This window comes from Amycolatopsis sp. NPDC028719, from assembly GCF_055565395.1.
Genome location: NZ_JBVHUL010000005.1, coordinates 230,325 through 339,787, shown reverse-complemented (window position 1 = coordinate 339,787; position 109,463 = coordinate 230,325). Strand labels below are relative to the sequence as shown.

Genomic DNA, 109,463 nt, shown 5'->3' with positions numbered 1-109,463 from the left:
CCTGGACGCAGTCCTTCGCGTTGGCGACGGCGGCGTCGAGGGCGACGACGGCCGCGCTCGCCACCGACAACGGGTGCCGCCCGGAAGCCGCGTCCCACGCCAGCGCTTCGGCCGCCTCGGCGCGGCACAGCATTTCGGCGCACAGGTGCTTGATCGCCTGGAACCCGCCGATGGGCTGGCCGAACTGCTCGCGCACCTTGGCGTAGTCGACGGCGATGGCCAGGCAGCGACGCGCGACGCCCGCCGCCTCGGCCGCGGCCAAGGTCGCCGCCGGCGGCCCGACCGGCGGCAGGGTCAGGACCTCGGCCCCGGCGCCGGAGTACCGGACGCGCGCCAGCGGGCGCGAGAAGTCGAACGGCGTCAGCGGCTCCACGGCCAGCCCGGGCGTTCCCGGCGCGAGCAGCACGTGGCCGCCGTCGACCGGCACCAGCAGCCAGGTCTCGGAGTCGACCCCGGGCACCGGCCCGGAGACGCCGTCGACGAGCGGGTCCAGCAGCACCGCGACCGTGGCCTCCCCCTCCGCGACGGCCGCGAGCAGTTCCTTCGCCGAAGGAACCTCCGCGAGCAGCAAGCCCGCCAAAGCGGTGCCGAGCACCGGACCGGGAACGAGTTCTTCGGCCGCCGCGGCCAGCCCGGCGGCCAGGTCGGCGACGCTGCCGTCCGCGCCGCCGGCCGCGGCGGGCAGGGCCACGCCGAACAGGCCCAGGTCGGCGAAGCCCGCGGGAACCCCGGCGTTCCCCGCTGTTTCCGCCGCTCGCACCGCCTCTCGCGGGTGGTGCGCGGCGGACCAGGCGTGGATCGCCTCCGCCAGCGCGATCTGTTCCTCGGTGAGCGCGACCGGCATGGGCCCTCCTCGCGGGTACGGAACACTACTCACGAGTGTAGAACGTGTTACAGTTTTTCGGCCAGCGGGTCGATTGGTGAACGTTCCGCCAGGACAGGTACTCTACGTCGTGAACTGGAACAAGTTCCGAAGGACGGGGGAATGCCGATGCCCGGCAAAGCCAAAGCGCCGGCGAAGGCACGCGGGAACGGCCTGAGCGCCATCGGCGCCGACGAACTCGGCTCGGCCGCCCAGCGCGACCGCCGCCGCCGGATCATCGACGCCACCCTCGCGCTGGCGTCCAAAGGCGGCTACGACGCCGTGCAGATGCGGGCCGTGGCCGAGAAGGCCGACGTCGCGCTCGGCACCCTGTACCGGTACTTCCCGTCCAAGATCCACCTGCTCGTCTCGGGTCTCGCGCGCGAGTTCGAGCGCGCGCAGGAGAAGCTCGAACGCCAGGCGATCCCCGGCGACACGCCGGCCGAGCGGCTGATGTTCGTGCTCGGCCGCAACACCCGCATGATGCAGCGCGACCCGCACCTGACCGAGGCGATGGTCCGCGCGTTCATGTTCGCCGACACCTCCGCCGCCGCCGAGGTCGAGCAGGTCGGGCGGCTGATGGAGAACATGTTCGCCCAGGCGATGGGCATCTCGGAGCCGACCGAGGCCGACCGCGACATCTTCCACGTCGTCGCGGACGTCTGGATGGCGAACCTGGTGGCGTGGGTGACCCGCCGCGCGTCGGCGGCCGACGTCGCCAACCGCCTCGAGCTGTCGGTGCACCTGCTGCTGGACAAGTGATCCCGGCGGCGGCGGTCACCGAGGCGCACAGCCCGCTGCCCCGCGCGCCCGAACCGCTGACCGACGAGCAGGTGCGCGAGCCGTCGCCGCTGCCCGGCTCGACCGGGACGGCATCATCGAAGCGACCGCGGGCCGGACCGCCGAGGAACACCGGCGGGACCTGCTGCGGCTCGGCATCGGGCTCGGGTGGCACCGGAGTCACCGGATCGGTGCCCGAACTCTCCGCCCGGCCGTCCGGGCGGGCCGCCGCCACCGGCGCCCTCCCGGACCTGGGGCCGTGGCCCGTCAGCGGTGCTCGGCGACCACCGCGGCCAGCTCGTCCAGCGCCTTGAGCGTCTCGGCCTCGGGCAGCGTCTCCAGCAGGAACGTGTAGCGCTCGACCCCCGCCTCGCGGAAGCCGTCGATCACCTTGGCCTTCGTGTCGCCGCCGAACACGGCGAACTCCACGTCCGCGCGTCCCTGGTCGGCGAGCCAGCCGCGGACGCGCCTGGCCTCGTCGAAGTGCGTGTGCCCGCGCAGCAGCCAGCCGTCGCCGTAGCGGGCGAGCCGGTTCAGCGCCGCTTCGCTCTCGCCGCCGATGTAGATCGGCGGGTGCGGCTTGCGCACCGGCTTCGGCCAGGCGTAGATCGGGTCGAAGCCGACGTGCCGGCCGTGGAACTCGGCTTCGTCCTTCGTCCAGATCTCCTTGAGCGCGGCCAGTTGCTCGTCGATGAGCGCGCCGCGGGTCTTCGGGTCGGTGCCGTGGTTGCGCATCTCCTCGCGGTTCCAGCCGACCCCGACGCCGAACAGCACGCGCCCGTCGGAGATCAGGTCGAGGGACGCGACCTCCTTGGCCGTGTGGATCAGGTCGCGCTGGATCAACAGCGCGATGCCGGTGCCGAGCAGCAGCTCCGACGTCGCGGTCGCCGCCGCGGTGAGCGCCACGAACGGGTCGAGCGTGCGCTTGTACTTCTCCGGCAGGTCGCCCCCGCCCGGGTACGCGCTTTCCCGGCTGACCGGGATGTGCGAGTGCTCGGCCAGGAACAGCGAGTCGAAGCCGCGCTCTTCCAGCGCCGCGCCCAGCACGTCCGGCCGGATGCCCTCGTCGGTCACGAACGTCGAGATCCCGAATTTCATATCCCACCACTACCACCAGGACGGCGGGGCGTGCATGATGGAGTGATCTCATCATCCGTTGAATAAGGGGGCAGTGATGGACGTACAGGACGTCGACTTCGAGCAGCTCTACCAGGGTGGCACGCCGATGGGCCGGAAGATGCCGTGGGACATCGGGGCGCCCCAGCCCGCCGTCGTCGCCTTGGCCGACGCCGGCGAGTTCACCGGCGAGGTGCTCGACATCGGCTGCGGCCTCGGCGACAACTCGGCGTTCCTCACCTCCCGGGGCCTGCACGTCACCGGGCTGGACGGCGCGCCCTCGGCGATCGAGCAGGCCCGCGCCCGCACGCCCGACGTCACCTTCGCGGTCGCCGACGCGACGAAGCTCGAAGGCTACGAAGGACGCTTCGACACAGTCCTCGACAGCGCGCTCTACCACTGCCTGAGCGAGGACGAGCGGCGCGCGTACCTCGCTGCCCTGACCCGCGCGACGCGCCCGGGCGCGACACTGCACTTGTTCTGCTTCTCCCCCGAGGTGCCGGACGCGTTCCCGGCGCCGTACCTGATCAGCGAGGCGAACCTGCGGGAGACGGTCGGGAAGGACTGGACCATCGAGCGCCTCGAGCCGGCCGTCTACACGACGTCGATGACGGCGGAAGAGCTGCGGCAGAGCGTCCGGGTGGTGCTCGGGGAGGAGCCTGCCGGCCTGACCGGGATGGACACCGACGACGACGGCCATGTCCTCGTCCCGGTCTGGCAGCTGAAGGCGGTCCGTCAATCCAGTTGACCCGTGGACACCCGGCCAAGTACCCGTGCCCCACGTGTCCGAACCGCTCGACGAAGGCTGGCGTCCCGTCGACCTCACGGTCGACAACTTCGAGCCCAGGGGCGCCGACCTTCTGGCGCCGGCGCTAGACGTTGCGCCGGTACTGGCCGCCGACCTCGAAGAACGCCTCCGTGATCTGACCCAGCGAGCAGACCCGCGCGGCATCCATCAGCACCCCGAACAGGTTGCCGCCACGGGTGGCCGCCTCGCGCAGCGCCTTCAGGGCCTGCTGGGCCTCCTCGTGGTGGCGGTGCTGGAAGTCCGCCAGGCGGTCCAGCTGGGACTTCTTCTCGTCCTCCGTCGCGCGGGCCAGCTCGACCTCGACGTCGGATTCGCCCTCACGCGGGTTGCGGAACGTGTTGACGCCGATGATCGGCAGTGAGCCATCGTGCTTCTTGCGCTCGTACAGGATCGACTCGTCCTGGATCTTGCCGCGCTGGTAGCCCGTCTCCATCGCGCCGAGCACGCCGCCGCGCTCGGAGATCCGGTCGAACTCGGCCAGCACGGCCTCCTCGACCAGGTCGGTCAGCTCGTCGATGACGAACGAACCCTGCAGCGGGTTCTCGTTCTTCGACAGGCCCCACTCCTTGTTGATGATCATCTGGATGGCCATCGCGCGGCGCACCGACGACTCCGACGGCGTCGTGATCGCCTCGTCGAACGCGTTGGTGTGCAAGGAGTTCGCGTTGTCGTACAGCGCGCAGAGTGCCTGCAGCGTCGTGCGGATGTCGTTGAAGCTCATCTCCTGCGCGTGCAGCGACCGCCCGGACGTCTGCACGTGGTACTTGAGCTTCTGCGACCGCTCGTTCGCGCCGTAACGCTCGCGCATCGCCACGGCCCAGATCCGCCGCGCGACCCGGCCGAGCACCGAGTACTCCGCGTCCATGCCGTTGGAGAAGAAGAACGACAGGTTCGGCGCGAAGTCGTCGATGTCCATGCCGCGCGCCAGGTACGACTCGACGTAGGTGAAGCCGTTGGACAGCGTGAAGGCCAGCTGCGAGATGGGGTTCGCCCCGGCCTCGGCGATGTGGTAGCCGGAGATGGACACCGAGTAGAAGTTCCGGACGCCGTGCTCGATGAACCATTCCTGGATGTCGGCCATCATCCGGAGGCTGAACTCGGTGGAGAAGATGCAGGTGTTCTGGCCCTGGTCCTCCTTGAGGATGTCGGCCTGCACCGTGCCGCGCACGTTCTTCAACGCCCACTCACGCAGCTCGGCGGCCTCGGCCCCGGACGGCTCACGGCCGTGCTCCGCCTTGAACTCCTCGATCTTCTGGTCGATCGCGGTGTTGAGGAAGAAGGCCAGGATCGTCGGGGCCGGGCCGTTGATCGTCATCGACACCGACGTGTTCGGCGCGGTCAGGTCGAAGCCGTCGTAGAGGACCTTCATGTCCTCGAGCGACGCGATGGACACGCCCGACGTGCCGACCTTGCCGTAGATGTCCGGGCGCGTGTCGGGGTCGTGGCCGTAGAGGGTCACCGAGTCGAACGCCGTCGAGAGCCGCTTGGCCTCGGAGTCGGCCGAGAGCAGCTTGAAGCGGCGGTTGGTGCGGAACGCGTCACCCTCGCCGGCGAACATCCGCGCCGGGTCCTCGCCCTCGCGCTTGAACGGGAAAACACCCGCGGTGTACGGAAAGTAGCCCGGCAGGTTCTCGCGGCGCAGGAACGACAGCAGCTCACCGGACTCTGCGTAGCGCGGCAGGGCGACGCGCGGGATCCGGTTGCCGGACAGCGTGTCGCGCCACAGCTGCGTGCGCAGCTCCTTGTCGCGGATCTTGACGACCAGCTCGTCCTGGCGGTACTCCGCCGACAGCGCCTGGAAGCGCTCTAGGAGCTTTGTCGACTCGCCGTCCACATCGGACTCGGCCACGGCCAGCAGGCCGTCCAGCGCGTCCGTGGAAGCGTCCACCCCGGACAGCTCGGCACGCGCCAGTGCCAGCGCGTCGCGCCTGCGGATCGCGGCGACCTGCTGCGCGGTCTTCGCGTGGTACCCGCGCACGGTCTCGGAGATCTCGGCCAGGTAGCGGGACCGGTTGCCCGGGATGATCGTCGACGCGTCGGTCGACACCTTGCCCTCGACCCGCGGCAGCGTCCCGGCGGACACGCCGAGGCCCCGCTCGGCGAGCAGGCCGCGCAGGTGCTGGTACAGCGCGGTGACGCCGTCGTCGTTGAACTTCGCCGCGCTCGTGCCGTACACCGGCATGTCCTCAGGGCCTTCCGAGAAGGCCTCGCGGTTGCGCACCAGCTGGCGCGCGACGTCCCGGCGGGCGTCCTCGGCGCCGCGGCGCTCGAACTTGTTGATCGCGACGACGTCGGCGAAGTCGAGCATGTCGATCTTCTCCAGCTGCGACGCGGCGCCGAACTCCGGCGTCATCACGTACAGCGACTCGTCCACGAAGTCGACGATCCCGGCGTCGCCCTGGCCGATGCCCGGCGTCTCGACGATCACCAGGTCGTACCCGGCGGCCTTGCACGCCAGGATCGCCTCGCTCAGCCCGGCCGGGATCTCGCCGGACGTCGTGCGCGTCGCGAGCGAGCGGAAGTACACCGGTGAGCCGTCGAGGCAGTTCATCCGGATGCGGTCACCGAGCAGCGCGCCGCCGCCCTTGCGCCGCGACGGGTCGACCGCGAGCACCGCGATCCGCAGCTTGTCTTCCTGGTCGAGACGGAAGCGGCGGATCAGCTCGTCGGTGAGCGACGACTTTCCCGAGCCGCCGGTGCCGGTGATGCCCAGCACCGGCACCTCGCGCTTGCCCGCGGCCTCGGTGATGCCGCTCAGCAGCTCGCCGGGCAGCTGCTCCGCCTGCAGCTGCGTGATAACGCGCGAGAGCGCGGCGACGTCGCCGGAGAGCACCTTGTCCAGCGCCGGCGCCTCGGCCGCGAGGTCGACGTCGCAGGCCTTGATCATCAGGTTGATCATGCCCGGGAGGCCCATCTCGTACCCGTCCTCGGGCGAGAAGATGCGGGCGACGCCGCGCGAGTGCAGCAGCTCGATCTCCTCGCGCACGATCACCCCGCCCCCGCCGCCGAACACCTTGATGTGGCCCGCGCCGCGCTCGCGCAGCAGCTCGACCAGGTAGGAGAAGTACTCGACGTGCCCGCCCTGGTAAGCCGAGATGGCGACACCCTGGACGTCCTCGGCGATGGCCGCGGTGGCGACCTCGTCGACCGACCGGTTGTGGCCGAGGTGCACGACCTCCGCGCCCTGCGACTGCAGGATCCGCCGCATGATGTTGATCGACGCGTCGTGGCCGTCGAAGAGACTCGACGCCGTGACGAACCGGACGGGGTGCGCGGGGCGGTACAGCTCACTGCTCATCCCTCCAAAATACTTTGGCTTCCTACTATTGGAAACCCGAAGACCCGTGACGCGGATCTCAGCGGCACCCCGCGAGAACTTGACATGGTCCAGCTCGGCGCTATGTTTAACAGATCCGTTAATTAACAAGGTGCTGAAATGACGACTGACCAGTTGAGCCGGACGTTCTCGGCGCTCGCCGACCCGACCCGGCGCGCCATCCTCGCCCGGCTGTCGGCCGGCGAAGCGACGGTGAACGAGCTCGCCGAGCCGTTCACGATGAGCCTGCCCGCGGTTTCGCGGCACCTGAAGGTGCTGGAACAGGCCGGGTTGATCACCCGCGGCCGCACGCGTCAGTGGCGGCCCTGCCGGCTGGATGCGAAACCCTTGGAAGACGTCGCCGACTGGGTCGCGACCTACCGCCGGTTCTGGGACGGCGGGTTCGACCGGCTCGAGGACCACCTGAGGAGCTTGACCGGCGATGCCTGACCTGGAGATCACGCGCGTCTTCGACGCCCCGCGCGAGCTCGTGTTCGCCGCCTGGACGCACCCGGACCACCTGGCGAGCTGGTTCGGCCCGCACGGCTTCACCTGCGCCGCCGTCACCCTCGACCCGCGGCCCGGCGGCCGCTGGCGCGCCTGCATCCGCTCCCCCGAAGGCGAGGACCACTGGATGCACGGCGTCTACCGCGAGGTCAGCGCCCCCGAGCGGCTCGTGTTCACCTTCGCCTGGGAGGCCCAGGAGCTGGAGACGCTCGTGACGATCGGCTTCGCCGGCCTCGACGGCAAGACCGAGATGACCTTCCGCCAGACCGGCTTCCCGTCCGCCGCCGAGCGCGACGGCCACCACGAGGGCTGGACCTCCAGCTTCGACGACCTGACCGGCTCCATCCGAGGAAAGGACGACCGATGACCGCCACCCTGCCCGAGATCACCTCACCGGAGGAATGGCAGGCCGCGCGCGACGCGCTGCTGGTCAAGGAGAAGGAGCACATGAAGGCGGCCGACCGCCTCGCCGCCGAGCGCCGCCGGCTGCCGATGGTCCGCTTCGACGCGAAGTACCCCTTCGAGAGCGCGGACGGCCCGGTCAGCCTGCTCGACCTGTTCGAGGACCGCCGTCAGCTGATCGTCTACCACTTCATGCTGCACCCCGGCGACGAGGCGGGCTGCCCCGGCTGCTCCCTGCTCGTCGACAACATGCCGCACCTGGCCCACCTGCACGCCCGCGACGTCACGCTCAAGGTCGTCGCGCCGGCGACCCTGGCGGAGATCGAGCGGTACAAGGCGCGGATGGGCTGGGACGTGCCGTGGGTGTCCGCGCACGGCACCGGGTTCACCGAAGACTGCGGCGTCGGCACGGGGTTCGGCGTGAGCGTGTTCCTGCGCGACGGCGACGACGTCTACCGGACGTACTTCACCTCCGGCCGCGGCGGCGAGATGTTCCTGGCCTCGCACCGCTACCTCGACGTCACGCCGCTGGGGCGCCAGGAGGCGTGGGAAGAGGACAGCCACGGCGACGACGCGCCGGGCTCGTGGTGGCGCCGCCACGACGAATACTGACGGTTCACCGGCGACGTCGAAGGCCCGGCCGGCGATCCCGCGCTTCCCCGCGCGATCGCTCCGGCTCGGCGGGCACGACTCCGGGCGCGGTGAAGCGCGGCTGGTGCCTGGGCGGCACCACCCGCGCCCGGGACGTCAGTGCGCCTCGGCGGCCGAAGCCGCCGAGGGCGGGACGTCAGCGGTTCTTGGCCGCCCGCAGCGCGATCCACTGGCGCATCGCGTACTCGACCAGCGTGATCAGCGTCTGCTTCGTCGACTCGCGGTCCCGGGCGTCGCAGCGGACGATCGGGATGTTCGGGTCGATCGACAGGGCCTCGCGCACGTCGTTGATGTCGTGCTCCAGCACGCCGTCGAACGTGTTGACGCCGACGATGTACGGCAGGCCCCGGTCTTCGAAGAAGTCGATCGGGGCGAACGAGTCGGCCAGCCGGCGGGTGTCCGCCAGCACGACCGCGCCGATCGCGCCGCGGACCAGGTCGTCCCACATGAACCAGAACCGCTGCTGTCCGGGCGTGCCGAACAGGTAGAGGATCAGGTCCGCGTCCAGCGAGACCCGGCCGAAGTCCATCGCCACCGTGGTCGTCGACTTGCCCGGCGTGTGGTCGAGGTTGTCGACCCCGACGCTCGCGTCGGTCATCATCGCCTCGGTGGTGAGAGGCACGATCTCCGACACCGACCCGACGAAGGTCGTCTTCCCCGCACCGAAACCGCCAGCCACCACGATCTTGGCGGATGTCATGGTCGGGGGCGCGGTGTCCCGCGGTGCCTTAAAGCCGACGGAGTCCACTCAAAACCCTTTCCATCAACACCAGATGTGCCTCGGCGCCGTCATTGCCCGTTATCGTCTTGTGCACCGTGACCAGCCCCGCGTCCGCCGCGTCGCTGATCAGCACCCGGGCCACGCCCAAGGGCACCCGCAAGGCCGACACGAGCTCGGCGACCGAACGGGGGGTCCGGCACTCTTCCATGATCGAGACGCACTCGATCAGCTCCGTGGCCACCTCGGGGAAGCCACCCGTGGCAGCGTAGTCCTTCGCGGAGATCAGTGTCTCCAGCTCCAGGGCGTAGTTTGCCCGGGTGCGGCCGCCGGTCAAAGCGTAGGGCCGGACGATCGCCGTCTGCTCCTCGGGCGCGAGCGGCTGTTCGAACACCGCGGGCATGACGAACTCGCCGCTGGGCGGGCCCGGGTCGAACAAACCGCCTGGTCTGGGGCTGTCCCCGTCGGTACTGCCGGGGGGCGAGACTAAAGAGGTCACTCGATCTCCTTGGTCGGCCGACGGCGCGGGCGCCGGCGGTTCCGCGGCCGCGTGCGCACCGGCGGCCGGGGGTGGCGGGGACTCCTTGCTCTTCTTGCGCTTCCGGCGGGCACGGCCGGAATCCAGGGTGAACCCGTTGAGGACGTCGGCGAACGTGCCGTCGTCCTCTCTCCCGGGGGGCCGCTGCCCCTCGGGTGGTTCGCCGCCGAATCCGGACCCCGTGCTCATCGCGCCATCATCCCACCGGTTCGCCGATCAGCGACCCACCCGATCCCTGGAGCTGAGCGCGCAGCTCCGGGGTCAGGATCTGGCCGACCCGGTCGACGAGCATCGTCATCTCGTAGGCGACCTGCCCGATGTCGCAGTTCGGGGCGGCGAGCACGGCCAGGCAGGATCCGTCGCTGATCGACATCAGCACCATGATCCCCAGCTCCATCTCGACGACGGTCTCGTTGACCGCCCCGGCCTCGAAGCACCGCGCGGCGCCCTGGGTGAGGCTGACCAGGCCCGAGGCGACCGCCGCGAGCTGATCGGCCCGGTCGAGCGGCAGCCGGTTCGAAGCGCTCAGCAGCAGCCCGTCCGCCGAGACGACCACGGCGTGGGCCACGCCGGGCACCCGCTCCGCGAAGTCGTTGATCAGCCAGCCGAATTGATTCTGCGACGGCTGTGCGCTACTCGGCGAGGTCATTCACCCTCCAGTGTCTCGTGGTTGGTCTCGGCCCGCGCGGTGCGGTGGCGTCCGCGCTCGATGCCCTGCTGGAAGCTTCGCAGGCGGCCGCGCACGTCGTGTGCGTCCCGTTGTGGTCGGGGGGCCGTGGCCCCGGTGGGCGGTCCGGCGCTGCCCGGGAGCAACTGCTCCCCCCGACGGCGCCGGGGCAATCCTGCCGAAGTGAACGTGGCGGGTGCCGACTGGGACACCGCTTGCACAGCTCGCCAGCCCTCATCGGGACCGAAGTTCCACTCGGCGGTGACTTCTTCCTGCCGCGGGGCCGGAGTTTCCGCCGCGGCGGCACCCCGGCGGGACGGCAGCACGGAGGGCGGCTCGGCGGGACGCCCGGCGCTGCCCGGCTGCGGAAGCGGCCCCTCCGAGAAGGCCGGGGACGGCCGCTCGCCGGGCTGCGCCGGTTCGGACTGCTGCAGCCCGCCGAAGGCCGGCGGCCGGGGCTGCCGGCTCGGCAGCGGACCGGGCTCTGGCCGAGCGGCCGGCTCGCCGGACTCCGGCCGGCGGTCGCCCTGCTGCCCGGGCTGGAGGGCACCTTGCTGCCCGGGCTGCTGGTGGAGCTCCCCCGGCTGAGCCGCGGGAGCCCGATCCGGCTGCGCCGAGCCGTTCGGCTGGAACGACTGCCCAGGCTGCGGGAGCTCCCCCGGCTGAGCCGCGGGAGCCTGATCCGGCTGCGCCGAGCCGTTCGGCTGGAACGACTGCCCGGGCTGCGGGAGCTCCCCCGGCTGAGCCGCGGGAGCCTGATCCGGCCGCCCCGGATCATCCGGCTGGAAGGCGACGGGTTGCTGCGGAGCCGCCGGGCCCGGGCGCTGTGCCGCCGGGGCCTGCCGGCCCGGCTGCGGCAGGCCGTTCGGCGGGACCGCGCCGGGCTGCTGCGCGGGCGCGGCTCCTCGCTGGTCCCGGTGCGGCAGGCCGTTCGGCTGGGGTGCCGGCCGGCGCTGAGTACCCGGCTGGGGCGCCTGCTGCTGAGCAGCCTCCGGCTGGGCCGCGGCCGTGGGCGTTCCCTGCTGCGCGCCCGGCTGGAACGCCGACCCCGGCTGCTGTCCCTCCGGGCGACCGGGTGCCTGCTGGTTCGCCGCTGCCCGGCGGGTCTGCTGGCGGCCGCGGGTCACGCCCTGCTGGAAGCTGGTCAGCCGGCCGCGCACGTCGGCCGGGTCGCGGACGGGCAGATCCGACCGGGCCGGCGCCGGCGCCGCGGGGATCGCCGGGGACGGGGTCGCGCTGCCCGGCATGAGCTGCTCGCCGCGGCGGCGGCGGGGCAGGCCCGCGTCGGTGAACGCCGTCGGTTCCGTCTTCGAGACCGCTTGGACCGTCCGGAAGTTCTCGTCGCTCGCGAAGTCCCAGCTGCGCTTTTCGCCCGCGGCGGCCGGCTTCTCCGGAAGCGCCTCTTCCGCCTCGGCCGGCTTCGCCTCCTCCGCGGCGGCCGCCGGCTTCTCGGCGGGCTTGTCCTCGCGGAACCACGCCGACAGCATCTCGTCGAAGATCGGTGTCGTCTCCGAGCGGTCCGGGGCCGGCGTGGGCGTCGGGGCCGGAGCCGGCGTCGCGGTCGCCTGCTGCCACCAGTCGCTCAACGTGGTTTCGTTGGCGGAGAACAGGTCCTTCCCCGAAGGCAGGTCGCCGGAGCGCGGCGGGTCCGGCAGCGGCAGCACCGCGGGCACCGGCGGCAGCGTCGGACGCGGCGGCGGGGCCGGGTCGTCCTTCGGCAGCGGCGCGAACAGGTCCGTCCCGGAGATCTCCAGGTCCGACGGCGGCCGGACGTCGGCCGGCCGGTGGCCGTTCGTCAGCCCGGCGAGGTCGCTCGCCGACGGCCAGCGCTCCTCCCCCATCGTGGGCTGCTCCGGCACCATCGGGCGCGGCCGGGAGTGGCCGTTGACCTGGCGCCGCGGCAGCTGGTTGCCCGCCGGCGGGCTCGCCTGCGGCTGCCGCGGGGCGCCGATCGGCCCGGTCAGCGGGCCGTCGGTCACCGCCGTCACCAGCTCCGCCGGGACGACGACCGTGGCGCGGACGCCGACGATGTCCTTGCCGCCGTGCAGCGACACCCCGATCCGGTGCCGGCTGGCCAGCCGGCCGACGACGAACAGGCCCATCCGGCGCGAGGTGGCGAGGTCGACCGACCCGGCCTCGGTCAGCCGGGTGTTCGCCTCGGCGACCTCGGCCTCGTTCATGCCGATGCCCTTGTCGAGGATGTCGATGTTGAGCGAGCCGTCCTCGCCCAGCCGCGACGCCACCGTCACGCTCGTCTCCGGCGCGGAGAACGCCGTCGCGTTGTCCAGCAGCTCCGCGACCAGGCGCATGAGGTCGCTCGCGGCGTAGCCGACGATCCGGGCCGGGGGCGGCGGCTGGACCTGGACCCGCTGGTACTGCTCGATTTCCGACACCGCGGCGCGGAGCATGTCGGTGGTGCCGACCGGCTTGCCGGACCGGCGGCCGGGCTCGGCGCCCGAGAGCACCATCAGGTTCTCGTTGTTGCGCCGCATCCGGGTGGCGAGGTGGTCGAGCTGGAACAGCGTGGCCAGCTGGTCGGCGTCCTCTTCGTCCCGCTCCAGCTGCTCGATCAGCTGCAGCTGCCGCTGGACCAGGCTCTGGCTGCGCCGCGACAGGTTGACGAAGACGCTGCCGAAGCCGGTGCGCATCGCGGCCTGCTCGGTCGCCAGCCGCAGCGCCTGGTGGTGCACCTTGTCGAAGGCCCGCGCCACCTCGCCGACCTCGTCCTCGGTCTGCACCGGCACCGGCACGACGGCCGTGCCCTGCACGCGGCCTTCCTGGATGTTGCGGACCGCCTCGGGCAGCGCGGTCTCGGCGACGTCGAGGGCGCTGCGCCGCAACGCTTTCAGCGAACGCAGCAGCTGGCGGGTGATGAGGAAGACGACCGCGACGGCGAGCACCATCGCGGCGAACAGCAGCACCGCGAGCAGGCCGGCCCTGCTGCTGGCGTCGTCGACCAGCTGTTCCGAGGTGGCCGACGCCGACGCGCCGAGCCGGTCGGCGACCTGGCTGATCTGCGTCCGCATCGCCGAGGACGCGGTGTTCCAGTCGGCCGCCGACAGGGCGCGGAAGGCGTCGTCCACCGCGTTGGCCGGCGCGTTCAGCACGGACTCGACCATCCGGGCCCGGCTCTGCGCCTGCCCGCCCTCGGCGATCGCCGCGAAGTCGCGCTGCAGGGTGTCGCCCGCCGCGGAGCGGAAGTCGACGAGCCGGTCGGCCAGCCGCAGCTCGGCGGCGCGCAGCGTGGCCAGTTCGCTCGGCGACAGCACGGAGCGGGCGATGCCGTAGGACACCATCGCCTGGCTGAGCGACACCTGCTCGCCCGCGACGAGCAGCTCGTGCAGCCCGGCGGGTGTGCCGCCGAGGGTGCCGTCGCCGGCGCCCGCGGTGGCCGCGGTGTCGAGGCCGATCAGCGAACCGGTGGTCCCGGAGTAGGCGGTGACGGCCTGGGCCGGGTCGAGCTGGCCGCCGTCGACCTGACGGCGGAGGAAGCCGAGGTTGTTGACCTGCGCGGTGGCCGCGCCGGCGGCCCCGGCCACGCCGGGCTCGACCTCGGACGCACGGGCCTGCGCGGCGGTGAACGGCCCGACCGCGGCGTCGGTGGCCTTGCGGGCCGCGGCCAGCTCCGGCGTGCCGCCGACGGTGCCCTCGGTCAGCATCGCCGCGGTGACCGTGCGCTCCTGCTGCAGCGCGCCGGTGAGCGCGCGGGTCTGGCCGCCGAGCGCGACGAGCCGGTCGAGCCGCTGGTACTCGTCCGAGCGGCCGACCTGGCCGGCGATCGTCGTGATGCCGAGGACCAGCGCGAGCACGATGGGGACGACGGTGACGGCCGAAAGCTTGACCGGCAGGCTCCAGTCGCGCCAGCGCACGAGGGCCCGCCACGCGTCCTTGCCCTTGGACCGCCGGGGTGCTCGGCCGAGCAGCTCCCCCACCGGCACCTGACCTTCTCCTGCAACGGTCACGTGAGTGACTCCCTGTCCGGCGTCATGGATCCGCGTCGGCGGCGCGGCGTCCCGGCTCGCGGCGGGCCGCCGGACGGCCGCGCCGCCCGTGCCCTGCCCCGTCGCCGGTGCCCTCGCTCGTCCCCGGCCGCCCGGCCGGCCGCGCGCCCGTCGCCGGGCAGGCACCATCCCGCGGTCCCGTGCAAGGGACTGTGCACGTGCACGGCGCAACTTGCGTTCTGCACGGTCGTCGAGATCAACTTTATCGGTGCCAATCGATCGCTGCGGTGAGCTGGGCCAAAGAATCGTACCCCCGGCACCCGGCCGGTCAATTCTCTTCCCCACTCGGGCGCTGACCTGCGAAAAGTGCTTTCCGCACCGAGAACCGCCCCCGACATTCGACCTCACTGCCCCCGAAGAGGGAATTCCGGTTACCGGATGAGTCTCACCCAGGCATCCGGACGTCACCCGATTAGCCCATGCGGTCCAGCATAGTACCTCGGACGATCTACACTGAGTACCCCCATCGAGTGGGTCAAGTCTCAAGATGTGCCCGATGTTGTGGCGTTGCGGGCCGGCATGCCCCGACCTGGTGATCCCTCACGAGACTCCCTGGTGATCAGTGGATCTTCGCCACCGCGCCCGCGCATGGCGACAACTCTCCGGCGCCATGACGAGCACTTTCGCTACCCGGCGTGACCAGCTGCGATGGTCCACCGGCGGGATTGCCCCGTTCGCCGCAGCTTCCGCCGGATGCGATAACGACGCGTCACAATTCTTTTCATCATTACGGGTGGCCGGCCGGTGATCTTGGAGCGCAGCATCATTCGATGCTTTCGACAGGAAAACGAATACCACGCCTTCCCGGTGCGCGAGGCCGACCGGCCGCCTGCGATGTCCGCCGGACGGCCTAGTTACGATGTGCGCCTCGCAGTCCGCAAGGGCGGCCCGGCGCCCTGTCCGCAGACGCCCGGAGCCCCGCCGCCACGGAGGCACTCTGCCGGAGGCACCCATGTACGACGTCGCGCGCCCCGCGGCGGGCAACCCCCTCGAAGAGACCGGCCAGATGCCGGCCCTGTTCACCGGGGACCGCCCGTCCGACAGCCAGCACGGCCAGCACGGTCAGCACGGTCAGCACCGCCAGCACCGCCGGCCCGTTCCCCGCTCGGGTCCCGACTACCCCGCGATCCAGGCCAGCCGCGAGTTCGTCTCGCTGCGGCGGCGGTTCCGGGCCTTCGTCTTCCCGATGAGCTTCGCCTTCTTCGCCTGGTACATGACCTACGTGCTGCTGGCCGCCTACGCGCACGACTTCATGAGCACCAAGGTGTTCGGCCAGGTCAACGTCGGCATCCTGCTCGGCATCGGCCAGTTCGCCAGCACCGCGCTGGTCACCTGGCTCTACCTGCGCTACGCGCGCCGCCACGTCGACCCGCGCGTGGCCGAGCTGCGGGCCCGCGCGGGCCTGCCGGAAGGGACCCGCCGATGACCGCGCTCGCCGACGGCGGCACGCCCGCCAGCAACCCGCTGGTCAACACCGTCGTGTTCGCCCTGTTCGTGGCGATCACGCTCTACGTCGTCTACCGGGCCAGCAGCCGGAACTCCTCGACGGCCGACTACTACGCCGCGGGCAGCGCGTTCACCGGCCGCCAGAACGGCATCGCGCTCTCCGGCGACTTCCTGTCGGCGGCGTCGTTCCTCGGCATCGCCGGCGCGATCGCGATCCACGGCTACGACGGCTTCCTCTACTCGATCGGCTTCCTCGTCGCCTGGCTGGTCGACCTGCTGCTGATCGCCGAGCTGCTGCGCAACACCGGCCGCTTCACCATGGGCGACGTCCTGAGCTTCCGGATGAAGCAGCGGCCGGTCCGCGCGGCGGCGGCGACGTCGACGCTGGTGATCTCCTTCTTCTACATGCTGGCGCAGATGGCCGGCGCCGGCGGCCTGGTGGCGCTGCTGCTCAACGTCCACTCCAAGCTCGGCCAGGCGCTGGTGATCGGCGTCGTCGGCCTGGTCATGGTGCTGTACGTGCTGGTCGGCGGGATGAAGGGCACCACGTGGGTGCAGATCATCAAGGCGACCATCCTGCTGCTGTGCGGCGCGCTGCTCACGGTGTTCCTGTTCGGCAAGTTCGGGTTCTCGTTCTCCAACCTGCTTTCTTCGGCGGCGGAGAACAGCCCGCTCGGTGACAAGCTCCTGGAGCCGGGCGGCTCGTACGGCAAGAACAGCACCACCAAGCTCGACTTCGTGTCGCTGGCCCTGGCGCTGGTGCTCGGCGCGGCGGCGCTGCCGCACGTGCTGATGCGGTTCTACACGGTGCCGAACTCCCGGGAAGCCCGCCGCTCGGTGGTGTGGGCGACGGCGTGCATGTTCCTGTTCTACCTGTGCACGCTGGTCATCGGCTTCGGCGCGGCCGCGCTCGTCGGCGCGGACGAGATCAAGGCCGCCCCCGGCGGCGAGAACTCGGCGGCGCCGCTGCTGGCCCTGCACGTCGGCGGGACGCTGCTGCTGGGCATCATCGCCGCGGTGGCGTTCGCGACGATCCTCGCGGTCGTGGCCGGGCTGACCATCACCGCGTCGGCGTCCTTCGCCCACGACGTCTACGCGAACATCTTCAAGCAGGGCAAGGCGGAGCCGGCGGACGAGGTCCGGGTGGCGCGGCTGACCGCGATCGCGGTCGGGGCGCTGGCCATCGTCGGCGGCGTGCTGGCGAACGGGCAGAACATCGCGTTCCTCGTCGCGCTGGCGTTCGCGGTGGCGGCGTCGGCGAACCTGTCGACGCTGCTGTACTCGCTGTTCTGGAAGCGGTTCAACACGACCGGCACGCTGTGGGGCATCTACGGCGGCCTGATCGCCAGCCTGGTGCTGGTGCTCTTCTCGCCGGTCGTCTCGGGCGCCCCGGACGCGATCTTCAAGAGCGTCGACTTCGCCTGGTTCCCGCTGAAGAACCCGGGTCTGGCGTCGATCCCGTTCTCGTTCCTCTGCGGGTTCGTCGGCACCTTCGTCGGCAAGCCGAAGGCCGACCCGGAGAAGCAGGCCGAGATGGAGGTCCGGTCCCTCACCGGGATCGGCAGCTGATCCCCTCGGGCGGCCTGCGTCACGCGCGCAGGCCGGCCAGGATCACGTCCAGCACGCGTTTCCCGTCTTCCGGGCTGCAGTTGCGCACCGCCATGCCGGCGCCGTGACCCAGGCGCAGCACGTCCGCGCCGACGACGTCCCGGCGGATCAGCCCCGCGTCCCGCGCGGTGTCGACGAGGACCCCGGTCGCCGCGCGCAGCCGTTTCTGGCAGTACTGGAAGGTTTCCGAGCCCGAGTCGATCGACTCCTTGAGGATCGTGGCCAGCTTGTGCCGCTCCACGACCCAGGTGACCTGCTCGGTCAGCCACGCCTCGAGCGCCTCCCACGGCGGTAGCTGTTCGTGCAGCACGTACGCGCGGTCGGCGAGCACCTCGATCTCGTCGCGGTAGACCGCTTCGAAGAGCTTCTCGCGAGTCGGGAAGTGCCGGTAGAGCGTGCCCGCTCCGACGCCCGCCTTCTTGGCGACGTCGTCGAGCGGCACGTCGGCGCCGTGCGCGGTGAAGAGCTCGTTCGCCGTCGCGACGATGCGCTCGTAGTTGCGTCGCGCGTCCGCCCGCATCGGACGCGCCGTCTCACCGCCCGGCATCCCGGCCTCCTCGCCCCTTAACCGGAGAGATTCTCCGAATTCTCTTGCGCATCCGGAGACATTCTCCATATTATCGGATCGCACCCAAGCGGAGAACATCTCCGCTTCTTCTCTTACTCCTCGGGGGAGTATCTCTTGTCCCAGCAAACGATCCACCGTGCGGTCGAGCCTGCCCCGGCGCGCCGCAGCGGCCTGATCCTGGCGATCATCCTGACCTGCCAGCTCATGCTCATCCTCGACGCGACCGTGATGAACGTCGCGCTCCCGCGCATCCAGGCCGACCTGGGATTTTCGGCCACCGGCCTGTCCTGGGTGATGACGGCCTACAGCCTGGTCTTCGGCGGGCTGCTGCTGCTCGGCGGCCGCGCCGGCGACCTGTTCGGCCGGCGCCGGATGTTCGTCGCGGGCACCGCCCTGTTCACCCTCGCGTCGCTGGCCGGCGGCCTCGCCGGCTCGGCCACGCTGCTCATCGCCGCCCGTGTCCTGCAGGGGGTCGGCGCCGCCATGGCCGGGCCGAGCACCCTGGCCCTGGTCACGACGACGTTCTCCGAGGCCAAGGCCCGCGTCCGGGCGCTGGCGCTGTTCTCCGCCATGTCCAGCGGCGGGTTCGCGATCGGCCTGATCGTCGGCGGCCTGCTCACCGAGTGGATCTCGTGGCGCGCGGCGCTGTTCATCAACGTCCCGTTCGGCCTGGCGATCGTGCTGCTCGCACCGCGGTTCGTGCCCGAACCCCCGCGCCGGCCCGCGCACCTCGACCTGCCCGGTGCGGTCACCGGCACCCTGGGCGTCGGCTCGCTCGTGTTCGCCTTCACCCACGCGGCGTCCGACGGCTGGGGCAACGCCGTGACGCTCGGCGCGCTCGCCGGCGGCCTGGCGCTGCTGGCCGGGTTCGTCGCGATCGAGGCCCGCACCGCGATGCCGCTGGTCCCGCTCCGGCTGTTCGCCGACCGCAACCGCAGCGCGGCCTACGTCAGCTTCTTCCTCGGCCCGATGGCCATGATGTCGATGTTCTTCTTCCTCACCCAGTTCATGCAGGACATCCGGCACTTCGCCGCGCTGGCCACCGGGTTCGCGTTCCTGCCGATGGCGGTGCTGATCTTCACGATGAGCCGGCTCGTGCCGCGGCTGCTCCCGCGCTACGGCCCGAAGCCGCTGGCGATCACGGGGTCGCTGCTGATGGTCTCCGGCGTCGTCTGGCTCGCCCAGCTCACCACGGAGAGCACGTACTTCCCGGCGCTGTTCGGGCCGCTGCTGCTCATGGGACTCGGCGGCGGGCTCGCGTTCGCGCCGCTCAACGTGATCGTGATGGCGACCGTGCCGAACGAGGACGCGGGCGCCGCGGGCGGCGTGCTGCAGACGATGCAGCAGGTCGGCAGCACGCTGGGGCTCGCCGTGCTGGTCACGGTGTTCGGTGCGGTGACCCGCTCGGCGGGCACGACCGGGGCTCAGCTCACGGTCGACGGCATGACCGCCGCGTTCGCCACCGCCGCCGGGTTCGCGGCGTGCACGTTCCTGGTGGCGCTGACGTTCCGGCGGGTTACAGCTTCTGCCCGGCCTTGACCTTGTGCGTCACGCGGCGCTCGACGAGGAACGAGACGAACGGGACGCAGCCGGCCAGCAGCACGAGCACGGTGCCCTTGATCGACCAGCGGGCCTTGATCGCCAGGTCGATGGTCAGCACCAGGTAGATCATGTAGAGCACGCCGTGGATCGGCGAGTAGACCGCCGACGGGGTGGGGTTGTCGAAGCCGTACCGCAGCACCATCACGAAGCAGAGGCCGAGCAGGCCGACGCCGGTGACGTAGGCGGCGGTGCGGAACCGGACCAGGGGGCCGGTGAGCGGCACCGCCGTCTGGGCGGCACCTTCGGTGCTGGTGGTCATCGGGACGTCCTCACTCTGCGGCCTGCTGGTCGCGGGCGTTCAGCTCGCGCAGGTAACGGTTGTACGCGGCCAGCTCCTCGTCCTCGTCCTGCTCCGCTTTCACGGCGTCGGGACGCGGGCGAGGGGCGGGCACCTCGGGCTGTTCGCGCACGGGCTCTTCGGCTTGGGCTTCGGCTTGGGTTTCGGCCTTGTGCTTCAGCTGGCGGATGCGCCAGAACATGAAGGCCGGGAACAGGCCGAAGAGCGGCCACTGCAGGACGTAGCCGAGGTTCTGGAAGGTGCCGTTCGCCGAGGTGAAGCGGTCCCACTGCCACCAGGCGAGCCCGCAGCAGACGAGCAGGCTCACCACGCAGGTCGCGACGATCGCGATCCGGCGTCCCCAGGGGGAAACCGCCGGCGGAGGGGAAGCTGGCACGGCCTCGACGCTAGCACTGGGCGGCTGAGGGCCGGCGGCCGACTGTGATCCGGGTGGCCCGGCTCTCAGCCCAGGTCGATGGGCTGTCGCGAATGACTCATTCGGGGCTTCGGAGGTCCCGAATGAGTCATTCGCGGCGTCGAGGGTCCGGGTTATCCCCAGCACCGGGCGATTGTGGACAACTCGGCCGGGGTGCGGCGGGATCGGGCTCGTTGTCGGAGGCCGCCGATAGAATGGATCCGGGGTCAGCCCCCTGGGATGGGCGGGGCCGCGGCCGGGCTCGTCAGCCTTGCTTGCGCACCGACTGGGCGCCCTTGGCGTACCCGTCGGCCAAGCCGAACACTTTCTGCGCGTACTCCGTCGAGTTGTTGTACGACAGGATTCCGGCCCACCACCCCGACGGGCCGGCCATGTCCCGCCCGCCCGCGCACAGGTACCGCGCCGCTGCCAGGGCCGCGTCGTCGATCTGCTGCGGGTCGCCGAGGCCGTCGCCGTTGCCGTCCGAGGCCCACTTGCGCCACGTGCTCGGGATGAACTGCATCGGGCCGACCGCCCGGTCGACCCCCGCGTCGCCGTCGTAGCGGCCGCCGTCGGTGTCGCCGATCGCCTGGACGCCCGCGGAGCCGTCGAGCGGGACGCCGATGATCGGCTTGGACGGGCGGCCGTCCGCGCCCAGCACCGCGCCCGCGTACTGGCCGTGGTTGGACTCGATCCGGCCGATGCCGGCGAGCGTCGCCCACGAGATCTTGCACTTCGGCTGGTCCGCGCGCAGCGCCAGCTCGGCGTTGCCGTACGCCTGCAGCGCCCGCGCCGGGACGCCGGTCGCCGCGGCGACCTGGCTCGCCCACTGGGACAGCGTCGCCGGTCCCGTGCTGCGGGCCTGCTGGGGAGAAGTCTGCTGCTCGGCCCCGCCCGCGACGGCACCGCCGGCCGGCACGACCGACCCCGGGCGGACGTCGGCCGCCTTGACCTGCAGGGCGGGGATTTCGGTGGTGAGCGGGCTCGCCTCCGGCGTCGACGCACGGGTGACGAGCCAGATCCCGCCGCCGGCCACGGCCAGCACGGCAAGAACCACGATCAGCCGGGTGAGCACTGCCACGCTCTGGGAACGCGGCGCCGGTGCCGGTACGGCGGGGGCGGCTTCCTCGACGCTCGCGTCGACGGGGTCGTCCTCGTTCTTTCCGGTCCTGGTGCGCACGAAACTCCGGTCCTCCAGCGTGTGTCGACGAACTGTCAACGAGCCCGCGCAGGTTAGCGTTACGCGGGTCGCCGCAGTCGTCTCACCACACCGGTTCACCCGGCCGAGTGGAAACGGTCAGGCGGATTTCTGCTGACGCGCGAGCCGCGCGACGCACCAGGCCGGGGCACTGCCGCGGCGGAGGTGCTGCAGAACGGTCATCGGCCCGAGCCGGCGGCTCAGGTCGGAGGGCGCGAGCCCGGCCGCCCGGTAGTCGAGGGCCCGCTGGTCGAGCGGGCTGAGTCCGGCGTCCCACCACTCCTCGGCCTCGGCGACCCCGCCGACCATCTGCCACCAGCCCGCGGCGGCGGTGAGGAGCTCTTCCGGCACGTCGGGCAGCCGGCTTCGCATCGCGTCGAGGTAGCCGGGGTCGGCCGACTCGACGGGGACGAACCGCTGCTGCCCGGATCGGGCCCGCTGGCCCGGGATGCCCGGAGCCTGGGCAGGCGCGTCGGCCAGCCACGCGGAAGCGATGCGGTCGACCTCCTGCTCTTCGGGGGTCTGCTCGCGCTCCGCGGCCCATTGCCGGATCAGCGCGTCCACTCCGGGATCTCCGGTCATCCCTGCCTCCTTGTAGGTCCCCGACGGACAGGCCCTGACACCTGTCCCACGCGGTGGTGCCGCACGCACCAACCTGCACCTTGCTGAGTGGAAACTGCCTGCGTACCGGGGGTCTCCGGGGGGAGGGCGAACCACCCGATCACGCAATGTGAGCACCGTAGGGCCGGGGTGGTCTCCTTCGCCAGACCCCGGCAGGCACGAATTCGCCGACCTGCGCGTTTTCGGCTGCAATCCACCCGGATGGTCGAGTGTTCGGTCCGAATTCCGAGATTCGTGACACTCAGTGATTTACCGTCCGCTAACACACAGGGTGACGACCGGCGCCGCCCGTTGCGGTGCCGGTCAGAGGGTCCGGGTGGTCAGGAAAAGAGCGACCGGAAGAACGTCACGATCGCTTCGGCGCCGTCCTTGAGCCAGCCGAGGACGCGGTGCACGAAGTCGGCGGACTGGGTGGGCTGGGTGATCAGGAAGAAGAGCACGAGCGCGACCACGCCGACGATGAGAACTTTCTTCATGCCGCTCGACATGCGCTTCCTCCCGGGCTCGCCGTCCCCGTCCTGGGAGTGGCCACGCCAATACTCTAGGGAAGGCGTGCCCCGAAGACACCCCGATCAACCCCCGATCACCCCGACCGATCCCGAGGAGCCGCGATGACCCGGAACGTGCTGGTGGAGCGGGACGCCGAAGTGACGACGGTCACCATCGACCGCCCCTCCGCCCGCAACGCCGTCGACGGGCCGACCGCGGCCGAGCTCGCCGAGGCGTTCCGCGAGTTCGACGCGGACCCGGGCGCCGCCGTCGCGGTCCTCACCGGATCGGGTGGCGCGTTCTGCGCGGGAGCGGACCTGAAGGCGATCGGCACCGACCGGGCGAACCGCACTCACCCGGACGGGGACGGCCCGATGGGCCCGACCCGGCTGCGGCTCGGCAAGCCGGTGATCGCGGCCGTCCACGGCCACGCCGTCGCGGGCGGGCTGGAGCTCGCGCTGTGGTGCGACCTGCGGGTCGCGGACGCCACGGCGGTGTTCGGGGTCTTCTGCCGCCGCTGGGGAGTCCCGCTGATCGACGGCGGCACGGTCCGGCTGCCGCGCCTGATCGGCCAGTCGCGGGCGATGGACCTGATCCTGACCGGACGGCCGGTCGAGGCGCCCGAAGCGCTGGAGATCGGCCTGGCGAACCGCATGGTCCCGGCAGGCGGGGCCGTGGCGGCGGCGCAGGAGCTGGCGCGCCAGATCGCGGCGTTCCCGCAGGCGTGCCTGCGAGGCGACCGGCTCTCGGCCCTCGAGCAGTGGGGCAAATCCGAGGAAGACGCGCTCGCGGCCGAGTTCCGGGCGGCGATGGGCACGGGTGTGCTGGCGGCGGAGGCGGTCGACGGCGCGGCCCGCTTCGCCGGCGGAGAGGGCCGGCACGGCACTTTCACGTGATCAGGCGGGCATCACCCGTGTCCGGAGAGGCATCTCGCGTGATTGCAGGGGCATCACGCGTGATGCCCGTCCAGACACGGGTGATGCCCGCTCAATCACGGTTGATGCCTGCTTGATCACGGGGGATGCCTCGACCGGGTGGATCCCGTGGTGCCGGGGCGATTCCGGTCGGGCGGCCGATAAGGTCGCCCGATGGACGACGATGTTCCGAGAGTCGTGCTGCGGCCCGTGGCCGAAGGCGATCTCGACCTCCTGGAACGGCTGACCAACGATCCCGTCGCTGCCGGGGAGCACCAGTGGTTCGGCTGGCACGATCCCGGCTACCTGCGCCGCCGCTGGCAGGAAACCGGCATGCTCACCGCCGAAACCGGCATGCTCGTGCCGACCCTCGGCGGCCGCGTCCTCGGCCTCGTCTCCTGGCACCGCAGCCGCACCGGGCCGACGTCCTACTGCTGGAACGCGGGCCTCGTCCTGGCGCCGGAAGCGCGTGGTCACGGCTACGGCACCGAAGCCCAGCGCCTGCTCGCCGAGTACCTCTTCGCCCACACCCAGCTCAACCGGGTCGAAGCGACGACCGAGGTCGGCAACCGCGCCGAACAGCGCTCGCTCGAGAAAGCCGGCTTCACGCGCGAAGGAGTCCTTCGCGGCTACGGCTTCCGAGACGGCGAGTGGCGCGACCACGTCGTGTACTCGGTCGTGCGCTCCGACCTGGCGAAGGACTAGGCGATCGCGCCCGCCGAACGCAGGGCTTCGAGATCCGTGACGCCGAGCTCGGCGAGCACGGCCTCGGTGTCGGATCCCTTGGCGCGCGGGGCTTCCGGGGTCTCCGGCGGGGTGCGGTCGAACCTCGGGGCCGGCGCGGGCTGCACCATGCCGCCGATCTCCACGAACGTGCCGCGCGCCGCGTTGTGCGGGTGCGACGCGGCTTCACCGGGCGCGAGCACCGGGGTCAGGCACGCGTCGGTGCCTTCGGCCCGCGCGACGAGGTCGTCGCGGGTGTACTTGCCGATCGCCGCCGCGAGGATCTCGCGAAGGCGAGGCCACTGCGTCTTGTCCACGTGCAGCGGCAGCGAATCCGGGTCCAGCTCGAGGACCTTGACCAGGTCGCCCCAGAACCGCATCTCGATCGCGCCGACGGCGACGTACTTGCCGTCCGCGGTCTCGTAGGTGTCGTAGAACGGAGCGCCGCCGTCGAGCATGTTGTCCCCGCGGCCGCCGCCCCAGAGCCCGGCCGCGGCCATGCCGTGCAGGCTCGTGGTGAGCAGCGCGGCGCCGTCGACCATCGACGCGTCGACGACCTGGCCGCGGCCCGAGGTGTTCCGTTCGTACAGCGCCGCCAGGATGCCCATCGCCAGCAGCAGCCCGCCGCCGCCGAAGTCGCCGACCAGGTTGAGCGGCGGCACCGGCCGCTCCCCCGCGCGCCCGATCGGCTCGAGCGCGCCGGCGATGCCGATGTAGTTGATGTCGTGCCCGGCCGCCGAAGCGAGCGGGCCGTCCTGGCCCCAGCCGGTCATCCGCCCGTAGACCAGCCGCGGGTTGCGTGCGTGCACGACGTCGGGGCCGAGCCCGATCCGTTCGGCGACGCCCGGGCGGAAGCCCTCGATGAGGACGTCGGCGCCGTCGCACAGCTTCAGCACCAGCTCGACGCCTTCGGGCGTCTTCGTGTTGATGCCGACCGACCGGCGGCCGCGGGCGAGCGGATCGGTCTGCAGCCCGATCACGTCCTCCCCCGGGGTCGCGCGGTCGACGCGGACGACGTCGGCGCCGAGGTCGGCGAGGATCATCGTGGCGAAGGGCCCGGGTGCCAGACCCGCGAGCTCCACCACCTTCAGGCCGCCGAGCGGACCTGCCTTCATGTTCGGTCCCTTCAGAGCGAGCGGGAGATGATTTCCTTCATGATCTCGCTGGTGCCGCCGAAGATCCGCGAGATCCGGACGTCGGCCCAGGCACGCGCGATCGGGTATTCGGTCATGTAGCCGTAGCCGCCGAAGAGCTGCACGCAGTCGTCGACCACCTTGTTGACCCGCTCGGTGGTCCACAGCTTGGCCATCGCCGCGCCCTGGACGTCGAGCTCGCCCTTGAGGTGGCGTTCGATGCACTGGTCGAGGAACGCCCGCGCGACGGCGGCCTCGGTCGCGGCCTCGGCGAGCGTGAACTTGGTGTTCTGGAAGGAGAAGATGGGCCGGCCGAACGCCGTGCGCTCCTTCGTGTACTCCAGCGTGAGGTCGACCGCGGCCTCCAGCCCGGCCACCGCGGTGACGGCGATGATCAGCCGTTCCTGCGGCAGCTGCAGCATCAGCTGGATGAAACCCTGGCCCTCGGCGTCGCCGAGCAGGTTGGCGGCGGGCACGCGGACGTCGTCGAAGAACAGCTCGGCGGTGTCCTGGCCCTTGAGGCCGACCTTGTCGAGCACGCGGCCGCGGCGGAAGCCCGGGGTGTCGGTCTCGACCACGATCAGCGAGACGCCCTGCGCGCCCGCGTCCGGGTCGGTTTTGCACGCGACGACCACCAGGCCGGCATGCAAACCGTTGGTGATGAAGGTCTTCGCGCCGTTGATGACGTAGTGGTCGCCGTCGCGCACCGCTCGGGTCTTGATGCCCTGCAGGTCCGAGCCGGTGCCGGGCTCGGTCATCGCGATGGCGCCGACCAGCTCGCCGCTGGCCATCTTCGGCAGCCACTCGCGCTTCTTCTCTTCGGAGGCGTACGCGCTCAGGTAGTGCGCCACGATTCCGTTGTGGACGGTCACGCCCCACGCGCTGTCACCCGAGCGGGCCTGCTCTTCGTAGAGCACGGCCTCGTGGGCGAAGGTGCCGCCGCCCCCGCCGTACTCCTCGGGGATGGACAGGCAGAGGAGGCCGACGTCGCCGGCCTTGGTCCACAGCTCTCGGTCGACCTTCTTCTCCGCCGCCCAGCGTTCCTGGTGCGGCACGGCTTCCTTCTGCAGGAACGACCGCGAGAGCTCGCGGAGGTCGTCGAGCTCGGTCGTGCTCCAGGAGCTCTTCGGGAGTTTCAGCGGCACGGGACCTCCTGCTGGAAAACATGACGATCGGCATGTAAGTTCTCTCCGGAATGTACATCCGTACCGGCCTGTAGGTAAAGCAGGGAGGCCGAAGTGACCGAGGCGGCGCACCGGACCCAGGCGCAGCGGCGCGAACAGACCCGCACGGCGCTGCTCGACGCCACCATCGACTGCCTGGTGGACGTCGGGTACGCGCGCACGTCGGTGCAGGAGATCTGCGCCCGCGCCGGGGTTTCGAAGGGCGCGGTGCAGCACCACTTCACCGCGAAGGCCGAGCTGATGGCGGCCGCCGTCGAGCACCTGACGACGAAGCTGCGCCACCAGCTCGCGGCGTCGCTCGACGAGCTGCCCAGCGGCGGCACGGGCGTCGCCGCGGCGATCGACCTGCTCTGGACGGGCTACTCCGGCACTCTTTCGACCGCCGTCACCGAGCTGTGGGTCGCCGCCCGCACCGACCCCGAGCTGCGCGCGGCCATCCGCCCGGTCGACCGCGCGCTCGGCCGCGCGACGCTCGAGCACGTCACCCAGGTCGCCGGCGACCTGCCGCCCGAACGCGCGGAGATGTTGTTCTGGCTCACCGTGAACCTGACCCGCGGGCTGGCGCTGGACGCCGAGCTCGGCGGCGACCCGCACCGGCGGCGGCAGCTGCTGGAGGAGTGGAAGCGGATCGCGGTGCTGCTCTACCAGGACGCCGCCACTGGGCCAAGCTGACCAGCCGCGTCCGCAAGGGCTGGAATGCCCCTTATCCCCCCGACGGATTCGTGGTCCAATCCCCCCGGAAGAGGGGAGCTCCGATGACCGCCAGCCCGTACCAGAACCCGTACGGCCCTCCCCCGGCACAGCCGCCGCGGCCGCGGGCCGACGTCGCCGCGCGCTTCCGGCTGATCGCCGCGATCGTCGGCGCCGTCGCCGCGATCCTCGTGCTGGCCGGGTCGTTCCTCCCGCAGACGAAGTTCGAGCAGATCGTCGGCGGCAAGGCCGAGAGCAGCCAGACGATCAGCGCGTGGACGCGCTCGTTCGACGTCGAACCCAGCGAGGAGGCCAAGAAGTTCTACGAGAACACCCACGTCGCGCGCTACGGGATCCCGCTGTCGGCCGGCGCGCTGGTGCTGCTGGCCGGGGCCGGTCTGGCGATCGCGGGCGCGCGGCGTTCCGCGGGGACCGGGGTGCGCTCGGCTGCCCGGACGGCCCTGGTGGCCGGCGGCGCGGGCGTGGCCGCCGCGGTGTGGATGCTCGGCATGGACGTCTCCGCGACCTTGAGCTACGAGTCCGAGGACGACTCGCTCACCTCGACCTACTCGACCGGCCTCGGCTTCTGGATCCTGCTGGGCGGGGGCGCGCTGGCCGCGGTGACGCTGGTCCTCGCGGCGCTCGCCGGGCGGCGGGCGCCGGCGACCGGGCCGATGGGATTCCCGGCGGGGTCCTACGGCGGGCCGTACCAGCAGCAGTCGAGGCCGTATCCGGTGCCGCCGCAGCAGTACGGACAGCAGTATCCGGGGGCACCGCAGCATCCCGGGGCACAGCCGTACCCCGGCGGGCCGCCGGGGTACCAAGGCGCGCCGGCGTCCCAGCCGTTCCCCGCGCAGAGCGGACCGGTTTCCCAGCCCTTCCCGGCGCAGAGCGGGCCCCCTTCGCAGCCGTTCCCCGCGCAGTCCGGTGAGGTGCCGCAGCCTTCGCCGGCCGAGCCCGGCGGGCTGTCCCCTCGGCTCGACGACCCCTACGGCGGTGAGACGCAGGCCCAGTCGCACCCCCGATCGGACCAGCCGTCGCCGACCGAGCCGAACTACCAGCTCCCGCCGCTGAACCCACCCAATACGTGAAACTTATTCATGTCAGACTGGACAACTGACGTACCGACGGTATGGTGTACTCGTCGGTAACCCCTGCGCGGCGTCGTGCGGACTCCGGACGCCGCGGAACGGAGACGTCATGACCAGCACGACCCCCGCGAACGCGGTCGAAGACACCCCTTTGCCGCCGACCGTCGGCGGCGTCGCCGGGGCGCCCGGCTCGGCGCGGGCGGCCCAACTCGTCGCCCGCGTGGCCGGCGGCGCGGACTCGGCGCCGATCCGCATGCACGCCCCCTTCACCGGGCAGCCGATCGCGACGCTGCCCCAGGCCACCGACGCCGACGTCCGCGCGGTGTTCGCCGGCGCGCGGACGGCCCAGCGGGCCTGGGCGGAGCGCTCCCCCGCCGAGCGCGCCCGCGTCCTCACCCGGCTGCACGACCTGGTGCTCGCCCGCCAGGACGAGGTCCTCGACCTGGTCCAGGTCGAAGCCGGCAAGGCGCGGCTCGACGCGTTCGACGAGGTCAGCGCGACCGCGCTGGTCGCGGCCTACTACGGCAAGCACGCCGCGAAGATCCTCGCCCCGCGCCGGGTCGCCGGCGTCATCCCCGGCCTAACCCGCGCCGGCGAGATCCGGCACCCGAAGGGCGTCGTCGGGGTCATCTCGCCGTGGAACTACCCCCTCGCCCTCACCGCGATGGACGTCCTCCCCGCGCTCGCGGCCGGCAACGCCGTGGTGCAGAAGCCGGACAACCAGACCGCGCTTTCGGCGCTGTGGCTGCAGGAGCTCGCCGAGGAGGCCGGGCTGCCGGCCGGAACCTGGCAGATCGTGCTCGGCCGCGGTTCGAAGATCGGCACCGCGCTGGTCGAAGAGTCGGACTACCTGTGCTTCACCGGGTCCACGCCGACCGGCAAGGAGCTGGCCGGGCAGGTGGCGAAGCGGCTGACGTCGTATTCGCTGGAGCTCGGCGGCAAGAACCCGATGATCGTGCTGCCCGACGCCGACGTCGCGAAGGCCGCGACGGGCGCGGTGACGGCGTGCTTCTCCTCGGCCGGCCAGCTGTGCGTGTCGGTCGAGCGGATCTACGTCCACGAGTCCATCCGCGAGGAGTTCACCCGGGCGTTCGTGGCGCGCACTGCCGCGGTGAAGCTCGGCGGCGCGCTGGACTACCAGGCCCAGATGGGGTCCCTGACGTCCGAGGATCAGCTCAAGACCGTGTCCGCGCACGTCGAAGACGCCCGCGCGAAGGGTGCTTCGGTGCTCACCGGCGGCCGCGCCCGGCCCGACCTCGGGCCGCTGTTCTACGAGCCGACGGTGCTTTCCGGCGTCACGCCGGACATGGTGCCCTTCGCGGAGGAGACGTTCGGGCCGGTCGTCTCGATCTACGGCTACACCGACGTCACCGAGGCCATCGACCGGGCCAACGACACGCCGTTCGGGCTCAACGCCAGCGTCTGGTCGCGCAACGGCCGCGCGGGCTGGGAGGTCGCGGCGCGGCTCAAGGCCGGGACGGTCAACGTCAACGAGGGCTACGCGGCGACGTTCGGCAGCGTCGGCGTCCCGATGGGCGGCATGAAGGACTCCGGCGTCGGCCGCCGCAACGGCGCCGAAGGCCTGCTGAAGTACACGGAGTCCCAGTCGATCGCGCTGCAGCGCGGGCTGGCCCTCCGCCCGCCGAAGCGGGTCCCGGGTTCGCTGTGGTCGAAGGGCATGACGCTGGGCCTCAAAGCCCTCCGCCGCCTCCCCCGCTGACCCGGCCGGTCGGCTCGCGTGATTGAAGGGTCATCACCCGTGTCGACTCTCCGATCACGAGAGTCGGCCCTCTGATCACGCGTGTTCGGCGGTGGGGGCCGTGAGAAGGCCGCGGTCGTAGGCGATCGCCACCGCTTCCGCGCGGCGGCTCGCGCCGAGTTTCGCCATCACGCGGGACAGGTGGACGCTCACCGTCTTCTCGCTGATGTACAGCTCCTCGCCGACCTGGCGGTTCGTGCGGCCCAGCGCCACGCGCTCGAGGACGTCGCGCTCGCGGTCGGTCAGCGGGTCGGTGACCGCGCGGACCGGGGCCGCCGGTGCCACGCCCGGCAGCTCGACCCGGGCGCGGTGCGCCAGGTCGCGGACGGCGTCGCGCAGGGGAACCGCGCCCAGGCGCAGCGCCACCGCGTGGGCCGCTTCGAGGACGCCGTTCGCGTCCTTGTCCGCGGCCAGCAGGGCTTCGGCTTCGTGCCAGCGGCAGATCGCCTGCTCGTACACGGCACCGTAGCCGAACCCCGCCGCCGCGGCCGCCCACTTCTCCGCGTCGCCCCGGCCGGTCAGGCACGACGCCGCCGCCTCCAGCCTCGCCAGCCATGCCCGGCCCTCCGGCCCGAGCGTCCCCGAGCGCGGCTGCCCGACCACGGCGCACATCCGGCCGTGGGCCAGCATCCGCTCGCCCGCCGCCACCGCGGCACCGGCCGCGGCCTGGTCGCCGCGGACCCGGGCGTCGGCGGCCAGCGCGGCCGCGGCGGACACGCCCAGGGCGGCGACGCGGATGCCGGCCAGCAGGCCGGGCTCGATCCGCTCGAGCCAGCCGATCAGGTCTTCGGCGCGGCGCACCGCTTCGGCGTGGTCGCCGCCCCAGTACGCCAGCTCGATGCCGGCGTCCCCGGCGGACAGCGGGATCGCCATGTCCGCCGCCCAGTGCTGCCGCAGCCCGGCGATGAGCTTCGCGGCCTCGTCGAACCGGCCACGCGCGACGACGAACAGCGACCAGATGGCCTGGATCCGCGCGGCGACCGCGCTGGACACCCCGCGCCCCGCGCGACCGGCGCTCTCGTCCGGCCAGTCACCCATCAGGTAGCGCAGGGTCAGCTGCCGCGCGCGCAGCTCGATCCCGAACGAGCTCCAGCTCAGCCCGGCCTCTTCCGCCCGGGCGACACCGTGCGCCGCGTGGTCCAGCGCCGCGGCGAACTCGGCTTGGTCGTCGTAGCTCAGCGCGAGGAAGTAGGTCGCGCGGAGCTCGGTGTTCGGCGCGCCGGCGCCGCGCGCCGTCCGCTGGGCCTTGCGCAGCCACTCGCGCGCTTCGGCCGGCTCGCCCGCCGAGTCGGCGAGCGTGCCCAGGGTGACCAGCGCCGCGGCTTCCGCGCCCGCCGCCCCGACCGCCTGCGCGTCGGCGACCGCGGTGCGCGCGCTGTCCAGCGCCGCCTCGGGCCGGTCCAGGATCCGCAGGAACCCGGCCCGGCTGGCCAGCACCCAGGCGCGCGTCCCGCTCGGCTCGCCGTCCTTCACCAGCTCCCACGCCCGGTCGATGGCCGCGGTCGCCTCGTCGAGAGTGCCTTCCAGCGCGAGCAGCGCCTCCGCCAGCCGCCGCCACGTCTTCGCCGCGCGGTCGGCCGCCGTGTCCGGTTTCAACGCCTGCGTCGCCGAGCGCGCGAACGCGGCGGCCCGCTCGGGCTCGCCGGACGTGCCCGCGAAGTAGGACGCTTCGTGCAGCAGCCGCAGTTCGTCGAACCCCTCGGGCCGGTCCGCCGGGGCGACGGCGTCCCAGATGGACAGTGCCTGCTCGACGTGCTGCAGCGCCGACCCGGGCGCGCCGAGCTTCTCGGCCTCGTCCATCGCGCGCAGCAGCGCCGGCAGCGCGGTGACCAGGTCGCTGCTCTGCATCGAGTGGTAGGCCAGCTTCGCGTCGTGGCCGCGGCCCTGCGGCCGCGCCTGGATCCGGGCCGCGTACGCCGCGTGCGTGCGTGACCGCTCCCCCGGCAGCAGGTCGCCGTACACCGCTTCCTGCAGCAACGCGTGCCGGAACGTGTAGGAACCGTCCGGAAGCACCACGAGGACGTGGTGCTGGACGGCTTCGCGCAGTGCCTCGTCGAGCTCCAGCTCCCCCAGCCCGGAGACCTCGGCGAGCGCGCCGTGCATCACCGGCTCGTTCGCCACCGAGATCACCCGGGCCACCCGGCGGGTGTCCGGCGAGAGCCGCTCGAGCCGGGACAGCAGCACCTCGGCGAGCCCGGCGGGCAGGTCGTTGCACTCGGTCTGGGTGGCGAGCAGCTCTTCGGCGAAGAACGGGTTGCCCTCGGAACGGGCGACGATGTCCGACACGACGTCGGCCGGCATCGGCTCGTCGGCCAGCGCCTCGACGAACTTGCGGGCGTCGGCGGCGCCGAAGGGGTGCAGGTCGACGCGCTCGACGGTGGCGAGGCGGACCAGCTCCGACAGCAGGCCGCGCAGCGGGTGGCGCCGGTGCACGTCCTCTTCGCGGTAGCTGCCCACGACCAGCAGCCGCTGCGCGCGCAGCCTGCTGAGCAGGAAGGACAGCAGGTTGCGGGTCGAGGCGTCGGCCCAGTGGAGATCCTCGAGCAGGATCACCACCGGGCGCGACTCCGCGATCTCGGTCAGCACCCCCAGTACCGCGTCGAACAACTGCAGCTGACCGAGATCCTGCTCGGGCCGGGGACGCACCATGGTCTCCCGGTCGTTCGAGGTCATCGGCGGGTGTTCGGCCGCGCGGGGCTCCTCGACGCCCTGGCCCTGCGGCAGCAGCCGCCCGAGCGCGGGCCGGAGCCGCACCGCGGCGGCCACCGCCGGGTCCGGCGAGCTGCCCAGCGGGGCGAGCGCTTCGGCGAACGGAAGATAAGGAAGACCGCCTTCGCGGACGTCGATGCAGCGGCCGGTGAGCAGCAGCCCGCCGCCGGCCTCGACGTGCTCGCCGAGCGCGGTCAGCAGCCGGGTCTTGCCGACCCCGGCGTCCCCCGAGAGCAGCACCGCGCCGGCCTCGCCCCGTTCGGCCCGGGCGAAGGCGGCGCGGAGCCGCCGCATCTCGTGGGTACGGGCGACGAGCGGGATTCCGGAGCCGAGTCGGGGCACGAGTTGCATTCTGGCCTACCCCACCGACAAGTTCCGCACGCTTATCGCCTTGGACACCTTCACCGCCCGCTACCGGGCGGTCTCGCCGACACCGGCGGTTTCCCGCACGGCCTCGCGGCGCTGCTGCGCCGGTACGTCGACGTCGGCCCGCGCGGCCCGCAGGTGGCGGGCGGCGCGGCGTGCGCGGGCGGCCCAGGCGCTGCGCCCGGCCTTCCGCAGTTCTTCGGCCCGGTAGGCCGCTTCGGCCCGGACCGCGTCGAGCAGCAGATCGCTGTGCATCGTGTTCCCCTGTTCCCGAGTTCACCGGTTGGTAGCACTCAGGTTCGTCCTGAGGGGGTGCCTCAGGCATCGGGTGATCACGCAGCCCTGGCCGTGAAAAGACCCCTTACTCCCGGCCAAGCCCAGCTCGGCGGGGGTAAGGGGTCTGGGAAAGCGCCTCAGTCGTGGGCCGGGCCGCCGGGTCGCACCGCGGCCAGCAGCCCCCGCCAGCCCGATGCGGGCAGGCGGAACGCACCACCTTCGGGGTCCTTCGAGTCGCGCAGCGCGGCGCCCCCGGCGACGAACGCGACCTCGACGCAGTCGTTCCCGCCGCCGCTGTGGCTGCTCTTGCGCCACCGCGCTCCGGAGAGTTCAGCTTCCATGGTCCCCACTCCTTACTGTGTCCTCGGTTCCGATTGGTGCACCGGAGCCGGTGCGGCCGCCTGTTCGGCGAACCGCCCGGCGGCCTCGGCGATCAGGTCCACCGAGTCGTCCGGCTTCAGTGCGGCCGCGCGCAGATGGTCGAACATCAGCCCGTAGCGCCGGACGTCTGTGGGTTCCTCCAGGTAGAGGCCGCTGGACGTGCTGTCGTCGACGTAGACGACGTCCGGGTCGGCCTGCTCGGGGAAACCCATGATCAGGAAGGGGCCCTCCATCCCCGGGTGCGCGCCGGCGCCGAACGGCACGACCTGGACGGTCACGTTCGGCTTCTCGGCCACCGCGACCATGCGGTAGAGCTGCTCGGCCATCACCTCGGGGCCGTCGACGACGCGGCGCAGCACGGCTTCGTCCATCACCGCCCAGTACTCCGGCGGCGGGGTGTCGGACAGCAGCTCCTGGCGCGCCATCCGGGCGGCGACGCGCCGGCGGATCTCGTCCTCCGCGGCGTCCGGCCGCAGGGCCCGGATCACCGCGCGGGCGTAGCGTTCGGTCTGCAGCAGGCCGGGCACCAGCAGCGCCTGGAACGCGCGCAGCGAGCTGGCGTCGGCTTCGAGCCCGACGAACGTGCCGGTGAAAACCTCGTTGTAAGCGTGCCACCAGCCGCGCTTGCGGGCCTCCCTGGCCAGCTGGACGAGCGCCTCCTGCTCGTCGCCGACGATGCCGTAGAGGGCCAGCATGTCCCGCGCGTCACGCGGGGTGACCCCGACGTGGCCGGTCTCGATGCGGCTGACCTTCGACGCGGAGCACTCGAGCTTCTCGCCCACCTCGTCGATGGTCAGGTCCGCGGCTTCGCGCAGCCTGCGCAGCTCACCCGCGAGCCGCCGACGGCGAACCGTGGGGCTCTGTCCCCTTGCCATCGCGCACCTCCGGATGTCGACGGCGCCGTAGCCGTCCGCTCGCTGCCAGTATCCAACATGAACACCCGGGTAATCGCACGGCACCGATTACCGGAGCTGAACCCGAGTCGTGTCTGCAATTTGCAGAATGCTTCTGTATGCTCGCATCCTGCACTGAGGCAGGACGTGACAAGGGCACCGCGGGTTTGCTCCCCCAGCCCCGTTCAGGGCCTGTGATCAGCGTAGACGATGACTCCGCGGCGTGCCGCGTGATCATCGGGACAAGAGGTCCGGGGCCGCCCCCCGATCGGCCCCGGCCCTCGTCAACTGTTCCCGCACCTTATTGGCAGAACGATTATTCCGTGCATTCGTCGCCCGTAAGGGTGAATTCCCGGAAGGTCACAGAACGCGCAGGAGTCCTTCTTGGACGACCGTCGCGATGAGGGTGCCGTCCGCGCCGAAGAACCGGCCCGTGGCGAGGCCGCGCGCGCCGGAGGCGGTCGGCGACGCGCTGTCGTAGAGGAACCACTCGTCCGCGCGGAAGGGCCGGTGGAACCAGAGCGCGTGGTCCAGGCTCGCGCCGAGCACCTTGTCGGTGTCCCAGTAGACGCCGTGGCGCGCCAGCACCGAGTCCAGCAGGGTCATGTCCGAGGCGTAGGTCAGCACGCAGACGTGCAGCAGCTGCTGGTCGGGCAGCTTCCCGTCGGCACGCATCCACACCTGGTTGCGCGCGGGCCGCTCCCCCGTCTCGCGGGTGACCCACGGCGGCTCGTTGACGTACCGCACGTCGATCGGCCGCGGCCGGCTGTGGGCGCCGATCGAGTAGCCCTCGGCACGCTCCATCAGCGTCGGCAGCGTCTCCGGCGCCGGCACGCCTGCCGGCATCTCCTCGGCGTGCTCGATGCCCGGTTCGTCTTTTTGAAACGATGCCGACAGCGAGAAGATCGCCTTGCCGTGCTGGATCGCGACGACCCGGCGGGTGGTGAACGACCGGCCGTCCCGGATCCGGTCGACTTCGTAGATGATCGGGACGCTGGGATCGCCGCCGCGGATGAAGTACGCGTGCAGCGAGTGCACCCGGCGTTCCTCGGGGACCGTGCGCCCGGCCGCGACCAGCGCCTGGCCGGCGACCTGCCCGCCGAACACGCGCACCGGCGAGTGGGCGGGCGAGACGCCGCGGAAGATGTTCTCTTCGATCTTTTCCAGGTCGAGCAGTGCGATCAGGCGGTCCAGCACCGGCTGGCCGCCACCCGGGATCTCCAGTTCGGTGGCGGCCGTCCTGGCCATTTCAGTCATGGCCAGACCCTATGTGCTGCGGGGGTGGGACGTCCCTTATGCGTGGTCGTCTTCACCGAGGCGGTGCACGTGGATGAGGTTCGTCGAGCCCACGGTGCCCGGCGGGGAGCCGGCCACGATGACGACCAGGTCGCCCTTCTGGTACTTGCCCATCTCGAGCATCGCGTGGTCGACCTGCTGGATCATCTGGTCGGTCGAGTCCACCCGCGGCACGATGTGGGTGTTGGTGCCCCAGGTCATCGACAGCTGGCTGCGCACGCAGTCCTCCGGCGTGAACGCCAGCAGCGGCAGCCGCGTGTGCAGCCGGGCCAGGCGGCGCACGGTGTCGCCGGACTGGGTGAAGGCGACCAGCGCCTTCGCGTTGAGCCGCTCGCCGATGTCGCGGGCGGCGTAGGAGATGACGCCGCGCTTGGTGCGCGGGACGTGCGTCAGCGGCGGCACGATCGGCGAGTCGGTCTCGACCGCCTCGATGATCCGGCCCATCGTCTGGACGACCTCGATCGCGTACCGCCCGACGCTGGTCTCGCCGGACAGCATCAGCGCGTCGGCGCCGTCGAGCACCGCGTTCGCGACGTCCGAGGCCTCGGCGCGGGTCGGCCGGGAGTTGTTGATCATCGACTCGAGCATCTGCGTCGCGACGATGACCGGCTTCGCGTTCTCGCGGCAGATCTGGATGGCGCGCTTCTGGACCAGCGGGACCTGCTCCAGCGGCAGCTCGACGCCGAGGTCGCCGCGGGCGACCATCACCGCGTCGAAGGCCAGCACGATGGCCTCGAGGTTGTAGACGGCCTCGGGCTTCTCGATCTTGGCGACGACCGGCAGCCGGCCCTTGCCCACGCGGTCCATCACCTGGTGGACCAGGTCGATGTCGGCGGGCGAGCGGACGAACGAGAGGGCGATGAAGTCGACGCCCAGCTCGAGCGCGAACTCGAGGTCCTCGATGTCCTTCTCGGACATCGCCGGCACGGAGACGTCCATGCCGGGCAGCGAGACGCCCTTGTTGTTGCTGACCGGGCCGCCTTCGGTGACCTCGCACACCACGTCCTGGCCGTCGACCTCCTTGACCACCAGGCCGACCTTGCCGTCGTCGACGAGCAGGCGGTCGCCGGGCTTGGCGTCCTTCGCCAGGCCCTTGTAGGTGGTCGAGACGCGGTCGTGGGTGCCGGCGACGTCCTCGACGGTGATCCGGACGATGTCGCCGGTGTGCCACTCGACCGGTCCGCCGGCGAACGTGCCGAGACGGATCTTCGGGCCCTGCAGGTCGGCGAGGATGCCGACCGCCCGGCCGCTCTCGGCGGCCGCGGCCCGGATGAGGTCGTAGACCTCCTTGTGGTCGCCGTGGCTGCCGTGGCTGAAGTTCATCCTGGCCACGTCCATGCCAGCGTCGACGAGGGCCCGCATCTTCTCCGGCGTTGCGGTGGCAGGGCCCAGGGTACAAACGATCTTCGCGCGTCGGCTCACGTTCGCACAGCGTAGTCCCTCGCCGGGCGTTCGTCTGTACCGATCCCGAAAAGTTCAAGAAAACTGTTCAGAAACTGCCCCGTCCAGCTGGTCAGCGGCGGGGCAGTTCACTGGGCCCGACGCGGTCGCGGGCCCACTCGTTGAACTCGCGCAGCTGCCGCCAGGCCTTCTTCACCCGATCGAGCGCCCCTCGTTCGTGCAGGACGTCGTCCGGCTCCCAGACGCGGATCGCGTAGACCGAGCGATAGCGCAGCAGGTCGAGGCGGGGGTGGTCGGCGTCGAAGCCCCGCGGCTTCGACTTCAGCCGGTCGCCGCGGATCTCCCAGCCGGCGCGCTGGAGCCTGGCCAGGATCTTCTCGAGCGCTTCGCCGTGCAGCTCGGTGTCGACGGCCTTGCGGAAGCGGGCGATCTGGTCGGCCGCGAGGTGGAAGCAGCCGCCGCCGGCGCGCAGCCCCTCCGGGCCGACCTCGACGTAGTACGCGCCGCCGCCCCGGCCCTGCTCGATCACCGCGCCGCAGTGGGTCTTGTACGGCGTCTTGTCCTTGGCGAAGCGGACGTCCCGGTAGGGGCGGAACACCTTGGGCTCGCCGAAGCCGTCGGAGAACTCCGGCGCCAGCTCCGCGAGCAGCGCTTCCATCGGGGCGCGGACGTCGGTCTTGTAGGTCTCGACGTGGTCGTCCCAGTAGGGCTTCGAGTTGTCTTCCACGAGGCCGTCGTAGAAGTCGACGGCGTACTCGCCGAATCCGCTGAACTTCACGGTGAGGACCCTAATCGCGGGCACCGACAGGAATCGCCGGTGCCCCGGCGGGGCGGCGTGAAACCCGGTGCGGCCGGCGTTCCGCGCACGCCGGCCGCACCGGGAGCCCTCACTTGGCGACGGCGCCGATCAGCTCGCCGTCGGTGGTGTCCCCGGACAGCTCCCAGAACATCGCGCCGCCCAGGCCCTGCTGCTTGGCGTAGTCGACCTTGCCCGCGATGGTCGCCGGGGTGTCGTAGCTCCACCAGTCGCTGCCGCACTTGGCGTACGCGGTGCCCGCGACCGTGCCGGTGGCGGGGCAGGACGACTTGAGCACCTTGTAGTCCTGGATGCCCGGTTCGGTGCCGGCCGCCGGGCCGGTGGCGGTGCCGCCCGGGGCGTCCTGGGTGACGCCGGTCCAGCCGCGGCCGTAGAACCCGATGCCCAGCAGCAGCTTGCCCGCCGGGACACCCTTGCCCTTGAGCTTCTGGATGGCCGCGTCGGAGTGGAAGCCCGCGGTGGGGATGCCGTCGTAGCTCGTCAGCGGCGAGTGCGGGGCGGTCGGGCCCTGCGCGGCCCAGGCGCCGAAGTAGTCGTAGGTCATCACGTTGTACCAGTCGACGTACTGCGCGGCACCGCCGTAGTCGGCCGCGTCGATCTTGCCGCCGTCGGTGCCGTCGGCGGTGATCGCCGCGGTGACCAGCTGGGAGCCGAACTTGGCGCGCAGGGCGGCCATCAGGTTCTTGTAGGCCTCGGTGCCGCTGGTGTCGCAGGAAAGACCGCAGGCGTTGGGGTACTCCCAGTCGATGTCGATGCCGTCGAAGACACCGGCCCAGCGCGGGTCGTTGACCAGGTTGTAGCAGGAGTCGGCGAAGGCGGCGGGGTTCTGCGCGGCCTGCGCGAAACCGCCGGACCAGGTCCAGCCGCCGAACGACCAGATCACCTTGAGGCCGGGGTGCGCGGCCTTGAGCTTCTTGAGCTGGTTGAAGCTGCCGGCGAGGGGCTGGTCCCAGGTGTCGGCGACGCCGTCGACGCTGCCCGCGGCGTCGTAGGTCTTCTGGTAGTCGGCGTAGGCGTCGCCGATCGCGCAGCCGCCGTTCGTCACGTTGCCGAACGCGTAGTTGATGTGGGTCAGCTTGCTCGCCGAGCCCGACGTCTCGATGTTCTTGACGTGGTAGTTGCGGTCGTAGACCCCCCATTCGGTGAAGTAGCCGACGACCTTGCCGACGGAGGCTTCGGCCGAGGCGGCGGACGCGGTCGCGGCGGGGGCGCTGAAGCCACCGGCCACGAGCCCCGCGGCGGCGGCCACGGTCAGCAGGGCCGAGTAGCTCTTCCTGCGGAAACGGGACATGTCTGCTCCCTCCGGAGAATTACTCACGGCGACGGTGCCGGAGTGGTGGGGACCACACCACCGTAAGTGGACTAGACCATTAGGTCAATGGTTCAGACCAGACTGCGTTGGCACGAAGAGCCCATCGGGCGGGTTGCGCATGCCTTGACAGGAATATGCCGCCCGGAGCACATTTCGGGGGTGATGCAGACGTTCGAGGTGCTGGCCGAGCCCCGCCGCCGCACGATCCTGGACCTGCTGCGCGACGGCGAGCGTTCGGTCGGCGAGCTGGTCGACGAGCTGTCCCTCAGCCAGCCGGCGGTGTCGAAGCACCTGCGGGTGCTGCGGGAGGCCGGGCTGGTGACGGTGCGGGTGGCGGCCCAGCGAAGGTGCTACGCGCTGCGGCCGGAGCCGTTGGCCGAAGTGGACGCGTGGCTGGCGCCTTACCGCGAGTTCTGGTCGGGCCGGCTCGACGCGCTGGAGCGCCGTCTGGAAGAGACAGACCCGCACTGACCACCCACCCGAAGCGCCCCAAGGTGGCCTTGGTTGCGTCTAACGCACCGAAGGCCGCCTTGGGTGCGTCTGACGCACCGAAGGCCACATTGGGGCGCTCAGGTCTGGGTCTCCGGTGCCGGGTCGAACGTGATTCCCGCGGCCGCCGCGCGGCGCTCGCCCCACTCGTACAGGGCCGTCAACGCCGGGCGGAGCTCCTCCCCCACCTCCGTCAGGTGGTACTCGACGTGCGGTACGCGGCCGTCGAGCTCGAGGCGGCGGACGATCCCGTCCGCGGCCAGCTCGCGCAGCTGCTGGGTCAGCATCTTCTCGCTCACCCCCGGCATCCGCCGCCGCAGTTCGCCGTAGCGGTGGGCCCCTTCCTTGAGGTGCGCCAGGATCACCGGCTTCCACTTGCCGCCGATCAGGTCGACCGCCAGCTCCACCGCGCAGTGGTACCGCTTCATCCCGTTCCCCCCTACGCACCGGAAAGTACGTGGTTGCCCGGCCGGGGCACCACTGGTTGCCTGACCGGGTGATCGTGCCAGAAAACCCGCCCGCCACCCCGACTCTCTACGAGTGGGCCGGCGGCCACGAAGCCCTCGTGAAGCTGCTGACGATCTTCTACGGCCACGTCCTCGAAGACCCGCTGCTCGAGCACGTGTTCCGCGGCATGGACCCGGACCACCCGAAGCACGTCGCGGTCTGGCTCGGCGAGGTCTTCGGCGGGCCGACCGGCTACTCCGGGAGCCACGGCGGCCACGCCCACATGGTCGGCCGCCACCTCGGCCGCGGCATCACCGAAGCGCAGCGCCGCCGGTGGGTGGGCCTGCTGCTCGACGCCGCCGACGAGGCCGGCCTGCCCGGCGATCCCGAGTTCCGCGCCGCCTTCGCCGGCTACCTCGAGTGGGGAAGCCGCCTGGCCGTCGTCTTCTCCGCCCCCGGCGCGGAGCCGAACCTGCACGAACCGGTGCCGCACTGGGACTGGCCGATGCCGCCCTGGCAACCGCCGACCGCCCCCGGAAAGCCGTGAAGGGCACCTTCAGGGACATCACGTCCCTGAAGGTGCCCTTCACAGCACACAAGACTCAGCCGAAGAAGACTTCGGCTTCCTGGTAGCGCTCGACCGGGACCGTCTTCAGCTCGGCCGTCGCCTCGGCCAGCTTGACGCGGACGATGTCGGTGCCCCGCAGCGCCACCATCACGCCGAAGTCGCCGTCGGCCACCGCGTCCACCGCGTGCAGGCCGAAGCGGGTCGCGAGGACGCGGTCGTACGCCGTCGGGGTGCCGCCGCGCTGGACGTGGCCCAGGACCACCGCGCGGGACTCCTTGCCGGTGCGGTGGGCGATCTCGTCGGCCAGCCAGGTGCCGATGCCGCCGAGGCGGACGTGCCCGAAGGCGTCCTTCTCGCCGGTGAGCAGCTTCTCCTCGCCACCCTCGGGCAGCGCGCCCTCGGCGACGACGATGATCGGCGCGAACTCCTTCTCGAAGCGGCGCTCGACCCAGGAGACGACCTGGTCGACGTTGAAGTGCCGCTCCGGCACCAGGATCACGCTCGCGCCGCCGGCGAGGCCGGAGTGCAGCGCGATCCAGCCGGCGTGGCGGCCCATGACCTCGACGACCAGCGCCCGGTGGTGCGACTCGGCGGTGGTGTGCAGCCGGTCGATCGCTTCGGTCGCGATGGAGACCGCGGTGTCGAAGCCGAAGGTGTAGTCGGTGGCGCCCAGGTCGTTGTCGATCGTCTTGGGCACGCCCACGACGCCGATGCCGTCGTCGGTGAGGCGCTTCGCGACGCCGAGGGTGTCCTCGCCGCCGATCGCGATCAGGGCGTCGACGCCCTGGTCGGCCAGCACCTGCTTGATCTTCTCGACGCCGCCCTCGACCTTGTACGGGTTGGTGCGCGAGGACCGCAGGATGGTGCCGCCGCGGGTGAGGATGTCCTCGACGTCGTTGAGGCCGAGCGGACGGCTGTCCCCGGTCAGCGGGCCGTTCCAGCCGTTGCGGAAGCCCACGAAGTCCCAGCCGTGCACCTCGATGCCCTTGCGCACCACGGCGCGGATCACCGCGTTGAGTCCCGGGCAGTCGCCGCCGCCGGTCAGCACACCGACACGCATGAGAAGCCTCCGTCTGTTCTCTGGAGATGACAGTCACATTTCGTCGCCCGCCAGAGTAGCGGCTCCCGTCTTGATCGGTGCAGCCCGTACCACCTGCCGAATCGGTCCGGCTGCGGCGTGTGCTAACTTGGCCACGTGCAGCGCTATTACTGGTTTACGAAGCCGGCCCCGGGTGGGCACGGCGGCGTGAATCTGCGCTGACCTCCACCCCCGAGCCGGATTTCGAACCGGCTCGGCGAGGGTCCCCCGCGCGGGTCGGTGTCCACCAGGAAGGAACACCCCCGCGATGACGCTCTCCGCCGGACCGGCCACCATCGGTGACCTCGACGCCGCGCGCACCAAGTCGATCAGTCCGCTCATTTCGCCCGCGATGCTGCGCGAAGACCATCCCGTCGACGCCGCCGTCGCCAAGGTGGTGCGGCAGGGCCGCGCCGAAACGGTCGACATCCTCGCAGGCCGGGACGACCGGCTGCTCGTGGTCGTCGGCCCGTGCTCGGTGCACGACCCGGAAGCCGCCCTCGACTACGGCCGCCGGCTGGCCGCGAAGGCCGAAGAACTGCGCGGCGAACTGCACATCGTGATGCGCGTGTACTTCGAGAAGCCGCGCACCACGCTGGGCTGGAAGGGCCTGATCAACGACCCGGACCTCGACGGCACGTTCGCCGTCAACAAGGGCCTGCGGATGGCGCGCAAGCTGCTGCTCGACGTCTCCGAGCTGGGCCTGCCGGTCGGCTGCGAGTTCCTCGACCCGATCACGCCGCAGTTCATCTCCGACATCGTGACGTGGGGGTCGATCGGCGCGCGGACCGCGGCGAGCCAGGTGCACCGCCAGCTGTGCAGCGCGCTGTCGATGCCGGTGGGCATCAAGAACTCGACCGAGGGCGACGTCCAGGTGGCGGTCGACGCGACCCGCGCGGCCGCGGCGAGCCACGTGTTCCCGGGCATCAACACCGACGGCTTGGCGGCACTGCTGACGACGTCGGGCAACCCGGACTGCCACGTGATCCTGCGCGGCCACAACGGGGGCCCGAACTACGACGCCGCCACGGTGGCGGACACGCTTTCCCGCCTGGCGAAGTCGGGCCTGCCGGAGCGCGTGATCATCGACGCTTCGCACGGAAACAGCGGCAAGGACCACGTGCGGCAGGCCGGCGTGGTGCGCGAGCTGGCTTCGCGGATCGGCGACGGTGAGCGCGGGATCGCCGGGCTGATGATGGAGAGCTTCCTGGCCGCCGGGCGGCAGGACCTCGACCTCGGGCACCCGGAGAAGCTGACCTACGGGCAGTCGATCACCGACGCGTGCCTGGCTTGGGACGACACGGCCCCGCTGCTCGACGAGCTGGCCTCCGCGGTGCGCTCGCGCCGCTGAGAGGTCCCCGGCCTGGGGGTCCCCCGGTTCTTACGTTACCGGGGGACCCCGACAGTTTCGGACGCCGCGAGGTCAGCGCAGCAGCGGCAACGACCCGACCAGCCGGTCGACGCGCTTGCGCGGGCCGTGCAGGCCGACGCCGATGCTGTCCAGGTCCGCGGTGACCGTGGCGGCCACCTTGGCCGTGTACTCCGCGTAGGTCCGGCAGCTCTGGGCGAGCGCGCTGAAGGCGACGAAGAAGAGCTCGTCGTCTTCGGCGGCCGCCCGGACGATGGCGGCGACCTCGGCGCGCGGCGCCTTCAGGATCGGCAGCGGCACGTGGATGATCCCCGGGTGCGCGACGCCGTCGGCATCCTTGACATCGGCACCGACCAAACCGTCCACGCGGTGCCCGAGGGTCACCGAGAGGACGCCCGCCGCGTTGGCCGCCAACCCGGTGGGCAGCTCGTCGCCGACCACCACCGCGCACTTGTTCTTCGTGATCATGGCCCCGACCCTAAGTACCGAGCGGAGAGAGCTCGACGAACGCCGTGTTGGATTCGGCGACGCCTGCAAAACACCGAATCGTGCGCCGCCACGGAGGGACCGAGAGCCTCATGGACGAACTGGATTCGGCGCTGCTGACCCTGCTGCAGGAGGACGCCAAGCAGACCAACAAGGAGCTCGCCCGCCGGCTGCACATCGCGCAGTCGACGTGCCTCGAACGGGTGCGGGAGCTGACCCGGCGCGGGATCGTGCGCGGGCACCACGTCGACGTCGACCTGAAGAAGATCGGCCGGCCGGTGCAGGCGATGGTCGCGGTGCGGCTGCGCCCGCCCGACCGCGCGGTGATCGAGTCGTTCCGCGCCTTCGTGGCGGGGCTGCCCGAGGTGCTGTCGGTGTTCGTGATGTCCGGCAGCGACGACTTCCTGCTGCACATCGCGGTCGCCGACAACGATCACCTCAGCGGGTTCGTCCTCGACCGGCTGACCCAGCGCAAGGAGATCGTCGACGTCCGGACGTCGGTGATCTTCAGCCACGTCCGACGGACCGTAGTGACGCCGGTGGTGCCCGGCGACGCGTGAGCGTCAGCGGCGCCGGAAGTACTCCTCGATGATCTCCCAGCGCGCGAGGTTGTGCTTCGCGTCCGCCAGGGCGTCGTGCTGGTCGGTGGGCGCCGACGGCAGCTTCGGCTTGCCCGCGTCCTCCCAGCGCTGACGCAGGTCGCGGGTGAAGCGCGGCAGCTGCCGGGGCAGCGCCGGCATCGGGCCCCACAGCTGGGCGAGCGCGACGTGGTCATACGCGGCGAACCACGCCCACAGCTCGATCCCGCCCGGCGGCTTGCCGAAGAACTCCAGCAGGTCGGCGCGGATCTTCTCGCGGCTGCGCCACGCCCGGTCGGCCGGCGACGGCAGCTTGTCCAGGACGTTGTCCCGGACCCACTGGCCCGCTTTCGCGGGGTCGAACTCGGTCGAAACCGCGTAGAACTCGCGGCCCCGCTCGTCAACGACACCGATGGACACCAGATCGATGGTCACGCCGTCTTCGATGAACTCGGTGTCGTAGAAAAAACGCACTGGTGAACAGTAGTAGGTCAGCCGACCTTGCTGTCGGGTACCCGGGCCGCGTCCTTTGCGGACGGCTGCGTAGGCACCTTCGGCTTCACCCCGGCGGCCTCGGCGGCCAGCAGTTCCTTGGCCTTCGCGGCGTAGATGTCGACGTACTCCTGGCCGGACAGCTCCATCAGCGCGTACATGATCTCGTCCGTGATGGACCGCTCGATGAACCGGTCACCGGCAAGACCTTCGTAGCGCGAGAAGTCGAGGGGCGTGCCGAAGCGGACCTCGAGGCGGCGCGGCCACCACATCTTGGAGCCGATCGGGTTGACCTTGTCCGTGCCGATCATCGCGACCGGGACGACGACGCCGCCGGATTCGAGGGCGATCCGGGCGACGCCGGTCTTGCCCTTGTACAGCCGGCCGTCCGGGGAGCGGGTGCCCTCGGGGTAGATGCCGAGCAGGTGGCCGGCCTTGACCAGGCGGGTGGCCGTGTCGAGCGCGGCCTGCGCGGCGTTGCCGCCGGAGCGGTCGATCGGGAACTGGCCGACGCCGGTGAAGAACCACTTCTTGAGCAGGCCCTTGAAGCCGGGCTCGGTGAAGTACTCGGACTTGGCCGGGAAGGTCACCTTGCGCTTGACGCGCAGCGGCATGAAGAACGAGTCCGCGACCGCCAGGTGGTTGCCGGCCAGGATCGCGCCGCCGGTCTCGGGGATGTTTTCCGCGCCGACGACCTTGGTCGGCCACAGCGTCTTGAGCAGCGGTCCGATGAATACCCACTTCATGAGCCAGTACAGCACCGGTGCCTCAGTCCTCCATCGCAGCCCAACCCCTGTCACCCGCGACGGTCAGCCTACGAAGCCCGGTGGCCGCCGCACAACGGAGACCACCCGGTTACCACCCGGCAGCGATCGATCTCACAGGGAATTCCGGGCCCGGGCGGAGCCCCACAACGTCCGCGAGCCGTGAGAGCATGGACGGATCCACCGCTCACACGGAAGGCGATCGCATGGGCGTGCTCGCCGGCGCGGAACCGTTCGGCCACACCGGTTCGGCCGAGACCGGGTTCCTCCTCTGCCACGGGTTCACCGGTACTCCGGCGAGCCTGCGGGCCTGGGGTGACCACCTGGCCGGGGCCGGGTTCACGGTGCGCTGCCCGCTGCTGCCGGGGCACGGCACCCGCTGGCCGGACCTCAACCGCACGACGTGGGAAGACTGGTACGGCGCCGTCCGCGAGGCGCTGCTCGCGCTGCTGTCGACGTGCCGGACCGTGTTCGTCGGCGGTCTTTCGATGGGCGGCACGCTCACGCTGCGCCTGGCCGAGGAGTTCGGTGACCGGATCGCCGGGATCGTGCTGGTCAACCCGTCGGTGACGCGGCTGAAGTGGGACACGCGGCTGCTGCCGGTGCTGGGCCGGATCGTGCCGTCGGTGCCGGCGATCGCGAACGACATCAAGAAGCCGGGCGAGACGGAGCTGGCCTACCCGCGCACGCCGGTGCGGGCCGCGGCGAGCCTGGCGAAGCTGTGGGCCCTCGTGCGCGCGGACCTGGCGAAGGTGACGCAGCCGGTGCTGCTGCTGCACTCGTCGGTCGACCACGTCGTGGAGCCGGTGAACTCGCAACTGGTGCTGAAGGGCGTCTCGAGCACCGACGTCACCGAGGTGGTGCTGGAGAACAGCTACCACGTCGCGACGCAGGACAACGACGCCGAGGTCATCTTCACGCGTAGCGTCGAGTTCGTGAAGGCGCACGCCGCCCAGCCGGAGGAGACCGCATGAGCCGGGGGAAGGACGGGCCGGAGGACGTCGACGCGACGTTCGCCGAGATCGTCGCCGACCTGCGGGCCGACGGGTTCGGGCTCTCGGTGGAAGAAGACACCGCGGACGCCGCGGACACGGCAGATGCAGCTGGGGCCGCCGGCGCAGCGGGGTCCGGGGCGGGCGTGGAGAGCGAGTCGCGCCGGACGCCGGACCGGCCCGCCGAGCCGCCGGCCGCGGACAGCCCGCCGGAGCCCGGCTGGCGGTCCGGGGGCACGTCGTGGGACACGACGATGTTCTCCGACGACCCGGCCGGCGACGACGAGCACTACGTCCCGCCGGAGCCGCCGCCGCTGCCGCGGCCGAAGATGGGCGCGTTCCTCATCCTGCTGCTGTTCCTGGCCGGGCTCTTCCTGCTGATCCTGCCCGGCGCGATCGGGGTGGGCCCGACGGTGGCGACGCCCCTGGGCATCCTCGCGCTCGCGACGTCGATCGCCTTGCTCTTGCTGCGCGTCCGGCAGGGCCCGCCGCCCGGCGCCGACCCCAGCAACGGCGCCCAGGTCTGACCCCACGCCGATGCCCATCGAGTTCAGCCCTTCGCGGCGATCGACCGTCGGCGCGGAATGGGAACTCGGCCTGGTCGACCGGCGCAGCGGCGAGCTGTCCTCGGTCGCCGAGCGGATCCTCGAGGCCGTCCGCCCCGACGGGCGGGCCGAGCACCCGAAGATCAAGCAGGAGCTGCTGCTCAACACCATCGAGATCATCACCGGCGTCTGCGACACGATCGCCGAGGTCAAGGCGGATCTCGCGGACTCCCTCGACGTCGTGCACGGCGTCGCCGACCCGCTCGGCGTCGAGATGTTCTCGGCCGGGACGCACCCGTTCTCGAACTGGTACCAGCAGAAGGTCACCGACAAGGAGCGGTACGCCAAGCTGATCGACCGCACGCAGTGGTGGGGCCGGCAGATGCTGATCTACGGCGTGCACGTCCACGTCGGGGTCGACCACCGCGACAAGGTGCTGCCGATCCTGGACGCGCTGCTGAACTACGCGCCACACCTGCAGGCACTTTCGGCGTCGTCGCCGTACTGGGGTGCGGAGGACACCGGGTACGCGTCGAACCGGGCGCTGATGTTCCAGCAGCTGCCGACGGCCGGGCTGCCGTTCCAGTTCCGGAAGTGGGCCGAGCTGGAGAGCTACACCGAGGACATGTTCACCACCGGCGTGATCGACCACTTCTCGGAGATCCGCTGGGACATCCGGCCGGCGCCGCACCTGGGCACGATCGAGATGCGCGTCTGCGACGGGCTGCCGACGCTGGAGGAGGTCGGCGCGATCTCGGCGCTGACGCAGTGCCTGGTCGACGACTTCAGCGAGCGCCTCGACGACGGCGAAATCCTCCCGACGCTGCCGCCGTGGCACGTCCAGGAGAACAAGTGGCGCGCGGCCCGCTACGGCACGGACGCGATCGTCATCCTGGACGCGGCCGGGCGCGAACGGCTGGTCACCGACGACATCGCCGACCTGCTGGACCGGCTGGAGCCGGTGGCGCGGCGCCTGAACTGCGTGGCCGAGCTGCGCGACGTCGAGACGATCCTGCGGTACGGGCCGAGCTACCGGCGGCAGCGGGCGGTCGCGGCGGCGCACAAGGGCAGCCTCAAGGCCGTGATGGCGTCGCTGGTGGCCGAGATGCGCGACGGGATCGTCAAGGACTAGAGCTCGTCGAGCTGCCTGCGCAGCGTGCCCGGGCCGAGAATCGACGCGCCGAGGGCTTCGACGCGCCCTTTCAGCTCACGGTCGGCCGTCGCGACGAGGACTTCGGCCTTCTCCTGGGCGACGACCTCGACGATCTTCGAGTCGCCGTCGGTGTCGGCCGCGACGACCTCCACGCCCGGGACGCCGGTGACGTGCTTGGCCTTGCCTTCGACGACCAGGACGATCCGCGGCCACCAGATCACGGTGGCGTCGCCGGGGTCCGGCACGCCGGCTTCGGCGAGTTTCGCGAGCTGGTCGCGCAGGCGCTCGGCGGCGCCGTGCCGGTCGTGCCACCAGCCGTCCGGCCGCGAGCCGACGACGTTGGCGGCGTCGACGACGAGCACCAGCTCCTGCCCGACACGCTCGCGCAGATCCGGCCAGGCGGCGGCGAAGTCGCGGTGCAGCCGGTAGGTGGGCACGTCGTCGGGGTCCACCCAGCGCACCTCCGCACTTTCGGTGTTGGCGACCTTCGCTTCGACGCTGTCGGCCAGCGCGAGGACGGTCGTGTAGCTCCAGTCCCCATGGTCCACCACGGAGGCCGAGACCGCGCGGAAGGCGCCGGTCGGGACGGAGGCTTCTTCGAACGCTTCGCGGGCGGCCGCGGTCACGGCGGTCTCGCCGGCTTCGATGGCCCCGCCGGGAAGGGCCCAGGTGCGGCCGTGGTGCACCCACCACGCCCGCCGCTGCAGGAGAACGCCACGCGCGGGATCGACGAGCAGCAGCCCGGCGGCGCCGTAGCGGCCCCAGTGCAGGTGCCCGCAGGAACACTTGACGAAGACGCTCGCGGACGGGGCACTCACCGGTCCAGCCTGTCACACTCCTGCGGCCACGGTCGTGAGCGTGAAACAGGGTGGGAACGCAGTTTCCCACTCACGACCAGCCGCGGCAGACCTCGAACCGCAAGTCAGCCCGGGGGCCGGCGGCCTCGGCGGCCGCCGAAGAACGCCGCCAGGAAGATGCCCAGAGTGATACCGCCGAGCAGGACGGCCACCACGACCGGGGTCGGCACCAGCGGCCTGAGCAGGAACTCGGCGAACAGCATCCAGCCGAACAACGGCAGTCCCACCGCGACCGCCTTCGGCACCCGGCGACGCGCCTTCCACCTCAGCAGCACCCCGCCCGCCATGAGAACCGCGCCACCCACGCCGACCCACGTGTCCGCCGTCATGTCCACCCCTCCCCCAGCCGGGTACCCCTCGCTCGGGTGGGTGACACGGGTCAGACCGGGGTCCTGGCCGCTTCCAGCGCCAGCGCCGCCGCGCCGACGATCGCCGTGTCGTCGCCGAGGTGGGCCGTCCGAATCCGGGCCAGCGGCCGGTGCCGCGCCCCCGTGATCGCTCCCGCGTAGTGCTCGCGGGCCTCGTCCAAGAACAGTGGTGCCGACTCCGACACTCCCCCGCCGATCACGATGATCTCCGGGTCGAACACGTCCGCCACCAGGGCCAGGCCCTCGCCGAGCCACTTGGCCAGCTCCGCCATCGCCAGCTGGGCGATCGGGTCGCCGTCGCGGGCCGCGCCGGCCACTCGCCGGCCCGTCACCGAGCCCGGGTCGCCCGCGACCTGCGGGGCGAGCACCGTCGAGCGGCCCGGGTGGCGGGCCAGCAGCTCCACCGCCGTCGACGCCAGGGCCGTTCCGCTGCAGTAGCGCTCCCAGCAGCCGTACTTGCCGCACGGGCACGGCCGGCCGCCGCGGACCACCGTCAGGTGGCCCAGCTCCGGGGCCACGCCGTACGCGCCGCGGAACAGCTTGCCGTCCAGCAGCAGGCCCGCGCCGATCCCCGTGCCCAGGGCCACCAGCGCCGCCACCTGGGCGCCGCGGGCCGCGCCGAAGCGGTGCTCGCCCACGATCGCCGAGTTGACGTCGTGCTCCAGCAGCACCGGCAGGCCGACGCGCTTCTCGATCCGGTCCGCGACCGGCGCGCCGCGCCAGGCCAGGTGCGGCGCGAACATCACCGACCGGCGGTCGCGCGCCACGAACCCGGCCACGGCCAGCCCGACGCCCGCCACCTCGTGCCGGTTGCGCAGGTCCTCGACGACGCCCGCGATGGCGTCCTCGAGGGCGCCCTCCTCGCTCGGCGTCGCGACGCGCGCCGTGTCGAGCAGGGAACCGCGCTCGTCCACCACGCCGGCCCGGATGCTCGTCCCGCCGACGTCCACCCCTATCGTCCGCACTCAGCTCTCCCACTCGTCGCGCCGGCGGACGGCGATGTGCTGTACCCGCATCGGCACCGAAGCGTCCGCCGGTGGCCGCGGCGCGGGCCGGAACCCGGGCATGTGCACGCCCTCGTCCGGTTCCCAGCGGTCCGCGAGCACCGCTCGGAGCAACGCCACGAGCTGCGCCAGCTGTTCCAGCAAGCGGGCCGCGAATTCGGGACGTTCCCCCCGCACCACCGCGACGATCGCACACAGCGGGCACCAGCCGCACGCCGAGCCGTCCGGTTTCGCCTGGTCAGGGTCCCCGTGACCGGCCGCGACGACGCCTTCGAGCCACGGCGCCGCCTTCTCCACGACCATCTCCGCGAGCAGGCGGATCTCCTCCGCGAGCCGCGGTCCGGCCGTCTCGTCCTCTTCGCTCACCCGCGTCCCCGGTTCCCGGCCAGGTTCACGACCAGGCCGTCGGCGTCGGATTCCGCGCCGGTGATCCGGCACGGCCGCAGCGACTCCGGCAGGGCGATGAGCCTGCGGAAGCCGTCCACGGTGATCGCCAGGTCGTCGTCGACGCGGGCGAGGTCGACCTCGGCGTCCCGGGAGAGCGGGATCGCGATGCGCAGCGTGTACCCGTCCGGCGCCGGGCGGACCCCCAGCAGCGGGGTGACCGGAGTGCCGTCGCCGTCGAGGGGGTCGCCGTCGCGGTAGAGCTCGGCGGCGATCTCCAGCAGCGCGGGCAGCCCGACCGGTTCGGCGGCGCGGTGCTCGACGCGCGACACCGCCGTGAACCCGGCACCGGCGAGCTCGGCCAGCACGGCGTCCTGCTGCGTCCGGCGGGTGCGCAGCCACGACCCGGCGCCGCCGCGCCAGAACCCGGGGGCGGGCATCAGCCGGTTGGCGATCAGCCCGTCGACGGCGATTCCGCGCAGGGCCAGGGAGCTGAGCGTGCGCCGCGCTTCGGCGACGACCACCCGCTCCGGCGTCAGCACCAGCCGGACCGTGGTGACCGACGGCTCGGTCAGCAGCGCGCGCAGGCCGTCCAGGTGCGTGCCGAGCCGGCGCACGGACTCCGTGACGCGGCGGCTGAACACGCGGGTCAGGTAGCCGGAGATGGCTTCGGGCAGGGCGAGCAGCCGCAGCGTCTCGGCCGTCGGCCCGCAGTCGACGACGATGGTCTCCCACGGCCCGGCTTCGGCCAGCCGGCGGACTTCGGTGAGGGCGAGCAGCTCGTCGACGCCGGGGAGCACGGTGAGCTCTTCGGCGTCCAGGGTGTCGAGTCCCGCGCCGGCCAGAGCGCTCTGCAGCTCGGCGCGCAGCCGTTGCCAAGAGGTGTCCACCAGCGTCCGCGAGTCGATCTGGACGGCGGAAAGGAGAGCGTCCACTTCGGACGGCTCGGCGCCGAGGGTGTGGCCGAAGGCGTCGCCGAGCGAGTGCGCCGGGTCGGTGGACACGACGAGGGTCTTCCTGCCGCGGGCGGCCAGGGCGGCGCCGGTGGCGGCGGCCAGCGTCGTCTTCCCGACACCCCCCTTGCCGGTGAACAGCAGGATCCGCACGCGGCTACCCCTCGGCCCGCTTCTTCAGCTCCTTGAGCGCGGTGTCCATGACCATCTTCTCGGCCTTGCGGCGCAGCAGGCCGATCATCGGCAGCGCCAGCTCGACCGACAGGGTGTAGGTGACCCGCGTCCGGCCGCCGAGGTCCTCCAGCGCGTAGCGGCCGTTCTGCGCCTTCTGCATCTGGCCCTTGACCAGGTGCCAGCTGACGCCGAGGCCGTCGCCGTCCCAGTCGTACTCGAGGGTGTAGACGTCCTTGATCGGGCCCGCGTCGAGGGTGAGCTTGACCTGCTTGGCGCGCCCGTCGTCGTCGGTGTCGAGGACCTCGGTCTGCCGGACGGCCTTGGCCCATTCCGGGTACGCGGGGAAGTCGGCGATCACGGCCATCACCCGGCTGGGCTCGGCGTCGACCTCGATGGACTGTGTGGACTGCTCGGCCATGGACGAAGCGTAGCCGCCGCGGTCGGTCACCAGCGCAGCACGTACGGCTGCCCGGTCTCCTTGAAGTGACCGACGTTACGGCACTCGGTCCGGCCGACCCGGGCGCGGGGCGCCAGGGGCTGGTGCACGTGCCCGAACACCGACCAGCGCGGCTTCTGGGCGTGGATGAGGTCGAGCAGGGCCGTCGAGCCGATCTCGGCGCGGCGCGCGACAACGTCGTAGGTCAGCTCCGGCAGCGCCGGCGGGCCGTGCGTGCAGAGGACGTCGACCTCGGTGAGCTGGGCCACGCTCGCGTCGTAGTCTTCCCGAACGCGCAGGTAGGGACGCCAGGCGGCGCCCTTGCGGGGACGCGGGACGACGCCGTCGGGCAGCAACGCGCCCCCGACGAACCCGAACCGCAGGCCGCCGATCTCGGCGACCTCGCCGTCGAGGACCCGGATGCCCTCGCCGGCGAACTCGGGCCAGAGCGCCGGGGTGTCGACGTTGCCGGGGGTGGCGTAGGTGGGCGCGGTCATCGCCGCGAAGAGCGCCGCGTACTGGGTGCGGATGGCCTCGTCGACGGCGCCGGCCGGGTCGTCGAGGCTCGCCCAGAGCGTCCGTGAGTAAGCAACGGTTTCGTCACGGGTGCCCTCCCGGCGCAGGCGGGCGAACCCGGCCACCTTCTCCGCGCCGAACAGGGCGCCCATGATGCCCTTTTCGTGGTCGTGGTAGTCGACGAAGTCGACCAGGTCGCCGAGCACGACCAGGGCGTCGGCCCCGTCCCCCGCGCGCTTCAGCCCGTCGACATTGCCGTGCACGTCCGAGACGACGTGTACCCGCACCCCTGGCCCCCTCTAGCTTTCGCCGCGCGGAGGAACGCCGGGCTCGCGCCCGTCCTCCAGGATCTCCTTGAGCCCGAGCGCGATCTCCTTCGCCGCGCGAGCCCGCCGGTCGAACTCCCGGCGCAGGTCGCGTGGCGCCAGCTCCCGGGGCGTCCCGGCCGCGTCGGCGGGGGTCGCCCGCAGGAAGTAGTGCAGCAGGGTGCCGTCGAGCACCGGCTCGAGCCAGACCTCCATCGTACCGACGAGCGCGCCCCGCACGGTCCAGCGCAGGCCCTTGTCCCCCCGGTCGGTGTAGACCTCGAGGACCAGGTCGGGCCAGTAGCGCCGCCAGGACGCCGGTGCGGCGAAGACCGCGGCCACGGTGGCCGGCGGAACGGCGAGGAACGTCTCGTCGACGATGTCGAGTGAGGGTGGCGCGTTCACGTGCGAAGAATGTCACGCCCTCGCCGTGCGACGGCGATCAGCATGGTCTTAAGGTGCTCACCACGCTAAGTTGACTGGCGGGTAACAGCGGTGTCGCCCGCCGCACGCGTTGAACACGGAGGTCCACGTGCGCGAATACAGCGCTCCCGCCGGCAAGCCGGTGGCCGACGACGAGAACATGTCCGATGTCGTCTGGGCGAACGCCGAGCGGTTCTCGGACGTGGTGAGCTTCCGCCGCCAGGTCGACGGAACCTGGCTGGACGTCACGGCCAAGGAGTTCGCCGGCCAGGTGCTGGCGGTGGCCAAGGGCCTGGCCCAGGCCGGGATCGGCCGCGGCGACCGCGTCGCCATCATGTCCAAGACCCGCTACGAGTGGACGCTGATCGACTTCGCGATCTGGGCGGCCGGCGCGGTCACGGTGCCGATCTACGACACGTCCTCCCCCGAACAGGTGTACTGGATCCTCTCCGACTCGGCCGCCAAGGGCGTCTTCGTCGAGACGAACGCCCACGCCGCGGCGGTCGACGAGATCCGGGACCGGCTCACCGAGCTGGACCACACGTGGCAGATCGAGGGCGACTCCCCCGCCGTCGAAGAGCTGTCCGCGATCGGTGCTCGGCTCTCCGACGACGAGCTGCACGAACGCCGCCGCGAGGTGAGCGCGGGCGAGCTCGCCACGATCGTCTACACCTCGGGCACCACCGGCCGCCCCAAGGGCGTCGAGCTGACCCACCGCAACCTGCTGGCCGAGATCCGCGCCGACATCGAGGCGTTCCCGCAGCTCATGGAGCAGGGCAACTCGCTGCTGGTGTTCCTGCCCCTGGCGCACGTGCTGGCCCGCGCGATCGCCGTGACCGCGCTGTCCGCGCGCGTCACCCTCGGGCACACCCCGGACGTCAAGAACCTGGTCGCCGACCTGGGCACGTTCCGCCCGACGTTCGTCGTCGCGGTGCCGCGCGTGTTCGAGAAGGTCTACAACTCGGCGAAGCAGAAGGCCCACGGCGACGGCAAGGGCAAGATCTTCGACGCCGCCGAGGCGGTCGCGGTCGCCTACAGCGAGGCGCAGGACAAGGGCGGCGCCGGGCTCGGCCTGAAGGCCAAGCACCTGGTGTTCGACAAGCTCGTCTACGGCAAGCTGCGCGCGGCCCTCGGCGGCCGCTGCGTCGCGGCGGTGTCCGGCGGTGCCCCGCTCGGCGCGCGGCTGGCGCACTTCTTCCGCGGCATCGGCGTCCCGGTGTTCGAGGGCTACGGCCTGACCGAGACGTCCGCGGCGGCGAACGTCAACACCCAGACGGCGTTCCGCGTCGGCACGGTCGGCAAGCCGGTCAACGGCACGTCGGTCCGCATCGCCGACGACGGCGAAGTGATGCTCAAGGGCGACGTCGTCTTCGGTGCGTACTACAACAACCCGCAGGCGACGGCCGAGTCCCTCACCGACGGCTGGTTCCACACCGGCGACCTGGGCGAGCTCGACGCCGACGGCTTCCTCAAGATCACCGGCCGCAAGAAGGAGATCATCGTGACGGCGGGCGGCAAGAACGTCGCCCCGTCCGGCCTCGAGGACACGATCAAGGCGGCCCCGCTGGTGAGCCAGGCCATGGTGGTCGGCGACCAGCGCCCGTTCATCGCGGCGCTGGTGACGGTGGACGAGGAGTACTTCCCGTCCTGGAAGTCCCAGCACGGCAAGCCGGCTGCCGCCACGGTCGCGGACCTGGCCACCGACGCCGACCTGCTCGCGGAGATCCAGGCCGCCGTCGACGAGGCCAACAAGCAGGTGTCCAAGGCCGAGGCGATCAAGAAGTTCACGGTGCTGGCCAACGACTTCACCGAGCAGGGCGGCGAGATCACGCCGAGCCTGAAGCTGAAGCGCAACGTGGTCACGAAGAACTACGCCACCGACATCGAGAGCCTCTACAAGAAGTAGCCCCAAGTCCGTGAATGTCGCATTGAGGGACTTCAAGTCCCTCAATGCGACATTCACGGCTTACTGGGTGCGCTGGGTGGCGATGTGGTCGCGGTACCAGCGGAAACTGGCCCGGGGCGTGCGCTCCTGCGTCGTGTAGTCCACGTGCACCAGGCCGAACCGGTGCTTGTACCCGTGGGCCCATTCGAAGTTGTCCAGCAGCGACCAGCAGAAGTACCCCCGCAGGTCCACCCCTGCCGCCGCGGCCGCGCGCGTCGCCTCGATGTGCTCGCTCAGGAACGAGATGCGCTCGTAGTCGGCGAAGTCGCTCCGGTCGGTGTACACGCAGCCGTTCTCGGTGACGTACAGCGGCGGCAGGCCCGGGTAGCGGTTGTGCAGGCCGACCAGGGCTTCGGTGAGGCCCTCCGGCTCCACCGGCCAGCCCATGCCCGTGCGCGGGACGTCCGGCAGCCGTGAGGTGTCCACGCCGATGTCGGTCACGGTGCGCAGCGCCGGGTCCGGCTCGCGGTGGGGCGCGTCCGCGACGTGCAGCCGGTAGTAGTAGTTCACGCCCAGGTAGTCCAGGGGCGCGCCGATCGTCTCCAGGTCGCCGTCGTGGCGGAACGAGAAGTCGGAGACGCCGTCGAACATCGCCACCAGGCCCGGCGCGTACCGGCCGCCGAACAGCGGGTCGGTGAACTGGCGCCGCAGCAGCGTGTCCTGGCGGGCCGCCGCCGCGGCGTCCGCGGCCGAGTCCGTCACCGGCACCGTGGGCGACTGGTTGAGCACGATCCCGAACTGGTGCTGCGGCGGCGCCTGCGCCCGCATCGCCCGTACCGCCAGGCCGTGGCCGAGCAGCAGGTGGTGGGCGGCGGCGAGCGCGCCGTGGCCCTCCCGCGCGCCCGGCGCGTGGCGCCCTTCGCCGTAGCCCGCGACCGCGCACGGGTACGGCTCGTTCAACGTCGTCCAGTGGTCGACGACGTCGCCGAGCTCCTCGTGCACCAGCACCGCGTACTCGGCGAAGCGCGCCGCCGTGTCGCGGGAGCGCCAGCCGCCCTCGTCCTCCAGGGCCTGCGGCAGGTCCCAGTGGTACAGCGTGAGGAACGGCTCGATGTCCCGCTCCCGCAGGGCTTCCACCAGCCGCCGGTAGAAGTCGAGCCCCCGGCGTTCGGCGCGCCGGCCGTCCGGCTCGACCCGCGGCCAGGACACCGAAAAGCGGTAGGAGTCGACGCCGAGGTCGCTCAGCAGGCCGAGGTCGGCGGGCCAGCGGTGGTAGTGGTCCGCCGCGGGCTCGCCGGTGTCACCCCCGGCCACCGCGCCGGGGACCGCCGCGAAGGTGTCCCAGATGGACGGTCCGCGTCCGTCGGATCGGGTCGCGCCCTCGATCTGGAACGCCGAGGTGGCGACGCCCCAGCGGAAGCCGGGCGGGAAACTGGTGGTCACGGTGATCTCCGGGAGGTCAGCCCTTGAGCGCGCCCTGCATGATGCCGCCGACGATCTGGCGGCCGAACAGCAGGAACACGAGCAGGACGGGGACGGTGCCGATGGTGGCGGCGGTGAGCACGAGCGTGTAGTCGGTGGTGTAGCCACTGGCCAGGGTGGACAGTGCGGTTTGGACGGTCGGGTTCTCCGGCACCAGCACGACCAGTGGCCAGAAGAAGTCGTTCCACGCCTGCATGAACGTGAACAGCCCGAGCACCGCCGCGGCCGGGCGGGCGGCCGGCAGCGCGACGTGCCAGAACAGCCGCAGTGAGTTGCAGCCGTCCATCCGCCCGGCTTCCAGCAGTTCCAGCGGCAGGGCGCGCTCGAAGTACTGGCGCATGAAGAACACGCCGAACGCGGTGACCAGGCCGGGCACGATCACCGCCTGCAGCTGCCCGGCCCAGCCGAAGTCGGCCATCATCATGTAGAGCGGCACGACGCCCAGCTCGGTCGGGATCGCCTGGGTGGCGACCACGAGGAGCAGCAGCACGGTGCGGCCGCGGAACTTCAGCTTGGCGAAGGCGAACCCGGCCAGCGTCGAGAACAGCACCACGGACACGGTGATCGTGCCCGCGACGATGATCGAGTTCCCGAGCGCCAGCGCGAAGTCCGTCTCGTCGAAGACCCGCGCGATGTTCTCGAACAGGTGGCCGCCGGGCACGAGGACCGGCGGCACGCTCCCGACCGCCTCCGACGTCTGCGAGGAGACGACGAACGACCAGTACACGGGGAACGCCGAGCCGGCCAGGATCGCGATCAGCGCGGCGTAGGTCCACGGGCTCGCGACCCGGCGCACGAGGCGCCGGGCCCGCCCGGGGGCCGCCGGCGGCGCGGGCGCCGCCGGGGTCAGCACGGTGGTCATGTCGGCTCCTCAGTCCGTTTGGATGCGCCGGGTCACCAGGTACGACACGCCCGCGACGAGCATCGTGGCGACGGCCAGGATCAGCGCGATCGCCGAGCTGTAGCCGAAGTCGTACTTGGTGAAGCCCTGCTCGTAGAGGTAGAGCGCGGCGGTCTGGAACTGCCGGTCCGAGCCGCCGGTGGCCGCCGCCGTGCCGGGGTTGAACAGCAGCGGCTCGGCGAGCAGCCGCATGTTCCCGGTCGTCGCGATCACCGTCGAGAAGATGATCTGCGGCCGCAGCAGCGGCACGGTGATCCGCCAGAACTGCTGCCACCCCTTCGCGCCGTCGAGGGTGGCGGCCTCGTACATGGTCGACGGGATCGCCTGCATCGACGCCAGGAAGATCAGCGCGTGGTAGCCGGTCCAGCGCCACACCACCATCGCCGCGATGGCGGTGTGCGAGCTGGCCGTGCCGGCCTGCCAGTCGACGTGCCCGCCGCCGAACCAGCTCAGCACCCAGTTCACCAGCCCGAAGTCCCGGCCGAAGAGCTGCGCGAAGATGATCGTCACCGCCGCCACCGAGGTGATGTTCGGCAGGATCATCCCCATCCGGAACATCGTGCGCCCGCGCAGCCGGCGGTTGAGCAGGTGCGCGATGCCGAGTGCGAACAGGATCTGCGGGATCGTGGTCAGCAGCCACAGGCTGACCGTGTTCCCCATCGAGTTCCAGAAGTACGGGTCGTGGAACAGCAGCTGCTCGTAGTTGCCGAACCCGATGAACGTCGCGTCCTCGGCGTCGAGCAGGTTGCGCTTCTGCAGCGACACGAAAGCCGTGTAGAGCAGCGGGAACAACCCGAAGACGCCGAAGATCAGGAAGTACGGGCTGATGAAGCCGAACGGCGACAGCTTGACGTCCCACTTGTGCCGCCGGTCGGCGAAGGACAGCGTTTTCGCCCCAGCCATCACTTGAGCTTTTCGACGTCACCGACCAGCTGCTGCCAGGCCGCCGCGCCGTCCTGCTTGCCCTGCTCGACGCGCTGCATCGCGTTGCCGAACTCCGTCTGGACGTCGCCCGCCTTCGGGCCCTGGTACTGCGGGTTCAGCTTCTTGGCGGCGTCGGTGAAGAGCTTGCCGACCGGCGCGCCCGAGAAGAACGAGTTGGTGTAGCCGGTGATCTTCGGGTCGTCGTAGAGCGACGGCGTCGAGGGCAGCAGGCCCTTGCTGGTGAACACCTTCGCCTGCTGCTCGGGCGCGGTCAGCCACGCGGCGAGCTCGGCGGCTTCCTTCGTGTGCTTGCCCTGCTTCGGCACGGTCAGGTACGAGCCGCCCCAGTTGCCGCCCCCGCCGGGCACGGTGGCGATGTCCCACTTGCCCGCGGTGTCCGGCGCCTGGTCCTTGATCTTGGTCATCATCCAGGCGGGGCAGGTGACGGTGGCGAACTGGCCCTGCGTGAATCCGGTGTTCCAGGTCGGCGTGCTGTAGAGCAGGCCGGCGGAGAGGTTCGCCTTGACGGCGTCGACGACCTGGTCCCAGCCGGTGCGCAGCGCCGGGTTGCTGCCGACGACGATCTGGTCGCTCTGGTCGTAGTAGCCGACCGGCGCCTGGCCGACGATCGCGTTGAGCACGGTCGGGCCGCCGTCCATGAACTTGACGCCGTTCGGCGCCTTGGACTGGAAGCGCTTACCGGTTTCGAAGAACGCCTGCCAGGTGGGCCAGAGCGCGGATACGGCGTCGCGGTCGGCGGGCAGCTGGGCCTTCTCGAACAGGTCGCGGCGGTAGCAGATCGCCAGGCCGCCGACGTCGGTGCCGTAGCCGATCTGCTGCCCGCCCTTGGCCAGCGAAGCCGACCACTTCCAGCCCAGCCAGCGATCCTTGAGCTTGTCGCCGCCGACGGTGTTGAGGTCGACGAACTTGTCCGGGTTCGCCTTGAACTGGGCGACGTACCCCGTGTCGATCGCTTCGATGTCCGCGGCGCCGCCGCCGGTGGCCAGGTGCGCGGCGAGGTTCTTGTGGTGGTCGGAGTAGGACGCGGTCCGCTCGGTGATTTCGATGTTCGGGTGCGCCGCCTGGTACTCCTTGATCAGGTCGGTGTAGCCGAAGTTGCCGAAGAGGCCGAGGCTGAGCTTGACCTTCCCGCCGCTGCCGGCGTCGCTGCTTCCGCAGGCGCTCAGCGCGGTGACCGCGGCCAGGCCGGCGCACACCACCCCCGCGATCAAGCGGATCCGGCGGGTTGTCGTTTTCGGGCGCATGAGATCTCCGTTGTTCTGCGGGCCGGTCGGAAAACGCGGGACTATGAGAGCGCTCCCAGCACATGTTCGTCAAGTAACAAACTGGTAACGCAGTTCGGCATTTACCCAGCCTGAGATCATGTGCTAGGAATGTAACCGGTTACAGCACAGGAGGTCAGCATGGTAACGGCCCGCGAGATCGCCCAGCTCTGCGGGGTTTCGGTCGCGACCGTCTCGCGGGTGTTCAACCGCCCCGCCACGGTCAGCGCGACGACGCGCGAGCACGTCGAGCGCGTCGCCCGGGAGCTCGACTTCTCGCCGAACGAGTCGGCGCGGGCCCTGTCACGGCAGCAGTCGGCGATGGTCGGGCTGGTCTGGGACACCGACCACCGGCGGCCAGGCTGGCGGCACCCGTTCTTGCAGGACCTGTTGCTGGGCCTCAAATCCGCGCTCAGCTCGCACGGCTACCACCTGCTGATGCTCGCGACGAGCGACGACGCGCGCGACCGCAACCCGGGCGTGTCGCTGGCCGACCCGGTCGCGTACGTGAGCATGACCCGGCGCCACCACCTGGCCGGGCTGGTGCTGATCGACAGCGGCACCGACGCGGACGCTTTCGCCACGTTCGCCCAGTCCGGGCTGCCGTGCGTCGCGGTCGACGTGGCCCTGGCGGGTCCGCGGGCGACCTACGTGACCTCGGACAACGCCGGCGGCGCGGCGGAAGCCGTCCGGCACCTGGCCGCGCTCGGCCACGACCGGATCGCGACGATCACCGGCCCGCGCGGCAACGCCCCCGCCGCGGCCCGCACCGAGGGCTACCTGCGCGGACTGGCCGAGGCCGGATTGGCGGCGCGCGACGATTTCGTGGTCACCGGGGACTTCTACCGCGAAAGCGGGTTCGTCGGGATGCGGCGGCTGCTGGCCCGCAAGGATCCTCCGACGGCGGTGTTCGCGGCCAGCGACGAGATGGCGGTCGGCGCCCTGCTGGCGGCCCGCTCGGCCGGGCTGCGGGTGCCGGCGGACCTGGCCGTGGTGGGCTTCGACGACATCGAGGTGGCGTCCCTGGTCGACCCGGCGCTGACGACGGTGGCCCAGGACAAGCCGGGCTTCGGCACCGCGGCGGCGGGAGCGCTGCTGGCGATGATCGAGACCGGGACGGCACCGGATCCGGTGCACCTGCCGACGAAACTGGTGGTCCGCGACTCCTGCGGCACGTAGCCGATCCGGTGCTACGCGGTGACCTTGGCGTCCCAGTCGATGTGGTGCGCGTAGACCCAGCCCGGCTTTTCGCCGACGTCCTTCCCGGCGCTCGACGCGACCAGCTTCTCGACCCGCTCACGCCGAAGTCCTTCGTACGCCGCGAAAGCCGACGCCGGGTCCGGCAGGTCACGCAGGCACTGCGCCAGGATCACGCCGTCCTCCAGTGCCATCGACGCGCCCTGCGCGGCGGCCGGGGACGCGGCGTGCGCGGCGTCGCCGGCCAGGACCATCTCCGGCGTCGACCAGACGCGCGTCTCGGGGAGGTCGTAGGAGTGACCGCCGAAGACCTCCTCGCCCGTGGCCGCGATGATTTCGGCGCAGGGCAACGGTTCCCCGGCGAACGCTGCGTGCGCGAACTCGCGCCAGCCGGCCGGCGTCACGGCCGCGATGTCCTCACGGGACCGCTCGGTGTCCGGGATGCGGGCGAACCAGAACGTGGCGCCGTCCGGGTCGGTCGTGAACCCGAAGGCGGCCTTGCTGCCGCGGACCATCCGGTAGATCCCGGGCGCCGACGGCAAACCGGGCGCGCGCGTGTAGCCGTAGACGACGGTCAGCCCGGTGTAGCGCGGCTCGTCCGCCGCCGGGTCGATCAGCCGCCGGACGACCGAGCGCAGGCCGTCGGCGCCGACGAGGACGTCTCCGGTCTCGATGGTGCCGTCGGCGAACTCGGCCGTGACGCCGTGGGGGCCGGTCCGGGCGCCCACCAGCCGCTTCCCGCGTTCGAGCGGCACGCCCCGGTGCGCGGCTTCCTCCTGCAGGACGCGGTAGAGCGTCGCGCGGGTCAGCGTGCGCGGACCGTCGACGCTTCCGGTGTCGAACTCGTTGCGCCCGACGGTATCCCCGTTCGCGGCGACGAGCTCGACGCCGTACGCGGCGAAGGACGCGTCGATCACCGGCCGGTCGGCGCCGATCGCACGCAGGGCGTCCATGCCGTTGTGCATGATCGTGAGGAACGCGCCGACGTCCTCCCCACCGGCCGGGTAGGCCTCGAAGACCACCGGATCGTGTCCGGCCAGCTTCATCGCCATCGCCGTCACCGTGCCGGCGATCCCGCCGCCCGCGACCAGTACCCGCACCGTGCTCCCCTCGTGGACTCCGCGTGCCGCCGCTCACGACGTTACCGTGACGGCGGCACGCGGCGCTCACTCCTTGGCGCCACTGGTGGCGATGTCGCCGTTGAGGCCGCGCGGGTAGAAGCCGCCCGAGGAGACCTTGTCCGGGTTCAGGTAGGCGATGTTGAGCACGCGGTCGGCGGAGCGGCCGAACGCGATGCCGTTGGCGTCCGCGGGGATGAGGTTCGCCTTGCCGTCCTTGAGCACGCCTTCGTCGTCGTCGGCCTTGCCGTCGAGGCTGTCGCGGGCGTCGGAGATCTTGTTCGTGATGTCGCCGAGGCCGCGTTCGAACAGCTGCCCGCGCACGATGCCCGCGTGGTAGGCCTCGACCGCGAGGATGCCCGCCGCCGCGTCGAGGAACGTCTTGTTGTTCACCAGCGGCGCCGCGCCCTTGTAGGCCGACACGCCGACGTCCTCGAACAGGAACGCGGCGAGCAGGAAGTTGTTCTCGCTCGCGAACGGGTCGAAGGTCTGGCCTTCCTTGATGACCCCGGCGGCCTGCATGGCGGCGGTGAAGCTGTTCTGGAAGTCGATCTCCGGCTGCGCGACGGCGGCCTTGTCGAGCGCCTTGCGCAGGAAGGTGACGTGGGCGACCTCGTCGCCGGCGATCTCCTGGACGATCTGCTTGGTGTGCTCGCTCTTGAACTTCACGGCGTGGCCGCCGGAGACCTTGCCGAGGTTGCCGACGCCGTTGACGTACTTCTCGTTCAGCCCGTAGCCGTAGACGGCGAACGAGTACAGGTTCGCCTCGAGGTACTCCAGGTTGAGCGCGAAGTTCAGCACCGCGGCGTCGCTGGCGGCGGCGTCCTGCGCGTTCTGCTCCGGGTACTGCGAAGTCGCGCCCGCCGAGCCGAGGCCCAGCGACAGCGCGGTACCGAGCGCGCCGGCACCCGCGACGCCGAGCCCCGCCGCTCCCGCAGCCTTGAGGAAGCGGCGGCGGTCGGTCGCGTTCTCCGCGCTGCGCTCGACGAGCTGCTGTGTGTAGCGTTTTCCGAACACCGGGGGACGTCCTCTCGTGACGAGTTCGTCCACCTCACCCACCGGTCATACGTACCCGGACGGCCCCCGGCTCGGTCAAATCGGGAAAAAGTTCTTGCTCTTTTTGTTTCCGCAGGTCAGGAGCGTTCGGCCGCGGCGAGCCGGACGCACACGGCGAGCGCGCGGACGGCCTCCTCGACGTCGGCGAGCACCGGGAACGTCGGCGCGATGCGGATGACCGCGTCGGCCGGGTCGTCGCCGTGCGGGTGGGTCGCCCCGGCGGGGGTCAGCGCGACGCCGGCCTCCTTCGCCAGCCGCACGACCTCCTTCGCGGTGCCCTCGGGCACGGTCAGCGAAACGAAGTACCCGCCGGTCGGCTTGGTCCAGGACGCCAGGTCGGAGAGCTCTTCGGTGAGGATGCGGTCGACGGCCTCGAACTTCGGGCCGATGATCTCGGCGTGCTTGCGCATGTGCGCGCGGACGCCGTCCTCGTCCTTGAGGAAGAGGGCGTGGCGCAGCTGGTTGACCTTGTCCGGGCCGATGGTGCGCTTGCCGATGTTGCCGACCCACCAGGCGAGGTTGGCCTCGGAGGCGCCGAAGAAGCCGACACCGGCGCCGGCGTAGGTGATCTTCGAGGTCGAGCCGAAGACGAACACGCGGTCGGCGTTGCCGGCCTCGGTGGCCAGGGCAAGGATGTCGGCCAGCTCCGGCTCGTCTTCGGTCAGGTGATGCACGGCGTAGGCGTTGTCCCAGAAGATCCGGAAGTCGGGCGCCGCGGTGGTCATGGTGGCGAGCCGCTTGACGACGTCGTCACTGAACGTGACGCCGGTGGGGTTGCTGTACTTCGGCACACACCAGATGCCCTTGACGGCGCTGTCCTCGGCGACGAGCCGCTCGACGACGTCCATGTCGGGGCCCTGGTCGGTCATCGGCACCGGGACCAGCTCGATGCCGAAGCGCTCGGTGAGCGCGAAGTGGCGGTCGTAGCCCGGGACGGGGGCGAGGAACTTCAGGGTCGGCTCGTCGGCCCAGCGGCGTTCGGCACCGGGGAGCTTCGACAGCAGTGCCTGGACGACGGCGTCGTGCATCAGCTCGAGGCTGGAGTTGCCCGCGGCGAGCAGCTGCCCGGCCGGGACCTGCAGGGCGCCCGCGAAGATGCGGCGCAGCTCCGGCAGGCCCTTGAGGCCGCCGTAGTTGCGGACGTCGGTGCCGTCCTCGGCCTTGAAGGTACCGTCGCCGGGGAGGCTCAGCAGGCCGTTCGCGAGGTCGAGCTGCTCCGGGGAGGGCTTGCCGCGAGTGATGTCGAGGGAGAGGCCGCGGTCGACCAGGGCCGCGTAGTCGCGGCGGGCCGTGTCGACGTCGACGGAAGCAGTGGTCATGACGTCAACGCTAAACCCGGCGTCGATACCATTTCGGGGCGGGTCCTGGCTAGGGTGGTTGGTGTGCATTTGGTAGTCCACGCCGACCAGCGGCAGTTCTCGTTGCGCGACTCCGGTTCCCGGCTGGACGGAAGCGGCTGGACCGCGCTCGCCGTGGAATCCCACCGGATCGGGGTGGAGCCGGGCGGGTTCGCGATCGCCACGGCGAGGTCGGACCTGGTGGAGTCGTCGATCACGCTCCTTCCCGCACCGCCCGCGTTGTCGCCTTCCGCGGAGCACGTGGTGGAAGCGGATCTTCCGGTTCCGAGCGGCAAACTCGTGATTTCCGGTCCGGCGGACTACCCATCGCAGGAAAAGTTCTTTTCGGTGCTGCCGGGTTTGTACCGCGCCCGGGTCTCGTACGTCCCGGCCGGGCCGCCGCCGGTCGACTGGAACGACCACGAGTACGGCGAGCACTACCGGTACGTGGTGGAGATGTGGCCGGCGTCGTCGGAGTCGGACGTCGAGGTACTGAGGCAGGGCGCGGCGGTCTGGGACGGTTAGGCGTGGGTGGCACGCATGCCGCTCGTCGGTAACTGCTGGGGGGCGGTGTGCCGTTGAGTGCGGTGTGTGGCCGCGCTGGGTAGCGATGGCTGTTCCCGCCACGGCGGGCATTGGTCGCGCGGTTCGTTGGTGCCGATCGTGGCTGGGTGCTGCTGTTGGGCTGCTGTGGCCGGGGCGTGGGTGTAGGCCCGTAGCCGGTTGGCTGCGGGCCTTTCCCGTGTTCGGTTGTTCAGGCTGCGAATGGGAGTGGTTGGTGGAGGTTGTTGCGCCGGGGTTTTCGGCGTTTGTCCAGGAACTCCGGTAGACCGTCGGCGGCGATGCGGACTTGCCAGCCGGAGCGGTGCACGAGCTGGTGGTGGTGGGCGCAGAGCAGGACCAGGTTGGTGAGGTCGGTGGGGCCGCCGTCTGCCCAGTGGCGGATGTGGTGGCCTTGGCAGTGACGGGGTGGGCGGTGGCAGCCGGGGAAGGCGCAGCCGCGGTCGCGGAGGTAGAGCGCGTGGCGGAGTGGGGTGGTGATCAGGCGGTGGTGGCGGCCCAGGTCGAGGGGTTCGCTTTAGATTACCGACATCCGAACGCAGACTCATCACTCGATCAGCTGGAAGCTGTACAGCGGCAGGGACACCGTTGCGTGGGGAATCGGCGCTCTCGCACCGAGCGGCAAGTAACAACACGAAGCGCCGATTTCCCACGCCCCGGCGAAGCCGTATCTTGAAAACCAAAGAGCCCAGAACCCTAAAGCGCAGTAAGAGAAGCCAACTTCCAACGCCCATCAACCCGCTTGGCAGTCACAGCCAGCTGAGCAACGGAAGAAGACGGCGCACCCCCACCCTGGGTAACAGTCTGCTGATCCAGGAACAACAACAACGAAGCATCGTCCCCCACCAAGGTCCGCACCCCCACCGCCCGAACAGTCGTCGTCCGAACCAGCTTCTCCGCCGTAGCCCGCGTACGCGCCGAAGCGAACTGGTCGCGGTACTGGCCGACCGCCGCCCCCGTCAGCACCTCCGAAGCCGCCCGCTCGGTGCGCGGCAGGTTCGCGTAGTCGTAAGAAAACACCGACTTCACCGCATCGCTCACCTCGGACGAAACCGACGCAGTCGCCGAAGTGTCCACCAAAGCGAGATTGTCCCCGGGGGACAGGGAAGCGGTCTCGACACCGAACCACACGGCACAGCCCAGGGCCACTGCCACGACCAAAGCCAGCACCCGCGTCACGAGCCCGCCGCCTGCACACCCGCGACCTTCCAGCCGGAGCCGGAGCGCGCAACGTCCACCGTCAGCCGGTTCAAGCGAGGCGAAGCGGGAGAACCGCCCGTCGAGACCCGTACGTCCAGCACCGCCAGCAGACGCGCCGTCCCGCGGGACACGTCGATCTCCGTCACCGCGGCCTGGACCAACGACGCCGTCGAAACAGTGCGAGCCGTGGTCGCCCGGTCGATCTGCACCTGGCGGTCCCCAGCAAGATCCTTGCCGTACTGGCCCGTCGTAGCCGCGATCCAGCGGTCCACGTCCGCGCCCGCCGCCCGGTAGTCGATCGTGTTCAGCGTGACCAGTTCCGGGCCCGCCGCCGCGAGCACGGCGTCACGCTCGCGGCCCCGGGCAGATGCATCGTCCGAAGCGGCCCGCCACCAGGACCAGCCGGAGAACAGAGCCGCGAGCACCGAAACCACCGCGGCCACGACCAAAACCCTCACGGCGCGCCCAGCAGCTTGCCGAGCCCGCCCGCCGACGGCCCGGTCAGCAGGCTCAGCATCCCCGGCAGCTGCGCCGGCGAAGAAGCGGCCGCCTGCTGCTGAGGCGCGGCCGGGATCGCCGGCGGCTTGCCCGCGTAGGGCGCGTTCTGCGACCCGCGCACCCCGGTCGGGCTGCCCGGCGGCTCGGCGCAGTACGCGTTCAGGTTCACCGGCGCCTCGGACTCGTCGTTCGCCGGACGCTGCTTCGTCCCTTCGTAGCCCTTCGTGCACGAAGCCGGGTCGAAGAAGTTCAGCACCACGCCCAGGTGCCCGGTGCCGTCCGGGGACGTCGACGGCGAGAACGCCGAGATGATCGGGTACGCCACCAGCAGTTCCTCGATGGCGTCCTTGCGCGACGTCGTGATCTGCGCCGTGGTCAGCAGGTTGGCGAACAGCACACCCAGGTCGGTCCCGGATGCCGCGAGCACGTCGCTGATCTGCCGGCTCAGCGCGGGCGCCTGGGCGATCACGCGCCGCAGATCCGGGTCCGACGTCTTGAGCTGACCCGCGATCTTCTTCAAACCGGAAGCGAAGTCGGTGATGTTCGCGGCCTGCCGTTCCTGCGTGTCCAGCACGATCCGCGAATTCGCCAGCAAGCCCTGCGTTTCCGGGAGGTACTGCGTGGCCACCGAGGTCAGCGAACTCGTGCTGTCCAGCAGCTGCTGCAGTTCCGGGCCCGCGCCGGCGAACGCGTTGTACGTCTCGTCGACGACCGTGCGCAGCGAGTCCGGGTGCACGCTCGCGACGAGGTCGTCGAGGTGGGTCAGCACGGTGTCCGGCGACGGCGGCAGCGACGTCTTGTCCGCGGTGATCACGGACCCGTCCGTCAAGAACGGACCGCCGTCGTGCAGGGGAAGGAGGTCGACGAACTGCTCCCCCACCGCCGACCGGTTCGCCACCTGCGCGTGCGCGTCGGCCGGGATGTCCGGGGCGCCGGAATCGATGTCGAGCGCGACGTCGACACCGTGCTCGGTCAGCGTCATCCCGGTCACCCGTCCGACCGTGACCCCGCGGTAGGCGACCTCGGAGTTGACGAAGATGCCGCCGGAGTCGGTCAGCTGCGCGGTGACGACGTAGCCGCGGTTGCCGAAGAGCCGGTCCAGCCCGGCGTACCGGCCGCCGGCGTAGACGACCGACACGACCGCGATGACGACGAACGCGAACAGCTGGATGCGGACCTTGCGCGTGGTCACCTGCCGCCCCCGATCAGGCCGAGCAGCCCGCCCAGCAGATCCGGGCCCGCGCTCTGCGGCCCCGGTCCGAGGTCCGGCAGCGGCAACGGCGGCGCGACCGTCGACGGCTGCCCGCCGATCCCGGAAGGCAGCGCGATCGGCGGCTGCGACGAGTTCGTGAAGTTCTGGATCAGCGTGTCCAGGTCGAGGTTCACGTTCGCCTCGACGTTCGCGTAGTCGCCCTTGATCACGTTGCCCGCGTAGTCCGGGAACGGGTAAGTCAGCAGGATCTGCAGCGCGTTCGGCAGGTCGGAACCGGCCTCGCCGAGCTTGGTCAGCGTCGGCTGCAACGCCTTGAGGTTCGCGACGAGCTGGTCACGGCTCTTCGTGACCGTGTCCACCGCGACGCCGGAAAGCGTGTTCAGCGCGTTGAGCATGCTCACGAGCTGGTCACGCTGGTCGGTGACGATCTTCAGCCCTGGCGCGAGGTTGTCGAGCGCGTTGGAGAGATTCTGCGTCTGAGCGGTCAAGGTGTGAGACAGCCTCCCGAGCCCGTCGATCGCGCGCAGGATCTCGGTCCGGTGCCCGTCGAGCTGGGTGGCCAGTTCGTCCACTCGCGACAGCAGCGCGCGGATCTCCGGCTCGTTGCCTGACAGCGCGTCGTTCAGCTCGCGGCTGATCTTCTGGATCTGCTCGACGCCGCCGCCGTTGAGCAGCAGGGACAGCGCGCCGAGCACTTCCTCGACCTCGGGGTTGCGGTTGGTGCGCCCGAGCGGGATCTGCGCGCCGTCCCCCAGCTTCCCGGTGGCCGGCTCGGCGGCCGGCACGCTCAGCTCGACGAACTTCTCCCCCAGCAGTGAAGACTGCTTCAGCTCGGCACGGGCGTTCGCGGGCAGCGCGATGTCGCCGTTGACGGTCATCGCCACCAGCGCGGACCGCGTGTCCGGCGTCAGGGTGATCTTGTCGACCCGCCCGACCGCGACGTCGTTGACCTTGACGCTGGACTGCGGCACGAGGTCGAGCACGTCGGTGAACAGCGCGGTGACGTGGTACGGGTGGTCGCCGACGTCCGCGCCGCCGGGCAGCGGCGTGCCGTAGAGGCCGTTGAACCCGCCGTCGCTGCAGGCCGCCAGCACCAGCACCCCGGCGAGCACTCCCGCGAGCCGCTTCACTTCGCACCCCCCGAAAGCTGCTCCATCACGTCGACGAGCGGGAGTGGCAACGGCGGGAGGGTGCCGTTCTGCAGGGAGTTGAGCACCTGCGGGATCGTCGGCAGCTTCAGCACGCCGTCCAGCACCGGCGCGAGCTGCTTGCAGACGTTCCCCAGCGTGTCGGGGACTTCCTTCGGGGTGCCCGCGCCGATCAGCCGGCACACGGTGAGGATCGGCGGGTTGGTGAGCTCGTTGAGGTTGTCGCGGACGGCGATCGTGCCCGACGCGGCATCGTAGGAGTTGATGAAGTTGGTCGCGCCGGTCGGCGCGATGTCGAGCACCTCGGCGAGCGACGCGCGCTGGTCGACCAGGACCTTCGAGAGCGACGCCAGCTTGTCCACATTGGACTCCAGCGCGCCTTTGTTGTCGTTGACGAACTGCTGGACGTCGCCGAGCGCCCCGCCGAGGGACTGCAGTGCCGCTCCGACGTCGGAGGAGTCCGCGGCGAGGAACTGGCTGACGTCGGCGACGCGCCCGTAGAACTCGTTGAGCTGCTGGTCGCTCCGGGCCAGCGCGCCGGTGAAGGAGTTGAGGTTCTGCACGGTCGAGAACAGGTCGTCCTTCGAGCCGTCGAGGGTCTTCGCGAGGTCGGCGAGCTGCCCGACCGTCGAGTTCAGCGAGGCGCCGTTGCCCTTCAGCGCGTCCGCCGCGGTGTCCAGGACGCCGGACAGCGCGCCGTCCTTGTTGGCGCCGTTCGGGCCGAGCGCCGTCGACAGCTTGTCCAGGCTGGAGTACAGGTCGTCCAGCTCCACCGGCGTCGCCGTCCGGTCCTTCGCGAGCACCGTGCCGGTGGCCAGGGTCGGGCCGCTGTCGTAGGCCGGGGTCAGCTGGACGTACCGGTCGCTGACCAGGCTCGGCGCGACGACGACCGCGCCGACGCCGGCCGGCAGCGGCACGTCGTCGACCCGCATGTCCACGCGCACCGCGTCACCCTGTGGCGTGACGTCGGTGACCTGCCCGACCGGCACGCCGAGCACCCGCACCGACGAACCCGCGTAGAGCCCGACGGTCTTGCCGAAGTACGCCGACAGCGTCGTGCCGGTGGAGGCGCGGAACACCAGCCACAGCCCGGCGGTGACGACCAGTGCCACGATGCAGGCGAAGGCCAGCCACGTCACGAGGCTGCGGCCGCGGTAGGTCCGGATGGTCATCGGCCGCCCACCCCCTGGTTCGGCGCCGCGATCGGCGGGGTGCAGCCTTCGGGGTTGATGTGCAGCCCGGCCGCGGTGATCGTCGGCGGCAGCAGCCCGCACAGGTAGCCCTCGAACCAGCGGCCGTTGCCGGTGGCGTTCGCGCCGACGCGGGCGAACGGCGCCATCAGCTTGAGGCTCTGGTCGAGGTTGCCCTGGTTGCGCTGCAGGATGTCGGTCACCTTCCCGAGCTTGTCCAGCGTCGGCTTGAGCTGCGCGCGGTTGTCCGCGACGAGCCCGGACAGCTGCTGCGAGAGCTGCTGGGTGCCGGTGAGGAGCGCGTGGATGGCGGTCTTGCGGTTCTGCAGTTCGGTGAGCAGCAAGTTGCCGTCGCTGATCACGCGCTGCAGCTGCGCGTTGCGGTCGGACAGCGTCTTGGACACCTGGCTCGTGTTGGCCAGGAGCGTGTGCAAGTCGTTGTCGCGGGAGGAGACGGTCTTGGCCAGCGAAGACAAGCCGGTCAGCGTGTCCTTGAGGTACTGCGGGCTGTCCTTGAGGCTGTCGGAAAGCGCGTTGAAGCTGTCCGCGAGCTGTTTCGTGTCGATGTCGCCGACCGTCGTCGACAGCTGTTCGAAGGCGTCCTGCAACTGGAACGGCGTGCGCGTGCGACTCTGCGGGATCGTCGCGTCCGGCTCCTGCGCGCCGCCGCCCTTCGGGTCGAGCGCGAGGTACTTCTCCCCCAGCAGCGTCTTGATCTCGATGGACGCCGTCGTGGCGTCACCGACCCGGACGTCCTTGACGCGGAAGCGCACGAGCACCTGCTTGCCTTTGAGCGTCACGGACGACACCGTGCCGACCTTGACGCCGGCGACCTCGACCTCGTTGTCCGGTGCCAGCCCGGCGGACTCGCCGAAGTACGCCGAGTACGTGGTGCCGTTGCCGAAGAACGGGAGCTGGTCGGAGAAGTACGTCGTGGCCGTGACGAGCACGATCAGCACGAGCGCGACCGCGCCGACCGCGGCCTGGTTGCGATCCTTCAACGGCTTCACGGACCACACCTTTCCGCGCGCTGGGTGCCGGGGATCGGGATGATCGGCAGGGTGATGTCGAGCGAGGAAATGCCGATGGTGCCGGTGATCCCGCACAGGTAGTAGTTGAACCAGCTGCCGTAGCTCAGCGTCCGGGTGAACTTCTGCAGGTTGCCCGGCAGCACTTCGAGCAGGTGGTCGAGCAGCACGCCGGAGTCGCCGAGGTGCTGCGACAGCACGCCGAGCCGGTCGACGTCGTCCTTCACCGCGGGTCGCGCGTCGGCGAGCAGGCCCGTCGTGGACACCGCGAGGTCGCCGAGCGCGCTGACCGCGTCGCCGATCGGCTTGCGCTGCTCGGCCAAGCCGCTGACGAGCTTCTGCGTCTGCTCGATGAGGTCGCCGAGCTGCGGGCCGTGGGCGTTGACCGTGCCGAGCACGGTGTTGAGGTTCGCGATGACCTGCCCGATCACCTGGTCCTTGCTCGCGATCGCCGTGGTGAGCGACGCGGTGTGCTGGAGCAGGCTGGTGATCGTGCCGCCCTCGCCCTGGAAGACGCTGATGATCTCGGCCGAGAGCTGGTTGACGTCCTTCGGGCTCAGCGCCTTGAACAGCGGCTTGAATCCGTTGAACAGCACGGTGAGGTTCAACGCGGGCTTGGTGCGCTCGGGCGGGATCGTGCCGCCCTCCGGCAGCGCGCGCTCACCCGGGACGTCGGTGCCGAGGGCGAGGTAGCGCTGGCCGACGAGGTTGCGGTACTTGATCGTCGCGGTCACCGTCTCCGGCAGCCGGTAGGTGTGCTCGACGTCGAACCGCACCTCGGCGAGGTTCCGCTCGCCTTCGACGACCGCGATCGCGTCGACCTGGCCGACCTTGACCCCGGCGATGCGGACATCGTCGCCTTCCTTGAGGCCGGACGCGTCGGTGAACTTCGCCAGGTAGCCGGATGCCTCGCCGAAGTTCGTGTTCGCGATGGTGGCCGCGAGGACGCCGGTGAGCAGCACGGTGACGACGGCGAACACCGCGAGCTTGACCAGGGACGGGACGAAACTCCTCACTTCAGCTCCACCTCCGCCCCGCGGTAGAGCGGCCCCACGAGCAGGCCGGCCCAGCCGGGCACCTGGTCCGGCCGGGCGCCCAGCGCCGGCGACGCCAGCAGCGCGATCAGGTCCGACTCGTCGGCCGAGCCGACGATGCTGCCGGACCCGCCGATCGCGCCGCCGCCCGCGGTGAACGGGCCGGGCAGTTCCCCGGACGGCGACTTCGGCGGCGCGGGCTTGCTGGAGCCGTCCTCGATCGGGCCGTCGGGCGGGTACTGCGGCCACACCCCCGGCTTCGGGACCGAGGGGTAACAACGCGGCCCGCGCTTGTCCTCGTACTTCGGCTCGTCGACGCCGGGCAGGTACTTGCCGCGGCTGGCGGCGAACTCGATGGTGACCCGGCTGACCTCGGGGTGCGCGGTGCCCTTGCCGAACGCCAGCTCCGCCCGCGGCACGGACTCCGCCAGCTGCCGCATCAGGCACGGGTACTCGGGGGCGTACTTGGCGAGGACGTCCAGCGTCGGCTGGACCGCGGTGGTGAGCCGGATCAGGTTGTCCTTGTTGACCTGCAGGAAGCTCGTGAGGTCCATCGACGCTGCCGCCACGGTGGCGTACAGGTCGGTCAGCCGGTCGCGCTGGTCGACGATCGTCCGGCTCGTCGTCGTCAGGTCGGACAGTGCCTGCAGCAGGTCCGGCGCCGCCCGGTCGTAGGTGTTCGCGACGTTCGCGAGGCCGGTGATGTCGGCCTTGATGTCCGGCAGCGACGGGTTGAGCTTGCCGAGGTAGTCCGACAGCTGCACGAGGGTCTGGCCGAGCTGCTTGCCGCGGCCTTCGAGCGCGGTCGACACCGCCGTCAACGTGCTCGACAGCTTCTCCGGCTGGACCGCCTGCAGCAGCGGCATCACGTCGTCGAGCACCTTCTGCAGCTCGATCGCGGTGCTGCTGCGGTCCTGCGGGATGACGTCGCCGGCCTTGATCGGGCCTTGCGAGAGCCCGGGAGCCTCGGGCAGCTGCAGCGAAACGTACCGCTCACCGAAGAGCGTCTTCGGCAGCAGCCGCGCCGAGACGTTCCTCGGGATGACGTGCGTCTTGTCCGGGTCGAGGGCCAGCTCCAGCTCGGCGTGGTCGCCCTTCGCCAGCACCGACCGGACCTCGCCGACGAGCATGCCGCGGACCTTGACGTCGCCACCCGTGCGGAGCTGGCTGCCGACGCGGTCGGTCTCCAGCTTCACGAGCGTCACCGGTGTGAACGCCTTGTTGTAGACGGCGAGCGTGAGCGCGATGAACAGCGCGGCCACGAGCAGGAAGGCGAGCCCCAGCACCTGGTACCGGAGCCGCTGCCAGAGCTCGCGCCTCATCCCGAGATCCTCACCGTGGTGTTCGCGCCCCAGATCGCGAGGGACAGGAAGAAGTCCAGCACCGAGATCAGCACGATCGACGTCCGCACCGCGCGGCCGACCGCCACGCCGACCCCGGCCGGGCCCCCGCTGGCGTTGAAGCCGTAATAGCAATGGGAAAGGATCACGAGCACGCTGAACACGATCACCTTCCCGAACGACCAGAGGACGTCGCCGGGAGGCAAGAAGAGCGTGAAGTAGTGGTCGTAGGTGCCCGCGGACTGGCCGTAGAGCCAGATGGTGATCTGCCGCGACGCGAGGTAGCTCGAAAGCAGGCCGACCGCGTACAGCGGGATCACCGCGGCGACGCCGGCGAGCACCCGCGTGGTCACCAGGTACGGCATGCTCGGCACGCCCATGACTTCCAGCGCGTCGATCTCCTCGGAGATCCGCATCGCGCCGAGCTGCGCGGTGAAGCCGCAGCCGACGGTCGCGCTCAGCGCGAGCCCGGCCGAGAGCGGCGCGACCTCGCGTGTGTTGAAGTAGGCGGAGATGAATCCGGTGAGGGCGGCGGTGCCCAGCTGGTTCAGCGCGGAGTAGCCCTGGAGCCCGACGATCAGGCCGGTGAACAGCGTCATCCCGATCATCACGCCGAGCGTGCCGCCGATGACGGCGAGGCCGCCGGTGCCGAAGCAGACCTCGGTGAGCAGCCGCAGCGTTTCCCGGCTGTAGCGGCGGATCGTGCGCGGCGACCAGGCGAGCGCCTTCGCCGCGAAGGCGAGCTGCTTGCCGAGGCCTTCCAGGCTCTGGCCCGGGCGCGCGATGTACTCGAGCGTCCGGTCGTGGTCGAGGGGCTCCGCCGTCATCACATGGCCTTCGGCGGGACGATCCGCAGGTAGATCGCGGTGAGCACGACGTTGATGAGGAACAGCAGCAGGAACGTGATGACGACGGCCTGGTTGACCGCGTCGCCGACACCCTTCGGGCCCGGCGGCGGGTTCAGCCCGCGGAACGCCGCGACGACCCCGGCGACGAAGCCGTACAGCAGCGCCTTGATCTCGCTGACCCACAGGTCCGGCACCTGGGCCAGGGCGTTGAAGCTGGCCAGGTACGCGCCGGGCGTGCCGCCTTGGAGGACGACGTTGAAGAAGTAGCCGCCGAGCACGCCGACGACGCTGACCAAGCCGTTGAGCAGCACCGAAACGACCATGGCGGCGAGCACGCGTGGCACGATGAGGCGCTGGATCGGGTTGACGCCGAGGACCTCCATGGCGTCGATCTCTTCGCGGATCTTGCGCGCGCCGATGTCCGCGCAGACCGCGCTGCCCCCGGCGCCCGCCACGAGCAGCGCGGTGATCAGCGGGCTGGCCTGCTGCACGATGGCCAGCGCGCTCGCCGCGCCGGTGAACGACTGGGCGCCGATCTGCGCGGTCAGCGAGCCGAGCTGCAACGCGATCACCGCGCCGAACGGGATGGCCACCAGCGCGGTCGGCAGGATCGTGACGCTGGCGAAGAACCAGCACTGCTGGATCCACTCGCGGGTCTGGAACGGGCGTTTGAAGATCGCGCGCAGGACCTCCCACGAGAGCGTCGCGAGGCGCCCGACCTGGGTCAGGGCCGCGGTTCCCGGGAGCGTGCCCGTGCTCTCGCTCACCACACCTCCCAGTAGGTCGTCGCTGACCCCCGAGTGTTCTCCATACCCGGTGCCCGATTTTCGTTAGCGGTGTTAACTGATCTCCGTCAAAGCATCAGAAGCTGAGGTTGAGGGCGTGCGACGCCGTGGCGCCGCCGTCCGCGACGAACTCCGAACCCGTGCAGTACGCGCTTTCGTCGCTGGCGAGGAACAGCACCAGTTTCGCGACGTCCTCGGGCTGCCCGACGCGGCCGAGCGCGACCTTCTTCCCGACGTACGACATGTCGACTTTCTGCCCGCCGGCGGCGGTCTCGACCATCTGCGTGTCGATCGCGCCGGGGTGGACCGAGTTGACGCGGATGTGCTTCTTGCCGAGTTCCATCGCGGCGACCTTGGTCATCCCGCGGATGGCGAACTTGCTCGCGGTGTAGGCGACGAGGTAGGGCATCCCGGCCAGTCCCTCCACAGAGGACACGTTGACGATGGAGCCACCGCCGGCGGCGGTCATCGGTTCAACGACCGAGCGCATCCCGAGAAACGCCCCGATCTGGTTCACCCGGATGACGCGTTCGTAATCGGCCAGCTTCGTCTTGCCCAGTTCCGAGAAATGGAGGATGCCCGCGTTGTTGACCAGCACGTTCGGCGCGCCGAACTCGGTGGTGACCCGCTCGACCGCGGTGACCCAGCCGTCCTCGTCGCCGACGTCGAGGTGCTGGTAGACGGCCTGCTCCCCGAGTTCGGCGGCGAGCTGCTTGCCCTCGTCGTCCAGGATGTCGGCGATCAGCACCTTCGCGCCCTCGGCGACGAACGCGCGCGCGGCGGCCGCGCCCTGGCCGCGCGCGGCGCCGGTGATGAGGGCGATCTTCCCGTCCAGCCTCATGACTCTCCCAGGATCTCGGTGGCGGCGAACATCCGGCCGGGGTCGCGCTCGGCGAAGAACGCGCTGACCGACGTCTCGAGCTCGTCGATGCGCCAGCGTTGCTCGATCCGCGGCGCTTCGACCAGGGCGACCGTGCCGCCGTGGACGACGAACACCTGGCCGTTGACGTGCTCGGCCGCGGGCGAAGCGAGGTAGGCGACGAAGGGGGCGACGTGCTCGACCGAGAGTGGATCGGCGCCCGCCGAGGTGTTTTCGGGAGCCGCGCCGAACACACCCTCGGTCATCGCCGTCCGCGCGCGAGGGCAGATCGCGTTGGCGCGGACGCCGTACTTGGCCAGGCCGCGGGCGGCCGACATGGTGAGCGCGGTGATGCCCGCCTTCGCGGCGGCGTAGTTGGGCTGGCCGGGCGAGCCGATGAGGAAGGCTTCGGACGCGGTGTTGATCAGGCGCCCGTAGACCGGCTGACCGTCTTCTTTGGACTTGTCACGCCAGTACTTGGCAGCGTTGCGGGACAACAGGAAGTGGCCGCGCAGGTGCACGCGCAGCACCGTGTCCCAGTCGTCGTCGGACATCGAGAACAGCATCTTGTCGCGCAGCACGCCCGCGTTGTTCACGACGACGTCGAGCCCGCCGAGGTCGAGGGCGGCACTCACGAGCGCGTCGGCCGTGGCGCGTTCGCCGACGTCACCGGCGACCGCGACGGCAGTGCCGCCGGCGGCTTCGATTTCCTCGACGACGTCCTTCGGCTCGCCGATGTCGTTGACGACGACCGTGGCGCCCTGGGCGGCGAGGGCGAGCGCTTCGGCTCGGCCCAAGCCCGCGGCGGCGCCCGTGACGATCGCTGTCCTGCCGGTCAGGCTCACGCGAGGCCTCCTCGTCGAGTCCGGTGATCGGGCCTACATTAGAATCTGTTCTTGCCGAGGGCAAGCCCTTGAGTGAACACCGCTAACCGGCGATGAACAGGGCATTCTTGGGGCAACCCTTCACGGCATCTGTAACATGTTCTACTCGATTGGCCGGAACCGGTCCCGGCTGGATGACGAGTTCTTCGTCGTCGTCCAGGTCGAAGACGTCCGGCGCGAACCCCACGCACACCGCGTTCGCCTCGCAGAGCGAACGATCGACGCCGATCTCCATGCTTCCTCCGCCGCGTGAGTCCTGGTACAACTAGAACAGGTTCTACTATAACGCCGGATCGAGGTGACGGGTGCGGATCGACTACACGCCGGAACAGCGGGCACTGGCCGCGGAGCTCCGGGAGTACTTCGCCGAACTGATGACGCCCGAGCGGCGCGAAAGCCTCCGCGCGGGCGACGAGTACGGCGATGGCGTGGCGTACAAGGAGATCGTCCGGCAGCTGGGCAAGGACGGCTGGCTGGCGCTCGGCTGGCCGAAGGAGTACGGCGGGCAGGGCCGGCCGATGCTCGACCAGCTCATCTTCACCGACGAGGCGGCCGTCGCCGGGGTGCCGGTCCCGTTCCTCACGGTGAACACCGTCGGGCCGACCATCATGCGTTACGGCACCGACGAGCAGAAGGCGTTCTACCTGCCGAAGATCGCCGCCGGCGAGCTGCACTTCTCGATCGGCTACTCCGAACCGGAGGCCGGCACCGACCTGGCGTCGCTGCGGACGCGCGCGGTGCGCGACGGCGACGAGTACGTCGTCACCGGGCAGAAGATGTGGACCAGCCTGATCGAGTACGCCGACTACGTGTGGCTCGCCGTCCGGACCGACCCCGACGCGAAGAAGCACCGCGGCCTGTCGATGCTGATCGTGCCGACGTCGGCTCCCGGGTTTTCGTGGACCAAGGTGCGCACGGTCGCCGGCGCCGGGACGAGCGCGACGTACTACGACGGCGTGCGCGTGCCGGTGTCCGCGCGAGTCGCCGAGGAGAACGCGGGCTGGCCGCTGATCACCAACCAGCTCAACCACGAGCGCGTCGCGCTGACGTCGTCGGCGCCCGTCCGCAAGGCCCTGACGGCGGTGCTTGATTGGGCGAAGGAGACCGGCGCGATCGACCAGGAGTGGGTGCGGCTGCACCTCGCGCGGGTGCACGCCGGCGCGGAGTACCTGAAGCTGCGGAACTGGCGGATCGCCTGGGCGGCCGCGGCGAGCGAGCTCGGCCCGGCGGACGCGTCGGCGACGAAGGTGTACGGCACCGAGTTCGCGATCGAGGCCTACCGCCTGCTGATGGAGGTGCTGGGCGCGGCGGCCGTCGTCCGCGACGGTTCGCCGGGCGCGCTGCTGGCCGGGCGGATCGAGCGGCTGCACCGGTCGGCGCTGATCCTGACCTTCGGCGGCGGCACCAACGAGATCCAGCGGGACATGATCGCCGCGACCGCCCTCGGCCTGCCCGTCACGCGCTAGGAGCGTCTCATGGACTTCACCCCCTCCGAGGCGTCGGCCGACCTCGCCGCGCTGACCCGGCGGATCGTCACCGACAAGGTCACCCACGACCCGCACGGCACCGGCGGCTTCGACGCTCCACTGTGGACCGCTCTGGGCCAGGCGGGCGTGCTCGACGCGGCATTGCCGTCCTCGCTGGGCGGCGGCGGGTTCGGGCTGCTGGAGCAGTGCGCGGTGCTCACCGAGATCGGCCGCGCGGTGGCGGCGGTCCCCTACCTGCCGTCGATCACGATGGCGGCGTCGGCGCTGGCCGGGTTCGGCACGCCGGAGCTGGTGGACCGCTGGGTGCTGCCGGTGCTGCGAGGAGAACGCGTTCTAGCGGTGGCACTGGACGGCTTCACGGCGTCGGACGGAGTGCTGTCGGGCTCCCGGTCCGCGGTGCACTTCGGCGCGTTCGCCCACGGGTTTCTCGTGGCGGCGTCCGGCGAGGTCTTCCTGGTCGACGCGTCGGCGCCCGGCGTGACGGTGCGGCCGCAGCAGACGACCGACCACGCGGACGCCGGCCTGCTGGAACTGTCCGGCGTGCCCGGGACCTCGCTGGGCGACATCGGCGAATGGCTGCGCCTGCGCGGGACGGTGGGGGTGTGCGCGCAGCAGCTCGGCGTGGTCGAGCGGGCGCTGGAGCTGACGGCGGCGTACGCGGCCGAGCGGAAGCAGTTCGACCACGTGATCGGCGGGTTCCAGGCGGTCCGCCAGCGGCTGGCGGACGCGTACGTGGACGTGGAGGCGGTCCGGCTGACGTCACTGCAGGCGGCCTGGCGGCTGGCTTCGGACCTCCCGTCGGCGGAAGCGGTGGCGACGGCCAAGTTCTGGGCGGCGGAGGCCGGCCACCGGGTGGCCCACACGACGGTCCACATCCACGGCGGCGTCGGCATCGACGTGGACCACGAGGCCCACCGCTACTTCACGGCCGCGAAGCGCCTGGAGTTCCTGCTGGGCTCGGCAACGACCCAGCTCCTCGCCCTGGGCGACGAGCTGGCCGCGGACGCCTGACCCCGAAAGCCGTGAATGTCGCATTGAGGGACTTGAAGTCTCTCAATGCGACATTCACGGCTTTCCTACTCGGCCGCGTAGGTCCAGAACTCGCGCATCAGCCGGGTCGGTTCCGGGCTCGTCATCTCGACCTGCGTCAGCAGGATCGTCACCGTGCCCGTCGCCGGGAGCACGTGCCAGGCCGTTCCCGCGCCGCCGACCCAGCCGTAGCGGCCCGGGACCTGCCACGGCTGCTCCGCCTCGACGTCCACCGAACCGCCGTATCCCCAGCCCTGTCCCTGCAGGAACATCCGGCCGGCCGCGCGCTGGGCCGGCGTCAGGTGGTCGGTGGTCATCCGGTGCACCGACTCCGGCGTCAGCAGCCGGTGGTCGCCGGCCCTCCCCTCGGCCAGCAGGAACCGGCCGAACGCGAGCAGGTCGCCGGCCGTCGAAACCAGGCCCGCCGCACCGGACGGGAACGGCGGCGGCGCACTCCACCGGCCCTCCGGCGAGTCGATCAGCCGCGGCCCCGCCTCCCCCGGCCGGTACGCGCTGGTGAACCGGCCCAGCGCCACCGTCGGCACGAAGAACCCGGTGTCGGCCATGCCCAGCGGCTCGAACAGCCGCTCCGCCAGGAACTCCGGCAGCGGCCGGCCGGCCACCCGCGCGATCAGCACGCCCTGGATGTCCGATGCGGTGTCGTAGAGCCACGCCTCCCCGGGCTGGTGCAGCAGCGGCACCTGCGCCAGCGCGGCCATCCACTCGTCCGGCGCCAGTGCCCGCGGTGCCGCCGCCGGGTGGCCCAGCACCTGCAGCAGCAGGTCGACCGCGGGCAGCGTCATGTCCGCCGCGAGGCCGTACCCGCACCGGAACGTCAGGAGGTCGGCCACCGTGATCGGGCGGACGGCGGGCACGACGTCGTCGACCGGCCCGGCCGGCGTCCGCACGACCACCGGTGAGGCGAGCTCCGGCAGCCACCGCGCGATCGGGTCGTCCAGGGCGAGCTCGCCGTCGTCGACGAGCAGCATCACCGCCGCGGCGGTGATCGGCTTGGTCAGCGACGCGACGCGGAACAGCGAGTCCCGCGCCATCGGCACGGTCCCTTCGGCGTCGGCCGAGCCCACCGCAGCCGCCTCGACCTGGTCGCCGTGCGCGACGAGGGCGACCGCGCCGGGCAGGTCCGAAGCGTGCCGCTTCAGCAGTTCGGTCAGCACGGTTCAGTCCACGGGGTTGATCGCACGCAGGCGCCGCGGGCCGGTGTCGGGCCGCGACGGCGGCGCCCCCAGCACGAGGCGGGCGTTGGCGACGAAGGCGCCGTCGGGCGAGGCCAGGATCGGGTCGAGCACCAGGGACCGCACCTCCGGGTTGTCCTCGGCCAGCGCGGCGACGCGCAGCACCATGTCCTGCAGGGCGGCGAGGTCGGCGGGCTCGTCGCCGCGGTAGCCCGTGAGCAGCGGCGCCGTCCGCGGCTCGCGCAGCAGCGTGGCCGCGTCGACGTCGGTGAGCGGCACCGCCCGGTAGGCGCGGTCGCCCAGCAGCGTGCTGACCAGCCCGGACAGCCCGAACGACACGAGCGTGCCGAACGACGGGTCGTCCTGCAGCCCGATCACGCACGACAGGCCCTTCGGGGCCATCCGCTGGACGTACACGTCATCGTCGTCGGAGATCTCGCGCAGCGTCTCGTAGGCGGTGCGCACGGCTCCGTCGGAGGCCAGGTCGAGCCGCACCCCGGCCAGGTCGGGCCGGCCGCGCAGCCGTTCGTCGACGGCCTTGAGCGTCACCGGGTAGCCCAGCTCGGCCGCGGCCGCGACGGCTTCGTCCACTGTGGACGCGACGCGGAACGGGACGACGTCGATGCCGTAGCAGCCCAGCAACCGCACGACGTCGGTGTCCGAAAGCAGCGTCGTCCGGCCGTTCTCGTTCTCCAAGAGCTCGCGCACGATCACCTGCGCCTGTTCGGTGTGGATCCCGGCCGGCGTCACGAGCGTGCCCTGCGGGCGCTGCCGCCACGCGGCGTACCGGATGACGCGGGCCAGGGCGGTCACCGCGCGTTCCGGGCTCGGATAGGACGGGATCGAGCCACGCGTCGGGACACCGTCTTCGGCGACGACGGCGAGTTCGTCCGGGACGCCTTCGGCGGCGAGGAACGTCGAGACGATCGGCTTGCGCTGCCCGAGTTCGACCACGGTTTCGCGCAGCGCGCGGGCGTACGCGGTGCCCGGGATCGCCACCGGCGGCGCGAACACGACGACCAGCGCGTCGGTGTCCGGTGAGGTGAGGGCTTCGCCGACCGCCTTGGCGAAGTCGTCCGGCCCGGCCTGCGGGCCGACGTCCACCGGGTCGAACGCGAGCCGCAGCCCCTGCATCCGCGCGGTGTCGGCGGCCAGGAGCCCGATCGCGCTGGAGTTGCCGACGATCGCGACCCGCGGCCCGGCGGGCAGCGGCTGGTGGGCGAACACGAGCGCGGTGTCGAACAGCTGCGCCAGTGACTCGACGCGCACGACGCCGGCCTGTTCGAACAGGGCCTGGACACTGGCTTCGTCGATCTCCGTCGACGTCGCGGCCAGCTGCGGGCGCACCGCGTGCCGCCCCGACTTCACCGCGACGATCGGCTTCGTCCGCGCGAGCCTCCTGGCCAGCCGCGCGAACTTGCGCGGGTTGCCGAAGGACTCGAGGTACAGCAGCACGAGATCGGTGTCCGGGTCGGTTTCCCAGTACTGGAGCAGGTCGTTGCCCGAGACGTCGGCGCGGTTGCCGGCCGAGACGAACGTCGACAGCCCGAGGCCACGCGACTCGGCGTCGGCGAGGATCGCGGTGCCCAGCGCACCGGACTGGCAGAAGAACCCGGTGCGCCCGCGCACCGGCAGGCGCGGCGCGAGGGTGGCGTTGAGCCGGACGCCGGGCGCGGTGTTCAGCACGCCGAGCGCGTTCGGGCCGACGACGCGCATGCCGTGCGCCCGGGCCTCGCCGACCAGCCGCAGCTCGGCGTGCAGACCGTGCGGCCCGGCTTCGGCGAAGCCGCTGGAAAGGATCAGCAGCGTCTTGACGCCCTTCGCGAGGCAAGCGTCCAAAACGGACTCGACGGCCTCGGCGGGCACCGCGACGACGGCCAGGTCGACCTGGTCCGGGATGTCGAGCACCGAGGCGTACGCGCGGACGCCGCGAACCGAGTGGTGCTCCGGGTTGACCGGGTAGACGGTGCCGGTGAACGCGGCGGCCAGGAGGTTCGCGAAGGCGACGTGCCCGACCTTGCCCGGCTCCGCGGACGCGCCGATCACCGCGACCGACGTCGGGTGCAGCAGGTTGTGCACGCTGCGCGCCTCGGCGGCCTGTTCCCGGGAGCGCGCGACGGCGAGGGACTCCTCGGTCGGGTCGATGTCGAACTCCAGGTGCAGCACGCCTTCCTCGATCTCGCGGCTGACCTGGTAGCCGGCGTCGCGGAAGACCCGCACCATGGCGGCGTTCTCGGCGAGCACCTCGGCGACGAACCGGCGCAGCCCGCATTCGGACGCGGCCGCGGCGAGGTGTTCCAGGAGGATCGAGCCGAGCCCGCGGCCCTGGTGCGCGTCGCTGACGACGAAGGCGACCTCCGCCGACGGCCCGTGGTCGAGCCGTTCGTACCGGCCGACCGCGACGATGTCGTCGCCCAGGAAGGCGGCGAACGCGACCCGGTCGTGGTGGTCGACGGTCGAGAAGCGCTTCAGGTCCCGCTCGGGGATCCGCGGGTAGGCGCCGAAGTAGCGGAAGTAGCGGGTGCGCTCGGACAGCTTGCCGTGGAAGGCGACGAGGCCGTCGGCGTCGGTGGGGACGACCGGGCGCAGGTGGACGGTGCCGCCGTCGGACAGCACGACGTCGGCCTCCCAGTCGCGGGGGTAGTCGAAGGGGTCCCGGCCGGCCATCGTCAGTCCCTGGGGTCGTCCGGGTCGAGGCCGTGCAGGGGGAAGACGGCCCGGCGGGTGTCCCGGACGGCGATGTCGACCGGGTCGTCCTGGCCGTCGCCCCACGGCTTGAACTCGGTTTCACGGTCGTCGGTCATCGCCGTCGGCAGCACGGCGTTCGGCGCGGCCTTGGTGACGGTGGAGACCCAGCCGGGCGGCAGCGGCGTCGACGGGGCGACGTCCCGGTCGAGGACGGTGGCGATCAGGTGCGTCCACGACCGCGGGACGACCCGGATCAGCTGGTACCCGCCCCCGCCGACGGCGATCCACTTGCCGCCCGCGTACGTCTCGGCGAGGTCGCGGAGGGTGGCGTAGATGGTGCGGTGCCCGTCGACGCTGAGGGAAAGGTCGGCCAGCGGGTCCTCTTCGTGCGAGTCGACGCCGCACTGGGTGAACAGCAGCTGCGGCTCGAAGTCGGCGAGGAGAGACGGGACGACGGCGTTGAACGCGCGCAGCCAGCCGGGATCCCGGGTCCGCGGCGGCAGGGGGACGTTGACCGCGGTGCCGTCCGCCTTCCCGCGGCCGGTCTCGGCGGAGTAGCCGGTGCCCGGCCAGAGCGTGAAGGGGTGCTGGTGCATCGAGATGGTGAGGACGCGCGGGTCGTCGTAGAAGGCGGCCTGGACGCCGTCGCCGTGGTGGACGTCGGTGTCGATGTAGGCGATGCGCTCGAAGCCGTGGTCGAGCAGCCACGAGATGGCGACGGCGCAGTCGTTGTAGACGCAGAAGCCGGCCGCCTGGTCGCGCATGGCGTGGTGCAGGCCACCGGCGATGTTGACCGCGCGCGTCGCCTCGCCTTCGGCGATCTTCCGGGCGGCGAGCAGCGTCGAGCCGACGACCAGCGCGGAGGCGTCGTGCATGTCGGGGAAGACGGGGTTGTCGGAGGTACCGAGCCCGTGCCCGACATCCCACCCGACGAGCGGCGCCTCCCGCACGGCGGCGAGGTATTCGGGGGCGTGGACGCGAAGCAGCTCTTCGTCCCCGGCGCTGGTGGGGACGAGCAAGGGGACGTCGTTGAGCACGCCGAGCTCGGTGGCCAGCCGGACGGTCAGTTCCAGCCGGACGGGGTTGAACGGGTGGTCCCCGCCCAGGTCGTAACCCAGCAGGGCGGAGTCCCAAACGACAGCCGGCGCCATGTGGTCGACTGTAGTGCCGATCGCGGAGATCCGTGGCCTGGGAAGTGGCGGCCTCGCTGCTCCGAAAGCCGTGAAGGCCTCCTTACCGGCATCTTGCGCCGGTAAGAAGGCCTTCACGGCTTCTCACCGATGTCGCGACCGGCCTCAGCCCGGGAGGGTGCCCGTCGCCGCGGGGCGGTTCGGGTCTCGGGACCAGTGCGACCACGAGCCCGCGTACAGGCCCGCGCCCGGGTGGCCGGCCAGTTCGAGGGCCAGCACCACCGAGCTCGCCGTCACTCCCGAGCCGCAGTACGCGCCGACCGGCTCGCCCGGGCGCAGCCCCAGGTCCGCGAACCGGGCGGCCAGCTCGTCGGGGGCGCGCCAGTGGCCCTCGTCGTCGGTGTGGGCCGCGAACGGCGCGTTCACCGCACCCGGGATGTGCCCGGCCCGCGGGTCGACCGGCTCGGTCTCGCCGGTGTAGCGCGGGGTGGCTCGGGCGTCGAGCAGCAGGCCGTCGCGGGCCAGCGCCGCTGCTTCGTCCGCGTCCAGCACCGGCATGCCGCCCGGGCGGACCGTGAGGTCGCCGGGCTCCGGCCGCGCCGGTTCCGTACTCACCGGGTGGCCGCCGGCGGTCCACGCAGCGTAACCACCGTCGAGCACGGCCACCTCGTCGTGCCCGGCCCAGCGCAGCAGCCACCACGCTCGCGCGGCCACCGAGCCGTCGGCGTCGTCGTAGACCACCACCGGCGCGCCCGTCCGCACGCCGGCCGCGCGCAGGTCGCGCTGCAGGGCGGCCGGGTCGGGCAGCGGGTGCCGGCCGCCCTCGCCCGGCTCGCCCGCGAGCACGCGGTCGAGGTCGGTGAAGACCGAGCCGGGCACGTGGCCTTCACGGTAGGAATCGGCGCCGGGCGGGCCGGCGAGCCGCCAGCGGACGTCGAGGACGACGGGCCGGTCGCCGCCCGGGCCGGCCAGCGCGGCGGCGAGGTCGGTGGTGCTGATCAGCGGACGCATGCCTCCCATCTTCCAGCGGCCTCCCGCCCGGCCGCGCCGGGGTGCGGACATGTCCGTCACCGGCGGGTCGTCACCGATCCGGCCAAAGCGGGCGGAGACGGACCGCCGCCGACCTCCGGTGGTGCGAGGTGCCGCCTGGCTGCCGGATCGAGCGGTAACCATCGGTGCGGTATTGGCAAGGCCCGCCGCCGCTGTCGGGGTCAACGACTACGATGAGCAACGCGGACGAAGGGGACAGCGTGAACGATCTCATCGACACCACCGAGATGTACTTGCGTACGATCTACGAGCTCGAAGAAGAAGGTGTCGTCCCACTGCGCGCCCGCATCGCCGAGCGCCTGCAGCAGAGCGGCCCGACCGTGAGCCAGACCGTCGCCCGCATGGAGCGTGACGGACTGGTCGTGGTGGCCGACGACCGGCATCTCCAGCTGACCGACCACGGCCGCGAACTGGCCATCGCCGTCATGCGCAAGCACCGTCTGGCGGAGCGCCTCCTCGTCGACGTCATCGGGCTCGAATGGGAGCACGTGCACAACGAGGCGTGCCGGTGGGAGCACGTGATGAGCGAGGCCGTCGAGCGCAAGCTGGTGAAGCTGCTCGACCACCCGACCACCTCCCCCTACGGCAACCCGATCCCCGGGCTGGACAAGCTGGGCGACGGCGACCCGGCACCGCCCGCCGAGGCCGACCTCGTCCGGCTCGACGAGTTCGCCCGCACCGGCGGCGGCCGCGTCGAGATCCGGCGCATCGCCGAGCACGTCCAGCTGGACGAGTCGCTGATGACCGAGCTCAAGTCCGTCGGCATCGTGCCGGGCGGCACGGTCACCATCGGCCGCGCCAACGGCGGCACCGTCGAGGTCACCGGCGGGGACACCACCGCCCAGGTCGCCAGCTCCGCGCTGCACGCCGTCCTGGCGCAGGCCAGGTGAGCCCCGCTTCGGAGGCCGTGGCGGCGTTCCGCACGGTGCACGGCGGCGATCCCGCCGGCGTGTGGTCCGCGCCGGGGCGCGTCAACCTGATCGGCGAGCACACCGACTACAACGACGGCTTCGTGCTGCCGTTCGCCCTGCCGCACCGCCTGGCCGCGGCGGCGTCACCCCGCGAGGACGGCATCCTGTCCGTGGCCACCCTGGGCGACGACGGCCAGCTCCAGCGCTCCGGCGAGCTCAAGATCGCCGACCTGGCACCGGGCACCGTCGACGGGTGGGCCGCGTACCCGGCGGGAGTCGCCTGGGTCCTGCGCGACCAGGGCTTTTCGGCCGGCGCCGACCTGGTCGTCGCCGGGGACGTGCCGTCGGGGGCGGGTCTGTCCTCCTCGCACGCGCTCGAGTGCGCGGTGTCGCTGGCGTTGCTGGGCCTGGCCGGGCTGGAGCTGGGCGCGCCCGGCGACCGCGTCCCGACGCGGCCCGAGGTCGCCCGGTGGGTCCAGCGCTCGGAGAACGACTTCGTCGGCGCGCCCACCGGCCTGCTCGACCAGACGGCGTCCCTCTGCTGCACCGAGTCGCACGTGCTGTTCCTCGACGTCCGGTCGGGCGAGCAGGAGCAGGTTCCGTTCGGCCTGGCCGACGCCGGGCTGCAGGTGCTGATCATGGACACCCGCACGAAGCACTCGCACGCCGAGGGCGGGTACGGCGAGCGCCGCCGCGGCACCGAGCGGGCCGCCGAGCTGCTCGGCGTCAAGGCACTGCGCGACGTCACCGTCGAGGGGCTGTCCGCGGCCCTCGACCGGCTGCCCGACGACCTCGTGCCGCTCGTGCGGCACGTCGTCACCGAGAACCAGCGGGTGCTCGAAGTGGTCGAGCTGCTGCGCGCCGGCCGGCTGGCCGACATCGGCCCGTACCTGGACGCCTCGCACGTCAGCATGCGCGACGACTACCGGATCTCCACGGCCGAGCTGGACCTCGCGGTCGACTCGGCGCGGGAGGCCGGCGCCCTCGGCTCCCGGATGACCGGCGGCGGCTTCGGCGGCTCGGCGATCGCGCTGGTCCGCGACGCCGACCTGGACGGGGTCAAGGCGGCCGTCGAAGCGGCGTACGAAAAGGCCGGTTACCGGCGGCCGCGGATGTTCACCGCCGTGCCCTCCCGCGGCGCCGGGCGCGACGAGCTCTGAGGTCGCGCGGGTCCGTCCGGGGCAACCCCCGCGCGGACCCGCGCGTCGCCGAGGGGGAAGACTGGACAGCACAGTCATCACCCTCGGCAGGAAGGCCTGGATGTGTCCGAGCAGAGCAACGCCCTGAAGCTGGTCGTCACGGGCGGGGCCGGGTACGTCGGCAGTGTCTGCGCCGCCCGGCTGATCGAGGCCGGGCACCAGGTCACCGTGGTCGACGACCTGTCGACCGGCCACGCCGACGCCGTCCACCCGGACGCGCGGTTCGTCGAGGGCGATGCCGCCGAGGTGGCGGGCAGCCTGCTGCGCGAAGGCTTCGACGGCGTGCTGCACTTCGCGGCCAAGTCGCTGGTCGGCGAGTCGATGGCGGAGCCGGCGAAGTACTGGGAAGGCAACGTCGTCACGTCGCTGCGGCTGCTCGAGGCCATGCGCGAGCACGGCACGCCGCGCCTGGTGTTCTCCTCGACCGCGGCGACCTACGGCGAGCCGGAGCAGTCGCCGATCCCGGAATCCGCGCCCGCCCGGCCGACCAACACCTACGGCGCGACCAAGCTCGCCATCGACCACGCGATCACCAGCTTCGCCGGCGCGCACGGGCTGGCGGCGGTGAGCCTGCGGTACTTCAACGTCGCGGGCGCGTACGGCGCGTTCGGGGAGCGCCACACCACGGAAACCCATCTGATTCCCCTCGTCCTCCAGGTCGCCACGGGCGACCGCGAACAGATCAAGATCTTCGGCGACGACTACCCGACGCCGGACCACACGGCGATCCGCGACTACATCCACGTCGCAGACCTCGCGGACGCGCACCTGCTGGCGCTGAAGCACGCCACGGCGGGTGCGCACCGCATCTACAACCTGGGCAGTGGCACGGGGTTCTCCGTGCTCGAGGTGATCGAGGCGTGCCGCGAGGTCACCGGCCACGCGATCCCGGCCGAGGTGGCCCCGCGGCGGGCGGGCGATCCGTCGGTGCTCGTGGCGGCCAGTGACCGGGCCCGGGAAGAGCTGGGCTGGAAGCCGGAGCGGACCGAGCTGACCCGGATCGTGCGCGACGCCTGGACCTTCACGCAGGCTCGGCAGGGCTGAGGCCGCCGGCCGCGCCAGGCAGCGGTACTCCGCTGCCTGGCGCCGCCGAGCGCGAAACCGGCCAGACGCCCACGGCCCGGTCACCCCGGCTCGACGACGAACTCCGACCGTCCACACGCGACACCCAGCGGCAGGCACGGACCGGGTTCGCCGAAATCCGCCGCCGCCAGGCCGAAGCCGGACAGACCCGCCGGGTCCGCGGTCAACGCCAGGCCCAGCAGCTGCCCCGGGGGCATGCCGTGGTCCAGCACCGTCTTCAGCAGCCCGGCCAGCACGTGGTCCGGCTTCGCCGCCAGTGCGGCCTCCAGGGCCATGCCCGCGAACGTGCCGTCTCCGCGCATGAACGCCGTGTACCCCAGCAAGGCCGCCGCTTCCGCGCGTCCCGGGGCCGGGAGCTCCTGGACCAGCGTCAGCCACAAGCGTTCCGCCTCGTACGCGGCCGGGGTGTGGGGTGGGACCGCCATTCCCAGGCACGCGTCCCGGATCTCCGGGAGCTTCAGGGCGCTCGCGAGCGCGACCGCTTCCTCGTCCGTCGGCGGCCCCGAGCCGCGCAGCTGTCGCTCGAACGCCGCTCGGATCGCCGACGCCGCTTCGAAGACGCACGTCGCGTCCGGCCAGAGCGGAGACGACAGCCGCGCCAAGGATTCGGCCCGGCGGGCGAGTGCTTCCGGCGACCGTGGGGCGAGCAGCGCCGCCAGCTCGTCGCGGCTGTCGAACGCCACCGAACCGCCGCCCGTCGCGACCGCCGCCACCACGGTCGCGCGGGGATCCGGCAGCTCGCCGCCGCAGTCCGGGTCCGCGTAACAACCCCACCGCGCCCCTTCGGCGATGTCCGCGGCCCACATCGCGTGCAGCACCGGGAGGCCGAGCTCGCCCAGGACGTCACCCAGCAGCTCGACGAACTCCGCGTGCGGCGGTGGGCTGCCGGGTCTTCGCCGGCCGCCGACCACCACGAGCGTCACGCCCGTGTGCGGCGCCAGGGCGAACCGAGGGGCGAGGGCCCGGGCCTGGTGGGCCCGGTCTTCGGGACGAGGGAGGTCGCCGCGCAGCACCAGGCCCAGCCGGTTGCCTTCGGGTGCCCGGTGGCCGAGCAGGACGACGGAGTTCGCGGGCCGGAACCCGACCAGGTAAGGGAGCGCGGCCAGCAGCTGCGCGGGGCTTCGGAGGTCGACCGGCGGCCGGCCGGTCGGGGTGGCAGTGGTCATGCCTCCACGGTGGGGCAAAACGGGGCCGGTGGGGGCGGTGGCGGCAAATCTGTGGACAACCGGGGCCGATGTGGACGGAATCGGCCGGGAGCCGGCCGCTCGGCGGTTTCTTGTCGGTGGGGCGGGCTATGCTGCCCGGCCCACCGACCGGTCCGGCTCAGCCGCAGTGCTCGAAGCCGCTCGTGTAGGTGTTGCTGCCGACCGAGCCGCCCCACTTCACGCAGGTCGCTCCGGCGGTCTTCTTCACCGGCCCGGCGTAGTAGGTGAAGCTGCCGGAGTCGGTCACGCGCGCCGCACCCTGGACCTCGAGGAACGCCGAGACCGGGCTCGCCGTGCCCAGCGACGTCACCTTCAGCGTCGTCACGCAGTTCGCCTTGGTGGAAGCGTTGTAGAGCAGGTAGGTCGTGCCGGACGAACCGGCCAGCGCCTGCTGGTCGATGACGGAGAAGCCCGAGCCGCAGACCTCTTCGGCCGAGTAGGGGTTGCCGCCGCAGTTGTTCTTGCTCGTGAAGTTCGTGTGCCCGTAGTAGGGCACGGCGACGCCGTTCAGCTTCGCCTTCTGCACCACGCCGTTCAGCCGCTCTTCGAAGTGCAGATGCGGACCGGTGACCCCGCCGGTCGCGCCGGCTTTCCCGATTTCCCGGCCGCCGGCGACCGACTGCCCGACGGAGACCTCCTGGGCCGACAGGTGCGCGTACCGGGTGCGCCAGCCGCTGCCGTGGTCCACCTCGATCCACTTGCCGTAGCTCGTGCTGCCCTCGTCGGCGACCCGCGTGATCGTGCCGGACGCCGCGGCCAGCACCGGCATGCCCGTGATGCCCGACTTCTGGAAGTCGACCGAGTACTCCGGGCTGTGGCCGCTGAACGTCGCCGCGGTCACGGTGACCCCGCACTTGAACGGCACCTGGAAGTTCGGCGCGGCCGACGCGGTCGCCGACCCGGCGAGGGTGAGGCCGAGCGCGGGCAGCGCCGCGGCGGCGGCGAACACGGCGAGCCGTCGCAACCTGGACATGGGGAAACCTCCTGCTCGAACGGGACATCTCGACACACCCAGGGAAGCCCGCGTCGGTACATTTTCCGTACAAGCACCCAGCGGAGGGCACCTGAGATGATCGCCGGACGACCCGGGCTGCCCCAGGCCCAGGACTGGGTGCGCTGGGGGTTCGTCGCGGTGCCGATGTTCGCCGCGATGCCCCGCGCGAACACGCTCTCGTGGGTTCTGATCGGCATCACCCTGGCTCTGTCGCTTCCGCTGTTGTGGATCTTCAACGCCGGTGCGAACCGCTTCCTGCCGGTCGTGACGATCACCGTGATCACGGCGGCGGGCACCCTGTGGGCGATCGTGCCGAACAGCTCGGCGTCGGTGACGATGTTCAGCACCACGTTCTTCGTCGTGCTCTGGCAGCCGAAGCTGCCGATCATCCTCGCGGTGACCATCGACCTGGCCGCGATCTCTTTCTGGGCGGGCTACCACCACGCCTGGGAAGGCGCGCTGCCGACGTACGCGATCGTCGCCGTGATCGTGCTGCTCGGGCTGAACCGGCGGACCCGGCTGGCCCGGATCGAGCAGACCGAACTGGCGCTGGCCCGCGCGCAGACGGCGACGGAGGAGCACGCCCGCGCGGCGGCCCTCGCCGAACGCGCCCGCATCGCCCGCGAGGTGCACGACGTCCTGGCGCACTCACTGGCCGGGCTGTCCCTCAACCTGCAGGGCGCGCGGCTCATGCTGGTGCGCGACGGGGCGAGCCCGGACGCCGTCGCGCAGATCGAACGGGCGCAGAAACTGGCGTCGGAAGGCCTCGCCGAAGCCCGCAAGGCCGTCGCCGCGCTGCGCGAGGACGCCGTCCCGGTCGAACGCACGATCGCCGACCTCCTCGCCGCCTACCGGCTGGACAGCGGCGCCCGGGCGGACCTGGCGATCGAGGGCGAGCCGCGTGAGCTCGACCCGGCGGTCGGCACGGCGCTGGTCCGCGCGGTGCAGGAGGCCCTGGCCAACACCCGCAAGCACGCCGAGCGGGCCGAGGTCGACGTCACTCTGGACTACGGCTCCGGGAGCGTCGCGCTGACCGTGGCCGACCGGCAGGGCAGGCGTCCGCCGGACGCGCCGGCGGCAGGCTACGGTTTGCGCGGGATGAGCGAACGGGTCGCGCTGCTCGACGGGCGGTTCGAGAGCGGGCCGGGGGAGGACGGATGGCGGATTCACCTGACGGTGCCGGCGTGAGCTTGCGCGTCGTGCTGGCCGACGACCAGGCGGTGGTCCGGGAAGGCCTGGTCACGCTGCTCGGGCTGCTGCCCGGCGTCGAGGTGGTCGGCGCCGCCGCCGACGGCCTGGCCGCTCTCGAGCTCGTCGCCGAGCACCACCCCGACGTCGTGCTCGTGGACCTGCGGATGCCGCGCTGCGACGGCGTCGAGACCACCGAGCGGATCCGCGCCGAGCACCCGGGCACCGAGGTCGTCGTGCTGACCACGTACGCCGACGACGAGTCGCTGCTGGCCGCGTTGCGCGCCGGCGCCCGCGGGTTCCTCACGAAGGACGCAGACGCCGAGGCGATCGCCCGGGCGCTGCGCTCGGCGGCCGCCGGTCAGTCCACAGTGGACGGAGAGCTGCAGCGCCGCCTCGTCGAGGCCGCCACCCGCAGCACGCCCCAGCGGATCAAGGAGATCGAGGGCCTGACCGCGCGCGAAATCGAGGTACTGCGGCTGATCGCGGCGGGCCTGTCGAACACGGAGATCGCGCGCACGCTCGTGGTGAGTGAGGCGACCGTGAAGACCCACGTGAACCACCTGTTCACCAAGGCCCGGCTGCGCGATCGCGCGCAGGCGGTCGCCTTCGCCTACCGGACGGGCATCGCGGACTGACTCACAGCATGCGGTGCGTGAACCCCGCCGCGGCCAGCCGGCCGAACGCGCGCTCGACGCCGTCCGGAACGTGCTGCGGGATCGCGAAGCCCCGCGCCGCGTACTCGATGATCCGCTGCGTCTCGCCGACGAGCATGCTGATCACCCGGTCGGCGTCCTCTTCGCCGGTCAGGTGGTCCTCGAACGACACCGCCTTCGACGCGCAGACGATGTCGACGCCGGGCCAGAGCAGCTTCGCCGTGGCGTAGGCCCGTCGTTGCTGGTACGGCCGCGTCACCAGCGTCACGGACCGGATCGCCCGCCCGGCGAGCAGCCGGCGGGTGAACACGATGTTCTCCCCCGTGTTGCGTGCCGCGGGCTCGACCAGGATCACGTCGTCGGGCACGCCGAGCTCCAGCGCGATCTCGCGGTAGTGGACCGCTTCGCCGCGCGGGAAGCGCTCCACCGTCGTCGGCGCGTTGGCCCCGGTGAACACGACGAGCGGGAACCGCCCGGCGTGGAACAGCTCCGCCGCGTACACGGCGACGCCGGGATCGCGGCTGCCCAGCCCGATCCCGGCGTCGCAGCGCCGGGGCTCGTGCCGCAGGTCGTGGTAGTCCCACAGTGTGCGGACGTCGGCTTGGAGACGCTCCGGCAGCATCAGCCGAACGCGGCTCGCAGGGCCGGCTTGCCGCCCGTGACCGGCAGCGTCACCGACGTCTTGGTCAGGTCGAGCGCCAGTCCCGCCCCCGGCTTCGGCCGCAGCGTGTAGTCGTGGTCGCTGGACGCCAGCAGGAACTCCAGCCGGTGCCCCGCCGCGAGGACGTAGTCCTTCGGCATCAGTTCGACGCCGATCTTGTACGTCCGGCCGGGGGTGATCGGCTCGGTCCGGGCCGGTGACGTGCGGTTCTGCGGATCGGTCCAGCCGCGGCTGATCACGTGGGACGTGCCGTCGGGGGCGCGGTCGAGCAAGATCGCGGAAACGTTGGCCGCAGGCCGGTCGAACGCCAGCGCCAGGTCGGCCCGCGCGGTGCCCGAGAGCCGGACGGACTGCTTCGCCGCCGAAGTCGCGTACAGCAGCCGGTTGCCCGACGAGGCCAGGCCGGCCAACTGCTCGATCGTCTTCGCCGAGTCGTCGGCGAGGGTTTCGACGGCCGCCGTACCCGGCACCGGGTTGCGGGTGTCGATGGTGCCCTTCGCCTTGCCGCCGGGCCACGGGTAGACGCGCACGTCGGCCGTCGTGGGCGCCGGCCAATCGGCTTCGTCGACCCAGGAAAGGTCCTCGCGCTGGATCGTCGCCTTCGGCTCGTTCTGGATGCCGTTGTCGACACCGTAGAGGTAGTGCGACATCCACTTGTTCAGCGTCGCGAGCCAGACGTCGCGCCGCAGCGAGTACGGGTCGGCGTGGCCGGACTGGTGCAGCCAGATCTTGTGCTCGACGCCGTGCGCCTTCAGCGCGTCGTACCACTCCGCGACCTGGTCGGTCTTGACGTTCCAGTCGTTGAGGCCGTGCACCGCGAGCACCGACGCGTGCACCTTCGCGACGTCGTTGCGGTAGTTGCGGACGTCCCAGAACGGCGTGTAGTCGCCGGTCACGCGGTCCTGGTCGCGGGCCAGGCCGTCGATCACCGGACGGCAGATCTGCCGGTCTTCGCGCGTGTAGACGTACTCGGCGAGCACGTCGGCGTCCTCGCCCTGGAAGCCGCCGGCCGCGACGACGGCGCCGTCGTTGCGGTAGTACTGGTACCAGCTGGAGATGGCCGCGATCGGCACGATCGTCTCGAGGCCTTCGACGCCGGTGCTCGCGACGGCGTTGGGCAGCGTCCCGTTGTAGGAAACGCCCATCATGCCGGTCTTGCCGGTGCTCCAGTCCGCCTTCGCCGCGGCACCGGCGGCGTCGCGGGCGGGCGTCCGGCCGTTGAGCCAGTCGACGACCGAGCGGGCGCCGATCGTCTCGTTGACGTCACCGGTGGTAGGGCAGCCGGTGGAGAGGCCGGAGCCGAGCGACTCGCCGTAGACGACGGCGAACCCGCGCGCGGTGAAGTAGTCCTGGTAGCGCCAGGTGATCGGGGCGGCCGGGCCGACGCCGTGCGCGGCGACGCGCGGGCCTTCCGGGCCGCGGGCGTACCCGGGCGCGTAGAGCTCGACGTCGACGTCGTGGTTCGCGATGTCGTTGCCGCCGGCGTAGTACGGGCTGGCCTGGTAGACGACGGGGACCTTCAGGCCCTGCTGCGTCGCGCGCGGGCGCACGACCTGGGCGTGGACGAGGTCGTCCTGGCCGTCGTGGTCGCTGTCGACGGGCGCGGTGACCCAGACGTCCTCGCGGACGACGTCGGCCGGGTCGAACACCGGTTGCGCCTGGCCGCCGGTGAAGACCGGGCCGGGCGGATCGGCGGCTTCGGCGGTGACCGCCGTGAGCGGCAGGGTGGCCAGTGCGAGGAGCAGGACTGCGGTTCGTGCGGCTTTCACTCAAACCCCCAAGCCGGGCGAAGCGGACGAGTGTCGAGACTTCCGCTCCGGCCTCGGGAGTGTCAAGAGACTAACGTCGGAGGCATGCCGACCGTGGAAGCGCCGATCGCCGCCGTGACCGTCTACCCGCAGCAGGCCCGGATCACCCGCCGGGGCAAGGCACCGCTCGACGGCGGGCCGCGCCTGACGTTCGCCGGGCTCCCCCTGTCGCTCGACCCAGGCTCGGTGCGCGTCACCGGGACCGGCCCGGCGCTGATCACGGGCGTCGACGTCCGCACCGAGCGGCACGCCTCACCGGCCGATGCCGCGTTACGCGCTTTGGTGGAGCAGCGACGCGCGGACCAGGCCACGCTCGACGGCGTCGTGGACGACGAAGCGGCTGAAGCGATGAAGGTGGATCTGCTGACTTCGCTCGCGAAGCGCAGCGGCGGCAGCTTCGCGAAGGCGCTGGCGGCCGGGACCGCCGAGCCGTCGCGGGTCGCGGAAGTGACCGACGCGCTGAGCGCGCGGCTGGCCACGGCGTTGAAGGCCCGCCGGGTGTTGTCCGATCGGATCGCACGGCTGCGCGAAGACCTCGCTGCTTTGGATCGGCGGATCGAATCCCACAGTGCCCGGTCCGAAGAGGACAGTACGTCGGTGGTGGTGGAGCTGGAGATTTCGGATGTTTCCGGTAGCGCCGAACTGGAACTGTCCTATGTGGTCCCGGGTGCGAACTGGGAGCCGGGGTACGACATCCGGGTCCGCGGCACGGACGTGACGGTCATGTCGTACGGGCTGGTCAGCCAGCACACGGGCGAGGACTGGCCGGAGTGCGAGCTGGCATTGTCGACGGCGCGGCCGGCCGTTTCGGTGGTCGTGCCGGAGCTTTCGCCGTGGTACCTGGACCGCGTCCACCCGGTCCCACCGGCCCCGGCGGCGGCTTATGGCGGTTCCGGGGGTGGCATTCCGGAGGGTTCGCGGATGCGGTTCGCGGCGGCCGCTCCTGCCATGGCACCGAAGTTCGCCGCGGTCGAGCAGGGGACGACGGCGGTGACGTACCGGCCTTCGCGTCCGGTGGCGGTGCCGTCGGGGGCTTCCGGGCATCGGACCACGTTGGCTCAGCTTTCACTGACGGCGATTTTGGGTTACGTGACAGCGCCGGTGTTGGCCGAGGAGGCTTATCTGCGGGCGACGGTCGTCAATTCGTCCTCTTTTGCGTTGCGGCCGGGACGGGCTTCGGTGTTCCACGACGCGGAGTTCGTCGGCACGACCCGGTTGGAGCCTTGGGCCCCCGGCGAAGAGCTCGAGTTGGCTTTGGGAGTCGACGACCGGATCCGGGTCGAGCGGGAGCTGGTTCGTCGGACGGCTTCGAAGGCGACTTTGTCGGGGCAGAAACGACGTGAGGCCGAGTATCGGATTTCCGTTGGTAACCACGGGCCTCGGTCGGCGGACATCACCGTGCTGGACCAGGCACCGGTTTCGCGGGATGACGCGGTCACGGTGAAGGACGTGAAGACGTCGCCGGAGCCGGTGGAGACGTCGGCGCTGGGCGAGTACACGTGGAAGCTGACGCTGGCGGCGGGTGAGACCAAGACGGTGACGCTGTCTTACCGGGTGGATGTCGCGAAGGGCGTGGAACTGTCCGGCTGGCGGGAATGACTGCGGTGGTCCCGAACCCGGGACCACCGCCGTTGTTCAGCCCTGGGAGATGTAGGCCTCCAGCTGTTCCTGGCTCTTCTCCAGCTGCTCCATCCGGTTCTTCACCACGTCACCGATGGAAACGATCCCCGCCAACCGCCCGTCCGCCAGTACCGGCACGTGCCGGATCCGGCGCTCCGTCATCAGCACCGACAGCTGGTCCACCGAGTCCTCCGGGCCGCAGCTCGCCACCAGCTTCGTCATGATCTCCGACACCGGCCCGTTCAGCAGGGCCGGGCCGTGCTCGTTCAAGCGGCGGACCACGTCGCGTTCGGACACGATGCCCGCTATCGAGCCTTCCGGGGACACCACCACCATCGCGCCCACGTTGTGCTCGGCCAAGCCGGCCAGCAGCGCCGTCACCGTGGTCTCCGGGGTGACCGTCGCGACTGCCGACCCCTTCTTGCGCAGCAGATCCGCAATCCGCATGGCGATCCTTCCCGTCGGTGAGCTGGATCACCACAGGGTAAGGGCACCGGGACGTGCGCGAAAGTCCGGCAAACGGGGCGAATTCGTGGTATGAAAAAGATTCAGCCGAGGCGTTCGGCCAGGCCGTCCAGGGCCAGGCGGAGGCCGGTCGCGTAGTCGTCGTCGGCCAGGGCGTCGAGGCGGGCCCGCGCCAGCGCCAAATGCTCGCGCGCCACCTCCACGTCACCCAGTTTGCGGTAGTCCTCACCCAGGTTGAGGTGCAGTGACGGGTAGAAGCCGCGCGCGGTCGCCGAGTCGGTCATCGCGCCCGCCGCCGCCAGGGCGCGCAGGTCCCACTCCAGCTCCTCCGCCGGGTCGTCGCAGACGTCGGCCATGTGGTGCGCCAGCGCGACGCGGTGCAGCGGGTCGCCGTCCGGGCCGATCGACGCCCACAACGCCGTGAACGTCGCGTACGCGCCCGCGCGGTCGCCGCCGATGTGCTGACGCAGACCCGCGTCGATCGCCACCAGCACGTCGTCGGTCATGCCACTCCCTCGTCCGCCAGCGCCCGCAGCCGGGCCAGCCCCGGCCCGATCCGCTCGGCCGCGACCGCACCGTAGCCGAACACGAGCCCGTGCCGCCGCTCCCCCACGGCGAAGTCCCCCAGCGAGTACAACCGGACACCGGCGTGCCGGGCGCGGCGGACCAGGGCCGCAAGATCCGCCGGAGAAGTGGCGCTCAAGTGCAAGCCCGCGGAAGACGGCAACGGTGTCAAGAAATCGGCGAACGACGCGGCCAGCGAACCCGACAGCAGCTCGTGCCGCGCGCGGTAGACCTTCCGCATCCGCCGGACGTGCCGCGTGAAGCCGCCCTCGGCCATGAACGCCGCCAGCGCCGCCTGCTCGACGTTCGGCGCGTGCCAGTCGGTCAGGTACCGGGCCTTCACCAACGCCGGCACCAGCGACGGCGGCGCGATCAGGAAACCCAGCCGCAGCGCGGGCGAAAGCACCTTCGAGAACGAGCCGACGTACACGACCCGGCCCCGGGAATCCAAGCTGTGCAACGGTTCCAGGGGCCGTCCGGTGTAGCGGAACTCGGTGTCGTAGTCGTCTTCGACGAGGACGGCGTCGTTGCGCTCGGCCCAGTCCAGCAGCTCGAGACGCCGCTCCAGCGACATCGACAGCCCCAGCGGGTACTGGTGCGACGGCGTCACGTACACCAGCCGCGTCCCGGCCGGAATGGCCCGGACGACGATCCCGGACGCGTCCACCGGCACCGGCGCGACCCGCACGCCGCGCGCGGCCAGCACCAGCCGCGGCGGCGGGTAGCCGGGGTCCTCGACGGCGGCCACGTCACCCGCTCGCAGCAGCACGCGCCCGACCAGATCGGTCGTCTGCTGGGCCCCGGCGGTGACGACGACCTGGTCCGGGCTCGCCCGCACGTCCCGCGAGACCCCGACGTGCCGCGCGATCTCGGCGCGCAGCGCAGCGAGACCCTGCGGGTCGCCGTAGGTCATCAGGTCGGCCTGGCCCGCGCGCAGCCGCTGCGTGACGAGCCGGCGCCAGGTGTCGAACGGGAACCGCGTCAGGTCCGGGACGCCGGGCCGGAAGTCGAACTCCGGCGCCGGGGCGAACGGCGCGGGCGGCGACGGCACCGCGTCCCACTCCGGCAGCGGGCGGACCCCCGAAACCGAGGACGGCGCGGGACGGGTCACCGACGACGCCGTGACGAACGTGCCCGCGCCGACGCGCCCGGCGAGGAAGCCCTCGGCGGTGAGCCGGTCGTAGGCCGCGCTGACCGTCGTGCGGGAGACCGCCAGCCGCTGCGCGAGCTCCCGTGTCGGCGGCAGCGCTTCGCCGGGCCGGATCCGGCCGTCCAGGATCGCCGCGCGCAGCTGCCGGTAGATCGCGTCGCGGTGCCCGCGCGTCCCGGTCAGGTCGATGTGCACGTCCACCACTCAAGATTGGCACACCTGAAGTGGCACGGCTTTGGCACTGTTCGTGGTCCGCTGGCCCGCCTAGCGTCCGACGCATGGATCTCCGCGAACTCGACCGCCGCAGCCTGCTCGTCCTCGACAAGATCGTCGCCGCCGCCACGCCCGCCGACCTCGCCCGCCCGACGCCGTGTGCCGGCTGGACCCTCGCCGATCTCCTCCGCCACCAGGTCAGCGAGAACCACGCCTTCGCGACCGCGGCCCGCGAGGGTTCGGCGCCGGACTGGGACGCCGGCGACCTCGGCGACGACGCCCGCGCCGCGTACCGGGCGTCCGTCGACGACTTCCTGGCCGCCATGGCCGACGACGCCGTGCTGGACCGGCAGCTCACGATCAACCACTTCGGCACGTTCCCCGGCACGATCGCCGCGCACATGCACCTCGTCGACACCGTCGCGCACGGCTGGGACCTGGCCCGCGCGCTCGGCCTGCCCTACGAGCCGGACGCCGAAGCCGTGCACGCCGCGCTGCAGCTCGCCGAACGCATCCCGGACGAAGGCCGCGAGAAGAACGGCTCGTTCGCGCGCCGCGTCGAAACCGGAGCGGACGCGGGCGAGCTCGACCGGTTCCTCGCCCTGCTCGGCCGTGACCCGGCGTGGACCGTCAGCTGATCTCGGCGGGCGCGGCGCTCCACGTGTCGCACGCCTTCGTCGTCTTGACGTCGTAGCCGGCCTTCGCCCAGGACAGCTGGTGAGCGCGCGAGCCGTGGGTGTCGCTGTCGTTGGCGCGGCCGTAGTCGGCGACGGCGGCGTTCGCGAGCGACCGGCTGACCGAGCCCGAGCCGGCGACCGCCGCCAGGAACAGCGCGCCGAAGCAGTTCGCCTGCAGCTCGATCCGGCGGACGACCTCCTTGTCGGCCGCGCTGTCCTCGTCCGGCGAGGTCATCTTGTCGGCCGCCGCGGACAGGATGCCGCTTTCCCGCTGGACGTGGTGGCCGTACTCGTGGGCGATCGTCGCGATGTGCCGGGCCTTGTTGAGCCCGGCGTCCGACAGCATCCAGTCGGTCGGGGCGTAGATCGCGGTGTCGCCGCCGCAGTAGTAGGCGACGGCTTCGTTCTCCGTCGGCGCTTCGCCGCACGCGCTGTGCTCGGGCAGGGTCACCGAGACGGTCGCGGTCAGCGTGGGCTCGTTCGCCTTCTGCAGCGCCGGGCGCCAGGACTGCTCCAGGCAGTCGACGAGTGCCCCGTAGTAGGCCTTGAGCTGCGCGGCGGCCCGGCCGAGGCCGGGCAGGGAGCACGTGGCGGGCCCGGGGGTGATGGCGTCGGAGAGCAGCGGGTTGCGGGCGAGCTCCGGCACGGGCTTCCCGTCCGAACCGCCGCTGTACGCGCGGCCGGTGTCGGCGCCCTGCGCCACGACCGCGTGCCCGTCGACCCGGCGCGGGATGGTGGCCGCGATCAGCGAGATCGCCAGCACGACGATCATGACGCCGGCGACGGCGCCCCAGAGCCGGTTGCGTGGCGGGGCGATCGGCACGGGCGGCGCGGCGGCCCAGTTCGGCGCCCACGGGTTCGGCTCGGGCACCCACGCGGGTTCCGGTGACCGGGCCACCATCGGCGGCGGTGATGGCGGCCCGGAGTGCCCCGGCGGAGCCGGGCCGTCGGTGTCGGTCACGTTCTCCCCCTGCTCAGTGGCACCAGCATACGGACGCCCGAAGAGGGGTGGATCACGAAACGAAAACACCGCCCGGTGGCCATCAGGACCGCGAGCAGGCGAAACTATCGGAATGAGTGTCGAGGACCCGTACCTGTGGCTGGAAGACGTGACCGGCGATGACGCGCTCGGCTGGGTGCGCACCCGCAACGACGAGACGCTGGCCGAGCTGACCACCGGCGCCCGGTTCGCCGAGCTGCGTGCCGAGCTGCGCGAGGTGCTCGACGCCGACGACCGGATCCCGTACGTGCGCCGCCGCGGCGAGCTCCTCTACAACTTCTGGCAGGACGCGAGCCACCCCCGCGGCCTGTGGCGGCGCACGACGCTGGAGTCCTACCGGCGGGCCGAGCCCGAGTGGGAGCTGCTGATCGACGTCGACGCGCTGGCCGAGGCCGAGGGCGAGAACTGGGTCTGGCAGGGCGCCACCGTCCTGCGGCCGGGCTACCGGCGCGGCCTCGTCGAGCTGTCCCGCGGCGGCGCGGACGCCACGGTCGTGCGCGAGTTCGACCTCGACGCGCACGAGTTCATCGAGGGCGGCTTCACCGTGCCGGAGGCGAAGACCCGGATCGGCTGGATCGACGAAGACCGCGTCTACGTCGGCACCGACTTCGGCGAGGGCACGCTGACCAGCTCCGGGTATCCGCGGCTGGCCAAGGAGTGGCGCCGGGGCACGCCGATCGAGGCCGCGACGACGGTCTACGAGGGCAAGCCCGACGACGTCTCGATCGGCGCGTCCCACGACCCGACCGAAGGCTTCGAGCGCGACTTCGTCAGCCGCGCGATCGACTTCTACCGCTCCGAGCTGTACCTGCGGACGCCCGAAGCGCTGGTCAAGATCGACGTCCCGGACGACGCGAGCGCGTCCGTCCACCGCGAATGGCTGCTGGTGCGCCCGCGCACGGCGTGGACCGTCGAGGGCGCGGAGCACCCGGCGGGGTCGCTGATCGGCATCCGGTTCGACGACTTCATGGGCGGCGACCGGGCGTTCACCACGCTGTTCACCCCCGACGAGCACACCTCGCTCGACTACTGGGCCTGGACGCGCCACCACCTGCTGCTCGGCCTGCTGCGCGACGTCCGCACCGAGCTGCGCACGCTCACGCCGGGCCCGGACGGCTGGGCCGAGGAGCCCCTCTCCGGCGGGCCGGAGTTCGGCAGCGCGGACATCTTCGACACCGATCCCGACGTCAGCGACGAGTACCTGATCAACTCCAGCGGGTTCCTCCAGCCGTCGACGTTGAGCTACGGCCACGTCGGCGAAGAGGTCGAAGTGCTGAAACAAGCGCCGGCGTTCTTCGACGCTTCGGGCATGAGCGTCGCGCAGTACTTCGCGACGTCGGAGGACGGCACGAAGGTCCCGTACTTCGTCGTCCGGCCGTCCGGCGCCGAAGGCGGGCCGACGCTGCTGACCGGTTACGGCGGCTTCGAGGTCTCGCTGACGCCGTCCTACAGCGGGATGATCGGCCGCGGCTGGCTCGCGCGCGGCGGCACGTACGTCGTCGCGAACATCCGCGGCGGCGGCGAGTACGGGCCGAGCTGGCACACGCAGGCGATCAAGGCGCGCCGGCACCGCGTGTACGAGGACTTCGCCGCCGTAGCCGCGGACCTGGTCGAGCGCGGCATCACGACACCGGACAAGCTCGGCATCCAGGGCGGCAGCAACGGCGGCCTGCTGATGGGCGTCATGCTGACGCGCTACCCGGAGCGGTTCGGCGCGATCGTCAGCCAGGTGCCGCTGCTCGACATGCGCCGCTACCACCTGCTGCTGGCGGGCGCGTCGTGGATGGCCGAGTACGGCGACCCGGACGAAGGCGCGGAATGGGAGTACATCTCGAAGTACTCGCCGTACCAGAACGTCCACAGTGGACGCGCGTACCCGCCGTCGCTGTTCGTGACGTCGACGCGCGACGACCGCGTGCACCCCGCCCACGCCCGCAAGATGGTGGCGCGCATGCGTGAGCAGGGGCACGACGTCCGCTACCACGAAAACATCGAAGGCGGCCACGGCGCCGCGGCCGACAACGAGCAGCTGGCGTTCAAGTGGGCGCTGGTCTTCGAGTTTCTGTGGGAACAGCTCACGAAGTGACGCGGGCGAGCACGACGCCGCCGACGATCAGGGCCAGCGCGGCCATCCGGCCGACGCTCAGCGGGTCCTTGGTCACGACGACGCCGAGCACGATCGCGCCGACGGCGCCGATCCCGGTGAACACCGCGTAGGCGGTACCCACCGGGACGGTGTCCATCGCCCGCGAAAGCAGGTAGACGGCGGCGGCGCCGAGCACGAAGCACAACAGTGTCGGCCACGGCTTCGTGAAATTCTCCGTCGGTTTGATGCTCTGGGACCAGGCGATCTCGACGAGTCCGGCGAAGACGAGCGTCACCCAGCCCATCAGAGCGCCTTCAGGGCCGCTTCGCGCGAAGCGATCCGCTCGCCTTCGCGCGCGGCCAGGTGCGGGTCGACCAGCGCGTTGGTCAGCTCGGCGTGCACGAACCGGACGTCGTCGACGTCGTAGTGCCCGGCGATGAAGTCCCGCAGGTAGCGCTCGTGGTGGTCGAACGGCGCTCGCGGCGTCCCCGGCGCGTACGTCCCGCCGCGGGCGCCGGCGATGACGAAGGCCTTGCCGCGCAGGGACATCCGCGGGAACGTCACCTGGTCGATCCACGTCTTGAGCGCGGCCGGGATCGAGAAGTTGTACATCGGCGCGCCGATCAGGACGACGTCGGCCTCGAGCAGTTCGGCCAGCAGCGGTTCGACGATCGCCCAGGCCTGCTTTTGCGCAGGCGTTTCGACGACGTCGGCGTAGTGCGCGGGATCGGTGATCCCCGCGGTGAGCAGGGCGTCGCAGATCTCGGTCCACGCCTCGCCGATCACCGGAACCGGGTCGGCGGCGAGGTCGCGGTAGGTGCGGGTGCCGGTCCAGTTCGCGGCGTAGCGAGCGGACAGCTCGCGGGTGAACGACGTGCGGCGGGCACTGGAGTCGAGGTGCAGCAGGTGGCTCACGGTTCCTCCTCAAGTGGACACGATGTCCACTTGAGGTCAACTGGACGCCCCGTCCGCTTATTCCCTAGGCTGCCGCCATGCCCGAACGCGCCGACGCGGCCCGCAACCGCGCGAAGATCCTCGCGGCCGCCGACGAGCTGTTCACCGCCCACGGCGCGGCCGACGTGACGATGGAGGACATCGCCCGCGCGGCCGGCGTCGGCCGCGGCACGCTCTACCGCCGCTACCCGGACCGCGCGGCGATCGCCGTCGCTCTCCTGGACGAGCACGAACGCCGACTGCAGGAGTCCCTGCTGCGCGGCGACCCGCCACTGGGCCCGGGCGCCCCGCCGGCCGAGCGGCTGGCGGCGTTCTACGCGGCGATGGTGGACCTGCTGGAGCGGCACGCGCACCTGGTGCTGGGCACGGAGGTCGGTCACTCCCGCTTCACGACGGGCGCGTACGGCTTCTGGCGCACGCACGTCCGGATCCTGGCTTCAGGCACCCCTGACCCCGACGTGCTGGCCGACGTCCTGCTGGCACCCCTCGCGCCCGAGCTGTACCTGCACCAGCGGGCGCGGGGCGTGACGCCGGAGCGCATCACGGCGTCGCTGCGGGAGCTGGCCGGGCTTCTTTAGACGAGCCCGCGTGGCCGGGCCCGCTTCGGCGTGTACCTCGGCTTCGCTTTCGGTTCCTCACCGCGGATCAGCGCGAGGGCGGCTTCGAAGGCGGTGAGGACGTCGGCGACGAAGACGAGCCGTCCGACGCCGAGCCGGTGCAGCGCCGGCCCGTGGTCGGCGGCGACCGTCACCGCGACGCCGAGCAGCAGCACCCGCCAGGCCCCGAACACCGCGGCGCGCGCCGGCTTGGAAAAGCCCGCGAACCCGATCCGCAGCCGGTGGCAGTGGAAGGGCACGTGCCGTTCCTCGTCGGCGAGGATCCGGGCGGCGACCTGCGTGACGAGCGGGTCGCCGGCGCCGTCGCGCAGGGCGCGGTAGTACCGCAGCGCGACGACCTCGGCGATGAGCAGCACCATCAGTTCCAGCCGCAGCCCGAGCGCCCGCCGCAGCCGGACGAACACGGTGTCGGACCAGTGCGTCGCGATGGTGGGCACTTCAGCTGCTCGGAGGAGTTCGGCGAGCATCCGCGCGTGGTTCTGCTCCTCGGCGACGAACAGCTCGACGGCGGCGAGGTAGTCGCCGCCACCGGCCTTCGCGATGAGGTTGGCGCCGTCCCCGGCTTCGCCGACCTGGAACCGTTGCACGCTCTTGGCGACGTCGGGATGCAGCCGGGCCCCGCGCGCCCAGGGCGGGTCCTCGCGACGGCGTCGGCGTTCGGCTTCCTCTTCGAATTCCCGTAGCCAGTTCATCGGGCCCGATCCTGCCGTGCGGCCGTGGATTTCCCGAGCGGTTCCGGTGGAGATCCGGTGAAGGTCGACGGCTACCAAGTTAGGATGCTAGCATCCTGTCATGGCGGACAAGGACGTCAAGCAGTTCAACGTGTACCTCCCGGTCGACCTGATCCGGGAGGTCAAGCACCACGCCGTCGACACCGGGCAGTCGCTGTCGGCGCTGGTCACCGAGGCGCTTCGCCAATACCTCGCCACCGAAGGAGAAAAGTGATGACCACCAGCGGGATCGACGCCGTGTACCTCGAAACGCACAACTGGGGGAAGACGGCCAAGTTCTTCCAGGCCCTCGGCTACGAAATCGACTTCGCGACCGATCACAACTCGGGGCTGCTGCGCAACGGCGACGGGCCGTACCTGTTCATCGCCGAGGTCCCCGAAAGCCGGCCGACCGGGATGCGGCTCGTGCTCAAGACCCCCGGCGACGCGACGCCCGACGTCGAGGTCGTCTCCCCGTTCGAAGACACCCACTTCGGGACCCGCGAGATGACCGTCCGGGATCCGGACGGGCGGGAATGGATCCTCCAGGCCGGGAGCTGACGTGCGACGCTCGCTGGGGATGCTCGTCGTGATGATCGGCGTGCTCATCGCGGCCGTCGACGGCACCATCGTCGTGCTCGCGCTGCCCGCCATCCAGGACGACCTCGGCATCTCGCTCGCCGCGGTCACCTGGGTGGTCGTCGGCTACCTGCTGGTCGTCACGGTCCTCGCGACGCAGCTGGGGCGGCTCGGCGACCTCTTCGGCCGCGTGCGGATGTACCGGGCCGGGTTCGCGGTGTTCGTCGCCGGCTCGGTGCTGTGCGCGCTGGCCTGGGACGCGGCGACGATCATCGCGTTCCGGCTGCTGCAGGGCCTCGGCGCGGCACTCATCGCGGCCAACAGCGGCGCGATCATCTCCGAGCTGTACCCACCGGCCGAGCGCGGCCGCGCCTACGGCTTCAACGCCCTCGGCTACTCCGTCGGCTCGGTGGTCGGCGTACTGCTCGGCGGCGTCATCGTGACGTCGGTGTCGTGGCGCTGGATCTTCTGGATCAACCTGCCGATCGCGTGGCCGCGCTCGTGCTGGCCGGGCGCGTCCTGCACGACCGCGGCGGGCGGAACCGCCGCCGGCTGGACGTCGCCGGCATGGTCACCCTCGGCCTGGGCCTGTTCGGGATCTCGTGGGCGATGACGTCGCTGGCCGCGGAACCGCCGCGCTGGACGCACCTCGCCTACCTGACCGGCGGCCTGGTGCTGCTCGGCGTCTTCGTGGTCGTCGAGCTGCGGCACCCGGACCCGACGGTGGACCTGTCGCTGTTCCGGATCCCCGCGGTCGCGCCGTCGCTGCTGGCGTCGCTGCTGCAGGGGCTCGGCAGCTTCGCGGTGCTGTTCCTGGTGATCATGTACCTGCAGGGCCCGCGCGGCCTGAGCCCGATCGACGCGTCGCTGCTGCTCCTGCCGGGGTACGTGCTGGGCGCGGCGGCGGGGCCGTACGCGGGACGGCTCGCCGACCGCCTCGGCCCGGTGCTCCCCGCGACCGCCGGGCTGGGTCTTTCGGTCGTGGCACTCGTGCTCTTCGCCCGGATGACCACGACCAGCAGCCTGTGGCTGCCCGCGCTCGGCAATGTCGTGATCATGATCGGCGGCAGCTTCTTCTACCCCGCCAACAGTTCGGCGGTGATGAAGGCCTGCCCGCCCGAGCGGCTGGGGATCGCTTCGGGCGTGCTGCGGACGTTCGCGAGCATCGGCATGGTGTTCTCGTTCACCACGGCGATCCTGGTGGCGGCCCAGGCGATCCCGCGCGGCACGGCGTTCGCGATCTTCGTCGGCTCGGCGGCCCTGGACGGTCCACTCGCGACGGTGTTCACCGAAGGGCTGAGCACGGCCTTCTACACCTTGACGGTGATCATGCTCGCCGCCGCGGTCCTGTCCGCGATCCGCGGCCGCCGAGTGCCCGCCGCGGGCTGAAGCCTCAGCGCGGCGAGCAGGCCGCGATGCCGTCCAGCACGCAGCCCAGGCCGAACTCGAACACCTCCTCCGCGACGAACGTGATGTCGCCCCCCAGCGGGCCGCCGTGGCGGCGCAGCGAATTCGCTCCCAGCGCCGGGCGGCCGGGATCTCGCCGCTCAGCCACGGGTGCCGCAGCAGCGTCGCGCGGACCTGCCGGGCGACGCTCGCCAGGTCCGCGCGCCAGTCCCCGGTGAGTTCGGTGTCCTCGGCGCCCTTGACCTCGTCGATCATCAGGTCCAGCAGGTCGTCGCGGCTCGCGACCGCTACGACTCGGCCGCAGTGCTCGGCGCGCGGCCCGGACTGCCGTCCACCGAGGACGTCGTGCTCGACGGATCACCCGGGTCACGGCTCCCCCACGCCTGGCTCGCCGACAATCTGTCTACTTCGGACCTGGTCGGGCGGAAGCTCACACTGCTGACCGGGCCGGGCGGCGACTGGCCACGGACGGGTGATTTCGACGTCCACGTCGTCGAGGACGACGAAGGCTGCGCGCCACGGAGACCTCGGACGGCGGCGCGGTGCTGGTGCGCCCGGACCACTTCATCGCCTGGCGCGGACGGCCGGACGAGCTCGCCGGGGCGGTGGCGCGCGTCCTCGCCCGCTGACCGTTGTCCGCCGGCCGTCCGCGGAGGAAGGTGGACGCATGACGACCGCCGACGAGTTCCGGGCGCTGCACGAGCGGCCCGAGCCCTTCCTGCTGCCGAACCCGTGGGACGCCGGCACGGCCCGGCTGCTCGCCGGTCTCGGCTTCGACGCCCTGGCCACGACGAGCCTCGGCGTGGCCAACGCGGTGGGCCGGACCCGCGCGACCCGGGCGGAGGTCCTGACCAACGTCCGGGAGATCGCCGAGGCGACGCCCCTGCCGGTCAACGCCGATCTCGAGAACGGCTTCGCCGACGACCCGGCCGAAGCCGCGAAGATGATCGACGCGGCGGCCGACGCGGGCGCGGTGGGCGCGTCGATCGAGGACCAGTCGAGCGACCCGGACAGCCCGATCTACGACTTCGGCTTGGCGGTCGACCGGGTCCGCGCGGCGGTGGAGACGGCCCGGGCGCGCTCGGTGGTGCTGACGGCCCGCACCGAGAACCAGCTGTGGGGCGCGTACGACTTCGCCGACACGATCAAGCGCCTGCAGGCATTCGGCGAAGCGGGCGCCGACGTGCTGTACGCGCCGGGGTTGCGGACGCTCGACGAGATGCGCGCGGTGGTGTCGTCGGTGGACAAGCCGGTCAACGTCGTGATGGGGTTCGCGGACCCGGCGATCACCCTCGAGCAGCTGGCCGCGATCGGCGTCCGCCGCGTCAGCATCGGCGCGGCGCTGTCCCGGCTCGCGTTGAAGTCCTTCATGGACGGTGCTCGGGAGATGCGCGCGGGCCGGTTCGGCTTCGTCGGCGACCTGCCGCCGGTTTCCGATCTGCAGCAGGCGTT

Annotated in this window: 112 protein-coding genes and 1 pseudogene (2 of these 113 cut by a window edge); 40 read left to right on the top strand and 73 right to left on the bottom strand. The window is 71.4% G+C overall.

Annotated elements, in window-relative coordinates; all coding sequences use genetic code 11:
• Window positions 1-844: the beginning of an acyl-CoA dehydrogenase family protein gene (locus ACZ4TR_RS24910; protein WP_465289238.1), read on the bottom strand. 1,211 nt of this gene lie to the left of the window's left edge; only the first 844 of its 2,055 coding nucleotides appear in the window; its start codon is at window positions 842-844; its stop codon lies beyond the left edge, outside the window.
• A 141-nt stretch (window positions 845-985) separates the two neighbouring features.
• On the opposite strand from ACZ4TR_RS24910, the gene kstR reads away from it, so the two are divergent.
• The gene (kstR, locus tag ACZ4TR_RS24905) at window positions 986-1,624 is read left to right on the top strand and encodes a cholesterol catabolism transcriptional regulator KstR (RefSeq protein ID WP_465289237.1); all 639 of its coding nucleotides are present in this window, start codon (window positions 986-988) and stop codon (window positions 1,622-1,624) included.
• 285 nt (window positions 1,625-1,909) lie between these two features.
• Here kstR and ACZ4TR_RS24900 read toward each other — a convergent pair whose 3' ends face one another.
• Window positions 1,910-2,740 (bottom strand): LLM class F420-dependent oxidoreductase, encoded by an 831-nt coding sequence (locus ACZ4TR_RS24900; RefSeq protein ID WP_465289236.1) that lies wholly within the window; start codon window positions 2,738-2,740, stop codon window positions 1,910-1,912.
• A gap of 76 nt (window positions 2,741-2,816) precedes the next feature.
• Between ACZ4TR_RS24900 and ACZ4TR_RS24895 the strand changes: the two genes are divergently transcribed.
• Window positions 2,817-3,506, top strand: coding sequence for a class I SAM-dependent methyltransferase (locus ACZ4TR_RS24895; RefSeq protein ID WP_465289235.1), 690 nt, complete (start codon window positions 2,817-2,819; stop codon window positions 3,504-3,506).
• Between the two features lie 124 nt (window positions 3,507-3,630).
• On the opposite strand, the gene icmF is transcribed toward ACZ4TR_RS24895, so the two are convergent.
• Window positions 3,631-6,864: a fused isobutyryl-CoA mutase/GTPase IcmF gene (gene icmF, locus ACZ4TR_RS24890; protein WP_465289234.1), complete on the bottom strand. Its 3,234-nt coding sequence runs from the start codon at window positions 6,862-6,864 to the stop codon at window positions 3,631-3,633.
• A gap of 138 nt (window positions 6,865-7,002) precedes the next feature.
• Here icmF and ACZ4TR_RS24885 point away from each other — a divergent pair, with 138 nt between their 5' ends.
• The 3 genes from ACZ4TR_RS24885 to ACZ4TR_RS24875 are packed head-to-tail and all read left to right on the top strand — an operon-like array spanning window position 7,003 to window position 8,403.
• Window positions 7,003-7,332: an ArsR/SmtB family transcription factor gene (locus ACZ4TR_RS24885; protein WP_465289233.1), complete on the top strand. Its 330-nt coding sequence runs from the start codon at window positions 7,003-7,005 to the stop codon at window positions 7,330-7,332.
• The gene (locus tag ACZ4TR_RS24880) at window positions 7,325-7,756 is read left to right on the top strand and encodes an SRPBCC family protein (RefSeq protein WP_465289232.1); all 432 of its coding nucleotides are present in this window, start codon (window positions 7,325-7,327) and stop codon (window positions 7,754-7,756) included. Before ACZ4TR_RS24885 ends, ACZ4TR_RS24880 begins: the two co-directional genes overlap by 8 nt.
• Entirely contained in the window at window positions 7,753-8,403 is a 651-nt protein-coding gene (locus ACZ4TR_RS24875) for a DUF899 domain-containing protein (RefSeq protein WP_465289231.1), read from the top strand. Before ACZ4TR_RS24880 ends, ACZ4TR_RS24875 begins: the two co-directional genes overlap by 4 nt.
• A gap of 175 nt (window positions 8,404-8,578) precedes the next feature.
• Here ACZ4TR_RS24875 and ACZ4TR_RS24870 read toward each other — a convergent pair whose 3' ends face one another.
• From ACZ4TR_RS24870 to ACZ4TR_RS24855, 4 genes are read right to left on the bottom strand one after another with little or no spacing between them, the layout of a single operon-like run.
• Window positions 8,579-9,142 (bottom strand): GTP-binding protein, encoded by a 564-nt coding sequence (locus ACZ4TR_RS24870; RefSeq protein WP_284741211.1) that lies wholly within the window; start codon window positions 9,140-9,142, stop codon window positions 8,579-8,581.
• A gap of 28 nt (window positions 9,143-9,170) precedes the next feature.
• The gene (locus ACZ4TR_RS24865) at window positions 9,171-9,887 is read right to left on the bottom strand and encodes a DUF742 domain-containing protein (protein ID WP_364525241.1); all 717 of its coding nucleotides are present in this window, start codon (window positions 9,885-9,887) and stop codon (window positions 9,171-9,173) included.
• Between the two features lie 7 nt (window positions 9,888-9,894).
• Entirely contained in the window at window positions 9,895-10,347 is a 453-nt protein-coding gene (locus ACZ4TR_RS24860) for a roadblock/LC7 domain-containing protein (protein ID WP_284741209.1), read from the bottom strand.
• A complete protein-coding gene (locus ACZ4TR_RS24855) occupies window positions 10,344-14,303 on the bottom strand; it encodes a sensor histidine kinase (RefSeq protein ID WP_465289750.1) in 3,960 nt (1,319 codons plus the stop codon). Before ACZ4TR_RS24855 ends, ACZ4TR_RS24860 begins: the two co-directional genes overlap by 4 nt.
• A 1,015-nt stretch (window positions 14,304-15,318) precedes the next feature.
• Between ACZ4TR_RS24855 and ACZ4TR_RS24850 the strand changes: the two genes are divergently transcribed.
• Both ACZ4TR_RS24850 and ACZ4TR_RS24845 read left to right on the top strand, forming a co-directional pair.
• Entirely contained in the window at window positions 15,319-15,792 is a 474-nt protein-coding gene (locus tag ACZ4TR_RS24850) for a DUF485 domain-containing protein (RefSeq protein WP_465289230.1), read from the top strand.
• Complete coding sequence (locus tag ACZ4TR_RS24845; RefSeq protein ID WP_465289229.1) at window positions 15,789-17,381, top strand: solute symporter family protein; 1,593 nt, start codon at window positions 15,789-15,791, stop codon at window positions 17,379-17,381. Before ACZ4TR_RS24850 ends, ACZ4TR_RS24845 begins: the two co-directional genes overlap by 4 nt.
• A gap of 19 nt (window positions 17,382-17,400) precedes the next feature.
• Here ACZ4TR_RS24845 and ACZ4TR_RS24840 read toward each other — a convergent pair whose 3' ends face one another.
• Window positions 17,401-17,967: a TetR/AcrR family transcriptional regulator gene (locus tag ACZ4TR_RS24840; RefSeq protein WP_465289228.1), complete on the bottom strand. Its 567-nt coding sequence runs from the start codon at window positions 17,965-17,967 to the stop codon at window positions 17,401-17,403.
• 135 nt (window positions 17,968-18,102) lie between these two features.
• On the opposite strand from ACZ4TR_RS24840, the gene ACZ4TR_RS24835 reads away from it, so the two are divergent.
• A complete protein-coding gene (locus ACZ4TR_RS24835) occupies window positions 18,103-19,527 on the top strand; it encodes an MFS transporter (protein WP_465289227.1) in 1,425 nt (474 codons plus the stop codon).
• Here the strand turns inward: ACZ4TR_RS24835 and ACZ4TR_RS24830 are convergent.
• The 5 genes from ACZ4TR_RS24830 to ACZ4TR_RS24810 form a co-directional block, all read right to left on the bottom strand.
• Window positions 19,505-19,849, bottom strand: coding sequence for a DUF3817 domain-containing protein (locus tag ACZ4TR_RS24830; RefSeq protein WP_284741204.1), 345 nt, complete (start codon window positions 19,847-19,849; stop codon window positions 19,505-19,507). The two genes, ACZ4TR_RS24835 and ACZ4TR_RS24830, sit on opposite strands and share 23 nt — an antisense overlap.
• A gap of 10 nt (window positions 19,850-19,859) precedes the next feature.
• Entirely contained in the window at window positions 19,860-20,264 is a 405-nt protein-coding gene (locus tag ACZ4TR_RS24825; protein ID WP_465289226.1) for a hypothetical protein, read from the bottom strand.
• Window positions 20,265-20,547: 283 nt separating this feature from the next.
• Window positions 20,548-21,462 (bottom strand): lytic transglycosylase domain-containing protein, encoded by a 915-nt coding sequence (locus ACZ4TR_RS24820; protein ID WP_465289225.1) that lies wholly within the window; start codon window positions 21,460-21,462, stop codon window positions 20,548-20,550.
• A gap of 117 nt (window positions 21,463-21,579) precedes the next feature.
• Window positions 21,580-22,062 (bottom strand): helix-turn-helix transcriptional regulator, encoded by a 483-nt coding sequence (locus ACZ4TR_RS24815; protein ID WP_364525229.1) that lies wholly within the window; start codon window positions 22,060-22,062, stop codon window positions 21,580-21,582.
• A 359-nt stretch (window positions 22,063-22,421) separates the two neighbouring features.
• Window positions 22,422-22,577, bottom strand: coding sequence for a hypothetical protein (locus ACZ4TR_RS24810; RefSeq protein WP_285483651.1), 156 nt, complete (start codon window positions 22,575-22,577; stop codon window positions 22,422-22,424).
• Window positions 22,578-22,712: 135 nt separating this feature from the next.
• On the opposite strand from ACZ4TR_RS24810, the gene ACZ4TR_RS24805 reads away from it, so the two are divergent.
• Both ACZ4TR_RS24805 and ACZ4TR_RS24800 read left to right on the top strand, forming a co-directional pair.
• On the top strand, window positions 22,713-23,486 hold the full coding sequence (locus ACZ4TR_RS24805) for a crotonase/enoyl-CoA hydratase family protein (RefSeq protein ID WP_465289224.1): 774 nt from the start codon (window positions 22,713-22,715) through the stop codon (window positions 23,484-23,486).
• Window positions 23,487-23,678: 192 nt separating this feature from the next.
• Complete coding sequence (locus ACZ4TR_RS24800; RefSeq protein WP_465289223.1) at window positions 23,679-24,209, top strand: GNAT family N-acetyltransferase; 531 nt, start codon at window positions 23,679-23,681, stop codon at window positions 24,207-24,209.
• Here ACZ4TR_RS24800 and ACZ4TR_RS24795 read toward each other — a convergent pair.
• Both ACZ4TR_RS24795 and ACZ4TR_RS24790 read right to left on the bottom strand, forming a co-directional pair.
• Window positions 24,206-25,342, bottom strand: coding sequence for a CaiB/BaiF CoA transferase family protein (locus tag ACZ4TR_RS24795; RefSeq protein ID WP_465289222.1), 1,137 nt, complete (start codon window positions 25,340-25,342; stop codon window positions 24,206-24,208). The two genes, ACZ4TR_RS24800 and ACZ4TR_RS24795, sit on opposite strands and share 4 nt — an antisense overlap.
• 11 nt (window positions 25,343-25,353) lie before the next feature.
• The gene (locus ACZ4TR_RS24790) at window positions 25,354-26,505 is read right to left on the bottom strand and encodes an acyl-CoA dehydrogenase family protein (protein WP_364525220.1); all 1,152 of its coding nucleotides are present in this window, start codon (window positions 26,503-26,505) and stop codon (window positions 25,354-25,356) included.
• A gap of 93 nt (window positions 26,506-26,598) precedes the next feature.
• Between ACZ4TR_RS24790 and ACZ4TR_RS24785 the strand changes: the two genes are divergently transcribed.
• The 3 genes from ACZ4TR_RS24785 to ACZ4TR_RS24775 all read left to right on the top strand — a co-directional run bounded on the left by ACZ4TR_RS24785 (window position 26,599) and on the right by ACZ4TR_RS24775 (window position 30,045).
• Window positions 26,599-27,216, top strand: a complete 618-nt coding sequence (locus ACZ4TR_RS24785; protein ID WP_465289221.1) for a TetR/AcrR family transcriptional regulator — start codon at window positions 26,599-26,601, stop codon at window positions 27,214-27,216.
• An 83-nt stretch (window positions 27,217-27,299) separates the two neighbouring features.
• Entirely contained in the window at window positions 27,300-28,325 is a 1,026-nt protein-coding gene (locus tag ACZ4TR_RS24780) for a hypothetical protein (protein ID WP_465289220.1), read from the top strand.
• 109 nt (window positions 28,326-28,434) lie between these two features.
• Complete coding sequence (locus ACZ4TR_RS24775; RefSeq protein ID WP_364525214.1) at window positions 28,435-30,045, top strand: succinic semialdehyde dehydrogenase; 1,611 nt, start codon at window positions 28,435-28,437, stop codon at window positions 30,043-30,045.
• Window positions 30,046-30,120: 75 nt separating this feature from the next.
• Here ACZ4TR_RS24775 and ACZ4TR_RS24770 read toward each other — a convergent pair whose 3' ends face one another.
• From ACZ4TR_RS24770 to ACZ4TR_RS24735, 8 genes are all read right to left on the bottom strand, one after another.
• Window positions 30,121-33,144, bottom strand: a complete 3,024-nt coding sequence (locus ACZ4TR_RS24770) for a helix-turn-helix transcriptional regulator (RefSeq protein ID WP_465289219.1) — start codon at window positions 33,142-33,144, stop codon at window positions 30,121-30,123.
• A gap of 60 nt (window positions 33,145-33,204) precedes the next feature.
• Window positions 33,205-33,414 carry a hypothetical protein gene (locus tag ACZ4TR_RS24765; protein ID WP_465289218.1) on the bottom strand — a complete coding sequence of 70 codons (210 nt, stop codon included), beginning with the start codon at window positions 33,412-33,414 and terminating at the stop codon, window positions 33,205-33,207.
• A gap of 158 nt (window positions 33,415-33,572) precedes the next feature.
• Window positions 33,573-33,776, bottom strand: a complete 204-nt coding sequence (locus ACZ4TR_RS24760; protein ID WP_284741192.1) for a DUF397 domain-containing protein — start codon at window positions 33,774-33,776, stop codon at window positions 33,573-33,575.
• A 12-nt stretch (window positions 33,777-33,788) separates the two neighbouring features.
• Window positions 33,789-34,691 (bottom strand): helix-turn-helix domain-containing protein, encoded by a 903-nt coding sequence (locus ACZ4TR_RS24755; RefSeq protein ID WP_364529106.1) that lies wholly within the window; start codon window positions 34,689-34,691, stop codon window positions 33,789-33,791.
• A gap of 378 nt (window positions 34,692-35,069) precedes the next feature.
• Window positions 35,070-35,966: an acyl-CoA thioesterase gene (locus tag ACZ4TR_RS24750; RefSeq protein ID WP_364529109.1), complete on the bottom strand. Its 897-nt coding sequence runs from the start codon at window positions 35,964-35,966 to the stop codon at window positions 35,070-35,072.
• A 36-nt stretch (window positions 35,967-36,002) separates the two neighbouring features.
• The gene (pyk, locus tag ACZ4TR_RS24745; RefSeq protein WP_364529112.1) at window positions 36,003-37,427 is read right to left on the bottom strand and encodes a pyruvate kinase; all 1,425 of its coding nucleotides are present in this window, start codon (window positions 37,425-37,427) and stop codon (window positions 36,003-36,005) included.
• 91 nt (window positions 37,428-37,518) lie between these two features.
• Complete coding sequence (locus ACZ4TR_RS24740) at window positions 37,519-38,184, bottom strand: DUF2461 domain-containing protein (protein ID WP_465289217.1); 666 nt, start codon at window positions 38,182-38,184, stop codon at window positions 37,519-37,521.
• A gap of 109 nt (window positions 38,185-38,293) precedes the next feature.
• The gene (locus ACZ4TR_RS24735; RefSeq protein WP_465289216.1) at window positions 38,294-39,514 is read right to left on the bottom strand and encodes a glycoside hydrolase family 18 protein; all 1,221 of its coding nucleotides are present in this window, start codon (window positions 39,512-39,514) and stop codon (window positions 38,294-38,296) included.
• 180 nt (window positions 39,515-39,694) lie between these two features.
• Here ACZ4TR_RS24735 and ACZ4TR_RS24730 point away from each other — a divergent pair, with 180 nt between their 5' ends.
• The gene (locus ACZ4TR_RS24730; protein ID WP_364529118.1) at window positions 39,695-40,006 is read left to right on the top strand and encodes an ArsR/SmtB family transcription factor; all 312 of its coding nucleotides are present in this window, start codon (window positions 39,695-39,697) and stop codon (window positions 40,004-40,006) included.
• A gap of 98 nt (window positions 40,007-40,104) precedes the next feature.
• Here the strand turns inward: ACZ4TR_RS24730 and ACZ4TR_RS24725 are convergent, their stop codons facing one another.
• Complete coding sequence (locus ACZ4TR_RS24725; RefSeq protein WP_465289215.1) at window positions 40,105-40,452, bottom strand: winged helix-turn-helix transcriptional regulator; 348 nt, start codon at window positions 40,450-40,452, stop codon at window positions 40,105-40,107.
• Window positions 40,453-40,520: 68 nt separating this feature from the next.
• On the opposite strand from ACZ4TR_RS24725, the gene ACZ4TR_RS24720 reads away from it, so the two are divergent.
• On the top strand, window positions 40,521-41,018 hold the full coding sequence (locus ACZ4TR_RS24720; protein ID WP_465289214.1) for a group II truncated hemoglobin: 498 nt from the start codon (window positions 40,521-40,523) through the stop codon (window positions 41,016-41,018).
• Window positions 41,019-41,073: 55 nt separating this feature from the next.
• Here the strand turns inward: ACZ4TR_RS24720 and ACZ4TR_RS24715 are convergent, their stop codons facing one another.
• Window positions 41,074-42,099: a 6-phosphofructokinase gene (locus tag ACZ4TR_RS24715; protein ID WP_364521252.1), complete on the bottom strand. Its 1,026-nt coding sequence runs from the start codon at window positions 42,097-42,099 to the stop codon at window positions 41,074-41,076.
• Window positions 42,100-42,385: 286 nt separating this feature from the next.
• On the opposite strand from ACZ4TR_RS24715, the gene ACZ4TR_RS24710 reads away from it, so the two are divergent.
• The gene (locus ACZ4TR_RS24710; protein ID WP_465289213.1) at window positions 42,386-43,468 is read left to right on the top strand and encodes a 3-deoxy-7-phosphoheptulonate synthase; all 1,083 of its coding nucleotides are present in this window, start codon (window positions 42,386-42,388) and stop codon (window positions 43,466-43,468) included.
• Between the two features lie 72 nt (window positions 43,469-43,540).
• On the opposite strand, the gene ACZ4TR_RS24705 is transcribed toward ACZ4TR_RS24710, so the two are convergent.
• A complete protein-coding gene (locus tag ACZ4TR_RS24705; RefSeq protein ID WP_465289212.1) occupies window positions 43,541-43,954 on the bottom strand; it encodes a DUF2000 domain-containing protein in 414 nt (137 codons plus the stop codon).
• A gap of 110 nt (window positions 43,955-44,064) precedes the next feature.
• Between ACZ4TR_RS24705 and ACZ4TR_RS24700 the strand changes: the two genes are divergently transcribed.
• Window positions 44,065-44,532 (top strand): Lrp/AsnC family transcriptional regulator, encoded by a 468-nt coding sequence (locus ACZ4TR_RS24700; RefSeq protein WP_465289211.1) that lies wholly within the window; start codon window positions 44,065-44,067, stop codon window positions 44,530-44,532.
• Between the two features lie 3 nt (window positions 44,533-44,535).
• Here the strand turns inward: ACZ4TR_RS24700 and ACZ4TR_RS24695 are convergent, their stop codons facing one another.
• Entirely contained in the window at window positions 44,536-45,024 is a 489-nt protein-coding gene (locus ACZ4TR_RS24695) for a polyadenylate-specific 3'-exoribonuclease AS (RefSeq protein WP_360681802.1), read from the bottom strand.
• Window positions 45,025-45,041: 17 nt separating this feature from the next.
• The gene (locus ACZ4TR_RS24690) at window positions 45,042-45,803 is read right to left on the bottom strand and encodes a lysophospholipid acyltransferase family protein (protein ID WP_465289210.1); all 762 of its coding nucleotides are present in this window, start codon (window positions 45,801-45,803) and stop codon (window positions 45,042-45,044) included.
• Between the two features lie 209 nt (window positions 45,804-46,012).
• Between ACZ4TR_RS24690 and ACZ4TR_RS24685 the strand changes: the two genes are divergently transcribed.
• The 3 genes from ACZ4TR_RS24685 to ACZ4TR_RS24675 are packed head-to-tail and all read left to right on the top strand — an operon-like array spanning window position 46,013 to window position 48,475.
• Complete coding sequence (locus ACZ4TR_RS24685; protein WP_465289209.1) at window positions 46,013-46,780, top strand: alpha/beta hydrolase; 768 nt, start codon at window positions 46,013-46,015, stop codon at window positions 46,778-46,780.
• Window positions 46,777-47,325 (top strand): hypothetical protein, encoded by a 549-nt coding sequence (locus ACZ4TR_RS24680; protein ID WP_465289208.1) that lies wholly within the window; start codon window positions 46,777-46,779, stop codon window positions 47,323-47,325. The genes ACZ4TR_RS24685 and ACZ4TR_RS24680 overlap by 4 nt, the downstream gene beginning before the upstream one ends.
• A gap of 10 nt (window positions 47,326-47,335) precedes the next feature.
• Window positions 47,336-48,475 (top strand): glutamate--cysteine ligase, encoded by a 1,140-nt coding sequence (locus ACZ4TR_RS24675; protein ID WP_465289207.1) that lies wholly within the window; start codon window positions 47,336-47,338, stop codon window positions 48,473-48,475.
• On the opposite strand, the gene ACZ4TR_RS24670 is transcribed toward ACZ4TR_RS24675, so the two are convergent.
• From ACZ4TR_RS24670 to ACZ4TR_RS24635, 8 genes are all read right to left on the bottom strand, one after another.
• A complete protein-coding gene (locus tag ACZ4TR_RS24670; protein WP_465289206.1) occupies window positions 48,472-49,314 on the bottom strand; it encodes an NUDIX domain-containing protein in 843 nt (280 codons plus the stop codon). The genes ACZ4TR_RS24675 and ACZ4TR_RS24670 overlap by 4 nt on opposite strands.
• A 104-nt stretch (window positions 49,315-49,418) precedes the next feature.
• Complete coding sequence (locus tag ACZ4TR_RS24665; protein ID WP_465289205.1) at window positions 49,419-49,682, bottom strand: hypothetical protein; 264 nt, start codon at window positions 49,680-49,682, stop codon at window positions 49,419-49,421.
• A gap of 50 nt (window positions 49,683-49,732) precedes the next feature.
• Window positions 49,733-50,671, bottom strand: coding sequence for an ROK family protein (locus ACZ4TR_RS24660; protein ID WP_465289749.1), 939 nt, complete (start codon window positions 50,669-50,671; stop codon window positions 49,733-49,735).
• A 15-nt stretch (window positions 50,672-50,686) separates the two neighbouring features.
• Entirely contained in the window at window positions 50,687-51,091 is a 405-nt protein-coding gene (locus ACZ4TR_RS24655) for a hypothetical protein (RefSeq protein ID WP_465289204.1), read from the bottom strand.
• Complete coding sequence (locus ACZ4TR_RS24650; RefSeq protein ID WP_465289203.1) at window positions 51,088-52,215, bottom strand: ArsA family ATPase; 1,128 nt, start codon at window positions 52,213-52,215, stop codon at window positions 51,088-51,090. Before ACZ4TR_RS24650 ends, ACZ4TR_RS24655 begins: the two co-directional genes overlap by 4 nt.
• A gap of 4 nt (window positions 52,216-52,219) precedes the next feature.
• Window positions 52,220-52,654, bottom strand: a complete 435-nt coding sequence (locus ACZ4TR_RS24645) for an SRPBCC family protein (protein WP_364521240.1) — start codon at window positions 52,652-52,654, stop codon at window positions 52,220-52,222.
• A 26-nt stretch (window positions 52,655-52,680) separates the two neighbouring features.
• Window positions 52,681-53,475, bottom strand: a complete 795-nt coding sequence (locus tag ACZ4TR_RS24640; RefSeq protein WP_465289202.1) for a metallophosphoesterase family protein — start codon at window positions 53,473-53,475, stop codon at window positions 52,681-52,683.
• Between the two features lie 12 nt (window positions 53,476-53,487).
• Window positions 53,488-53,898, bottom strand: a complete 411-nt coding sequence (locus ACZ4TR_RS24635) for a polyketide cyclase / dehydrase and lipid transport (protein WP_155542130.1) — start codon at window positions 53,896-53,898, stop codon at window positions 53,488-53,490.
• 127 nt (window positions 53,899-54,025) lie between these two features.
• Between ACZ4TR_RS24635 and ACZ4TR_RS24630 the strand changes: the two genes are divergently transcribed.
• Complete coding sequence (locus ACZ4TR_RS24630) at window positions 54,026-55,822, top strand: AMP-dependent synthetase/ligase (RefSeq protein WP_465289201.1); 1,797 nt, start codon at window positions 54,026-54,028, stop codon at window positions 55,820-55,822.
• Between the two features lie 60 nt (window positions 55,823-55,882).
• Here ACZ4TR_RS24630 and ACZ4TR_RS24625 read toward each other — a convergent pair whose 3' ends face one another.
• Genes ACZ4TR_RS24625 through ACZ4TR_RS24610 form a run of 4 tightly spaced genes read right to left on the bottom strand, consistent with a single transcriptional unit; the run spans window position 55,883 to window position 60,373 of the window.
• Window positions 55,883-57,244, bottom strand: coding sequence for a GH1 family beta-glucosidase (locus ACZ4TR_RS24625; RefSeq protein WP_465289200.1), 1,362 nt, complete (start codon window positions 57,242-57,244; stop codon window positions 55,883-55,885).
• Between the two features lie 16 nt (window positions 57,245-57,260).
• Window positions 57,261-58,145: a carbohydrate ABC transporter permease gene (locus tag ACZ4TR_RS24620; protein ID WP_364521234.1), complete on the bottom strand. Its 885-nt coding sequence runs from the start codon at window positions 58,143-58,145 to the stop codon at window positions 57,261-57,263.
• 9 nt (window positions 58,146-58,154) lie between these two features.
• Window positions 58,155-59,087 (bottom strand): carbohydrate ABC transporter permease, encoded by a 933-nt coding sequence (locus ACZ4TR_RS24615; protein WP_465289199.1) that lies wholly within the window; start codon window positions 59,085-59,087, stop codon window positions 58,155-58,157.
• Entirely contained in the window at window positions 59,087-60,373 is a 1,287-nt protein-coding gene (locus ACZ4TR_RS24610; RefSeq protein ID WP_465289198.1) for an ABC transporter substrate-binding protein, read from the bottom strand. The genes ACZ4TR_RS24615 and ACZ4TR_RS24610 overlap by 1 nt, the downstream gene beginning before the upstream one ends.
• A gap of 159 nt (window positions 60,374-60,532) precedes the next feature.
• On the opposite strand from ACZ4TR_RS24610, the gene ACZ4TR_RS24605 reads away from it, so the two are divergent.
• Entirely contained in the window at window positions 60,533-61,570 is a 1,038-nt protein-coding gene (locus ACZ4TR_RS24605; protein WP_465289197.1) for a LacI family DNA-binding transcriptional regulator, read from the top strand.
• 11 nt (window positions 61,571-61,581) lie between these two features.
• On the opposite strand, the gene ACZ4TR_RS24600 is transcribed toward ACZ4TR_RS24605, so the two are convergent.
• From ACZ4TR_RS24600 to ACZ4TR_RS24590, 3 genes are all read right to left on the bottom strand, one after another.
• Window positions 61,582-62,688, bottom strand: coding sequence for an FAD-dependent oxidoreductase (locus ACZ4TR_RS24600; RefSeq protein WP_465289196.1), 1,107 nt, complete (start codon window positions 62,686-62,688; stop codon window positions 61,582-61,584).
• Window positions 62,689-62,754: 66 nt separating this feature from the next.
• Complete coding sequence (locus ACZ4TR_RS24595) at window positions 62,755-63,723, bottom strand: ferritin-like domain-containing protein (RefSeq protein WP_465289195.1); 969 nt, start codon at window positions 63,721-63,723, stop codon at window positions 62,755-62,757.
• Between the two features lie 116 nt (window positions 63,724-63,839).
• A complete protein-coding gene (locus ACZ4TR_RS24590) occupies window positions 63,840-65,081 on the bottom strand; it encodes an aspartate aminotransferase type Ic (protein ID WP_465289194.1) in 1,242 nt (413 codons plus the stop codon).
• Between the two features lie 63 nt (window positions 65,082-65,144).
• On the opposite strand from ACZ4TR_RS24590, the gene ACZ4TR_RS24585 reads away from it, so the two are divergent.
• Window positions 65,145-65,624, top strand: a complete 480-nt coding sequence (locus tag ACZ4TR_RS24585; protein WP_465289193.1) for a hypothetical protein — start codon at window positions 65,145-65,147, stop codon at window positions 65,622-65,624.
• A 229-nt stretch (window positions 65,625-65,853) separates the two neighbouring features.
• Here the strand turns inward: ACZ4TR_RS24585 and ACZ4TR_RS24580 are convergent.
• The 14 genes and pseudogenes from ACZ4TR_RS24580 to ACZ4TR_RS24515 form a co-directional block, all read right to left on the bottom strand.
• Window positions 65,854-66,177 (bottom strand): annotated as a pseudogene (locus tag ACZ4TR_RS24580) (HNH endonuclease signature motif containing protein); the annotation flags it as partial.
• Window positions 66,178-66,356: 179 nt separating this feature from the next.
• A complete protein-coding gene (locus tag ACZ4TR_RS24575) occupies window positions 66,357-66,839 on the bottom strand; it encodes a hypothetical protein (RefSeq protein WP_465289192.1) in 483 nt (160 codons plus the stop codon).
• Window positions 66,836-67,318 (bottom strand): hypothetical protein, encoded by a 483-nt coding sequence (locus tag ACZ4TR_RS24570; RefSeq protein WP_465289191.1) that lies wholly within the window; start codon window positions 67,316-67,318, stop codon window positions 66,836-66,838. The genes ACZ4TR_RS24575 and ACZ4TR_RS24570 overlap by 4 nt, the downstream gene beginning before the upstream one ends.
• Window positions 67,315-68,550: an MCE family protein gene (locus ACZ4TR_RS24565; protein WP_465289190.1), complete on the bottom strand. Its 1,236-nt coding sequence runs from the start codon at window positions 68,548-68,550 to the stop codon at window positions 67,315-67,317. The genes ACZ4TR_RS24570 and ACZ4TR_RS24565 overlap by 4 nt, the downstream gene beginning before the upstream one ends.
• A complete protein-coding gene (locus tag ACZ4TR_RS24560) occupies window positions 68,547-69,701 on the bottom strand; it encodes an MCE family protein (protein WP_465289189.1) in 1,155 nt (384 codons plus the stop codon). The genes ACZ4TR_RS24565 and ACZ4TR_RS24560 overlap by 4 nt, the downstream gene beginning before the upstream one ends.
• Complete coding sequence (locus tag ACZ4TR_RS24555) at window positions 69,698-70,891, bottom strand: MCE family protein (protein ID WP_465289188.1); 1,194 nt, start codon at window positions 70,889-70,891, stop codon at window positions 69,698-69,700. The genes ACZ4TR_RS24560 and ACZ4TR_RS24555 overlap by 4 nt, the downstream gene beginning before the upstream one ends.
• Entirely contained in the window at window positions 70,888-71,919 is a 1,032-nt protein-coding gene (locus ACZ4TR_RS24550; RefSeq protein ID WP_465289187.1) for an MlaD family protein, read from the bottom strand. The genes ACZ4TR_RS24555 and ACZ4TR_RS24550 overlap by 4 nt, the downstream gene beginning before the upstream one ends.
• Window positions 71,916-72,953: an MCE family protein gene (locus ACZ4TR_RS24545; protein WP_465289186.1), complete on the bottom strand. Its 1,038-nt coding sequence runs from the start codon at window positions 72,951-72,953 to the stop codon at window positions 71,916-71,918. Before ACZ4TR_RS24545 ends, ACZ4TR_RS24550 begins: the two co-directional genes overlap by 4 nt.
• Window positions 72,950-74,293, bottom strand: coding sequence for an MCE family protein (locus ACZ4TR_RS24540; RefSeq protein ID WP_465289185.1), 1,344 nt, complete (start codon window positions 74,291-74,293; stop codon window positions 72,950-72,952). Before ACZ4TR_RS24540 ends, ACZ4TR_RS24545 begins: the two co-directional genes overlap by 4 nt.
• The gene (locus tag ACZ4TR_RS24535; protein WP_364521219.1) at window positions 74,290-75,138 is read right to left on the bottom strand and encodes an MlaE family ABC transporter permease; all 849 of its coding nucleotides are present in this window, start codon (window positions 75,136-75,138) and stop codon (window positions 74,290-74,292) included. Before ACZ4TR_RS24535 ends, ACZ4TR_RS24540 begins: the two co-directional genes overlap by 4 nt.
• A complete protein-coding gene (locus tag ACZ4TR_RS24530) occupies window positions 75,138-75,926 on the bottom strand; it encodes an MlaE family ABC transporter permease (protein ID WP_155542112.1) in 789 nt (262 codons plus the stop codon). The genes ACZ4TR_RS24535 and ACZ4TR_RS24530 overlap by 1 nt, the downstream gene beginning before the upstream one ends.
• 94 nt (window positions 75,927-76,020) lie before the next feature.
• Entirely contained in the window at window positions 76,021-76,785 is a 765-nt protein-coding gene (locus ACZ4TR_RS24525; RefSeq protein ID WP_465289184.1) for a glucose 1-dehydrogenase, read from the bottom strand.
• Window positions 76,782-77,648: a 3-oxoacyl-ACP reductase gene (locus ACZ4TR_RS24520; protein WP_465289183.1), complete on the bottom strand. Its 867-nt coding sequence runs from the start codon at window positions 77,646-77,648 to the stop codon at window positions 76,782-76,784. The genes ACZ4TR_RS24525 and ACZ4TR_RS24520 overlap by 4 nt, the downstream gene beginning before the upstream one ends.
• An 82-nt stretch (window positions 77,649-77,730) precedes the next feature.
• Window positions 77,731-77,922 (bottom strand): ferredoxin, encoded by a 192-nt coding sequence (locus ACZ4TR_RS24515; protein ID WP_465289182.1) that lies wholly within the window; start codon window positions 77,920-77,922, stop codon window positions 77,731-77,733.
• A gap of 70 nt (window positions 77,923-77,992) precedes the next feature.
• Here ACZ4TR_RS24515 and ACZ4TR_RS24510 point away from each other — a divergent pair, with 70 nt between their 5' ends.
• Together ACZ4TR_RS24510 and ACZ4TR_RS24505 are read left to right on the top strand one after the other, a co-directional pair.
• Window positions 77,993-79,153 carry an acyl-CoA dehydrogenase family protein gene (locus tag ACZ4TR_RS24510; RefSeq protein WP_465289181.1) on the top strand — a complete coding sequence of 387 codons (1,161 nt, stop codon included), beginning with the start codon at window positions 77,993-77,995 and terminating at the stop codon, window positions 79,151-79,153.
• Window positions 79,154-79,162: 9 nt separating this feature from the next.
• On the top strand, window positions 79,163-80,185 hold the full coding sequence (locus tag ACZ4TR_RS24505) for an acyl-CoA dehydrogenase family protein (protein ID WP_465289180.1): 1,023 nt from the start codon (window positions 79,163-79,165) through the stop codon (window positions 80,183-80,185).
• Between the two features lie 65 nt (window positions 80,186-80,250).
• Here the strand turns inward: ACZ4TR_RS24505 and ACZ4TR_RS24500 are convergent, their stop codons facing one another.
• The 4 genes from ACZ4TR_RS24500 to ACZ4TR_RS24485 all read right to left on the bottom strand — a co-directional run bounded on the left by ACZ4TR_RS24500 (window position 80,251) and on the right by ACZ4TR_RS24485 (window position 86,225).
• Window positions 80,251-81,378: a serine hydrolase domain-containing protein gene (locus ACZ4TR_RS24500; RefSeq protein WP_465289179.1), complete on the bottom strand. Its 1,128-nt coding sequence runs from the start codon at window positions 81,376-81,378 to the stop codon at window positions 80,251-80,253.
• A 3-nt stretch (window positions 81,379-81,381) separates the two neighbouring features.
• Window positions 81,382-84,063: a bifunctional acetate--CoA ligase family protein/GNAT family N-acetyltransferase gene (locus tag ACZ4TR_RS24495; protein ID WP_465289178.1), complete on the bottom strand. Its 2,682-nt coding sequence runs from the start codon at window positions 84,061-84,063 to the stop codon at window positions 81,382-81,384.
• A gap of 2 nt (window positions 84,064-84,065) precedes the next feature.
• Window positions 84,066-85,235 (bottom strand): acetoin utilization protein AcuC, encoded by a 1,170-nt coding sequence (locus ACZ4TR_RS24490; protein WP_465289177.1) that lies wholly within the window; start codon window positions 85,233-85,235, stop codon window positions 84,066-84,068.
• 144 nt (window positions 85,236-85,379) lie between these two features.
• Window positions 85,380-86,225: a sulfurtransferase gene (locus ACZ4TR_RS24485; RefSeq protein ID WP_465289176.1), complete on the bottom strand. Its 846-nt coding sequence runs from the start codon at window positions 86,223-86,225 to the stop codon at window positions 85,380-85,382.
• A gap of 212 nt (window positions 86,226-86,437) precedes the next feature.
• On the opposite strand from ACZ4TR_RS24485, the gene ACZ4TR_RS24480 reads away from it, so the two are divergent.
• From ACZ4TR_RS24480 to galE, 3 genes are all read left to right on the top strand, one after another.
• Window positions 86,438-87,154, top strand: a complete 717-nt coding sequence (locus ACZ4TR_RS24480; RefSeq protein ID WP_465289175.1) for a metal-dependent transcriptional regulator — start codon at window positions 86,438-86,440, stop codon at window positions 87,152-87,154.
• Window positions 87,151-88,335, top strand: coding sequence for a galactokinase (gene galK / locus ACZ4TR_RS24475; protein ID WP_465289174.1), 1,185 nt, complete (start codon window positions 87,151-87,153; stop codon window positions 88,333-88,335). Before ACZ4TR_RS24480 ends, galK begins: the two co-directional genes overlap by 4 nt.
• A gap of 102 nt (window positions 88,336-88,437) precedes the next feature.
• Complete coding sequence (gene galE / locus ACZ4TR_RS24470) at window positions 88,438-89,418, top strand: UDP-glucose 4-epimerase GalE (protein ID WP_364521208.1); 981 nt, start codon at window positions 88,438-88,440, stop codon at window positions 89,416-89,418.
• Window positions 89,419-89,498: 80 nt separating this feature from the next.
• Here galE and ACZ4TR_RS24465 read toward each other — a convergent pair whose 3' ends face one another.
• Together ACZ4TR_RS24465 and ACZ4TR_RS24460 are read right to left on the bottom strand one after the other, a co-directional pair.
• Window positions 89,499-90,623, bottom strand: a complete 1,125-nt coding sequence (locus ACZ4TR_RS24465; RefSeq protein WP_465289173.1) for a DUF4192 domain-containing protein — start codon at window positions 90,621-90,623, stop codon at window positions 89,499-89,501.
• A gap of 157 nt (window positions 90,624-90,780) precedes the next feature.
• Window positions 90,781-91,635, bottom strand: a complete 855-nt coding sequence (locus ACZ4TR_RS24460) for a M23 family metallopeptidase (protein WP_465289172.1) — start codon at window positions 91,633-91,635, stop codon at window positions 90,781-90,783.
• Between the two features lie 96 nt (window positions 91,636-91,731).
• Between ACZ4TR_RS24460 and ACZ4TR_RS24455 the strand changes: the two genes are divergently transcribed.
• Window positions 91,732-92,844 (top strand): sensor histidine kinase, encoded by a 1,113-nt coding sequence (locus tag ACZ4TR_RS24455; RefSeq protein WP_465289171.1) that lies wholly within the window; start codon window positions 91,732-91,734, stop codon window positions 92,842-92,844.
• Window positions 92,841-93,482 carry a response regulator transcription factor gene (locus tag ACZ4TR_RS24450; RefSeq protein WP_364521204.1) on the top strand — a complete coding sequence of 214 codons (642 nt, stop codon included), beginning with the start codon at window positions 92,841-92,843 and terminating at the stop codon, window positions 93,480-93,482. Before ACZ4TR_RS24455 ends, ACZ4TR_RS24450 begins: the two co-directional genes overlap by 4 nt.
• A gap of 1 nt (window position 93,483) precedes the next feature.
• On the opposite strand, the gene ACZ4TR_RS24445 is transcribed toward ACZ4TR_RS24450, so the two are convergent.
• Together ACZ4TR_RS24445 and ACZ4TR_RS24440 are read right to left on the bottom strand one after the other, a co-directional pair.
• Complete coding sequence (locus tag ACZ4TR_RS24445) at window positions 93,484-94,122, bottom strand: YdcF family protein (RefSeq protein ID WP_465289170.1); 639 nt, start codon at window positions 94,120-94,122, stop codon at window positions 93,484-93,486.
• The gene (locus tag ACZ4TR_RS24440; RefSeq protein ID WP_465289169.1) at window positions 94,122-95,930 is read right to left on the bottom strand and encodes a Xaa-Pro dipeptidyl-peptidase; all 1,809 of its coding nucleotides are present in this window, start codon (window positions 95,928-95,930) and stop codon (window positions 94,122-94,124) included. The genes ACZ4TR_RS24445 and ACZ4TR_RS24440 overlap by 1 nt, the downstream gene beginning before the upstream one ends.
• 84 nt (window positions 95,931-96,014) lie before the next feature.
• On the opposite strand from ACZ4TR_RS24440, the gene ACZ4TR_RS24435 reads away from it, so the two are divergent.
• The gene (locus tag ACZ4TR_RS24435) at window positions 96,015-97,568 is read left to right on the top strand and encodes a DUF4139 domain-containing protein (RefSeq protein ID WP_465289168.1); all 1,554 of its coding nucleotides are present in this window, start codon (window positions 96,015-96,017) and stop codon (window positions 97,566-97,568) included.
• A 36-nt stretch (window positions 97,569-97,604) separates the two neighbouring features.
• Here ACZ4TR_RS24435 and ACZ4TR_RS24430 read toward each other — a convergent pair whose 3' ends face one another.
• The 3 genes from ACZ4TR_RS24430 to pdxR form a co-directional block, all read right to left on the bottom strand.
• Window positions 97,605-98,036 (bottom strand): CBS domain-containing protein, encoded by a 432-nt coding sequence (locus tag ACZ4TR_RS24430; protein ID WP_465289167.1) that lies wholly within the window; start codon window positions 98,034-98,036, stop codon window positions 97,605-97,607.
• A gap of 101 nt (window positions 98,037-98,137) precedes the next feature.
• On the bottom strand, window positions 98,138-98,560 hold the full coding sequence (locus ACZ4TR_RS24425; RefSeq protein WP_465289166.1) for a hypothetical protein: 423 nt from the start codon (window positions 98,558-98,560) through the stop codon (window positions 98,138-98,140).
• Complete coding sequence (gene pdxR, locus ACZ4TR_RS24420; protein WP_465289165.1) at window positions 98,557-99,969, bottom strand: MocR-like pyridoxine biosynthesis transcription factor PdxR; 1,413 nt, start codon at window positions 99,967-99,969, stop codon at window positions 98,557-98,559. The genes ACZ4TR_RS24425 and pdxR overlap by 4 nt, the downstream gene beginning before the upstream one ends.
• 77 nt (window positions 99,970-100,046) lie before the next feature.
• Between pdxR and ACZ4TR_RS24415 the strand changes: the two genes are divergently transcribed.
• Window positions 100,047-100,619 carry a TIGR03086 family metal-binding protein gene (locus tag ACZ4TR_RS24415; RefSeq protein WP_465289164.1) on the top strand — a complete coding sequence of 191 codons (573 nt, stop codon included), beginning with the start codon at window positions 100,047-100,049 and terminating at the stop codon, window positions 100,617-100,619.
• On the opposite strand, the gene ACZ4TR_RS24410 is transcribed toward ACZ4TR_RS24415, so the two are convergent.
• On the bottom strand, window positions 100,612-101,559 hold the full coding sequence (locus ACZ4TR_RS24410; protein WP_465289747.1) for a neutral zinc metallopeptidase: 948 nt from the start codon (window positions 101,557-101,559) through the stop codon (window positions 100,612-100,614). The genes ACZ4TR_RS24415 and ACZ4TR_RS24410 overlap by 8 nt on opposite strands.
• A gap of 172 nt (window positions 101,560-101,731) precedes the next feature.
• Between ACZ4TR_RS24410 and ACZ4TR_RS24405 the strand changes: the two genes are divergently transcribed.
• Complete coding sequence (locus ACZ4TR_RS24405; RefSeq protein ID WP_465289163.1) at window positions 101,732-103,744, top strand: prolyl oligopeptidase family serine peptidase; 2,013 nt, start codon at window positions 101,732-101,734, stop codon at window positions 103,742-103,744.
• Here ACZ4TR_RS24405 and ACZ4TR_RS24400 read toward each other — a convergent pair.
• Window positions 103,734-104,048, bottom strand: coding sequence for a DMT family transporter (locus ACZ4TR_RS24400; RefSeq protein ID WP_465289162.1), 315 nt, complete (start codon window positions 104,046-104,048; stop codon window positions 103,734-103,736). The two genes, ACZ4TR_RS24405 and ACZ4TR_RS24400, sit on opposite strands and share 11 nt — an antisense overlap.
• Window positions 104,048-104,659 (bottom strand): FMN-dependent NADH-azoreductase, encoded by a 612-nt coding sequence (locus tag ACZ4TR_RS24395; RefSeq protein ID WP_465289161.1) that lies wholly within the window; start codon window positions 104,657-104,659, stop codon window positions 104,048-104,050. The genes ACZ4TR_RS24400 and ACZ4TR_RS24395 overlap by 1 nt, the downstream gene beginning before the upstream one ends.
• Before the next feature lie 77 nt (window positions 104,660-104,736).
• Between ACZ4TR_RS24395 and ACZ4TR_RS24390 the strand changes: the two genes are divergently transcribed.
• Entirely contained in the window at window positions 104,737-105,276 is a 540-nt protein-coding gene (locus tag ACZ4TR_RS24390; RefSeq protein ID WP_364521189.1) for a TetR/AcrR family transcriptional regulator, read from the top strand.
• Here the strand turns inward: ACZ4TR_RS24390 and ACZ4TR_RS24385 are convergent.
• Entirely contained in the window at window positions 105,273-106,007 is a 735-nt protein-coding gene (locus ACZ4TR_RS24385; RefSeq protein ID WP_465289160.1) for a ferritin-like domain-containing protein, read from the bottom strand. The genes ACZ4TR_RS24390 and ACZ4TR_RS24385 overlap by 4 nt on opposite strands.
• Window positions 106,008-106,107: 100 nt before the next feature.
• Here ACZ4TR_RS24385 and ACZ4TR_RS24380 point away from each other — a divergent pair, with 100 nt between their 5' ends.
• Genes ACZ4TR_RS24380 through ACZ4TR_RS24365 form a run of 4 tightly spaced genes read left to right on the top strand, consistent with a single transcriptional unit; the run spans window position 106,108 to window position 107,993 of the window.
• Window positions 106,108-106,260 (top strand): ribbon-helix-helix domain-containing protein, encoded by a 153-nt coding sequence (locus tag ACZ4TR_RS24380; RefSeq protein WP_465289159.1) that lies wholly within the window; start codon window positions 106,108-106,110, stop codon window positions 106,258-106,260.
• Window positions 106,260-106,586 (top strand): VOC family protein, encoded by a 327-nt coding sequence (locus tag ACZ4TR_RS24375; protein ID WP_465289158.1) that lies wholly within the window; start codon window positions 106,260-106,262, stop codon window positions 106,584-106,586. Before ACZ4TR_RS24380 ends, ACZ4TR_RS24375 begins: the two co-directional genes overlap by 1 nt.
• A 1-nt stretch (window position 106,587) precedes the next feature.
• Window positions 106,588-107,217 carry an MFS transporter gene (locus tag ACZ4TR_RS24370; RefSeq protein WP_465289157.1) on the top strand — a complete coding sequence of 210 codons (630 nt, stop codon included), beginning with the start codon at window positions 106,588-106,590 and terminating at the stop codon, window positions 107,215-107,217.
• Window positions 107,172-107,993 (top strand): MFS transporter, encoded by an 822-nt coding sequence (locus tag ACZ4TR_RS24365; RefSeq protein ID WP_465289745.1) that lies wholly within the window; start codon window positions 107,172-107,174, stop codon window positions 107,991-107,993. The genes ACZ4TR_RS24370 and ACZ4TR_RS24365 overlap by 46 nt, the downstream gene beginning before the upstream one ends.
• A 4-nt stretch (window positions 107,994-107,997) precedes the next feature.
• On the opposite strand, the gene ACZ4TR_RS24360 is transcribed toward ACZ4TR_RS24365, so the two are convergent.
• Window positions 107,998-108,159, bottom strand: coding sequence for a hypothetical protein (locus tag ACZ4TR_RS24360; protein WP_465289156.1), 162 nt, complete (start codon window positions 108,157-108,159; stop codon window positions 107,998-108,000).
• A gap of 361 nt (window positions 108,160-108,520) precedes the next feature.
• Here ACZ4TR_RS24360 and ACZ4TR_RS24355 point away from each other — a divergent pair, with 361 nt between their 5' ends.
• Window positions 108,521-108,640, top strand: coding sequence for an aromatic-ring hydroxylase C-terminal domain-containing protein (locus tag ACZ4TR_RS24355; protein ID WP_465289743.1), 120 nt, complete (start codon window positions 108,521-108,523; stop codon window positions 108,638-108,640).
• A gap of 38 nt (window positions 108,641-108,678) precedes the next feature.
• Window positions 108,679-109,463, top strand: the 5' portion of a protein-coding gene (locus tag ACZ4TR_RS24350) for an isocitrate lyase/PEP mutase family protein (protein WP_465289155.1). The gene runs 7 nt beyond the window's last position; 785 of the gene's 792 nt are visible here — the first part of the coding sequence; its start codon is at window positions 108,679-108,681; its stop codon lies beyond the right edge, outside the window.

What these genes read in the sequence shown, in the direction of transcription:
- ACZ4TR_RS24425 (WP_465289166.1), bottom strand. Translation starts at nt 98,560, where the DNA reads ATGACCGACGACGTGCTGGTGGCGATCGACGCGGGTCTGCGTCAGCAC.
- ACZ4TR_RS24465 (WP_465289173.1), bottom strand. Translation starts at nt 90,623, where the DNA reads ATGACCACTGCCACCCCGACCGGCCGGCCGCCGGTCGACCTCCGAAGC.
- ACZ4TR_RS24870 (WP_284741211.1), bottom strand. Translation starts at nt 9,142, where the DNA reads ATGACATCCGCCAAGATCGTGGTGGCTGGCGGTTTCGGTGCGGGGAAG.
- ACZ4TR_RS24430 (WP_465289167.1), bottom strand. Translation starts at nt 98,036, where the DNA reads ATGCGGATTGCGGATCTGCTGCGCAAGAAGGGGTCGGCAGTCGCGACG.
- ACZ4TR_RS24620 (WP_364521234.1), bottom strand. Translation starts at nt 58,145, where the DNA reads ATGACCACCGTGCTGACCCCGGCGGCGCCCGCGCCGCCGGCGGCCCCC.
- ACZ4TR_RS24615 (WP_465289199.1), bottom strand. Translation starts at nt 59,087, where the DNA reads ATGGCTGGGGCGAAAACGCTGTCCTTCGCCGACCGGCGGCACAAGTGG.
- ACZ4TR_RS24390 (WP_364521189.1), top strand. Translation starts at nt 104,737, where the DNA reads ATGCCCGAACGCGCCGACGCGGCCCGCAACCGCGCGAAGATCCTCGCG.
- ACZ4TR_RS24380 (WP_465289159.1), top strand. Translation starts at nt 106,108, where the DNA reads ATGGCGGACAAGGACGTCAAGCAGTTCAACGTGTACCTCCCGGTCGAC.
- ACZ4TR_RS24815 (WP_364525229.1), bottom strand. Translation starts at nt 22,062, where the DNA reads ATGACCGGAGATCCCGGAGTGGACGCGCTGATCCGGCAATGGGCCGCG.
- ACZ4TR_RS24685 (WP_465289209.1), top strand. Translation starts at nt 46,013, where the DNA reads ATGGGCGTGCTCGCCGGCGCGGAACCGTTCGGCCACACCGGTTCGGCC.
- ACZ4TR_RS24535 (WP_364521219.1), bottom strand. Translation starts at nt 75,138, where the DNA reads ATGACGGCGGAGCCCCTCGACCACGACCGGACGCTCGAGTACATCGCG.
- ACZ4TR_RS24725 (WP_465289215.1), bottom strand. Translation starts at nt 40,452, where the DNA reads ATGAAGCGGTACCACTGCGCGGTGGAGCTGGCGGTCGACCTGATCGGC.
- ACZ4TR_RS24605 (WP_465289197.1), top strand. Translation starts at nt 60,533, where the DNA reads ATGGTAACGGCCCGCGAGATCGCCCAGCTCTGCGGGGTTTCGGTCGCG.
- ACZ4TR_RS24540 (WP_465289185.1), bottom strand. Translation starts at nt 74,293, where the DNA reads ATGAGGCGCGAGCTCTGGCAGCGGCTCCGGTACCAGGTGCTGGGGCTC.
- ACZ4TR_RS24780 (WP_465289220.1), top strand. Translation starts at nt 27,300, where the DNA reads ATGACCGCCAGCCCGTACCAGAACCCGTACGGCCCTCCCCCGGCACAG.
- ACZ4TR_RS24680 (WP_465289208.1), top strand. Translation starts at nt 46,777, where the DNA reads ATGAGCCGGGGGAAGGACGGGCCGGAGGACGTCGACGCGACGTTCGCC.
- ACZ4TR_RS24435 (WP_465289168.1), top strand. Translation starts at nt 96,015, where the DNA reads ATGCCGACCGTGGAAGCGCCGATCGCCGCCGTGACCGTCTACCCGCAG.
- ACZ4TR_RS24455 (WP_465289171.1), top strand. Translation starts at nt 91,732, where the DNA reads ATGATCGCCGGACGACCCGGGCTGCCCCAGGCCCAGGACTGGGTGCGC.
- ACZ4TR_RS24385 (WP_465289160.1), bottom strand. Translation starts at nt 106,007, where the DNA reads ATGAACTGGCTACGGGAATTCGAAGAGGAAGCCGAACGCCGACGCCGT.
- ACZ4TR_RS24495 (WP_465289178.1), bottom strand. Translation starts at nt 84,063, where the DNA reads ATGGCCGGCCGGGACCCCTTCGACTACCCCCGCGACTGGGAGGCCGAC.
- ACZ4TR_RS24490 (WP_465289177.1), bottom strand. Translation starts at nt 85,235, where the DNA reads ATGGCGCCGGCTGTCGTTTGGGACTCCGCCCTGCTGGGTTACGACCTG.
- ACZ4TR_RS24715 (WP_364521252.1), bottom strand. Translation starts at nt 42,099, where the DNA reads ATGCGTGTCGGTGTGCTGACCGGCGGCGGCGACTGCCCGGGACTCAAC.
- ACZ4TR_RS24900 (WP_465289236.1), bottom strand. Translation starts at nt 2,740, where the DNA reads ATGAAATTCGGGATCTCGACGTTCGTGACCGACGAGGGCATCCGGCCG.
- ACZ4TR_RS24700 (WP_465289211.1), top strand. Translation starts at nt 44,065, where the DNA reads ATGGACGAACTGGATTCGGCGCTGCTGACCCTGCTGCAGGAGGACGCC.
- ACZ4TR_RS24485 (WP_465289176.1), bottom strand. Translation starts at nt 86,225, where the DNA reads ATGCGTCCGCTGATCAGCACCACCGACCTCGCCGCCGCGCTGGCCGGC.
- ACZ4TR_RS24460 (WP_465289172.1), bottom strand. Translation starts at nt 91,635, where the DNA reads ATGTCCAGGTTGCGACGGCTCGCCGTGTTCGCCGCCGCCGCGGCGCTG.
- ACZ4TR_RS24840 (WP_465289228.1), bottom strand. Translation starts at nt 17,967, where the DNA reads ATGCCGGGCGGTGAGACGGCGCGTCCGATGCGGGCGGACGCGCGACGC.
- ACZ4TR_RS24800 (WP_465289223.1), top strand. Translation starts at nt 23,679, where the DNA reads ATGGACGACGATGTTCCGAGAGTCGTGCTGCGGCCCGTGGCCGAAGGC.
- ACZ4TR_RS24710 (WP_465289213.1), top strand. Translation starts at nt 42,386, where the DNA reads ATGACGCTCTCCGCCGGACCGGCCACCATCGGTGACCTCGACGCCGCG.
- ACZ4TR_RS24810 (WP_285483651.1), bottom strand. Translation starts at nt 22,577, where the DNA reads ATGAAGAAAGTTCTCATCGTCGGCGTGGTCGCGCTCGTGCTCTTCTTC.
- ACZ4TR_RS24805 (WP_465289224.1), top strand. Translation starts at nt 22,713, where the DNA reads ATGACCCGGAACGTGCTGGTGGAGCGGGACGCCGAAGTGACGACGGTC.
- ACZ4TR_RS24405 (WP_465289163.1), top strand. Translation starts at nt 101,732, where the DNA reads ATGAGTGTCGAGGACCCGTACCTGTGGCTGGAAGACGTGACCGGCGAT.
- ACZ4TR_RS24610 (WP_465289198.1), bottom strand. Translation starts at nt 60,373, where the DNA reads ATGCGCCCGAAAACGACAACCCGCCGGATCCGCTTGATCGCGGGGGTG.
- kstR (WP_465289237.1), top strand. Translation starts at nt 986, where the DNA reads ATGCCGATGCCCGGCAAAGCCAAAGCGCCGGCGAAGGCACGCGGGAAC.
- ACZ4TR_RS24865 (WP_364525241.1), bottom strand. Translation starts at nt 9,887, where the DNA reads ATGAGCACGGGGTCCGGATTCGGCGGCGAACCACCCGAGGGGCAGCGG.
- ACZ4TR_RS24555 (WP_465289188.1), bottom strand. Translation starts at nt 70,891, where the DNA reads ATGACCATCCGGACCTACCGCGGCCGCAGCCTCGTGACGTGGCTGGCC.
- ACZ4TR_RS24400 (WP_465289162.1), bottom strand. Translation starts at nt 104,048, where the DNA reads ATGGGCTGGGTGACGCTCGTCTTCGCCGGACTCGTCGAGATCGCCTGG.
- ACZ4TR_RS24705 (WP_465289212.1), bottom strand. Translation starts at nt 43,954, where the DNA reads ATGATCACGAAGAACAAGTGCGCGGTGGTGGTCGGCGACGAGCTGCCC.
- ACZ4TR_RS24505 (WP_465289180.1), top strand. Translation starts at nt 79,163, where the DNA reads ATGGACTTCACCCCCTCCGAGGCGTCGGCCGACCTCGCCGCGCTGACC.
- ACZ4TR_RS24885 (WP_465289233.1), top strand. Translation starts at nt 7,003, where the DNA reads ATGACGACTGACCAGTTGAGCCGGACGTTCTCGGCGCTCGCCGACCCG.
- icmF (WP_465289234.1), bottom strand. Translation starts at nt 6,864, where the DNA reads ATGAGCAGTGAGCTGTACCGCCCCGCGCACCCCGTCCGGTTCGTCACG.
- ACZ4TR_RS24375 (WP_465289158.1), top strand. Translation starts at nt 106,260, where the DNA reads ATGACCACCAGCGGGATCGACGCCGTGTACCTCGAAACGCACAACTGG.
- ACZ4TR_RS24845 (WP_465289229.1), top strand. Translation starts at nt 15,789, where the DNA reads ATGACCGCGCTCGCCGACGGCGGCACGCCCGCCAGCAACCCGCTGGTC.
- ACZ4TR_RS24515 (WP_465289182.1), bottom strand. Translation starts at nt 77,922, where the DNA reads ATGGAGATCGGCGTCGATCGTTCGCTCTGCGAGGCGAACGCGGTGTGC.
- ACZ4TR_RS24755 (WP_364529106.1), bottom strand. Translation starts at nt 34,691, where the DNA reads ATGGCAAGGGGACAGAGCCCCACGGTTCGCCGTCGGCGGCTCGCGGGT.
- ACZ4TR_RS24735 (WP_465289216.1), bottom strand. Translation starts at nt 39,514, where the DNA reads ATGTCCCGTTTCCGCAGGAAGAGCTACTCGGCCCTGCTGACCGTGGCC.
- ACZ4TR_RS24860 (WP_284741209.1), bottom strand. Translation starts at nt 10,347, where the DNA reads ATGACCTCGCCGAGTAGCGCACAGCCGTCGCAGAATCAATTCGGCTGG.
- ACZ4TR_RS24365 (WP_465289745.1), top strand. Translation starts at nt 107,172, where the DNA reads ATGGTCACCCTCGGCCTGGGCCTGTTCGGGATCTCGTGGGCGATGACG.
- ACZ4TR_RS24875 (WP_465289231.1), top strand. Translation starts at nt 7,753, where the DNA reads ATGACCGCCACCCTGCCCGAGATCACCTCACCGGAGGAATGGCAGGCC.
- ACZ4TR_RS24830 (WP_284741204.1), bottom strand. Translation starts at nt 19,849, where the DNA reads ATGACCACCAGCACCGAAGGTGCCGCCCAGACGGCGGTGCCGCTCACC.
- ACZ4TR_RS24675 (WP_465289207.1), top strand. Translation starts at nt 47,336, where the DNA reads ATGCCCATCGAGTTCAGCCCTTCGCGGCGATCGACCGTCGGCGCGGAA.
- ACZ4TR_RS24415 (WP_465289164.1), top strand. Translation starts at nt 100,047, where the DNA reads ATGGATCTCCGCGAACTCGACCGCCGCAGCCTGCTCGTCCTCGACAAG.
- ACZ4TR_RS24775 (WP_364525214.1), top strand. Translation starts at nt 28,435, where the DNA reads ATGACCAGCACGACCCCCGCGAACGCGGTCGAAGACACCCCTTTGCCG.
- ACZ4TR_RS24850 (WP_465289230.1), top strand. Translation starts at nt 15,319, where the DNA reads ATGTACGACGTCGCGCGCCCCGCGGCGGGCAACCCCCTCGAAGAGACC.
- ACZ4TR_RS24445 (WP_465289170.1), bottom strand. Translation starts at nt 94,122, where the DNA reads ATGCTGCCGGAGCGTCTCCAAGCCGACGTCCGCACACTGTGGGACTAC.
- ACZ4TR_RS24795 (WP_465289222.1), bottom strand. Translation starts at nt 25,342, where the DNA reads ATGAAGGCAGGTCCGCTCGGCGGCCTGAAGGTGGTGGAGCTCGCGGGT.
- ACZ4TR_RS24760 (WP_284741192.1), bottom strand. Translation starts at nt 33,776, where the DNA reads ATGGAAGCTGAACTCTCCGGAGCGCGGTGGCGCAAGAGCAGCCACAGC.
- ACZ4TR_RS24665 (WP_465289205.1), bottom strand. Translation starts at nt 49,682, where the DNA reads ATGACGGCGGACACGTGGGTCGGCGTGGGTGGCGCGGTTCTCATGGCG.
- ACZ4TR_RS24770 (WP_465289219.1), bottom strand. Translation starts at nt 33,144, where the DNA reads ATGCAACTCGTGCCCCGACTCGGCTCCGGAATCCCGCTCGTCGCCCGT.
- ACZ4TR_RS24410 (WP_465289747.1), bottom strand. Translation starts at nt 101,559, where the DNA reads ATGGTGGCCCGGTCACCGGAACCCGCGTGGGTGCCCGAGCCGAACCCG.
- ACZ4TR_RS24750 (WP_364529109.1), bottom strand. Translation starts at nt 35,966, where the DNA reads ATGACTGAAATGGCCAGGACGGCCGCCACCGAACTGGAGATCCCGGGT.
- ACZ4TR_RS24880 (WP_465289232.1), top strand. Translation starts at nt 7,325, where the DNA reads ATGCCTGACCTGGAGATCACGCGCGTCTTCGACGCCCCGCGCGAGCTC.
- ACZ4TR_RS24765 (WP_465289218.1), bottom strand. Translation starts at nt 33,414, where the DNA reads ATGCACAGCGATCTGCTGCTCGACGCGGTCCGGGCCGAAGCGGCCTAC.
- ACZ4TR_RS24480 (WP_465289175.1), top strand. Translation starts at nt 86,438, where the DNA reads ATGAGCAACGCGGACGAAGGGGACAGCGTGAACGATCTCATCGACACC.
- ACZ4TR_RS24895 (WP_465289235.1), top strand. Translation starts at nt 2,817, where the DNA reads ATGGACGTACAGGACGTCGACTTCGAGCAGCTCTACCAGGGTGGCACG.
- ACZ4TR_RS24525 (WP_465289184.1), bottom strand. Translation starts at nt 76,785, where the DNA reads ATGAGGCTGGACGGGAAGATCGCCCTCATCACCGGCGCCGCGCGCGGC.
- ACZ4TR_RS24645 (WP_364521240.1), bottom strand. Translation starts at nt 52,654, where the DNA reads ATGGCCGAGCAGTCCACACAGTCCATCGAGGTCGACGCCGAGCCCAGC.
- ACZ4TR_RS24590 (WP_465289194.1), bottom strand. Translation starts at nt 65,081, where the DNA reads ATGACCACTGCTTCCGTCGACGTCGACACGGCCCGCCGCGACTACGCG.